Source organism: Bradyrhizobium sp. S3.2.6, assembly GCF_040546885.1.
Taxonomy (GTDB): Bacteria; Pseudomonadota; Alphaproteobacteria; order Rhizobiales; family Xanthobacteraceae; genus Bradyrhizobium; species Bradyrhizobium cytisi.
In genome coordinates this window covers 54,887-168,379 of record NZ_JBEPOS010000017.1, presented here as the reverse complement: position 1 = coordinate 168,379, position 113,493 = coordinate 54,887, and the positions used below count along the sequence as shown (strand labels likewise).

Below are 113,493 nucleotides of genomic sequence, written 5' to 3'. Positions count from 1 at the left end.
GTCGATGCGCGCGGAAAAGGCCGCGCTGGAACAGCAGCTCGCCACCGCACGCGACGAGCGCGCCAAGCTTCAGCGCGACCTCAATGCGATCCAGCAACAGGCGGAGAGCTCCTGGGCGACCGAGCGCATGGAGAATGCTCTGCTGCGCGAGCGCATCAACGACATCGCCGCCGAGGTGGCGAAACTCGCGATGCAGCTCGAGGGCCCGAACTCGCCGATCGAGGCGCTGCTGGCGGCCGAGGCCGGCCAGCCGCCGAAGCAGGCCGCCCGCCCGGCCAACGGCGTCGCGACCAATGGCGCGGCCGCCGCCCTCCCCGAAGGCGGCGGAACGCTCGCCGAGCGCATCCGCGCGCTGCAGGCCCACGCCTCCCGCGCCCGCCAGCAGGGCGCGTAAGCGGCCCGAAATCCGGCCGCGCCGCCCAATTGCGACACGGCGGAAGGTTTTCAGGCCGCAAGCCGCCTGAAAACTTGACACTTCTAGCCCGCACTTCTAAATCGCGGGCTCCGATGCGCCGGCCGGCCGACAAGGTCCGGCCGTCTGCATGATGGTCCCGGGCGCATAGCTCAGCGGGAGAGCGTTCCCTTCACACGGGAGAGGTCCAAGGTTCGATCCCTTGTGCGCCCACCATCCATCATTCTGAACCCTGTTGGTTGCGCACGATCCCCGACGCGGGGCGGCTTTCGTCACCGTCCCGTTGAAATGTCGAAAACAACCCCATGCACAGTAGCCGATGTCAGTCGGATCAGCGGATTACGACTTTTCCGAAACACCACTTGCTCCGTCGGGCAAAACAGGGGCATGATGGCATCATTGGAGACGAAGCCCCGATCAAGTAGCCGAGGCTGTAGAACAATTTCGGCCTCATCGATGAGGCGCCCTTTCCACAAAAAAAGCGCTCACATGAGCTGAGCGACGCAACTGCTTCCGCCAGACAAGAACACGAAGCCGAGCCGCCTCCGCCAAAGATCATTTCGTTTCAGAGCAGCCGATAGCCGTCCCAGCCTTGCTTAAGACTGTCGTCCCTTTGCTGCACGAGCAACCCCAACCAAACCCTAATGGATATTTTCGTCCTCCCGGTTGAGCGACCTGTTTCCTCCGGGTTGTCACGACAAGCAAGGTGACAAGGGTTCATTTTCGCCTTAACGAGTGTTTTTGACGTCTGAATATTCGAAGTTGTAAATCAATTGAGGGGCTGCTTTGTCTACGAAGGATTCTGAACAGCAAATCGCACGGCTAATTGGCGCGTCAGAGTTTGCGGAAAAAAGGATTGCCGAACTGAGCGCCAGAATCGAGGCAGTTGCTCAGGGTGAAACCAAGGCCAATAAATCGATGTTGGCGGTTTTTGCAGGAATGGTCGTGTTTATTGGCACCATCATGACAGTGGGATTCGGACTCGCCGGCCTCATCCAGTACTGGAATAATGGAAAAATAGATGACGCCATCCAGAGCAGCAGGAATCAATCCGAAAGCAGCAAGAAAGATTACGTAGCAGCTACAGACGCGGGGAAAATTCAGTCCGAGGCCCTTAAGACGGAGGTCCTGGACGCCATTAATGCTGGAAAAACCGAGATACACACAGCCACGTCCGAGTATCTGAAAAGCCAGAAGATCAACCTCTTTGCGATAAAAAATGCAACGGGTGACCCCGACATTGCGACGTGAGTTCCAAGCTTTACCAAGTTTCCAAAATCGCCGGATCGCTACAGAGCTATCTATCGCGTGACGTTGACCTCTCACACCGACATCTACTTCACTGGCGAAGGTATTGGTAAGCTCCTAGCAACCCGCAATTATTTTAGCGGCGCCATGCTTGATATTATCGGCAGACATAAAGATTACATCGACAGCGACTTTGTTGGCAGGTTGAAGAGCGGCGTTGTTTTCGAGTTCAACAAGACCGCTACATCAATCGTTCCCGCACAAACGGAAAACACTATTACGATAGACCGATACACCTGTGATGAGCTGATAGAGATCGATAGGACCTTCCGCGAACAGACCAGGCTGGGTGAGATGAAAGTGCAAGTTTCACTGGAAAAAGCAGCAGAGGCACCTGAACGAACGCTCCGAATGGAATACGTGAAGGGTGTTCCTGGGCCTGATTGATCACAGGGGTCTGGCCAATCGCAACACTTCAGGCTCAGCTCCGGTCACCACAGCCTAAAGTGGCTAATCGCGCTACTACCTCCGTCCGGGAGGCGCTGACTCGACCGCTATTGCTGATACCCGGCCTCCGGATAGTGATCCAACGCGCCCATCGTGACCGTCCATCGGGGGTGCGCCCTCGATGCCGAACGTTGTGGCGAGTTCTCTAACGCCAACTGGGGTTACGACGAGCGCTCGGCTGTCCCTGACGTGCTCGACCCAATCGTGCTCCAGAGCGTGATCAAGAATGGCGGCGCCAACTGCCCCGGCCAGATGCGGCCGGCGCTCGCTCCAGTCGAGACAGGGGCGACAGAACACCCGACGCTTGGAGGCGAGGCAAAGATCGACGCCCAACTCATTGAAGAATGACCGGCCGGCGTCGGTGAGTTGCCCGCCATCCTCGTCGAGCAGAATAAACGACTGTTGGACCAGCCGGTCGGCGATTGCGACCGCGATGCGGCCGGCCATGTGGTCATAGCACGTGCGCGCGTGCCGGAGCGTTTCTCCACCGCGCCAGAGATTGCGCTGCCGGGCGGGGCCGTCCTGCGCCACGACCATGAGACCTTCTAGCACGCGCGCGACGTGCGGAGAGGCCAGGCGGAAATATCGCCTTCGGCCCCGCTTTGCGAGCGCGAGCAATCCCGCGTCGCTGAGTTTCGCAAGATGGCCACTGGCTGTCTGCGGCGCCACGCCAGACACATAGGCGAGCTCCGAGGCGGTCAACGTTCGGCCATCCATCAGCGCGCTCAGCATGTTGGCGCGCGCCGGGTCGCCGATGAGCGCTGCGACTTGGGCGATTTTGGGTCCCGTGTCCATGCCCTTCTCGTACGCCGATAAGGACGCAGTGCCAAGCACGAATACTTCGGTCAAGACCGTAGTGTTTCCGCGAGACTGGATCGATCACGAAACATAGGTTGCCTGGACGCCAGTAGGCCCGGCGAAGGAACTGCCGCGACGAGTAGAAAGATCATCCCGCGGCTCCGAATATTCGGTTGGTATCGAATGACCATCGCAATGCGGGCTGATCTGGGCCGTCAAATTCTCACAGGCAACTGAGTGTGATCAAATGCAAACAACTTCGTTCAATACAAGGGAGCCGGAACTAGCCCACTCCGACAACACGTCATCCCGTTCGCCTCTCGCGACGGCGCTGGCACTTGCTGCCACGAGCCTCGGCCTTGGCGTGGTGCAGCTCGATATCACCATCGTCAATACTGCGCTGAGCAGCATCGGCAATTCGCTCGGCGGTAGCGTGGCCGAGCTGCAATGGGTGGTGACCGCCTATACCATCGCATTCGCGGCCTTCATTTTGACCTCCGGCGCGCTCGGTGACCGCGTTGGCGCCAAACGGATATTCATCGCGGGCTTTGCGATCTTCACGTTGGCTTCGCTCGCCTGCGCGCTGGCGCTGTCGGCGATATTCCTGATCGCCGCACGCTCCGTGCAGGGCCTGGCAGCAGCGATCCTGGTGCCGAACTCGCTGACGCTGCTCAATCATGCCTATGCCGATCCGAAGGCGCGCGGCCGCGCGGTCGGCTTCTGGGCCGCAGGTGCGAGCGTCGCACTGACTTCGGGGCCGTTTGTCGGCGGCGCGCTGATCGCGCTGGTCGGCTGGCGCGCGATCTTTCTCGTCAACCTGCCTATTGGCGCCGCCGGCCTCTGGCTTGCCTGGCGTTATGCCGAGGAGACGCCGCGGCTCGCGCAGCGCGAGATCGATCTGCCGGGACAGATCGCGGCGATTGCAACCCTCGGCACGCTCGCCGGCGCCCTGATCGAAGGCGGCGTGCTCGGCTGGAGCCATCCGCTCGTCATCATGGGCTTCGTGGCAGCGGCCGTGATCGGACTCCTGTTCGTATGGCGCGAGGCGCGCGCGCCACAACCGATGCTGCCACTCTCGCTGTTCCGCCACCGCATGTTTGCGCTGGCCGCTCTGGTTGGGCTCCTCTTCAACATCGCCTTCTACGGCCTAATCTTCGTGCTCAGTCTCTACTTCCAGAAAATCAACGGCTGGTCGCCATTCGCAACAGGCCTCGCTTTCGTGCCCATGATGGGCATGGTGCTGCCCGCCAACCTCGTCGCCGCATCGGTCAGCGAGCGCCTCGGCGCGCCGCAAACCATTGCACTGGCTTGTGTGATCACTGCCGCGGGCTGCGTTGCGCTGCTGCCTATGGCCTCAGGCACCAGCTACGGGGCGATCGGCACTCAGCTTATGATCCTCGGCGGCGGGCTCGGCTTGCTCGTGCCGTCCTTGACCTCGACGCTGCTCGGCAGTGTCGAGAAGTCGCGATCCGGCATCGCCGCGGGCGTTTTGAACGCAACGCGGCAGACCGGCAGCGTGCTTGGCGTTGCCCTATTCGGCTCGCTGGTCGGAGGCAACAACGTGTTCATTGCGGGCGCACATGCCTCGCTGCTCAGTTCGGCCGCTGTGTTGCTCGCCGGTGCGGTCGCGATCTGGCTTGGCCGAGCAAAGGACTGACGATGAAAGGGAGGGGCAGATCGACCTCGTATGGTGCCCGGATGTCGAAGACCGTGGGGTCCGACGGTTCGCAGCTTTCTTACACAGTGAAGCGAGCGTTTGTCACACTGCAAATTTGGCGCGAACGGGTTCGGCAGCGCCGCGAATTGGCGTAATGGACTGACCACGACTTGCATGATGTCGGATTGTCCTGGTCTGACATCGCTCTGGAAATCAAAAAGTCCTTCTGGCGGGCTTGAATAGCACTCGAATAGGGCTGCCTCTTGCGCGACGAGGCCGGCCAAAGAAGGCGGACCTTTGTCCAACTAAATTCTTCTGCTTTTGGCCCATCTCGGACCTCCCGACCGGCGCCGGTGATGTCCGCTCCCGGTGCTCGACCGGAACGACACAGCCGCGATGCCGAAAGGGCGCTTTTGACCCACAGGAGAATTCAGCGCCGGTGGTTCGTCGAATGGGCAATGAGCCAAATGCACAGGCGCCTTCAACGTTCGCGTTCCCAAGCGAGAGTGCCGACGACTTTCTTACCCTGATAGATGCCAACGGAGCTGACTTGTTCAGCGGTTCGGATGCTCAGCCGGTCACCGTCCAGCTTGAAAAATCTCACCTGATCCTGCCCGGTGAGGAGCTCGTTGCCCGAAATGTCGACTTTAGTCGTGAACTTGTCTCCGTCGATGGTGAATTTTCCGGTGTAGACATTCAACGACTTGAGGAGCGTCGCCGTCTCGTCGTTGTTTGTTGCAGGCTTGCGATTTGCCCCCACAATGATGAAGGCCGCATATCCGTCCGGCGTGAAAAGTGCTCTACCTTTCGGGTTGGGACCAAATGGTTCGCTGGCGTCGCCGCCGACAATTTGAATGGTCCATGAGGTCAATTTCCAACTCCCGACTAGCTGCTTCGATGCGTCGTCCGCAAACACAGGTCCAGACGGAAAATAGCAATAGAGAGCAACCAATAAGGCAACGAGACGCGCCATGCTGTTCTCCCATGAATGGCAAGTCGGGCTTCGGCAATAATCGGGATAGCTTGAGCGATCAAAACTTACGAGCCTTCGGACGGCAGGCTCCTCGCCAGCCTGTCCGGTGCTGGCCCATCAGCGAAGTGGCAAGCGAGCCTGAGCACGTCCGATCATCGGAGTAGACCGGAAGTGAACGGCGGCGTGTCAGAGCGATGCTTTTGACCCAAGGCGGCGCACTCCGGCGTGATGTCTGCACCTTACGTTATGGAGAGTCGATCTCACGCGGCTTGCAGGATCAACTCGCTCAGGCGGTCCGGTGCATCGAGCATGGCCATGTGCCCAGCGTCCGGCAGTTCGAATGTGGACCAAGACTTGTTGCCTTTGCAGTCCGCAAGAGCCTTATCGAAAACTGGCTGCGGAAATTTCGGAAGGCGGATGTAAGTTTTCTTTGCAACCTTTTCGAGCGCCCCAGAAAGTTTGATCGGCTGGACATACGTGCCGACCGGATGCGCTGTGGCCTTGGACTGTACGAATGGCTGATCACGTTCAGCGACAGCAGTCACCCCAAACTTCGGCGGACCAAAGCCTGCCGTGCCCGTTTCAACAGCAGACTGCACGGCCTTGCGAACAGCCTCGACCGAGAGGTCCGGCACTGTCTGTCCGTCGGTCGGCAGAAAGGCATCAAGCCACACGATTGAGGAGACGCGACCGCCAATGCTTTCGAGTGCGCCTGCGCCTACGAAGCCAGCATAGGACCACGCCACAAGGCAGACGTTCTCGAGACTTTCCCATTGGACCAGATTGACGACGTCGGCAATGTGGGTGTCAAGATTGATGTCCTTGCTCAGCAAGTGCGAGCGTTCTGCTAGACCCGTCAGGGATGGAGCGAATACTTTGTGGCCGCTCTGTTCGAGCCGGTCCGTGACCCGGCGCCAGATCCAGCCGCCACAATAAGTTCCGCTGACCAAGACGAAGGTCTTTCGCGCCGATTGGGCGCGGGCGGCACCAGTCACGCCTGATGCCGCTGTTGCCACGAGACCGCCAGCTGCAACAGTGCGAAGCATGCGGCGGCGAGTAACGTGAATTCTTGTCACGACGCGTATCTCCCTCTGTTTCGTAATCCACAACTATTAGTCGTTGACCATAAAGAGTTGCCACCAAAGTGACAAGGTAAGCAGACATCCCAACTGTCACCCGTTAGGGTGATGCAACTCGATCTCGTCGTTCTAATATTATTCGTTTGGCAGTTTGCCGAAACGAGAGACGAGGAAGTGATCTTTGAGTTTACGGGGATCGGACCAACAGGTATCGACTACCTAACTCCCGAGGATGATCCACGGAGGCAAAAATGATGTTCAGGCTCATTTCCGCTGTTGGCCGATTGTGTTGCAAAAGTCGAAAGTTGCAGAGTTCAGGATTCTTCGCGAAAACACTAAGCAGCGAGCGATCGCTGATTCGTATGACCTCAATCGCGTTACCGAAGTCGCCTGTGAATTTTGCGCGAGGCCGTGAGGTCCCTCGCATCTTGTACGCGAAAGTCGCGCCCACGGCCCGCAGAATTTTGGTCATCGGCGAATATCGATTTTTGCAACAAAATCGGCCCATCTCGGACCTCCCAACCGCCGCCGGTGATGTGCGCTCACAGGGCTTAAGCGGAAGTAAGCAATCGGGATGCCGAAAGACCGGTTGTGACCCAGAAGAGACATGGGCAATTTTGATCCGAAGTGATCGGTGGTCCAACAGCGCACGGCTAGACCGAGGAGAAGACCGGCGCTGTAGCGCGCCACGCGGCGCTCAAATTCACATAGTTGAACTCTTTTGGCTCAACCTGCTCGATGCTTGGTATGACAGCCCAAGGAATTGCGCTCCTCACGAACGTCTGGACGATGGGAACCGCCCAGCTGGCGTCGTCGAGAGTCCCCGCACGTAGAGCCGTAAAGTCCGGCCGCGCTACGTCGTTCGATGTCAAACCCGCGCGGCAATGGGCGCACGCAGCATTGCGAACTTCCCGACCTCGAGCCGTTGTCCGCGTAAATGTTTCCAACGGGCCAGTGAGCGTCAACGCCGCAGCGGGGACCAGCACGGTTAAGCTATAGGCTGAACCTGAGATCGACTGGCAGTCATGGCAGTGGCAGACGTGAACCAGCAAAGGCGCTCCGCTCAAGCTGTAGCGAACTTCGCCGCATAGGCATCCGCCAAACAGCGGAAGCTTGACCTTCGCTTTTTCCATGACCTGCGTCCCCATGAATGAATGCACCGAAGGACTATTACTTTCGCCTTTTCTCCCTCCATGCGCAACCTCCGATTGTTGCCTGTTGGCCCGAACCCGACATTGCATTCCACGCAGAGGCCACACCATAGGCTGAGCTGGATGCAGCGATGGAGGCCGGGGATGAGGTGCCTGCGCATATATGCAACGCCTGACGGGGAGTCCCATTTTGGAGAAGTCGATATCGCGATGACGATGAAGCCGGCGTTTCCCAACGAAGCGCCGTTTGAAATTTCGGCTTGGTTGCGCAAAGGAGGTCGGTATGGGAGCGAAGCGGACTTCGCCGCGGGTTTATGAGTACACGGTCTAATCATCCTGAACGGGTAGGGCGCGGCCCTTTAGCGAAATCAGATTGCCCCATCGGGCGAAACACCGACCGGACGGCCGCACCTGGAAGAGGATTACCCGGCGGTCAGAGCGCGCTCTGAGGTCCACGTCATCGGCTCAAGATCGAACATCGACTCAAGCCTTCCAGGACGAATTGAGGGGAGTGGTGGCTCAGCACAAAGTGTTCGGGACATGCTGAAAGGACATGAGCGAAGCGCTCACCTTGCCGGAGCAGCGTTTTCTATACGTGCAAGAAGACACTGGCGTGCTGTACCTGACGCTTGGAGGCGTCAAGACAGGCCGAGGCATGGGCTAGTTCGATCAAGCAGTTCTTTTTCTGTCCATTTTGCGGGACCCAGCTTCAAACGCGCGACGAGATCAAGCGCGCAACTGCATAGCTGTTCAGGTATTTCCCTGGACCGTGGCAGAGGCTCGCCGATCAGCGACTTCGCGAGCTGAGCGACAAACGAGAGCGGCCCTGTCTTTAGGAGCCGCTTCGTCCTCTTCAATGACAACGCACATCCGCCACGCCGTCCGCGGGGTGCGAACGGCGCCACCACCATCACGCCGCTGGAAACGGATTCGCGGCCTTGGTGTATTTCAGCGCGCCGATGCCGAAGCCTTCCTGGCTGCGGTTTTGAATGAATTCCTTGTGCTCGTAGAACGGCGACAATTCGCGCCATAGCTGCGGGACGCCGCCGGCCCAGGCGCTGGTGTTGCCGCTGGACTCGCAGATGTCGTGGAACAGGATGATGCCGCCTTCGCGAACGAAATGCCGGTAGCAGAGAAAGTCCTGCTTGACGCCTTCGTAGCGGTGATCGCCATCGATGAACAATGTGTCGATCAACCTGCCATTGAGAAACTTCTCGACCCGCTTGACGCTTTCATCCGCGTAGGACGGCATGTCGAAGAAGGTCCATTGCTGCTTCGGCGTCGCGAGCAGCTTCAGCATTTCCTTGTTCTTCACGTGCAGATCGATGCAGATCATCGTCTCCATCGTCGGAAGAAATCGTCCGAACAGGAGCGACGTTCCGCCGTTCAGCGTGCCGATCTCAACCACGAGCTTCGGAGCGGACGCCGCGATGTAGTCGAGGGCCGACGAGATCTCCGTCTCGATCTGGCAGGAGCCGGTGCCCATATGCTGCTTGGTGAAATCGATGACGTCCTGCACGCTCGATCCGCGCTTGTACTCCCCGATGATCTCGTCGCGCTTCTGGGTATTGAACTTGAGGCGCAGTGCCGGTCCGCTATCGGCCAGCCGCTTCTTGATCTGTCTGACCGCGAGAACGGCGGGATGAAATTTCAGTTCCGTTAGACGCTCATTGAAGGCCTTGCTCATCGACATGATCGAACCTCACTTCATGCAGAGTTGCCCGACAGTTCCAAAGCCCAGGATTGCTTCAAATTATGATCGACTTAAGGTTTTTGCTTGACGGCGAGATGAAACGGGGAGCCGGAATCGCTCCGTAATCTCGTTACGCGATCTCGATAAGCTCGATCTCCTGTGTTCCCGAGCCGACGACGTCACCGACGGCCTTCCCCATCAGCGACTTCGCGACCGGCGACACGAACGAGATCGAGCCGGCCTTCGGATCGGCTTCATCTTCCCCGACGATACGGTAGGTCTGCACGCGGCCGTCGGTGCGGCTGAACGTCACTCTGCTGCCAAAGGCGACCGTCTCGTTCGACGCCGGATTGGGAACCAGTTGCGCGGTGCGCAGCCGCTCGGCGAAATAGCGGACATCGCGCAGGGGCGCGGCCGACTGCCGGCGCTTTTCGTTGACATCATCGATGGCTTGCGCGGCTTCATAGGCCTCGCGCGCGTCCTGGAACTGCTTCTGCAGCGCCTGCAAACCTGTCTCGGTCACGAGGTTCGGATGCGGCGAGATCGGGCGATCCGGCAGCAGTGTCTCGGAGGCGGTCTCGGCGCTTTCTTCCTTGGTAAAGGCGACGCTCAATTCGAATATCCTGTCGAACAGTTTCGGGTCACGGCTGTACCAGACCTATATCTCAAGTTCGACGAAACGACGGAGCTTGAACACGAGATCTGGCAATGCCTGACGGAACCGGGTCGCGTTCTGGAACGTGGTGGAGAACGGCGCGAAAGTGATCATCGCGTTCCAGTGCCGATAGCCGTAGACCGTCACCGAGACGCCGGACGCCGGAAAACCCTCGATCTTGCGCAATTCGCCGAGCACGAGACCGGCAATCGCGTCCGCGGGCAGACGCCGCTTGCCGTCCGGTGTCAGGGGTGGACCGGGCGCAACCGGCCTCGGAGCCGCCACCGCTTGATCGGATGCATCCTGGAGCTTCGGAGACTCCGCTTCCGGGATTTGCGCTACCTCCGCTAACGGTGCGGCCGCCGGCGCGACCGGCATGAAGTCAGCAAGCGGCGGCGGGCTGGCGGCCTCTGCGCGTTTGTTGCCTCCCAGGATGCTGCTGATCATGGCAACAAGGCCAGCATCCCTCGCATCGTCACCCATCACGGCTCCCCCCCGGCTTGGCCTACTTTAACACCGGCACCGTAGATCGCCACAGGGGTCGGCTGATCGAGCCGTCGGCTGCTGCTTGGCTGCTACTTGGCTGCTACTTGGCTTCTGCGTGGCTGTTGTCCGGTTCCACGGCGTCGGGGAGCCCCTCGTGCCGCGGTGCGATCGGTCACTGCTTCTCGAACGGAATATATTGCTGGTACTGCTTCGGCACGGAGCTGCGATAGCGCGCCGGAACGGTGCCGCTGTCGACCGAATGGTCGATCTCCTGCTGCCGCGTCATCTTCTTCTTCGCCGGCTTCTTGTCGGCGCTCTTCTTCGGGCCGGCTGGCGCCGTCGAAGTGTCGGTGGTCGCAGCCGGCGTGGTGGTTGCGGCCGGTGCAGTGGTCGCTGCAGGCGCAGTCGTGGTGGCCGGGGCGGCCGGCGGCGTGCCGCCTGCGGCGGGCGCGCTCTGCGCGAGCGCGAGCGGTGTCTGCATGATGAGCGCCAGTGCCGCAGTCGCAGCCAGCAAATATGATTTTTGCATCAGAACCTCCAAAATGCCTGATCACCAATAACGGAAGCGTAGTCCCGCGGGATCGGCGCGTGCAAGCCCGCCGAACATAGGCGGGAGCCGGGCTGCAAACTGTGGCCGAGATCACAGTGTCCACGAGGCGGCGTGCGTGCGCCAATGCAATTTTTACGCGAACACGATGTTCGCGATGACAAAACACCTGCCGATTAGGTCGGTGAAGCTGACATTGCTTCGCGTCGAGATTTTCGATGACGAGAATGTTATTCGGCATTGCTGCGGGAAAAATTTGCAAAGCGCATCCGCGGCTTGACCGCAACGCGCGCTCGTCGAACGCCATCGACGTCGCGCGATGTGTGAAGCAGCGCATTGCGACGCCGAATTCCGCGATCTAGCCTCACATGCATAGTGCACAACGTACAACTTTAACTTTAGTTGCTTGCCGTCGTAACTTTTCATGGAGGTACTTTATGAGCAGTCGTCACGCCATTGCGCCGCGCGGTCTCAACGCCACCCGTTCGCCGCTGTCACAAGGCCGCTTCGGCCGCATGTTCCGCAATCTGACGCCGGCGAAATTCGGCCCGAGCGAGGCCGACAACATCGCAAATCTCGCGGCGCTCGCCGACAACATGGTCGGCGATTTCGACCCTCCCAAAGACGGCCCCGATGCCGAGGAGAGCGGAATTCCCGCGCTCTACACTTATTTCGGCCAGTTCATCGATCACGACATCACCTTCGATCCCGTGAGCTCGCTGACCAAGCAGCAGGATCCGGACGGGCTCGTCGATTTCCGCACGCCGGCGCTCGATCTCGACAATCTCTACGGCCGCGGTCCGAACGACCAGCCCTACATGTACGACAGCAGCGGCAAGTTTCTGCTCGGCGAAACCTTGACCGGCACCGGCGTGTCCAACGCCAGCGACCTGCCGCGGTTCAAGGGCCGCGCATTGATCGGCGATCCCCGCAACGACGAGAACAGCATCGTCTCGCAGTTTCAGGGGCTGATGCTGCGCTTCCACAACCGCATGGTCGACGACAATGAGGGGCTGTCCTTCGAGGCCGTGCAGCAGCGCGTGCGCTTCCATTATCAATACGTCGTGCTGAACGACTTCCTGCCGCGCATCGTCAATGCCGGCGTGCTGAACGATCTCAGGACCGGCGGCCATTACGACCGCAGCAGGCTCGCCTACTATCACTGGAAGAATTTTCCGTTCATGCCGGTCGAGTTTTCGGTCGCGGCCTACCGGCTCGGCCACTCGATGATCCGGCCCGGCTATCGGCTGAACGACGCCGACAACATGCTGCTGCAGATCTTCCCCGATCCCAACAACCCCGACAACAATGCGCTGACCGGCTTCCGCGCCATGGGTCCGGGACGCGCCATCGACTGGGGGCGGTTCATCGACATCGACACGCGAGCCTATGGCGTCGAGGACGACAGCACCAATCCGGACAACAAGCGGCGGCTCCAGCTCGCCTATCGCATCGACACCTCGCTGGTCGATCCGCTGCGCAAGCTGCCGCCGGAGGTCGCCTCCAATCCGTCGTCGCTGGCGCTTCGCAATCTCGAACGCAGCTGGCGGCTCGGGCTGCCTTCGGGCCAGGCGGTGGCCAGGGCGATGCACCTGACGCCGCTGACCGACGAGCAGATCGTCATCGGCCGGGCCGTCGACGATCCCGATCCGACCGGCGATCCGCAGGTCCCGATCTCCTCGATTGCGAACGGCGTGTTCAAGGGCAACTGCCCGCTCTGGGCCTACATCCTCGCGGAAGCACGCCAATTCCAGACCGCCGTCACGATCCCGGCTACCGGCGCGCCGGCGAGCGGCATCAACACGCCGCAGCTCGGCCCGGTCGGCGGCCGCATCGTCGCCGAAGTCTTCCTCGGCATGATGTTCGGCGACGCCTCCTCGATGCTGTCACTCGATCCGAACTGGGCGCCGGTGACCGGCCCCGATTTCCGGCTGAGGGATCTCGTGACCTACGCGCTGGGCCAGGGCGCTGCGCTGCATTGAGCTGGTGACGGTTGACGACGCAAAGGCCGCTCGCATCGCGCGGGCGGCTTTGTGTGGTTCATCGCTCCCCGACGGGGAGAGGTGAATCGAGTCCCGAGCGCGCATCGCTTCAACCAAAACTCATCCGTCTCCAGCGCGTGGACTCACAAGCGCGTCGCGTCCGGTGTGCGCTCAGAGGGCGACATTGAAACCGACATGCCGCCATATCGGCCTTGTCACAACAACGGATTCACGCAGGCGCCCTGCCGGCATCACAGCTCCAAAACACCGCGCCCGACATAAACCTTTGGTTGAACTTTCATCCAGAAAGGAGAAGGGTATCCGGGAGCCGAGAGAACCGGCTCGAAACAAACAAGGGAGCGAAGCAATGCTTGGACACCGAACATTGTTGTGCACCGCTGTCAGCATGATCGTGGCAGTGATGTTTGCAACCGACGCATTCTCGATGGAGGGTCAGGGAAGGGACGGGGCGGTCCGTTTGCTGACGACCGTTCCCATCCCTGGAACGAAGGCGAACATGACCGGCGGCAACATGTACGTGTTCGACATCAGCTTCGTCGATCAGACGACGCAGACGTATTATCTTGCCGATCGCTCCAACGCCGTCGTCGATGTCGTCGATGCAAGAACAAGCGCGCTGATTTCGCAGATAAGTGCCAAGCCGGCGTTCAAGGGCTTTACCGGCGACAACGGCACCTCCGGCCCCAACGGAGTGGTTGCGGCGTTTCCGTGGCTCTTTGTGACGGACGCCAACAGCCGCGTGGTCTCGATCAATCTCAGGACCGGCAATACAGTGGGCGACGTATCTACCGGCGGCGCACCGGGCCTCCGTGCGGACGAACTGGCATATGACGCCAACGACGGACTGCTGCTTGTCATCAACAACGCCGACACGCCACCCTTTGCGACGTTGATCCACGTCAGCAAGACGACCGGTGCCCTCACGGTCGGAAAGCGAATAACGTTTGACACGTCGCATACCGGGGTCGACGCGACCAATGGTGCCGAACAGCCGGTGTGGGAGCCGGTGACGGGCAAGTTCTATCTGTCGATTCCGCAGGTAGGCCCGAATGCCAAGGATGGGGCCGTCATTCGGATATCACCTGCCGGCACCGTGGAAGTGCAATATCCGATCGAGTTCTGCCAACCGGCAGGCCTTACCGTAGGCCCCAACGTCGATCTGCTCGCTGGCTGCAATACGGTTTTTGACACCGCGGGCAATCTCTGGAATTCGACCAAGAACGTGACGGCGGCGCCGATTCAGGTAATTCTCGACGCCAGGACGGGTGCAATTGACAAGATCGTGCCCGGCGTCGGTGTTGGCGACGAGGTATGGTTCAACAAGGGTGACGGAAACTACTACACGGCCTCCTCGACCAGCCCGTTGCGTCCGACCGAGGTCATCGGCGCAACCCCCCTGACCGCTCAGGGAGCTGCGATACTCGGCGTCATCGATGCGCGCGATAAGACCCTGAAGCAGCTGGTGCCTACCTTCAACGTGCCTGCGGTGACCACGGGCCCGCTCGTTCACGCAGCGAGCACCGCCCATTCGGTTGCTGCCAATGCGGAAAACAATCATGTGTTCGTTCCGCTTGGCGCCAATAATGTGTTTCTCAACTGCTTGACCGGATGCATTGCGGTATACGGAACAGGGGCACGCGCGGACGAAAGAGCCGAAAGATAGCCTTAGAAAGCCAACGATGAGGTCGCGGGTTAGCGCGCCCCGCGACCTCTTGCTGGTACGGAATATCTAACGTTTAGGAGTACACGCCCTAATGCGCGCCCGCGAGACCGCTCTCCGCGAGTCGCGTCGCGAACCAGAGCGACAGCGCCTGATCGACGACGCCGCTGACATAAACCTCCGACATCGTCACGTTGTGCCTGTCCAGCACCAGCAACACGCCGATCCAATAGGCAAACCAGACATGCGGGTCGGTCAGCGCTCTCAGCTTGTGCTGATCGTGCTCCAGCGGCGTGTGATTGCTCGCCTTGCGGATCTCGACGGTGAGCAGATTGTTCGGAATCTCGCGCTGGTGCACGACGACGTCGGGGTAGATCGACTTGCCCAGATGATCGTCGGTCGAGATGATCGTGCCGTGCGGCAGATGCAGCGTGCGCTCGCCGAGCCGGTCATAGTTGCAGTCGACCGCCCAGCCGGAAAACTCGCGCTCGAGATAGACGGCGAAGCGGTGCGTGATGGCACGCTCGCCGATGTCCTTCTCGAACAAAAATCCTTCCTGGGCGTAGAAGTCCCGGAGCGCCGCGATCACCTTGTTCAGCTCGGTCTGCATCGTGCCTCCGGGCTCTCGGCGCTCCGTTGTACGTGCGCCTCCCCTACATCTGGACTTCGATCAGCCGCGGCCCCGGCTCGGCGACGGCTTCAGTCAGCGCCTTGTTGAACTCGTCGGCATTGGCGACGGCGCGGCCGGGCACGCCCATGCCCTTGGCCAGCGCGACGAAATCGAGCGTCGGGCGGTCGAGGCGAAGCATGTCGTTGGCGCGCTGGCCGGGTTCGCCGGCTCCGACATTGTCGAACTCGCCGCGCAGGATCTGGTAGATGCGATTGGCGAACACGATGGTGACGATGTTGAGGTTCTCTCTAGCCTGCGTCCACAGCGACTGGATCGTGTACATCGCGCTGCCGTCACCGACCATGGTGATGACCTTGCGGTCCGGACAGGCGATCGCGGCGCCGATCGAGAGCGGCGTGGAGAAGCCGATCGAGCCGCCCATGTTCTGGAGCCAGTCGTGCGGCGCGGCGGCCGCCGTCGGCGGGAAGAAGCCGCGGCCGGTGGTCAGCGACTCGTCGACCATGATCGCGTTCTCGGGGATCGCGCATGCGATCGCCTGCGCGATCGAGGCGAAGGTGAGCGCGCCGGTCGGCTTGATCAGCTCAGCCACGGCCTGCGGCTTGACGTCCTTGGCGCTGGCCTTCACCGCGCCAGCCAGCGCTTCGAGCGCTGCGACCGAATTCTCGCCCCATGAGGTCATGCGATGGACGTCGCAGCCCTCCGGCTTGAGCATGCTCGGCTTGTTCGGATAGGCGAAGAACGCCACGGGATCGTCGGACTCGACCAGCACGATGTGACGGAATTTCGCCAGCATCGGCAGCGCGTTCTCGATCACGTAGTGAATGCGGTCGATCGAGTAGCGGCCGCGGCCACGCGCCATTTTCGGGCGGAAGGTCGGGCCCATCACGGTGCACCCGGTCTTGGCCGCGATCCGCTCGGCCAGCGCCAGGCCCTTTGCGCTCAGCGCGCTGCCGGTCATCAGCAGCAGCGTGCCCTCGCCGTCGCCGTGCAGGATCCTTGCGGCCTGCTCGACCGCCTGCGGCGAATAGCCGGCGCGCTGCTGCTCGGCCGGCACCTCGGCGATGCCGTCGGCCTCGTTCCAGGCGGTGTCGGCGGGCAGGATCAGGGTCGCGATCTGCGGCGGGGCGCTCTTGGCGGCGGCAATCGCCGCGGCACCGTCAGCGGCGACCGATCTGGAGTCAGGCGAGGTGCGGACCCAGGACGACATCGGCCGGGCCAGACCCTCGATGTCGGAGGTCAGCGGCGCGTTGTAGCCGATGTGGTAGACGGCGTGCTGGCCGACGATGTTGACGATGCCGGAATTGGCCTTCTTGGCATTGTGCAGATTGGCAAGGCCGTTGGCGAGGCCGGGGCCGAGATGCAGCAGGGTCGAGGCAGGCGTGCCCTTCATGCGGAAATAGCCGTCGGCCGCGCCCGTCACCACGCCTTCGAACAGGCCGAGCACGCAACGCATGCCCGGCACGCGGTCGAGCGCCGCGACAAAATGCATCTCGGAGGTGCCGGGGTTGGTGAAGCAGACGTCCACCCCGCCCTTGACCATCGTCCGCACCAGGCTTTCCGCACCGTTCATTCTGTCTGCTCCCGCAACCGGCTATTCCAGCGATCCATATCCCAGGGATCCATATCCCAGGGATCCATGGGATCAATCATTGTTCGCGGGCCCCGTCAAAGCAAGAGCCGGCGTTGCGGCCCTGCCCCGCACCGGCAAGTTGGCGTGGTTGCCGATTTGCTAACGCCAATCGCAGCAGACGACGTCCCTCACGGCCCCGTGGCTTGCAGAATGCGCGCGAATATGGCCTCTGGCTTTGGTTGAATCGATTTTTTTCTGGGGGAAACAATGATCCGGTTTTTTGCCGCGCAGATCACCGCAATGGCGCTGTTGCTGGCTGGCGCGGCCGACGCGTCCGCGGCGGGGATGATCGACTTCACAGGCACCAGCTCCACCGGCTTTCTCGGCGGCGGCTCGAGCCCGATCCCCCGCACCACTGTCATGTATAACGGCAATTATGCCCCCGGCACGGTCGTGATAAACACCGCCGAGCGCCGGCTCTATCTGGTGCTCCAGGACGGCCAGGCGCTGCGCTACGGCATCGGCGTCGGCCGCGACGGCTTCCGCTGGGGCGGTGTGCACAGAATCACCGCCAAGAAGGAATGGCCGGATTGGACGCCGCCGTCGCAGATGATCGCCCGCCGGCCCGACCTGCCGCGCCACATGAAGGGCGGCATCGAGAACCCGCTCGGCGCGCGCGCGATGTATCTGGGATCGACGCTCTACCGCATCCACGGCTCCAACGAGCCGGAGACGATCGGCCAGGCGGTGTCCTCCGGTTGCTTCCGCATGACCAATGACGACGTCACCGACCTCTACGGCCGCGTCGGGGTCGGCACCACCGTGGTCGTGATCAACAACTAGGCCGGCAGCGACTGCAGCCGGAACCCGCGGCGCTTGAATATGCGGACTTGTGCGCAGCCACCGAATACGGCAGCGTTGCGCAACGATGAGCGCATTGGTCCTGCCCTCGGCTGCCCTTCGCTTCGCCCTGCTGGCGTTTGCAGCGCTTATCTGTGCGCCTGACACCGCAGCCAAGGCGACCGCCGGCGAGCTGCCCGCGATTGCCGCGCGCCAGCGCGCCGAGAAGAAGAGCTTTACCGACGCCGAGATCGTCGACGGCTTTCTGAAGACCGCCTTCGGCGCCGAATACCACCTCGCCGGCCGTGTCGACCGCATCCGCAAGTTCGACGGGCCGGTGCGCGTGTTCGTCGAGAGCGACCGCGCCGACCGCAAGGTGCAGCTCGCGAAGGTCGTGGCCGACATCGGCACCCGCGTGCAGCATCTCGACATCGCGATGACCGCGACCGCAGAGGCGGCGAATGTACGGGTGAAGCTCGTGCGCGACCGCGACCTCAATCGCACCATCGCGAGCTTCTACGGCGCGGAGAAGGCGCGCGAGATCCGCACCTCGCTCGATCCGCAATGCCTGTCCGGCTTCCGCAAGAACGACAATTTCGAGATCGAGCATTCCGACGTCATCCTTACCGTCGACAATGGCGACTTCACCTTTCTCGATTGCGCCTATGAGGAGCTGCTGCAGTCACTCGGCCCCATCAACGACACCGCCAGCGTGCCGTGGACGATGTTCAACGACAATGTGTCGATGGGCTATTTCGACGTCTACGACCAGTACATCCTCAACCTGCTCTACGATCCCCGCATCAAGCCCGGCATGACCGTGCTGGAGGTGAGGTCGGTGCTACCCGAAGTGCTCGCGGATGTGCGGGCGTGGGTGAAGCGGGTGAATGATTTGAAGGAGTGAGGACGGCGCTTTCGTCATTGCGAGCGCAGCGTCCTACTGCACCAGATCGGCGACCGTGGTGGCGGCCTTCAGGCCGGTGCCGGTGAGGACGGCTACCGTGGTCTCGTTCGCCTTGATGGCGCCGGTGGCGGAGAGTTTCTCCAGCGCGGCGGCCGCGCTGGCGCTGGTGGGTTCGGCGAACAGGCCCTGCCGCGCCAGACGGCGCAGGGCGGCGACGATCTCGTCCTCGGTGAGCGCAACCGTGCCGCCGCCGCTTTCGCGCAAGGCCGCAATGATCTCGCGCAGCCGCAGCGGATGCTTGATCGCTGTGCCTTCGGCGATGGTCTTGTTGACCTCGCGCGCGACAGGAATATCGACGCCGGCCTTGAAGCTGGCATCGATCGGCGAACAATTCAGCGGCTGAGCCGCGAACAGGCGCGGCAGTTTTGCAATCTGCCCCGCCTTCAACAACTCGCGGAAGCCGAAGGCGCAACCGAGCAGGCTGCTGCCGGCACCGACGGGAACGATGACGTTGTCGGGCGCGACAAAACCAAGGTCTTCCCAGATTTCATAGGCGAGCGATTTTGTGCCCTCAAGGAAGAAGGGCTGCCAGTTGTGGCTGGCATAGAAGGTCTGGCCCGACTGCCGGATCGCTTCGGCCTCCGACTCCTCGCGGGGGCCCTCGACGAGCTGCACCTCGGCGCCGTAGGCGCGCACCTGTGCGATCTTGGCCGGCGAGGTCGAGGCCGGCGCCAGGATCTTCACGCGCATGCCGCCGGCCGCACCGAGACCTGCCATCGATGAGCCGCCATTGCCCGAACTATCCTCCAGAATGGCGTCGACTCCGATCTGCCGCAGGAACGACAGCATCACCGCCGAACCCCGGTCCTTGAAGCTGCCGGTCGGATTGAACCATTCGAGTTTGAAGAACGGCCGCAGATCGCCCCAATCCTGCTGCACCAGCGGCGTGCAACCCGTGCCGAGCGAAATCGGATGCTTGATCTCCACCGGCAGCGCCGCGCGGTAGCGCCAGAGCGAACGCGTGCGGCTGTCGATGTCCGCGCGCGAGATGCCCGCCCCCGGCGTCACCAGCAGCGGCGTGCGCTCATCCGAGCACCAGCGCGGCTCGTGAAGCGGATAGCGCTTTCCATTGCGGGGATCGATGTAGCTGGCGGTGGGCATGGCAGTCTCCAGGCGATAGGCGATCTCTACGATTTGTCCGATTATGTGGGTCTGGTCCAGCCCACGGCACTGCGGTGGGGCCGCCCTCTTGAAAACATGAAAAATAAAACTATTTCAAACCCTTAGGCCTATCGTGCAGATCGAACAGGAAGGTTCGGCCCTAGCGAAGGCGCGGCATGCAGGCGAGCCGGCCTGCCCGTCGATGACGGGAATTTGGCGATGATCACCCGCCCGGCGCGGCACGATTAACTTGTCTGTCGCAGCTGGCCGCTACAATATGTTGGATTGCGTCGCCGGGGCTCTGTTCCGGCAACGCCGCAGAGCCAGGCCCGTCCGAGCGGCGGGCCGTTGGCTTTTTGGGAGTTTGGCCATGAGCCGCGCGAACCGTACCGACCACATCCGCCTCACCTCGCACCCGGAGCCGGGCAAAAAGGCCGCCTTCCCGATTCACTGGGGTGCTGCCGATGCGCGCGCCCGCGGGCCGATCATCGGCACGGTGTCGCGCGCCGGGGATCGCAATGTGATCGGCAGCCATGGCGGGTCCTACGCGATGTACCGTGCGCTCGCCGTCTCCGCCGGTGCGCTCGATCCGATCCGGCGCCCAGATCTCACCAACACGTTTCCGGCCGCGACCATCGGACCGTTCGAGCAGTGGCGCGATCCCGCAAAAATCGTCGCGCTCGATCCCTGGGGTCATCTCGTCGCCGAGAATTTCGGCAAGGACATCGCCGAGGGCGTCGACATCCGCCCGAGCATCGCGGTGACGCGGGCGAGGCTCGACCTGCCTGAAATCCGCGAGGCGCTTGCGGCCAAGCGATTGCGCGCCGACGGCGAGGTCGTCCATGCCAATGGCAGCGTCTCGGTGGTGAAGATCGCGATCGATCCGGTCTGGTACCTGCCCGGCCTTGCGGAGCGCTTCGCGACCGGCGAGACCGAGCTGCGCCGCACGCTGTTCGAGCAGACCGCCGGCATGTTCCCCGAGCTCGTGACCCGGCCGGACTTGAAAGTGTTCCTGCCGCCGATCGGCGGCACCACGGTCTACATGTTCGGCGATGTGACAAAACTGCCGGACCACCGCACCAAGATCACCTGCCGCGTGCATGACGAGTGCAACGGCTCCGACGTGTTCGGCTCTGACATCTGCACCTGCCGGCCCTACCTGATCCACGGCATCGAGGAATCCGCACGCGGCGCGCAGGAGGGCGGGCTCGGGCTCGTCGTCTACAACCGCAAGGAAGGCCGCGCGCTCGGCGAGGTCACCAAATTCCTGGTCTACAATGCGCGCAAGCGTCAGGAGGACGGCGACGCCGCCGCCGCCTATTTCGAGCGCACCGAATGCGTCGCCGGCGTCCAGGACGCGCGCTTCCAGCAATTGATGCCGGACACCATTCACTGGCTCGGCCTGAAGCGCATCGACCGCTTCCTGTCGATGAGCGACATGAAATACGACGCGCTGACCTCGCAAGGCATCGACATCGTCGAACGCGTGCCGATTCCGCCGGAGCTGATCCCGGCCGACGCCTATGTCGAGATCGCCGCGAAGAAGGCCGCCGGGTATTACTCCGCCGACGACGTGACTGAAAAGGACGTGAACGACATCGTTGGACGTTCGCTGGAGAAATACTGAACGCCATGGCGGACGCCACAGAACAACAGACCCGCTCGCTGCTCAGCGCAGCGGCGGTCCGCGCGCGCGCCGGGCAAATGCTCGACATCGGCCTGCACGACGGGCTCACGCATTTCACCATTGATCTCGATCGCATGGATGGCGTTGCGGACGCCGTGCTGGCCGTCACGCGAAAAGCCTACCCTACGGCGGAGATTCCCTTCCACGCGCGGTGGCGGCATTTTGTGCTCGGCGGCGTCGACCGCTGGGCGCAGCTGGCGGACGCCGCGTCGTGGCAGAATCGCGCCGCGCGGGCGCGCGCGGAGTTCGACCTCGCCATCGTCAGCGTGCTGCTCGATGCCGGCGCGGGTGCGGCATGGCGCTATCGCGACGCCGTGACGGGGCAAGGCATCGGCCGATCCGAGGGGCTTGCGATTGCCAGCCTCGACATGTTTGCCGGCGGACTCTTCTCAGCCGATACGCGCGCGCCGTTCAGGGTCGATGCGGAGGTGCTCGCAAAGCTGCCGCTCGCCGCGCTCAATTCGGCCTTCCAGGCGAGCGACGCCAATCCGCTGCTCGGCCTCGAGGGACGCACCGATCTGCTGCGGCGCCTCGGCAAGCAGGTTGCGGCGCGCGCCGATGTCTTCGGCATGCACGACACGCCACGACCGGGCGGCCTGTTCGATCATGTCGCCGCGCAGGCAACGAACGGCGCAATCCCCGCGCCCGCGATCCTCTCCGCGGTGCTGAACCAGCTCGGGCCGATCTGGCCATCGAGGCTCGAGCTCGCAGGCGTCCCGCTCGGCGATTGCTGGCGTCATCCGGCGATCAAGGCGGATGATGCGACCGCAGGCCTCGTGCCGCTGCACAAGCTGTCGCAATGGCTGAGCTATTCGCTGATCGAGCCGCTCCAGCGCGCCGGATTTGAGGTCACCGACATCGACGGCCTCACCGGGCTCGCCGAATACCGCAATGGCGGTCTGTTCGTCGATCACGAGGTGCTGCGCCTGCGCGATGCCGAGGATGCCGGTCGTGCGCACGCGGTCGACTCTCTGCTGGTCGTGGAGTGGCGCGCGCTTACGGTCGCACTGCTGGATCGTGTGGCCGAGCTGGTTCGCGCCAAGCTCGGCCGGACGCCGCAGTCGCTGCCGCTCGCCAGTATCCTGGAGGGCGGCACCTGGGCCGCCGGCCGAGCCATTGCCTTTGCGCGCCGTCCCGACGGCTCGCCGCCACTCAAGGTGATCAGCGACGGCACCGTGTTCTAAACCTTCTCCCCTCATCCGGCGCTTCGCGCCACCTTCTCCCACAGGGGGAGAAGGGAAAAGCAAGAGCAACCGATCATGGAAGGCGTCACGATCGTCGATCATCCGCTGGTGCAGCACAAGCTGACGCTGGTGCGGGACAAATCGATCTCGACAAAGTCGTTCCGCGAGCTGATCAAGGAGATCGGCATGCTGCTGTGCTACGAGGTGACGCGCGACCTGCCGCTCGCCGACACCGTGATCGACACACCGCTGGCGACGATGCACTCGGCCAAGATCGCCGGCAAGAAGCTGGTGTTCGTGCCGATGCTGCGCGCCGGCACGACCTTTGTCGACGGCATGATGGATCTGGTGCCGACCGCGCGCGTCGCCCATATCGGCCTCTACCGGGAGCCGCACAGCTTCGCCGCGGTCGAGTACTTCTTCAAATCACCGTCGGATCTCAGCGAGCGCCTGGCGATCGTGGTGACGCCTGTGGTCGCGACCGCCAACACCGCGGTGGCGGCGGTCGACCGGCTCAAGGAGCGCGGCGCCAAGGACATTCGCCTCGCCTGCCTGATTGCGGCGCCGGGAGGATTAGAGCGGCTGCGCGGCTTGCATCCGGACGTGCATATCTGGACTGCCGCGGTGGATGAAGGCCTCGACGAGAACGGCTTTATCGTGCCGGGCCTCGGCGATGCCGGCGACCGCGCTTACGGGACGCGATAAGCGGCAAGCTCAGATCTTCCCGCTGCCGCAAATGCCTTTCAGCGCCTGCCATTCCTTGTCGGTCAGCAGCGGCGGGCCGCTGGCGGGATGGTCTTCCTTTGTCATGCGCGCAAGGCGATCCTCGGTGAGCGGATGGCTCGCCAAAATGGTGAAGCCTGATCCGCCCTCCTTGCCGGTGATGCGGAACATCAACTCGGCCGCGGGCTTCGGCGAGCGGCCGAGCTTGTGCATGATGTCGATCGCGAAGGTGTCGGCATTGGTCTCGGCCTCGCGCGAATAGGAGGCTTCGACCAGGCTGCGCGAGGCGAAGATCACGGCGGACGAGCCGGTGACGTCGCCGAACAACAAGCCGATCAGGAACGAGGTGCCGCCGTTGTAGATCAGGCCGCGCATGTTGTCGTGATGCTTGAGATGGCCGAGCTCGTGGGCGAGGATGCCGGCGATCTCGTCGGGGCTCTCGGCCTTGTCGAGCAGGGCGTTGAGCACGAAGACCTTGCCGCCCGGCAGCGCGAACGCATTCGGCACCGAGCTCGGCAGCACGCCGGCCGTCATGCTGTCGTCGTCAAGGCCTGCGGCGTCGCGCAGGCGATTGACCAGCTTGGAAAACGCCGCCTGCCCGGCCGGATCACTGCAGGACTCGCGACCGAAGATGGTTTTCACCTGGACCTCGGACGCATCGCCGATCCGCCGCTCGATCGGTTTCGGCACCAACGGCGCCAGACGATCCGCGGCGAGCGGCACGCCGAACAGCACGACGCAGACGATGGACACGGCAGCCGCAACCGACCAGCCGACGATTTTTGCAACGCCACGGCGCGTGGTCTGGTGCTCGTCGAGCCGCAAACAGCGCGCGACGATCTCCGCCGCGAGAGCAATGTCGCGGATTTCGAGCCGCGCCAGCGGCGGCGCGGACGTCGAGGTCAGACGCAAGATGGCGGGCGGACTGTCGGCGCGGCGGATGTCGGCGTAGACCCAGCGAACCGGCGTTACGCCGGGTTCGAGGATATCGAGCGCATCACCAAGCGTCAGTGTCACCTGCCGCCTGCGGCTCGATACGCCATCGAAGAAAACCGTCGGGTTTGCCGACTGCGGCGGGGCCTCGGCGGACGCATCACTCACAGCTCAGAATCCCGCGACATCGAGACCATCGGCAAAGCCTTCGCCGAGCGCGCTGGCGAGCTCGCCGCTGGCGCGGACATCCGCCGCGGCTCCGATGTTATGCACCTCGACTGTCTCCAGCACTTTCACCCAGATATCGCGCTGGAGATACATGCGCATGACGACGTTCAAGGCAAGCGCCAGGGCAAAATAGCCGATGACCATCATGGATAGAAGCGGAATGCTCCGCCCGATTGCGTCAGGTCCGGCGATCGACACGCCGGCCGCAGCGACCAGTCCGGCAGCACCGGCAAGGTAAAACCCGAACAGGACGCTCAGCAGCAGCCACCAGCCGATCACCTTCCAGTAAAGGCCGTAGAACGCGTTGTGCGGCAGCGACGAGGACAGGCTGACGCCGCCGATGCGGATGCCGTCGAGCCACCAGCGCCATTCGCGCGCCTTGAACTCGGCATAGAGGAACGGTGCAGCCGGGAAGATGACAATTGCAAGCGGGGTCAAGAGCCACAGCCACCAGCCGCGCTTGAAGAACGCCCAGCCGTCGCCTTCGAAATCGCCTTGCAGATCGCCGAAATGGGTGTGCCGCATCTTGTAGCGCTCGAGCGAGGCCTCGCGCCACGGCAGCGCCAGGCCCAGCGTCAGGAACACCAGCAAGCCCCACAGCATCGCGCGGAACGAATAGGCCCAGCCTGAACCGTCCATCCAGAACCGCACACCGCGCCAGACCGTGCGGGTCAAACGATAACGTCGTGCGCGAAAAATCGCGAACTGGCCGAAGGCATAGAATGAGATGAACAGCGGCGTCGAGGCAAAACCCTGCCAGCGCTCGAACTCGATACCGACGAGGAAATAGGCGAGATAGATCGGCACCAGGATCGCGAGCGCGAACAGGAAGCCGATCAAGAGCTCTTTGCCGCGGCCGGTATATTCGGCGGCGTCGCCGTCGATCGCGGTATTCGACCATAAATGGCGGCGGATGTCGGTGACGAGCCAGAACCGGTAGAAGCCGAAGGTGACGAGCTCCAGCATGGCACCCTTGGTGACCATCTTGCGGAACCCGGTGCGATTGCCGCTGAAGTCGACCCGCGAGGGCGGCAGCGGCGGCGGGACCGGTTCGGAGGGGCCGATGGGCGTCCATTGCATGTCGTTCACGGCAGCAACCTCGGGATGCGGATCTGATCTGCTCAAACTATAGATCGGAGATTGGTCGATCCCCAAGACGAGCGGGTTCGATTTACCTCGGTTTCGAGCGATTTCTCGCACGATTCCGCTGGCTGAGGCGTGCGGGAGGTCACGTTCACACAAGAACGCGACGGCCGCCCGACGCTCTCGCGAAGGTTGGATGTGGCAAAACTCGCCCTTGCTCCGGCGCAGACAACGCGCTGTAATTGCAGCCAAATACCGCAGCGCAGAATTCAAGAAAATCGCGCGGTTCATGTCAGGGAGAGCGGTCATGCACGGGACCATCGAGAGCGCGACAAAACTCGACGCACTGCGCGAGCGCGCGTCGTCACTTCCGCTGGACCAATTCGATCCGGGCGATCCCGAATTGTTCAGGACCGATACGTTCTGGCCCTATTTCGACCGGCTGCGCCGCGAAGATCCGGTGCACTATTGCAAGGACTCGATGTTCGGCCCGTACTGGTCGGTGACGCGCTACAACGACATCATGGAGATCGAGACGAACCATTCGGTGTTCTCCTCGGCCTCCGCACTCGGCGGCATCACCATTCGCGACATCGACCCCGACCTGCGCCGCGAGAGCTTCATCTCGATGGACCCGCCGCGCCATGCAGCGCAGCGCAAGACCGTGGCGCCGATGTTCACGCCGACACATCTGGACAATCTCGCGCTCAACATCCGCAAGCGCTCGGCCGAGTGCCTCGACAATCTGCCGCGCGGTGAGGTGTTCGACTGGGTCGACCAGGTCTCGATCGAGCTCACCACCCAGATGCTCGCGGTGCTGTTCGATTTCCCCTGGGAGGACCGCCGCAAGCTGACGCGCTGGTCGGATATTGCCACCACCATTCCCGGCCCCGACGGCCTGGTCGCGACCGAGGACGAACGTCAGGCTGAGCTCGCGGAATGCGCCGGCTATTTCGCGCGGCTCTGGAAGGAGCGCATCGAGCAGCCGCCGAAGAGCGACCTGCTCTCGATGATGGCGCATGGCGCCGCGACCCGCGACATGGACGCGCGGAACTTCCTCGGCAATCTCATTTTGTTGATCGTCGGCGGCAACGACACCACCCGCAACACCATGTCGGGCTCGCTTCTCGCGCTGAGCCAGCATCCCGAACAATATCGCAAGCTGCGCGAAAAGCCCGCGCTGCTCGACAGCTTCGTGCCCGAGGTGATCCGCTGGCAGACGCCGCTTGCGCATATGCGCCGCACGGCGCTTGCCGATTTCGAGTTCCGCGGCAAGCAGATCAAGAAAGGTGACAAGGTCGTGATGTGGTACGTCTCGGGCAACCGCGACGAGGAGGCGATCGAGAAGCCCTACGAGTTCATCATCGACCGCGCCCGCCCGCGCACGCATCTCTCGTTCGGCTTCGGCATCCACCGCTGCGTCGGATTGCGGCTTGCCGAACTCCAGCTCAAGATTATCTGGGAGGAGATCCTGAAGCGATTCGACCATATCGACGTGGTCGGCGAGCCGAAGCGGGTGTATTCGAGCTTTGTGAAGGGTCTGGAAACATTGCCGGTCAAGATTGCGACGTGACGCGTGAGAAAACTCCCTCTCCCCGTTCTTACGGGGAGAGGGTTGGGGTGAGGGGCTCTATCCGCGAATACGGTGAGAGCCGAATCGCGGACAGTTCCCCTCACCCGGAATTCGAGCTTCGCTCGAATTCCGGCCTCTCCCCGCACGCGGGGAGAGGCAAAGGAAGAGTCAACTGGAGCGACCGCCCATGAACATTCAGGCCCCGGTCAAGGCCGACACGACCGAACGCATGCGGCGCGCGCGCGAGGAAGCCTATACGACGCCGCTGAAGAATTTTCATCCGGGCGCGCCGCGGCTGTTTCAGGACGACACGTTGTGGCCGTGGTTCGAGCGGCTGCGCAAGGAAGAGCCGGTGCATTACTGCACCAACGCGCCGATCGAGCCGTACTGGTCGGTGGTGAAATACAACGACATCATGCATGTCGACACCAATCACGGCCTGTTCTCGTCCGACTCGACGCTCGGCGGCATCGGGATCCGCGACGTGCCGGACGGCTACGACTGGCCGAGCTTCATCGCGATGGACCAGCCCAGGCATTCGTCGCAGCGCAAGACCGTGTCGCCGATGTTCACGCCGACGCATCTGGACGACCTCGCAAAACTGATCCGCCAGCGTTCGCAGACCGTGCTCGACAATCTGCCGCGCAACGAGACCTTCAACTTCGTCGAGCGGGTCTCGATCGAGCTGACGACGCAGATGCTGGCTACCCTGTTCGACTTCCCCTGGGAGGAGCGGCGCAAGCTGACGCGCTGGTCGGATGTCGCGACCGCGCTGCCCAAGAGCGGCATCGTTTCATCCGCCGAAGAGCGCCGCCGCGAGATGGACGAGTGCTACGCCTACATGTCGAAGCTGTGGAACGAGCGCATCAACTCGGCGCCGCGCAACGACTTGCTGTCGCTGATGGCCCACAACGACGCCACGCGCTTCATGGACCCCGACAACCTCATGGGCAACATCATCCTGCTCATCGTCGGCGGCAACGACACCACGCGCAACACCATGACCGGCTCGGTGCTGGCGCTGAACGAGAATCCCGAGCAATACGACAAGCTGCGCGCCGACCCGGCGCTGATCGACACCATGGTGCCCGAGGTGATCCGCTGGCAGACCCCGCTCGCGCATATGCGGCGCACCGCGCTTGCCGACACCGAGATCGGCGGCAAGCACATCAGGAAGGGCGACCGCGTCGTGATGTGGTACGTCTCCGGCAACCGCGACGAAGAGATGATCGAGCAGCCGAACGAGTTCATCATCGACCGCGCCCGGCCGCGCACCCATCTCTCCTTCGGCTTCGGCATCCACCGCTGCGTCGGCATGCGGCTCGCCGAACTGCAGCTGCGGATCGTCTGGGAGGAGATGCTGAAGCGGTTCGACCGTATCGAGGTGGTCGGCGAGCCGAAGCGGATCTATTCGAGCTTCATCAAGGGATATGAGTCGCTGCCGGTGAGGATTCCGGGGTAACGGCTGCATCCTCCGTCATTGCGAGGAGCTCTTGCGACGAAGCAATCCAGACTGCCACCTCGGAGGGATTCCTGGATTGCTTCGCTACGCTCGCAATGACGAGATCTTGAGTACACCTGCGCGTCAAACGCGCAGCGCCCGAGCCCAGCTATAAAATTCCGGCATGACAGGTCGCGCCAGATGCGAAGGCAACACGGCGCCCGACTGGTCTACGACACCAGCGCATCTAACTCAATTTGATGTCCCACACGCCTTCCTTGCGGCACGCGGCGACCTCATCGCGCAGCAGTGCGGTGACGGCCAGCGAGGCCGTGGAGGGCGGGCGGTCGATCGGAGAGGCGAAAATGAGCTCGCGTGACATCGGCTTGGAAACGGCAGCGGTTTCCAGACGTCCGTCCGCGACTTCGGCGTGGACCGACGATGGCGGCAGCAGCGCGAAGCCGAGCCCCTCCTCGACCAGGCTCGTCAGCACGCGGAACGAATCCGCTTCGAGCTGGACGTTGAGCTTGATCTTGCGCTGCGCGGCCGCTTGCTCGATCAGCGCACGGAGGCCGTGCGAATGACTGGGCAGCACCAAGCGCTGCCGCAGCAGCCAGCCGACGTCGACGTTCTTCTTGCGCGCAAGACCGCAGCCGCGCGGACCGACCGCGACGATGTTGTCGCGCCCGAGGCTCTGCACATTGAGATGCAGATCGGCGGAGCGGCCGTAGAGGATGGCAAGGTCCATCTCGCCGCGATGCAGCCATTCGACGATGTGGCCGCTGTAGCTTTCGACGATGCGCAGCGAAATGCCGGGATGTTTTTCGACACAGCGCCGCGCAAACCGCGCCGACAGCACGCAGCTCACGGTCGGAACCAGGCCGAGCACGACCTGGCCCGACGGCGGCCCCTTGGCCGACTGGATGTCGTCGCGAATCTGGTCGATCTGCCGCACGATGCCGGAGGTGCGCGCCAGCAGCAGGCGCCCGGCCTCGGTCAGCACCATGCCGCGGCCGTTGCGAGTGAACAGTTCCGTGCGCAGCTCGTGCTCCAGCAGCTTGATCTGCCGGCTCAGCGCCGGCTGTGCCACGCGCAACGTATCGGACGCTTTGCTCAGGCTGCCGAGCTCCGCCACACAACTGAAGGTCCTGAGCTGCCGGAAATCCATGCTTGCCAATCCTGGAAGGCTACTCCATACGCTATAGCAAATGAGCATAGGGGGATGGCGTTGTTTTCACAACGCCAGAGGATCGGCCGGCGTTATCTTAACTGCCGCACATTCGGGAAACGCCATGAGTGAAGAACACCACAGCGAAGATCACGCCGACATCCGCGAAGCCGTCACAAAGCTCTGCGCACAGTTTCCCGGTGAATACTGGCGCAAGCTCGATCGCGAGATGGCTTACCCCAAGGCATTCGTCGACGCGCTGACGCAGGCCGGTTACCTCTCGGTGCTGATCCCCGAGGAATATGGCGGCGCGGGCCTGAAGCTTTCGGCGGCGGCTGCCATCCTCGAAGAGATTCAGCGCGCGGGCTGCAATGGCGGCGGCTGCCATGCCCAGATGTACACGATGGGCACCGTGCTGCGGCACGGCAACGACGAGCAGAAGGCGAAGTATCTGCCGAAGATCGCGAGCGGCGAATTGCGCCTGCAAGCCTTCGGCGTCACCGAGCCGACCAGCGGCACCGACACCTCCTCGCTCAAGACCTTTGCGCGCAAGGAAGGCAACGACAGCTACATCGTCAACGGCCAGAAGATCTGGACCAGCCGTGCCGAGCATTCCGACCTGATGGTGCTGCTGGCCCGCACCACGCCGAAGGAGCAGGCCAAGAAACGCACCGATGGCCTGTCCGTGTTCATCGTCGACATGCGCGAGGCCAGGAGCAATGGCCTCGAGATCCGCCCGATCCGCACCATGATGAACCACGCCACCACCGAGGTGTTCTTTACCGACATGAAGGTGCCGGCGGAGAATCTGATCGGCGAGGAAGGCAAGGGCTTTCGCTACATCCTCTCCGGCATGAACGCCGAGCGCATTTTGATCGCGGCCGAATGCATCGGCGATGCCAAGTGGTTCATCGCCAAGGCCACCAGCTACGCCAAGGAGCGCGCGGTGTTCGGCCGGCCGATCGGCCAGAACCAGGGCATCCAGTTCCCGATCGCCAAGGCCTATGCCGCGATGCGCGCGGCCGAGCTGATGGTGAAGGAAGCGACACGCAAATACGAAGCCGGGCTCGACTGCGGCGCGGAGGCCAACATGGCCAAGATGCTCGCCGCGGATGCGTCCTGGGAAGCGGCGAATGCCTGCATCCAGACCCATGGCGGCTTCGGCTTCGCCGAGGAATACGACGTCGAGCGCAAGTTCCGCGAAACGCGGCTGTATCAAGTCGCGCCGATCTCGACCAATCTCGTGCTGTCCTTTGTCGCCGAGCACGTGCTCGGCATGCCCCGCTCGTACTGAGGCAGCAATCATGGGAGCATTGGACGGGATTAGGGTGATTGCGGTCGAGCAGGCTGTGGCCGCACCGTTCTGCTCCTCGCGCCTGGCGGATGCCGGCGCCGAGGTTATCAAGATCGAGCGGCCCGAAGGCGATTTCGCCCGCGGCTATGACGCGGCGGCCAAGGGCCAGAGCAGCTATTTCGTCTGGCTCAACCGCGGCAAGCAATCGGCGGTGGTCGACCTCGCCACCACGGAGGGATGCGCCGAGCTGGAAAAGCTGATCGCGAGCGCCGACGTGCTGGTGCAGAACCTCAAGCCGGGCTCGATGGACAAGCTCGGCTTCTCCCGCGAGCGGCTGCTGCAGGACTATCCAAAGCTGATCTCCTGCACCATCACCGGTTACGGCGACGAGGGCCCCTACGCACACCGCAAGGCCTATGATCTCTTGATCCAGGCCGAGAGCGGCCTTGCCTCGATCACCGGCAATCCCGACGGCGCCTCGCGCGTCGGCATGTCGATCGTCGACGTCGCGACCGGCGCCACCGCGCATGCGGCAATTTTGGAGGCGCTGATCGCGCGCGGGCGGACCGGCAAGGGCTGTGACATCCGCATCTCCATGTTCGACGTGATGGCGGACTGGTGCACCGTGCCGCTGCTCAACGCCGAGGCCGGCAATCCGCCCAAGCGCATGGGCCTGCGTCATCCCTCGATCGCGCCCTATGGCGTGTTCACCTCGAAGGACGGCAAGGACATCCTGATCTCGATCCAGAGCGAGCGCGAGTGGAAGACGCTCTGTGCCGAGGTGCTGGACCAGCCCAACCTGCCAAACGATCCGCGCGTCGCCAACATGGTCGAGCGCGTGCGCAACCGCGATTTCACCGACAGGACGGTCGCGGATATCTTCGGCAAGATGACGCGCGACGAGCTGTTGAAGCGGCTGTCGGATGCCGACATCGCGTTTGCCGAGGTCAACACCATGAGCGACCTCACCAACCATCCGCATCTGCGCCGCATCGAGGTGGATACGCCGAACGGCCGCGTCAGCTATCCCGCGCCGGCGCCGATCATCGTCGGCGAGACCCGTGCTTACGGAGCCGTGCCGGCGATCGGCGAAAATCCGCAATCCAGAAAATAACAAGAGCGAGGCACCATGACCGGGAAGCTCGACATAGATCACTTGCGGCAATGGATCGGCCGCAGCGAAGAGGCGACCGACATCGTCACCGCGCAACTCATCAGAGGCCTGCGCGCGACGCTGTTCCAGGAGGTCGGCGAACCCAAAACGGGCGACGCGGCACCCTTCACGGTGCATTGGTGCCTGGCGCAGCCGGTGTTTCCGATGTCGATGTTAGGGCCCGACGGCCACCCGACCCGCGGCGGCTTCCTGCCGCCGGTACCGCTGCCGCGCCGGATGTGGGCCGGCGGCGAGATCGCGTTCTTGCAGCCCTTGCGCGTCGGCGATGAATCGACCCGGACCTCGCGCATTGCCGACGTACAGGTGAAATCGGGCTCGACCGGCACATTGTGCTTCGTCGCGGTGGAGCACAGCATCTCCTCGCCACGTGGCGTTGCCATCCGCGAGCGGCAGGACATCGTCTATCGCGAGATGACGGGCAGCGCGCCCGCGACCGCAAAGGCCCCGCCGCCGAAGGCACAGCACCGCGAGACCCATGTCTCCGATCCCGTGCTGCTGTTTCGCTATTCCGCGCTGACCTTCAACGGCCACCGCATCCATTACGACCGCGATTACGTCACCAGGGTCGAGGGCTATCCGGGCCTGATCTTCCACGGTCCCTTGCAGGCCGCGCTCATCATCGAGATGGCGGCGAAGTTGCGCAGCGGCAAGCCGCCGAAGAAATTCACCTACCGCGGCCTGCAGCCGCTGTTCGAGGGCAGCGAGTTCTCCATCAACGCCAATGAGACCGACGCGGGCATGGAGCTGTGGATAGCGAATGCGGAGGGGCAGCCGACGATGAAGGCGACGGCGGTGTGGTAAACCACCGCTGCTTCCTCGTCATTGCGAGCGCAGCGAAGCAATCCAGAATCTTTCCGCGGAGATAGTCTGGATTGCTTCGTCGCAAGGGCTTCCTCGCAATGACGGGTGGGGCCGGGAGCGTCGATAAACAACAGGGGACGGAAACCATGGCAAAGAACGGCAAGACCGGCAGCAAGTCCGTCACCGTCAAGCAGGCAACGCTCGACCTGCTGCGCTCGTTCGGCATCAGACGCGTCTTCGGCAATCCCGGCTCGACCGAGCTGCCGTTCCTGAGCGACTGGCCCGACGACATCGACTACGTGCTGGCACTGCAGGAGGCCAGCGCCGTCGGCATGGCCGACGGCTATGCGCAGGCGACGCGCAATGCCGGCTTCGTCAATCTGCACTCCGCGGCCGGCGTCGGCAACGCGCTCGGCAATATCTACACCGCGCACCGCAACCAGACGCCGCTCGTGATCACCGCCGGCCAGCAGGCCCGCTCGATCCTGCCGTTGCAGGCGTTTCTTTACGCCGAGCGCGCCTCCGAATTTCCGCGGCCCTATGTGAAGTACAGCGTCGAGCCGGCGCGGCCCGAGGACGTGCCGGCCGCAATCGCGCGGGCCTATTACACGGCGATGCAGCCGCCCTGCGGCCCGACCTTCGTGTCGATCCCGATCGACGATTGGACACACGCGACAGCGCCGATCGAGGCGCGCAAGGTCAGCCGCGAGATCGGGCCCGAGCCTGATGCGATGAAGGCGCTGGTCGCAGCGCTCGGTTCCGCAAGGCACCCTGCCCTCGTCGTCGGCCCCGGTGTCGACCGCGCTGGCGCTGTCGATCTGATGGTGCGCGTCGCCGAGAAGGCGAAGGCTAGCGTCTGGGTCAGCCCGTTCTCGGCGCGCTGCTCGTTCCCCGAGCGGCATGCGCAATTCGCGGGCTTTTTGCATGCCTCGCCGGCGCAACTCTCCGACGCGCTGCGCGAGCACGACGTCGTCGTCGTCATTGGCGCGCCCGTGTTCACGTTCCATGTCGAGGGCCATGCCGCGATCTTTGATGGCGGCGCGACGATCTTTCAGATCACCGATGATCCGGATGCCGCTGCCGTCACACCGGTCGGCACCAGCATCATCGCGACCATGAACCCGGCGCTGAGCGCGCTGCTCGAGCTCTTGCCGGAGAGCAAACGCGCCACGCCAAAGGGCCGCAAATTGGCGCCGGCGCCGCAGGCCGCCGATCCGCTGCCGGTCGATTTTCTGCTGCACTCGCTGTCGCAGGCGATGCCGGATCGCGCGTCACTGGTCGAGGAAGTGCCCTCGCACCGGCCGGCGATGCAGAAATTCCTGCCGATGCGCGGCCAGGACAGTTTTTACACCATGGCAAGCGGCGGCCTCGGCTATTCGCTGCCCGCCGCAGTCGGCATGGCGCTGGGCAAGCCAACCAGCCGCACGGTGTGCCTGATCGGCGACGGCTCGGCGATGTATTCGATCCAGGCGCTGTGGACCGCCGCGCAGCGTAAACTGCCGCTCACCATCGTCGTCATCAACAATTCCGGCTATGGCGCGATGCGATCGTTCAGCCAGGTGATGCAGGTGCGTAACGTGCCGGGCCTGGAGCTGCCGGGAATCGATTTCGTCCGGCTCGCCGAAGGCATGGGGTGCCATGCGGTGCGGGTCAGCAAGGCGGCGGAGCTCGGCGAGGCGCTCAAGCGCGGAATGGCGCACGATGGCACCAGCCTCGTGGAGGTGGTCGTGGATTCGGCGGTGCCGGTACTGTACGGGCAGAAGCATTAGGCGATTATGCTGCCAGAAATCCCCCGTCCGCCGCCAGCACATGGCCAACCACGTAGGACGACGCATCCGACGATAGCCACACCACGGCCTCGGCCACCTCTTCCGGCGTGCCCATGCGCCGCAGCGGCAGGCCGGCGCCCACGGTTGCGACATCGCCGACGCCGGCGCTGAGCATCATGTCGGTGATGACACGTCCGGGCGCGATGGCGTTGATGCGGACGCCGCGCGGGGCATTCTCCATCGCCGCCGAACGCGTCAGCGAGATCGCGGCGGCCTTCGAGGCCGAGTAGAGCGAAAAGCCGGGATTGGGATTGCGCACGCCGCTGACCGAGGCGTTGACCACGATGCTGCCGCCGCCGTTCGCCAGCATCGCTGGCAGCTGGTGGCGCAGGCACAAAAACAGCGCGCGGACATTGGTGTCGAACACGCTGTCGTAGACGTCCATGTCCTGCTGTTCCAGCGGCGCACGGCGCTCCTGGAAGCCGGCATTGTTGAAGGCGACGTCGAGACGGCCGCAGCGTTCAACGGCCGTGCGGACCAGGCGTTCGACCTCGTCGTCTCGCGTGATATCGGTCTGGATCGGGAAGGCCTCCGCACCAAACTCGCGGCAGGCGGCCGCGGCGGCCTCGATCTCGACCCCGCGCCGGCCTGCGACAACAACCGCCTTTGCACCCTCCGCCGCCATCCGCAGTGCGGTGGCGCGACCGATGCCGCTGCCGCCGCCCGTGACGAGGCAGACCTTGCCCCTCATCCGCTCACCGGTTGGCAAAGTTCCGCTCATGGCTCACTCCAAAAACGCTTGCGCGCGCCGTTGCGCGCATATAGTTGTATGATACAACTATATGCCGGGAGTCAAGATGGCTGAACTCGCGCTGATCGACGACATCCGCGCTGCCTCGCGATTGATGGTGCGCGAGCTCGGCTTCATGGATGCGACGGTGGCGGCCTCGGACTATCCGCCGTCGGCGGTGCACACGATTTTGGAGATCGGCATCCGCGGCCCGCTGACCTCAGGCGAGCTCGGCGATTTCCTGCGGCTGGAGAAATCCAGCGTCAGCCGCCTGGTGCGCAAACTGATCGATTGTGGCGAGCTCAGGGAGACGCCGGATGAGCTTGACGCACGCAGCAAGCTGTTGTCGCTGACCGCGAAGGGCCGGCGCACGCTGGAGGCGCTGCATGCATTCGGCCGGCAGCAGGTGCGCGGCGCGCTGGCGGCGTTGACGGCCGCCGAGCAGCGTACGGTGCGCGAGGGGATGATGCTCTATGCGCGGGCGTTGCGGGAGAGTCGGGTAGAGGATGAGGCGCAGTCGGTGGCGTAGCGGCACTCTCGGTGTCATCGCCCAGGCGGGCGATCCAGTACTCCGAGGCGGTCGTGGGTGATGGAGAAGCTGCGGCGTACTGGATTCCCCGCCTGCGCGGGGAATGACAGTGTCGCTGGGGCTGCCGTCTCAATCCACCAGGATCACCCGGATATCGTTCACATTCGTCAATGTCGGGCCGGGCATCAGCAGATCGCCCGTCGCCTCGAAGAACGTCGTCGCGTCGTTGTTGTCGAGATACGCCTGCGGCTGAAGCGCTAGCGCCTTGATCTTCGCGAATGTCGCCGCGTCGATCAGTGCGCCGGCGGGGTCGGTGGGATGGCCGGCGCCGCCATCGGCGCCATCGGTGTCGCCGGCGAGTGCGGAGATGTTGGGCGTGTCCTTGAGCAGCCCAGCGAGCGCCAGCGCATATTCCTGGTTCGGGCCGCCGCGACCATGGCCGCGCACGGTGACCGTGAGCTCGCCGCCGGAGAGGATCGCGACGCGCTTGCCTTGCGCGCGGGCCTGCAGCGCGAGCCTGGCGTGATCGGCGGCGACCTCGCGGGCCTCGCCTTCGAGATCGGCGCCGAGATCGATGGTCTCGTAGCCGGCGTCCTTTGCGAGCTTCACCGCGGCGTCGAGCGACTGCTTCGGGCGCGCGATCAATTCGAAACGCGCGCGCGCAAAGGCGGCATCGCCCGGCTTGGCGCTTTCGTTGGCGGGATCGTCGAGCGCACGGCGCACGGCATCGTCGATGGCGAGCTTGTACTTTGCGACGATCGCGCGCGCATCCGCAAGCGTAGTCGGATCGGGCACGGTCGGGCCCGAGGCGATCGCGGACGGATCGTCATGCGGCACGTCGGAGATCGCGAGCGTCACGATCTCGGCGGCGTTTTGGCCCGCGCGCGCCAGACGCCCGCCCTTGATCCGCGACAAATGCTTGCGCACGGTATTCATCTCGCCGATCGGCGCGCCCGAGCGCAGCAGCGCCTTGTTGACCGCCTGCTTCTGCGCAAAGCTGATGCCGTCGACCGGCGCGATCCAGTTGGCCGAGCCGCCGCCGGTGAGCAGCACCAGCAGCAGATCGTCAGGCCCGGCTTGGCCCGCGAGCGCGAGCGTGTCGGCGGCGCCCTTGAGGCCAGCCTCATCGGGCACGGGATGGCCGGCCTCCACGACGCGGATGCGGCGCGTCGGCACGCCATAGCCATGGCGCGTGGTGGCGATGCCGACGAGCCGCTCCGGCGCGAGCGCGAGCGTGTCGAGATAATGCCGCTCCGCAGCCGCGGCCATCGCGGCCGCGCCCTTGCCGGCGGCAAGGCAGATCACGCGCCCCTTGGGCACGGGACGCAGATGCGGCGCCAGGATCGTGTTGGGATGGGCGGCGGCAACGGCGGCGTCGTAGAGCGCGCGGAGCAGGGGGCGTCGGTCGGTCATGACGATGGCCTTCAGCAAAGCGGACGGAAGTGATGGCGGCGAACGCGCCATTCACCTGCCTACCGCATCAGGCGCCAAAGCGTAAGCCGGCTTTGCCACCATTCGATTGTGCAATCGCGTGATCATAATCGGCGCAGCAAACCCCCCCTGCGATCATCTCGCAGGGGGCTTGTTATCGTCGGACAGGGATATGGGCTAGCCGCCGACGTCGGCGCTGATCACGTCGCCGAACAACTCAAACTTCTCGCCCTTGAACTTCTCAAGCTGAAGCTGGCTGATCGGCGCGAAATCGGTCGGCGAGGTGTTGATCTTCACGCCCGGCAGCAGCGCCTCGGTGCGGAAGTCCTTGAGGTTCGCCGCCTGCTTCATGATGTTCTCGCGCGTGAGATCGTCACCGCACTGCTTCAGCACCTGGACCAGTGTCTGCGCGACGGCATAGCCGACGATGGTGCCCTTATCGAGCTTGTCGCCGTCGGGGAAGTATTTGCCCATGAACGCCAGGAATTCTTTCATGCCGGCATCATTGGCCCATGCGGGATCCGACACGTCCTTCAGATAATCCGCCGAGATGACATCCTGACCGTTCTCGAAGCCGGCCGGCTTCATCACGCTGCCGACGGAGGCCGAGACGTTGTTGAGGAAGTGCAGCGGCTTCCAGCCGATCTCGGCCACCTTCTTGATCGCTTGCGCGGCAAATTTCGGCGTCGTGATATTCATGAAGACATCGGCGCCGGTCGACTTCATCTTGACGATGTGGTTGTCGATGGTCGGCTCGGAGGTCTCATAGCTCTCCTCCATGACGATCATCGAGGCGGCCTTGGCGCCAAGGCCGTCCTTCAGGCCCTTGAGATAATCCTTGCCGTAGTCGTCGTTCTGGTAAAGCACGGCGATCTTGGCGTCCGGCTTGTTCTTCAAAAGCCACTTCGCATAGATCTGTGTCTCGCTCTGGTAGTTGGGCTGCCAGCCCATCGTCCAGGGGAAGTTCTGCGGGTCGTTCCACTTGGTGGCGCCGGTGGCGACGAACAGCTGCGGCACCTTCTTCGAGTTCATGTATTTGTGGATCGCCGAGTTCGGCGGCGTGCCGAGCGAATTGAAGATGAACAGCACCTCGTCGCTCTCGACCAGCTTGCGCGCCTGCTCCACCGTCTTTGGCGGCGAATAGGCGTCGTCATAGCTGATGTAATTGATCTTGCGGCCGTTGATGCCGCCTTCGTCGTTGATCTTCTTGAAATAGGCGGCTTCGGTCCGCCCGATGATGCCGTAGGCGGAGGCCGGTCCGCTGTAGGGCATGATGTTGCCGATCTTGATCTCGGTATCGGTCGCGCCGGTATCGTATTTCTTCTGGGCCGACGCGATGGAGGTCGTGGCCGCAATGAGCGCGAGCGCCAGTGACGCGGCCGCAAGCTTGCCGGTGACAGCGGGCATTCAAATCTCCCTATTTTCTTGGTGTGTGTGCGCTCCTTTTCTTGTCTTGACTGTTTTTGGCGACGCGACCGCAATTCAATACGATTTACCTGATGCCTTCAACAGAAAGCCCCCGCGACAACGTCGCAGGGGCTGCGTCTTTAGTAGTCAGGAAGGACGGCGCCGTCCTGTGCAACTGCGAAAAGGCGAGACCGTCTTGAGTTGCCTAAGTGGAGTCGTGCTATTCTGAGTTGCCATCAGTGACCGGGGTCACTCGAGATGATATCGCCGAACAATTCCCAGGTCTTGCCCTTGAATCGCATCATCTGGAGCTGCTCGATCGGCGCGAAATTGTCGGGCGCGGTGTTGATCTTGATGCCGGGCAGCAGCGTGTCCGGCTCGAAATCCTTCAAGGACGCCGCCTGCTTCATGATGTTGTCGCGGGTGAGATTGTCGCCGCACATCTGCAGCACCTTCACCATGGTCTGGGCGGCGGCATAGCCGAACACAACGCCGGCATCGAGCTTGTTGGCCTTCGGATCAAACTGCGCGAGGAAGTTGTAGAACCTCTTCATGCCGTCATCGGCGTTCCATTGCGGGTCGGAGCCGTCCTTGATGTAGCTCGCCGACAGGATGCCTTGCGAGATCTCGAAGCCCGCCGGCTCGATCACGCCGCCGACGGAGGCCGAGACGTTGGAGATGATGTGCATCGGGTGCCAGTTGATCTCGGCCGCCTTCTTGATCGCTTGCGCCGCGAATTTCGGCGTGGTGATGCTGATGAAGATGTCGGCGCCGGCGGCCTTCAGCTTCACGACGTGCTCGTCGATCGCAGGCTCCGAGGTGTCGTAGGGCTCCTCCATCACGATCATCGAAGCCTTGGCGCCGAGCCCGTCCTTCAGCCCCTTCAGATAATCCTTGCCGAAATCGTCGTTCTGGTAGAGCACGCCGATCTTGCCGTCCGGCTTCTCCTTCAGGATGTACTTGGCGTAGATCTTGGCCTCGCTGGCATAGCTCGGCTGCCAGCCCATGGTCCACGGATAGTGCTCGGGATCGTTCCATTTCGAGGCGCCGCTCGCGACGAACAATTGCGGCACCTTCTTCTCGTTCATGTATTTCCGGATGGCGCCGTTGGTGGAGGTGCCGAGCGAGCCGAAGATCAGCAGCACGTTGTCGCTCTCGACCAGCTTGCGCGCCTGTTCCACCGTCTTCGGCGGCGAATAAGCATCGTCATACGAGATGAACTTGATCATGCGGCCGTTGACGCCGCCCTCGGCATTGACCTTGTTGAAATAGGCTTCCTCGGCCTTGCCGATCACGGCGTAGGCCGAGGCCGGGCCGCTATAGGGCATGATGTTGCCGATCTTGATTTCGGTATCGGAGGCGCCGCTGTCGTAGGACTTCTGTGCCAGCGCGGGATTGCTCATCGCAGTGCACAACGCGAATGCGGCCGAAAGCGCCGCAACCTGAAATCGAACGACAGCCATTGCTCTCCTGCCCCAACTGGATCGGCGTCGCATTGAACAAGATTGATGCACGACGTCAACAAAAAGCCCCCGCGGGAGAGCGCGGGGGCCTTTCAACCTTGGACTACAGCGTCAGCGCGTCACTCCGTGGCGACGTCGCCGCTGATGATCTCGCCGAACAGTTCCCACTTTTCGCCCTTGAAGCGCTGCATCTGCAGCTGCGAAATCGGGGCGAAGTCGGTGGCGCTGGTGTTGATCTTGACGCCGGGCAGCAGGGTGTCCGGTGCAAAATCCTTTAAGGAAGCGGCCTGCTTCATGAGGTTGGCGCGGGTGAGGTCGTCACCGCACATTTCCAGCGCCTTGACGAGGGTCGAGGCTGCGCCATAGCCGTAGACCGTGCCGGTGTCGGTCTTGTCGGCGCCCGGCATGTACTTGTCGATGAACTCGTTCCACTTTTTCATGCCGGGGTCGGTGTTCCACTGCGGGTCCGTCGAGTCCTTGGCATAGGCCGCCGACAGCACGTTCTGCGAGGCTTCGAAGCCGGCCGGCTTCATCACGCTGCCGACGGAGATCGACACGTTGGTGAGGATCTGCAGCGGCTTCCAGTTCAGCTCGGCTGTCTTCTTGATGGTCTGGGCCGCGAACTTCGGCGTCGCATAGATCAGCAGCACGTCGGGATTGGCAGCCTTGATCTTGACGATGTGGCCGTCGATCGACGGCTCGGAGACCTCATAGCTCTCTTCCAGGATAATTGCGGACGAAGCCTTGGCGCCAAAACCGTCCTTGGTGCCCTTGAGGTAGTCTTTGCCGAAATCGTCGTTCTGATAGAGGATCGCGACCTTGGCGTCGGGCTTCTCCTTCATCAGCCATTTCGCATAGATCTGCGCTTCGCTCTGGTAGGACGGCTGCCAGCCGATGGTCCAGGGGAAGCTCTTCGGGTCGTTCCACTTGGTCGCGCCGGTGGCGACGAACAGCTGCGGGATCTTCTTGGCGTTGAGATATTTCTGGATCGCGGAGTTCGAGGGCGTGCCCAGCGGGTTGAACACGGCGAGCACCTCGTCGCTTTCGACCAGCTTGCGGACCTGCTCGACGGCCTTCGGCGGCGAATAGCCGTCGTCATAGGTGACGTAGACGATCTTGCGGCCGTTGATGCCGCCCTTGTCGTTGATCATCTTGAGATAGGCTTCTTCGGTCTTGCCGATGATGCCATAGGCCGAGGCGGGGCCGCTGTACGGCATGATGTTGCCGATCTTGATCTCGGTATCGGACGCGCCGGTGTCGTATTTCTTCTGGGCGAGTGCTGCGCCGGAGGTGAGGGTCGCGACCGCCGTTACGAGCGCGGTGGTCCGCAGTGTTCTTCCGAAAAACAAATCTGGTCTCCTTCCTTAATTGATTGATTTCAGTTCTTTCTGAGCCGTCCGGCGAGTTGCTGGCCCAGGATTGCGACTTGCCTTGCGCCATGCGGCACGAGGTAGATGACGGCGAACAGGAGCACGCCGAACACGGCGCCGGAGAGGCCCTTGGAGATGCCCTCCGCGATGTTCGGCACAAAGATGATGAAGGCCGCGCCGACGATCGAGCCGGGCAGCCAGCCGACGCCGCCGACGACCATGCCGAGGAACAGCTGGATCGCGAGCGTGATGGTGAAGCTGTCGGGCGCGACGAACTGCACCGCGATGGCGCTCAGGCCCCCGGCGACGCCGGTGACGGCCGCGGAGACGCCGAAGGCGAGCGTCTTGTACAGCGCGACGTTGATTCCCATGGCGGACGCTGCGATCTCGTTGTCGCGGATCGCCATGAAGGCGCGGCCCGAGCGGGAGCGCAGCAGGTTGACCGAGAAGATGTAGATCGCGAGCACGACGACGAGCGTGAAATAATACAGCCACATGTCCTGTGACATCGGCAGGCCGAACGGCGCATCGGGCTTGGTGACGACGAGGCCCTGCACGCCGCCGGTCCAGTGCTCGAGGAAGTTCAGCTTGAGCAGCTGTGGCATCGCGGTGGCGAGCGCGAAGGTCGCAAGCGCGAGGTAGACGCCGGAGAGCCGCAGCGCCGGCTGGCCGAACAGGAAGCCCGCGCCGAAGCAGACCACGGCCGCGGCCGGCAGGCAGAGGAAATAGGGGACGTTGAACTGCTCCATCATCACAGCGGTGACGTAGGCACCGATGCCGTAGAACGCGCTCTGGCCGAGCGAGAACTGGCCGGACCCGCCAGTCAGGATGTTCAGCGCCAGCACGGCGAGGCCCAGATACAACAGCTGGGTCAGCTGGAAGATCACGAAGTTCTTCGCAAACAGCGGCACGGCGATGAGAAGCAGCAGCACCAGCAGCGAGGTGCCCGTGCCCAGCGTCATGGCCCGCTTCGGAACCGCTTCGACGGCCGGGGCTTCCGTGACGACGTCTTCTGCAGCGCTCATGATCAAACTCGCTTGACGATGTGCCGGCCGAACAGACCAGCGGGTTTGACGACCAGGACGGAGATGATCAGCGCGAGCGCGATCGGGAGTTTGAGCTCGTTGCCGACGCCGGGGATGTAGGTGCCGGCGAGGTTCTCGAAGATGCCGACGAGGAAGCCGCCGACCACGGCGCCGAATGGACTGGTCAGTCCGCCGAGCACGGCGGCGGCGAAGCCGTAGATCAGCACGCCGCCCATCATGTTGGGCTCGAGGAACACGACCGGCGCGATCAGCATTCCGGCGATGGCGCCGATGGCAGACGCCATGCCCCAGCCGAGCGCGATCATCCAGGAGGTGTTGATGCCGACCAGGCGGGCCGATTCAGGCACCGAGGCGGCCGCCCGCATCGCAAGCCCGATCCGCGTGTACTGGAAGAAGAAATAGAGCGCGATCAGCAGCAGCACGGTGACGCCGATCATGCCGGCCTGGTGGGTCGAGATCAGCTGGCTGCCGAGGAACGGCGAGGAGCCGAACGGGGTCGGATATTGCTTGATGGTGAAGTCCCAGATCAGCCCGGCCGAGGAGTTGATGATCGCATAGAGCGCGATGAACCCGGCGACATTCGTCAGGATCGGCGCCTTGGCCAGCGGCTTGAACAGGATGCGCTCGATGGCGATGCCGCCGACGAAGGAGAGCGCCAGCGCGATGATGAACGCGCCCCAATAGGGCACGCCCCACTGCATCAATTGCCAGGAGATGAAGGTCGAGAACATCGCCATCTCACCTTGCGCGAAATTGAGATGGTCGATCGCCTGGTAGATCATGACCACCGCGAGCGCCATGCAGGCGTAGATGGCGCCCGTGGCAATCCCGGCCAGGACCTGGTTGGTAAACAGTTCCATTGTCCCGGCTCCTCAGTAACCCAGATAGGATTTGCGGATTTCTTCGTTGTTCGCGATGTCCTTGGCGTTGCCGGACATCACGATACGGCCGGTCTCGATCACATAGGCCTGGTCGGCGAGCTCGAGCGCGAGCTGGGCGTTCTGCTCGACCACCAGGATCGACACCTTGTCCTCGCGGTTGATCTTGCCGAGGATGCCGAACAGGTCGCGCACCACCAGCGGCGCAAGGCCAAAGGACGGCTCGTCGAGCAGCATCAGCCGCGGCCGCAGCATCAGCGCGCGGGCGACCGCGAGCATCTGCTGCTCGCCGCCGGAGAGCGTGCCGGCCTGCTGGGTGTGCCGCTGCTTCAGCACCGGGAAATGCGCATACATGCGCTCGATGTCGGAGATGATGCCGGCATTGTCCTTGCGGGTGATGGCACCGAGCTGGAGGTTCTCCTCCACCGTCATGGTGGTGAAGGTGCCGCGGCCCTGCGGCACATGGGCGATGCCGAACCGCACGATGCTCTCGGTGGAGCGGTGGTTCAGCGGCTTGCCGTCGAACTCGATGCCGCCGGTCGAGCGCACCATGTTGCAGATCGCGCGCAAGGTCGTGGTCTTGCCGGCGCCGTTGGCGCCGAGCAGCGTCGTCAGCGAACCTTCGTTGAGCGAGAAGGACAGGCCGTGGAGCGCCTGGACCTGGCCGTAATAGGCGCGCAGGTCCTTGACGTTGAGCAGCGTCGTCATTGGTCCTTGCTCCCGAGATAGGCCGTAATGACGTCGGGGTTCACCTGCACCTGGGCGGGGGTGCCTTCCGCAAGCTTCTTGCCGAAATTCAGCGCGACGACGTGGTCGGCGATCGACATCACGAGACCCATGTGGTGCTCGACCAGCAGCACCGTCATGCCGCGCTCGTCGCGGATGCGGCGGATGAGGTCGCCGAGCACGTGGACCTCCTCGTGGTTGAGGCCGCCGGCGGGCTCGTCGAGCAGCAGGATCTTCGGATCGGCCGCGAGCGCCCGCGCCAGCTCGACGCGCTTCTGCGTGCCGAAGGGCAGGCCGGAGACGGTGGTGTGGGCGACGTCATCGAGGTCGAGATAGGCGAGGATCTCGTGCACCTTCTTGTTGATGCTGCTCTCGCTGCGGCGAATCCAGGCCAGCCGCAGCGAGTCGCTGATGATGTCGGAGGAGGTGCGGGCGTGCGTGCCGACGCGGACGTTGTCCATCACCGAGAGATTGGGAAACAGCGCCACGTTCTGGAAGGTGCGGCCGATGCCGATCTCGGCGATCCGGTGCGGCGGCCGCGTCAAGATGCTCGCGCCGTCCATCAGGATGTCGCCGGACGACGGCTGGTAGAGGCGTGAGAGACAGTTGAAGAGCGTGGTCTTGCCGGCGCCGTTGGGGCCGATCAATCCGAGGATCTGGCCCTTGTGCATGTCGAACGACACGCCGTTGAGCGCGACGATGCCGCCGAACACGACGCTGACGTCGCGAACAGCGAGCAGGGGCGATGTCCCCTGCGCGAGCTGTGCCTGCGTCATGTCGTCTCGCCCACACTATTCCGCGGGCGAAGGGGCGATGCGAACCGCTCCCGATGATGACAAAGGCTATCTGAATCCCTCGGCCACACGCGCAACTTTTCCTCCTGATTTCAGCTTTTTGCTGACTTCTTTTTTGGATTGCGGCATCAGACCCCCAAGTGCCGCTTCGATGTTCCTTACCATCGCCAGCAGTCGCGGTCCAATGTCGTTGATCAAACGCTCTTCCGTGAAGCGGAATGCGGGCGCACCGCAATTGAATGCGTAGGGACCGGTTCCGTCGTTGAGCTTGAGCGCGACACCGGCGGCGCCGATATCGTCGTGCCAGTCGCCGACGGACATCGCGAAGCCGTATTTCGCAACCGTCTCGCCCGAGCGCTCCAGTCCGTCGCGCATCTTGGGCCAGCGGCTGCCGTAATGTTCGCGCAGAATGCGGGAGACTTCAGCGCGGCCCTCTTCGTCGAGTGCCCAGAAGTAGGCGCGGCCCATCGCACTGGTTGCAATCGGCACGCGGGAGCCGACGTCGAGTTGAACGCCGACCGTCTCGCTGCCGCGGCTCTGCCCGAAATAGATCATGCTGTGACGGTCGCGGCCGCCGACGGCGACGGCGCCGCCGGTCGCGCGCATCATTTCTTCGCGAAACGGTTCGGACAAATGCCGAACGCCGAGATTGGCGAGCGCCGCATAACCAAGCGACATCGCCGCCGGTGTGAGCTGGTACTTCTCGAAGCGGGGAACCGGCGCAAGATAACCGAGCTTCGTCAACGTATAGGTCAGGCGTGATACGGTCGGCTTGGGCAGATTGGTCCGCGCCGCGATCTCCTGGTTGCCGAGCAGGCCGTCATTGGGTTGGAATGCGCGCAATACATCCAGTCCGCGGGAAAGCGCGACGACGAAATTCCGATCGGTCGCGGTCTTCTTTGCTGTACGCTTCATCCCGGATCTGCTCTTGCGCGGAGTCGTTGACAAGCCACGTGCTTCAAAATAACCCTGCCGTCAAGATGCGGAATTAAATTCCGCACTGCGAAATCGAATAAAAGTAAATCCCCACCAAGGAGGGAAACCGTGAGCGAAGTGGTCAAGTTAGAGCGTCATGACGAAGTCGGGATCGTCACGGTCAACAGCCCTCCGGTCAATGCGCTGAGTGCCGCAGTCCGCGGTGGTATCCTGGAGTGCATCAAGGCCGCCATCGCCGATCCCGCGATCAAGGGCATCGTGCTGACCTGCGCCGGCCGCACCTTCATTGCCGGCGCCGACATCACCGAATTCGGCAAGCCGCCGAAGCCGCCAGGCCTCAACGAAGTGCTGGCCGAGATGGAGAATTCGCCGAAGCCGATCGTGGCAGCGATCCACGGCACCGCGCTCGGCGGCGGCCTCGAGGTCGCGTTGGCCTGTCATTTCCGCGTGGCCGTCAAAGAGGCTAAGCTCGGCCTGCCCGAGGTGAAGCTCGGCCTGTTGCCGGGCGCTGGCGGCACCCAGCGCCTGCCGCGTGCGGTCGGCCCCGAGCTCGCCGTCAAGATGATCGTCGGTGGCGATCCGATCGGTGCGGCGGAGGCGCTCAAGCACGGCCTGATCGAGGAGATCGTCGAAGGTCCGGCCTCCGGCGGCGAGGCCTTCGTCCGCAAGCTGCTGGCCGAGAAGCGTCCGCTACGCCGCCTGCGCGACGACGATTCCAAGATTGCGGCGGCCAAGGCCGACCGCTCGATCTTCACCAATGCGGTTGCCGCCATGACCAAGAAGTCGCGCGGCCTGGAAGCGCCGTTCGCGGCGGCCGACGCGGTCGGCTACGCCATCGACCTGCCGTTCGACGAAGGTCTCAAGAAGGAGCGCGAGGGCTTCCTCAAGCTCGTCGCCAGCGACCAGTCCAAGGCGCAGCGTTATGCCTTCTTCGCCGAGCGCGAAGCCAGCAAGATCGCGGGCGTCCCTGAAGGCACCAAGTCGCGCCCCGTTAACCGTGTCGCCATTCTCGGTGCCGGCACGATGGGCGGCGGCATCGCGATGTCCTTTGCCAATGCCGGCATCCCCGTCACGCTGATCGAGACCGGCGAGGAGCAGCTCAAGCGCGGCATGGGTATCATGCAGAAGAACTGGGAAGCGACCGCCGCACGCGGCGGCATCCCGGCGGATGCGCCGGCCAAGCGCATGGCGCTGATCAACGGCGTCGTCGGCATCGAGAATGTCGGCGATGCCGACCTCGTCATCGAAGCCGTGTTCGAGACCATGGCAGTGAAGCAGGAAGTGTTCGGCAAGCTCGACCAATACGTCAAGCAAGGCGCCGTGCTTGCCTCCAACACCTCGTACCTGAACATCGACGAGATCGCGAAGGCGACCAAGCGTCCGCAGGACGTGCTCGGCATGCACTTCTTCTCGCCGGCCAACGTCATGAAGCTGTGCGAGATCGTGCGCGCCGACAAGACCGCGCCGGATGCCCTCGTGACTGCAGTCACGATCGCCCGCAAAATTGCAAAAGTGCCGGCCGTGGTCGGCGTCTGCGACGGCTTTGTCGGCAACCGCATGCTGGCCCAGCGCGGCAAGCAGTCCGAGAAGCTGTTGTTCGAAGGCGCGCTGCCGCAGCAAGTGGACGCCGTGGTGACGAAATTCGGCATGCCGATGGGCCCGTTCGCGATGGGCGATCTCGCCGGCCTCGATATCGGCTGGCGTTCGCGCAAGGACCGCGGCATCAAGTCGGAGATCGCGGACGCGCTGTGTGAGGCCGGCCGCTTCGGCCAGAAGACCGGCAAGGGCTATTACAAGTATGAAGCCGGCTCCCGCGCGCCGCTGTCCGATCCGGAGGTCGAGAAGCTGATCGACGAGACTCTGCTGCGTCTCGGCCGCAAGAAGCGCATCGTCAGCGACGACGAGATCCTCGAGCGCATGATGTATCCGATGATCAACGAGGGCGCGAAGATCCTCGAAGAGGGCATTGCGGCGCGTCCCTCCGACATCGACGTGGTCTGGCTCTACGGCTATGGCTGGCCGATCTATCGCGGCGGCCCGATGTTCTGGGCCGACAGCGTCGGCCTCAAGCACATCGCCGACCGTCTCGCCTTCTACGCCAAGGAGACCAACGACCCGAGCCTCGAGCCCGCGCCGCTGCTGAAGAAGCTCGCGGCGGAGGGCAAAACGTTCGCCTCGCTCGCGGCGGCGTCGAAGGCGGCGTGATGGAGGCTACCTCCCCGCTCGTCATTCCGGGATGGCCCAAAGGGCCAGACCCGGAATCCATTTCACCCCTGATTTCGTGGCCTGATGGATTCCGGGCTCGCGACTTTGTCGCGCCCCGGAATGACGACTGATTGTGATGTAGAAAATGGCCCATCCCGGCGAACAGTTTTACCCCGAGGGCGTGCATTGGGACGACTCCATCGTCCAGGGCACGCTGCCTGACCTGCTCTCGACGGCCGCGGCAAGTTACGGCCCTCGCACCGCGCTGGAATTTCGCGATCGTCCGATCACCTATACCGAGCTCGCCGCCATGGCCGAGCGCGCGGCGGCTGCGTTCCTGCGTGCCGGCTGCGGCAAGAGCAGCTCTGTTGCGCTATTCCTCGGCAATACGCCGGATCATCCCGTCAATTTCTTCGGTGCGCTGAAGGCAGGCGCCCGGGTCGCGCATCTGTCGCCGCTCGACGGCGAGATCGCGCTGACGCACAAGGTTTCCGACTCCGGCTCGCGCCTGCTGGTCACGTCGAACCTGCAGGCGTTGTTGCCGACCGCGTTGAAATTTCTCGAGAAGGGGCTGATCGATCGCCTCGTCGTCTGCGAGGACGACAGCTGGGGCAAGGTCGGCACGCCGCAGGCGGCGATCCCAAGTGATTCCCGCATCGTCACCTTCAAGGCCTTCGTCGAAGCCGCGCCGCTGCCGGCGCAATGGCCGACTGTGGCGGTCGATGACGTCGCGCTGCTGCAATATACCGGCGGCACCACCGGCCTGCCGAAGGGCGCCATGCTCACGCACGGCAATCTCTCCTCCGCGGTGTCGATCTACGACGTCTGGGGCAAGCCGGCACGCGCGGCGCGCGGCGACGTCGTCGAGCGCGTGATCTGTGTGCTGCCGCTGTTCCACATCTATGCGCTCACCGTCGTGCTGCTGTCCTCGCTCAGCCGCGGCAATCTGATCTCGCTGCACCAGCGTTTCGATGTCGAAGCCGTGATGCGCGACATCGAGGTCAAGCGCGCGACCTATTTTCCGGGCGTGCCGACGATGTGGATCGCGATCGCGGCACTTCCCGATCTCGACAAGCGTGACTTCTCTTCGCTCGCCGCGATCGGCTCCGGCGGCGCGCCGCTGCCGGTCGAGGTCGCGAGCTTCTTCGAGCGCAAGGTCGGCAAGAAGCTCAAGAGCGGCTGGGGCATGACCGAGACCTGCTCGCCCGGCACCGGCCACCCGCCTGTCGGTCCCGACAAGCCCGGATCGATCGGATTGATGCTGCCCGGCATCGAGCTCGACGTCGTCTCGCTGGAAGAGCCCACGAAAGTGCTGCCACCGGGCGAAGTCGGCGAGATCCGCATCAAGGGCCCGAACGTCACCAAGGGCTATTGGAACAAGCAGCACGACTCCGCGGAGTATTTCTCCGACGGCCGCTTCCTCACCGGCGACATCGGCTATGTCGACACCGACGGCTATTTCTTCCTGGTCGACCGCAAGAAGGACATGATCATCTCTGGCGGCTTCAACGTCTATCCGCAGATGATCGAGCAGGCGATCTACACCGTATCGGGCGTGCACGAGGTGATCGTGCTCGGCATTCCCGATCCGTATCGCGGTGAGGCCGCAAAGGCCTTCATCAAGCTCAAGCCGGACGCAAAACCGTTCTCGCTCGACGAGCTGCGCGCGCAGCTCGCCGGCAAGGTCGGCAAGCACGAATTGCCGGCGGAGGTCGAGTTCGTCGACGATCTGCCGCGCACGCCGGTCGGAAAGCTGTCGCGCCACGAATTGCGCCAGCGGCAGAAATCAAGTCAAAAGCACGATATAAACCAGGAATAACGCTTCACAGGAGGATCCGATGGATCTCGCATTCACGAAGGAAGAGCAGGCGTTTCGCGAGGAAGTGCGGTCATTCTTCCGCGACAACGTGCCGCTGGACACGCGGCGCAAGCTGGTCGAGGGCCGCCACCTCTCGAAGGACGAGATGGTGACGTGGTGGCGCATCCTCAACAAGAAAGGCTGGGGCACCAGCCACTGGCCGACGCAGTATGGCGGCACCGGCTGGACAAGCGTGCAGCACTACATCTTCAACGAGGAGCTGCAGTCCTATCCGGCGCCGCAGCCGCTCGCCTTCGGCGTCAGCATGGTCGGCCCCGTGATCTACACCTTCGGCAACGAAGAGCAGAAGAAGAAGTATTTGCCGCGCATTGCCAATGTCGACGATTGGTGGTGCCAGGGTTTCTCCGAGCCCGGCTCCGGTTCTGATCTTGCCTCGCTGAAGACCAAAGCCGAGCGCAAGGGCGACAAGTGGATCATCAACGGCCAGAAGACCTGGACGACGCTCGCCCAGCACGCCGACATGATCTTCTGCCTCTGCCGCACCGACAACAATGCGAAGAAGCAGATGGGCATCTCCTTTATCGTGTTCCCGATGAAGTCGAAAGGCGTCACCGTGCGCCCGATCCAGACCATCGACGGCGGCGTCGAGGTCAACGAGGTGTTCTTCGATGATGTCGAGGTTCCCTACGAGAACCTGATCGGCGAGGAGAACAAGGGCTGGGATTACGCCAAATTCCTGCTCGGCAATGAACGCACCGGCATTGCGCGGGTCGGCGTCTCCAAGGAGCGGCTGCGCCGCATCCGCGATCTCGCCTCCAAGGTCGAATCCGGCGGCAAGCCGATCATCCAGGACGCCGCGTTCCGCGAGAAGCTGGCGGCCTGCGAGATCGAGCTGAAGGCGCTCGAGCTGACCCAGCTCCGCGTCGTCGCCGACGAGGGCAAGCACGGCAAGGGCAAGCCCAATCCGGCGTCGTCGGTGCTGAAGATCAAGGGCTCCGAGATCCAGCAGACCACGACCGAGCTGCTGATGGAAGTGATCGGCCCGTTCGCCGCGCCCTACGATGTGCACGGCGACGACGGCTCCAACGAAGCCATGGACTGGACCGCCCAGATCGCGCCGAGCTACTTCAACAACCGCAAGGTCTCGATCTACGGCGGCTCCAACGAGATTCAGCGCAACATCATCGCCAAGGCGGTGCTGGGGCTGTGATCGCGCACTATCACCACGCACTCACCGTCATGGCCGGGCTTGACCCGGCCATCCACGCCTAGCGGCACGAAAGAACGTGGATGCCCGGCACAAGGCCGGGCATGACGAAATCGATACCGGGAGAGCAAAGAACATGGATTTTGATTTGACCGAGGAGCAGCGGCTCCTGAAGGACAGCATCGACGGCCTGCTGACCGATTCCTACGATTTCGAGAGCCGCAAGAAGTACATGAAGGAGAAGGGCGGCTGGAGCAAAGCCGTCTGGGGCAAGCTCGCTGAGCAGGGTCTGCTTGGGCTGCCCTTCGCGGAAGCCGATGGCGGGTTCGGCGGCGGTGGCGTCGAGACCATGATCGTGATGGAAGCGCTCGGCAAGGCGCTGGTGCTCGAGCCTTATCTCGCGACCGTCGTGATCGGCGGCGGCTTCCTGCGCCATGCCGGCACCGACGCGCAGAAGGCCGCGCATGTGCCCGGCATCGTCGACGGCAGCAAGACGCTGGCGTTCGCCCAGCTCGAGAAGAACTCGCGTTACGATCTGTTCGACGTCGCTACGACGGCGAAGACGAAGGGCGAAGCTTACGTCATCGACGGCGAAAAGTTCGTCGTGCTCAACGGCGAGAACGCCGACACCCTGATCGTCACCGCGCGCACCAAGGGCAACCGCCGCGATACGACCGGCATCGGCGTGTTCCTGGTGCCGGCGAATGCCAAGGGCGTGACCAAGAAGTCTTACCCCACGCAGGACGGCCTGCACGCCGCCGACATCACCTTCACCGGTGTGGAGGTCGGCGCAGACGCCGTGCTCGGCAACCCCGATGACTCGCTCGCCCTGATCGAGCGCGTGGTGGACGAGGCTCGTGTCGCACTCTGTGCGGAAGCAGTCGGCCTGATGGACGAGTCGCTGAAGACCACCGTCGAGTACATCAAGACGCGAAAACAATTCGGCGTCGCGATCGGCTCGTTCCAGTCGCTGCAGCACCGCGCCTCCGACATGTTCGTCGCGGCCGAGCAGGCCCGTTCGATGTCGATGTTCGCGACCATGGCGGCCGATTTCGGGGACGCCAGGGAGCGCTCCACCGCCATCGCCGCCGCCAAGGTGCAGATCGGCAAGTCGCTCAAATTCGTCGGCCAGCAGTCGATCCAGCTCCACGGTGGCATCGGCATGACCATGGAGGCGAAGATCGGCCACTACTTCAAGCGCCTGACCATGATCGAGAACACTTTTGGCGACACCGACTACCACCAGCGCCGGGTCGCGGATGCGGGCGGGTTGGTCTGAGTGATCTAAACCACACGAAGACTGTCATGCCCCGGCTTGACCGGGGCCCAGTACGCTGCGGCAGCAGTTCGTTCACGCAACATCCGCCGCGGAGTACTGGATGCCCCGCCTTCGCGGGGCATGACAGCGTCAAGCTGTCGCCTACTTCCCGAACTCCTCCCGCATCCTGGCCTGGATCTTGGCCATGCCGCCGATCCAGCGATCGTAATTCTCGGACTTCTTGCGCATATAGCCGAGCACCTGGGGGTGCGGCAGGATCAGGAAGGTTTCCTGCTCGAGGCCGGCCAGCACGTCTTTGGCAACCTGCTCGGGCGTGAGGTCGCCGTCGCCGGATTGCGGGCCCTTCGGGATCGCGCGCAGCATGTTGGTGTCGACGCCCTGCGGACAGAGGATCGAGACCTTGATGTTGTGGGCTTTATGCGAGATCGCGAGATTCTCGGCAAAGCCCACCGCGGCATGCTTGGTGGTGGAATAGGCCGGGCTGCCGACCTGCGACAGCAGGCCCGCAGCCGAGACGGTGTTGAGGAAATAGCCGCCGCCGCGCGTCTTCATGCGGGGGATGAGATGCCGCGCCGCATAGACATGCGCCATCACGTGGATCGCCCAGCTGCGCTGCCACGGCTCGTCGGAGGCGCCGCCGGCATTGACCGACATCGGATCGAAGCCGCCGCCGATGCCGGCATTGGAGCAGAATAATTCGATCGGGCCGAACTGCCGCTCAGTTTCCTCGATGACGTGAGAAATGTCCCTTTCCTGCGCGACGTCGCATCTGAAGGCTGCGCCGTCCACCTTGGCGGCGACGGCGCGCGCGTTCGCAGCATCCATGTCCGCGACCACGACCTTGGCCGCACCCGCCTTGTGAAAGGCCTCGCACAGCGCCTTGCCGATGCCGTTCGCGCCGCCCGTGACGACCACGACCTTGCCGGTCACCTGCATGCGACGTCCCCTCTTTTCTTGATTGGTCTTTATCCCGCTTCGCGGAACTTGCTCAGCTCAACACGAGGTCGAGCACCGCGGTATAATGGCACGCCGCGCCGGCCAAGACAAAGCCGTGCCAGATTGCGTTCTGGAAGCGCAGCCGCCGCCAGGCATGGAAGATCACGCCGAGGCTATAGAGAATGCCGCCCGCCAGCACGAAACCCAGCGCCAGCGCGGGCAGCGCCCGGACCACGGGGCCGTAGAGCATCACGCCGCTCCAGCCCATGGCAAGATAGATGCCGATGGCGGCACGGTCGAACCGGCCGGGATAGCGCAGCTTCAGCACGATGCCGACGATCGCGACACACCAGACGCAGACCAGCAGCGCCAGCGCGAACACGCTGTCCTTCACTTCAAGGATGAACGGCGTGTAGGTCGCGGCGATCAGGAGGTAGATCGCGGAATGGTCAAACCGCCGCAGCAGCCATTTCACCGGCGAGACCGGCCAGAGATTATAGCTCGCCGACAGCACCAGCATCGCGAGCAGGCCGGCGACATAGATCGAGACCCCGACGATGTCGGCCGCATCGGCGTAGACCGCCGCGAGCACGACGAGAACGGTCGCGGCGATAATGCCGGAGAGCACGCCGATGGCATGGATGACACCGTCGGCGATCAGTTCGGCGCGATCGTAGTGCCAGCCGACCGCATCGGCCGCGGCATGGACGGAATGGGAGGCGAGCTGCTTCAGCTGGAAGACGGTCATGGCAATCCGCAAAGGCTTAAGACAATGTCTTCTTCTGTGGGTGTTTCGGGACGTGTTTCGGGATCTGCGCGTCGTTCAATCGGCTGATTTGCCGACAAAGGCGGTGGAAGTATGAAGCTTGATTTTCCTCACGCAATTGCCACTTTGGTGAACGGCTTCACCGTTCCGCCCGCCTGGGATTAATCACGTTCATATGGCATTCAGTTTCCAGGATATGGTCGAAGAGGCGCGCCTGTCGGCGCGGGCGATAATCGACTATGGCGAGCACTTCTTCAACCCGACGGTGCGGCTTGGCGTCACCGGACTGTCGCGGGCCGGTAAGACCGTATTCATCACCGCGCTGATCCACGGGCTGACGCGCGGCGGCCGGCTTCCGGTGTTCGAGGCCTATGCCTCGGGGCGGATCGCGCGAGCGCATCTGGCGCCGCAGCCGGACGACGCCGTGCCGCGTTTTTCCTATGAAAGCCATCTGCGCGCACTGATCGAGGAACGGCGTTGGCCGAGCTCGACCGTCGATATCAGCGAGCTGCGTCTCGTCATCGACTATCAGCGCCCGAACGGCGCCGACCGCACCTTGACGCTCGACATCGTCGATTATCCCGGCGAATGGCTGCTCGACCTACCGCTGCTGCAGAAGAGTTTTGAGCAATGGTCGGCGGAAAGCCTGGCGCTGTCGCGCGAAGCACCGCGCGCGCATCTGGCCGCGGAGTGGCACGCTTATCTCGCAACGCTCAAGCCCGAGGCGCGCGAGGACGAGCAGGCGACGCTCACCGCCGCAAAGCTCTTCACCAACTATCTGCGCGCCTGCCGCGACGAACGGTTTGCGATGAGCCTGTTGCCGCCCGGCCGCTTCCTGATGCCCGGCAGTCTCGCCGACACGCCGGCGCTGACTTTCGCGCCGCTCGAGGTGCCCGTCGGTGGCCAGGCTCCGGATGGATCGCTGTGGGCGATGATGGTGCGCCGCTACGAGGCCTACAAGGACGTCGTGGTGCGGCCGTTCTTCAGGGATCATTTTGCCCGGCTCGATCGCCAGATCGTGCTGGCCGATGCGCTTTCCGCATTCAACTCGGGTCCCGAGGCGCTGCACGATCTCGAAGCCGCGCTCGCCGGCATTCTCGACTGCTTCAACATCGGCCGCAGCACGCTCCTTTCCAGCCTGTTCCGGCCGCGCATCGACCGTATCCTGTTCGCGGCGACGAAAGCTGATCATCTGCATCATTCCAGCCACGACCGGCTCGAGGCCGTGCTGCGCCGCGCAGTGACACCGGCGCTCGCGCGTGCGGAAAATACCGGTGCGCAAATCGATGTGGTGGCGCTCGCCGCCGTCCGCGCCACCCGGGAAGCCCAGGTCACCCGTGGCCGCGACAAATTGCCCTCGATCCTGGGAACGCCGGCCGCAGGCGAAAGCGCCAATGGCGAGTTCTTTGACGGCACCACGGAAGTCGCGACTTTTCCGGGCGATCTGCCGCTCGATCCCGAGCCGCTCTTCAACGGCACCGATGCGTTCCGTGGACTGTCAACGGAAGCCGCCGAGAAAAGCGATTTCCGCTTCCTGCGCTTCCGTCCGCCAAAGCTCGAACGCGAAGGGACGGAAGAGCCCGCACTGCCTCACATCCGTCTCGACCGTGCCTTGCAGTTCCTGATCGGAGACAAGCTCGCATGAACGACCGATCCCAGCCGCGGCGGCCGGCGACGTTCCGGCTCGACGATCCCGGCGTCGTCGTGACCGAAGCCGACGAGACGAGCCGTATCGGTCGCGCCACCATCCAGATCACGCCGGAGCCCGATCCAGCGACATTGCCGGTGCCGATCGAAACGGCGCTTCCGGCGCGACGCGGCTTTCCCTGGGGCGCGCTGTTCTGGTCCGGCGTCGCCGGGTTGACGCTGCTCGGCACCGGGCTCGGCATCGTCCGCCTGATCGAGGATCTGTTTGCGCGCAGCGAGAGCCTCGGCTTCGTTGGCCTGGCGCTCGCCTTCGTCACCACGCTTGCGCTCGCGGTGGTGATCGGGCGCGAGGCGTTTGGCCTCGCACGGCTTGCGACGATCGAAAAGCTGCATCGGCGCGCCGCCGAGGTGCTCGCCAGCGACGATCGCAAGGAGAGCCGCGTTATCGTGCAGGATCTGATCGCGATTGCGCACCAGAACCCGCGCCTTGCCCGCGCCCGTGCCGCACTCGAAAGTCATTCCGGCGAGATCATCGACGGCGCCGACATGATCCGGCTCGCCGAGCGCGAGTTGATGTCGCCGCTGGATGCGGAGGCACGGCGGCTGGTGTCGTCGGCGGCGCAGCGGGTATCGATTGTTACCGCCGTTTCGCCGCGCGCGCTGTTCGACGTGCTCTTCGTGCTCGTGGCCTCGCTGCGCCTGATCCGCCAGCTCGCCCGGCTCTATGGTGGCCGGCCCGGCGCGCTCGGCATGATCCGCCTGCTCCGCCACGTCATCGCCCATCTCGCCATCACCGGCGGCCTCGCCGCGAGCGACAGCCTGGTGCAGCAGATGCTCGGGCACGGGATTGCAGCAAAACTGTCGCAGCGGCTCGGTGAAGGCATGCTCAACGGGCTGCTGACGGCGCGGCTGGGATTGGCTGCTATCGACGTTACAAGACCGCTGCCGTTCGCCGCCCTGCCGCCGCCGAAGCTGTCGGATCTCGCGACGGATCTGCTGCGAAGGAAAGAGGACGAGGCGTAGCTCGAAAGGCCAGCACGCGCCACTGGAACAGCGGCGAGTCCTTTGGCGGAGAGAGCTCCGGCGTCCATCCGGTGAGCTTGTCGATTGTGTAGGTGTCGATCAGGACACCGCGCCAGCGGCGTTCGATCTGCCCCAACGGCTCGCGCCTCGCGGGGATCGATTGCCAGAGAGGCGAATGATCGTCGGGCTGGCGGCCGATATAGATCCCCGTCTGCCCCCGGATCCGGTCCATGCCGGGATCGCGAAAACCCTGAAAGCGGCCGCGCTCGTTGATTTCGACTACGGGGACGCGGCCACGGAACAGCCAGCGCATCATGGCATAGGTGCGGTAATCCGTGGTCGCGATCCAGGTCGCGCCGGTTTCATCCAGTGCGGCCTGTGCGCGCGCGGCGACCTGCTCGTAGCCGGCCTCGGCGCCGATCGGATCCATCTTGCCGATGAAATTCCAGGGCGCTGCGACGTAATAAAGGAACACGATCACGACGAAGGCGATCCCCGACACCAGCGCCGCCTTCGCCCAGAAGATGCTCGACCGGATCATCCACGCCGAACAGCCTTCTCTGGGCATCATCGCAAGATTCACCGCGGCGGCAGCGAAGCCGATCGGCCACATGAACATCGGCCAGGTGTCGCCGACCCTGAGCGTCAGCGACTTGAAGAAGAAATAGCCGAACGGCACCAGCACCGCGGTCGACAGCAGGATCGCAACCGGCTCGCGCCTGCGATAGCCGCGCCAGGCCGTCATCGCGAGGCCCAACAGCACCACGGGCAACAAGACGAAACCAACGAGGCCAAATTGCAGGCCGATATAATCGCCGATGGTGCGCAGCGAGATGCCGTAATTGGCGGTGGCGCGCACGCCCTGGAAACGGAACGAGGCCCAGTCGTGCTGCGCGTTCCAGATCAGCACCGGCGAGAACATTGCGATGGCGATCAGCACCGCGAGCCAGGGATAGGGGCTGCGCAGCCAGCGCCAGCGCCAATCCGGCACCAGCAGAAACGCGGCGACCGCAGGCGCGAACATGATCGCGGTGAATTTCGACAGGAGCGACAGGCCGGCGAACAGGCCGGCGGCGAGCCACCAGCGTCCATCCCCGCTCTGCGCCAGCCGCACCAGCGACCACGTCATCGCCACCGCAAACGGGATCATGACGACGTCGGGGGCGACCTTGGCCATCAGCAGTCCGTAATACAGCGCGGCCTCCGGCATCAGCACCGCAACCACGATCGCGCGCACATCATGGGTGAGGCGGCGCACGATGTCGGCGAGCAGGCACTGCGTCACCAGCATCGCAACGATCCCGCCGAAGCGGACCCCGAGCACGGTGTCGCCGAAGATCGCGGTGCCAAAGCGGATCAGCCAGGCGACGCCGGGCGGATGATCGAGGAAGCTCAGCGCCGCCTCCTTCGACCAGGTCCAGTAATAGGCCTCGTCGGTGCGCAGCTCGATCGCGGAGGCATAGACGATGCGCAGCACCGTCATCGCGGCGATCACCAGCGCGGCCATGACGAGCGGCCGGCGCGACGCGCCGTCGGGCTTCACGGTGATGTCGGGAGCGATCGTCACGGCCGCGCTTTTCCCTGAGTTGGGAGGGGGAGTCAACGTGGGGGTGTTGCCGCCGATGTCCTGGCGAGAATCGTGGGGTGGGCAAAAGGCGCTCTGGCGCCGTGCCCACCATACCACCGTCACTCCCCGATGGTGGGCACGCTACGCTTTGCCCACACTACAATACTTACCGTTACGTAACCTTGCCGCGCATGTGATCGAAGGGGCCGTTCGCCTGCGGAATTTAACTCTCCGCTGGCTGTTCTCCTCAGTGAACTGGTACAACCGAATCATGGCCACGACCGCTCTTTCACGCTTGACCGAACTCGTCCGCTCGACCAGCGCGCGGCAGGTGCGGCTGGTCTGCGGCGTGATCCTGTTCGCTTACGTGGTCAGCCATTTCCTCAACCATGCACTCGGCAACATCTCCGTCGATGCCATGCAGATCGGGGTCTATTACCACACGTCGTTCTGGCAGTTCCTGCCCGTCGCAATCGTGTTCTATGGCGCAGCCCTGACCCATATGGGGCTCGGCGTCTATGCGATGTACCAGCGCCGCCAGTTCCGCTGGCGGACGATCGAGCCGCTGCAGCTCGTGCTGGGGCTGAGCATCCCGGCGCTGGTGATGGCGCATGTGATCGGCGTGCGGCTCGGCCAGACGCTGTACGGGCACGAGAAGCTGTATCCGCAGGAGCTCTATCTGTTCTTCGTCGCGGCGCCCGGCCGGCTCTGGACGATGACGATCCTGCTCATCGTCGCCTGGGTGCACGGCTGCATCGGCATCTATTTCTGGCTCCGGCTCAAGCCGTTCTTCGTCCGCGCCGCACCGTACCTGCTGGCGGCAGCCGTGCTGACCCCGACGCTGGCGCTGCTCGGCATCTACCAGGGTGGCCGCAGCATCGCCGCGGAGAGCGAGGACGGCGAGTGGCGCACGCATAACTTCACTCAGCGCCAGGTCGGAACGGTCGCCGAGGCCGATACGCTCGATCGCATCACCGGCGGACTGACGATGGGCTACATCGGCCTGCTCGGACTGGTGCTGCTCGGGCGCGGTGTGCGCGGCTGGCGTGAGCGGCGCGGCGGCATGATCGCCTTGTCCTACGGCAACGGCAAGACCGTGCGCGTGCCCAAGGGCCTCTCCGTGCTGGAAGCCAGCCTGCGCCACAACGTGCCGCATGCCAGCGTCTGCGGCGGCCGCGCCCGCTGCTCGACCTGCCGCATCCGCATCATCGGTGACCACGGCACCTTGCCCGAGCCGTCGCAGCGCGAGGCCTTCGTGCTGGCCCGCGTCGGCACCGCCGATCCCTCGATCCGGCTTGCCTGCCAGCTGCGACCGAACTCAGACCTCTCCTTCTTCCAGCTGTTCATGCCGCATATGCTGGCGGCCAGCGCGCATGCGTCCTCGCCTTCGAGAATTGGGCAGGAGCGCTATCTCGTCAGCCTGTTCGTGGACATGCGCGGCTCGACGCAGCTCGCCGAGAAGCGGCTGCCGTTCGACACCGTCTTCATCGTCAATCGCTTCCTCGGCGCCGTGTCGCAGGCCGTGATCGAGAATGGCGGCCAGCCCAACCAGTTCGTCGGCGACGGCATGCTGGCGCTGTTCGGCCTCACCAGCGATCCGCAGACCGCCTGCCGGCAAGCGCTGAAGGCGGTGGCCGCCATCGCAACCCATGTCGACGAGCTCAACGAGCTCCTGAGCCACGATCTGCGCCAGCCGATCCGTTTCGGCATCGGCGTCCACGGCGGCGAGGTCATCATCGGCGACATCGGCTACCGCGACCACATCGTCTTCACCGCACTCGGCGACGCCGTGAACGTCGCAGCCCGCCTCCAGGACATGACCAAGACGCTGACCTGTGAGGCGATCGTCTCCGAAGAGGTCCGCCGCACCGCCGGTCTTCACGACGATGCGCTGCCGCAACAGGAGGTCGCGATCCGCGGCCGCGACGAGCCGATGCTGGTGCGCGTCATCACCGACACCAGGACATTGTCCGCCCTGATCGCCGGCGGCGAGCGCGTCGCGGCGTAACACCGGCTTGCTGCAGCGCAACGGCATGGGCTTGCTGCGAAAGCACGAATTGACTTCGCCCGAGTCGTTGCGACAGATGAGTACGGGATCGCGGTGATGACCGCCATCCAACGAAAAGCTCCGGGAGGAGACGACATGTTCGACCGACGCGACCTGCTCAAAGGAGCGGGCCTTGCTGCTATGACGGCCACACTGAATTCCACCAGAGCGCTGGCACTCGACACCGTTACGCTCCCCTTCGCCAATGGCGAACGGCCGCTGGTGAAATATCCGCAGAAGCGGCCGATGATCGGGCTGACCAGCCGGCCACCGCAACTCGAGACGCCGTTCGCGGTCTTCAACGACGGCCCGATCACGCCAAACAACGCGTTCTTCGTGCGCTATCACCTCGCCGACCTCCCCTACAATCTCGATCCCGACACGTTCACGCTCGAGGTCAAGGGCAAGGTGGACAAGCCGCTCAAGCTGTCGCTGAAGGACATCAGGAAGATGAAGGCGACCGAGATCGTCGCCGTCAACCAGTGCTCCGGCAACAGCCGCGGCTTCTTGGAGCCGCGTGTCGCCGGCGGCCAGCTCGCCAATGGCGCGATGGGCAATGCGCGCTGGCGCGGCGTGCCGCTGAAGACGGTGCTGGAGATGGCGGGCGTGCAGGCCGGCGCCAAGCAGGTGGTGTTCGGCGGCATGGATGGCCCGGTGAGCGACAAGACGCCCGACTTCGCCAAGGCGCTCGACCTCGCTCACGCGGCCGACGGCGAGGTGATGCTGGCCTATGGCATGAACGGCGACGATTTGCCGTTCCTCAACGGCTTCCCGCTGCGCCTGGTCGTGCCCGGTTATTACGGCACCTACTGGGTCAAGCACCTCAACGAGATCACCGTCGTCGACACCGTCTATGACGGCTTCTGGATGAAGTCTGCCTATCGTATCCCGGACACGCCGAACAATTCGGTCGAGCCCGGCACAGCGCCAAAGGCGACGATCCCGATCAACCGCTTCACCATCCGCTCGTTCATCACCAACGTGACTGACGGCGCCAAGCTGAAGGCCGGACGCACGATGTTACGCGGCATCGCCTTCGACGGCGGCAAGGGCATCAAGGACGTCTCGGTTTCCACCGATGGCGGCAAGACCTGGACCGCCGCCAAGCTCGGCAAGGATCTCGGCAACTACTCATTCCGCGAATGGAAACTGCCGGTGAAGCTTGCCTCGGGCCAGGTCGAGCTGAGGGTGCGCGCGACCAGCAATTCCGGCGAGACGCAGCCGGACACGCCGCGCTGGAACCCGGCGGGTTATTTGCGCAACGTCGTCGAAACCGTCCGCGTCAGCGTGGCCTGAGGAGAATGATCATGCAACGCACCGTTCTCCTCGCCATCACATTTGCCGTCGCCACTGCTGTGGGTTCGGCCCTCGCAGCGCCGGTCAACTACAAGACGCCGGATGAGGTCGCAGCCTTCAAGCCCGGCCCCAATCTCGAGGTGGTTCAGGACAATTGCGCCGCCTGCCACTCGTCCGACTACATCGCCACGCAGCCGCCGATGAAGGACAAGAAAGGGTTCTGGCAGGCCGAGGTGACCAAGATGATCAAGGTCTATGGCGCGCCGATCGACGACGCCGACGTCGGCAAGATCGTGGACTATCTGGCCGCGACTTATTGACGGAGGTCGGGATGCGCCCGGAGAATTGACCGCGAAACGGGCAAAACCGGCAAAAACGCCGCGAAGTTGAGCGAATTTCCGCGAGATGCAGATGTGGTTTGATCTACCAAGCCCGCCACATTCCGCGTATCCTGTTAGGACCGAACCGGCCGGTTGGCGGGGACTGGCGGTTCGCGATCTCGGAGGAAGACCCGCGGAGAAGACGTGATGGCTAAAGGTACGGTCAAGTGGTTCAATCCGACGAAGGGTTATGGATTTATCCAGCCTGCGTCGGGCGGCAAGGATGTGTTCGTGCATATCTCGGCAGTGCAGAAAGCCGGTCTGTCCTCCCTCAACGAGGGCCAGACGGTTGAGTATGAAGAGATCGCAAACCGGGGCAAGACATCCGCAGAGAACCTCAAAGTATAAGCCCGCCAGCCTTTGCTGCCTTCCGGATCGGTCCGGGAGTCGGGCCAAGAAAATTTTAGAAAACGATCAGTGCATTCGACGACAGGCGTTGCGACTGCGCGTGGAAACTATTTGCCCATAGAGATCGCCAATCAACGCCGCAGCAGTGACAATCGCGACCGCATTTCGTCAGCCAACCGGCAACGGTGCGTCGCGCTTGATCTCCTCCATCACCGCATAGGTGCGCGTCTCGCGCACCCCCGGCATCGACAGCAAGGTCTCGCCGAGGAAGCGCCGATACGCGGTCATGTCGGCCAGCCGCGCCTTCACTAGATAGTCGAAGCCTCCGGCAACCATGTGACACTCCAGCACTTCAGGCGCGAGTTTCACCGCGCGCGCAAAGCGCTCGAAATTGTCTGGCGTGGTCTTGTCGAGCAGCACCTCGACGAACACCAGCAGGCCGAGGCCAAGCCGGTGCGGATTGAGCCGCGCCCCATAGCCCTCGACAAAGCCCTCGCGCTGCAGGCGCTTCAGCCGCTCGCCGATCGAAGTCGGCGACAGCCCGATGCGCTCGGCCAGCTCGACATTGGCGATTCGCCCATCCTCCTGCAGAATGGAGAGAATCTTCCGGTCGATTCGGTCCAGTTCCATATTTTGTACGGCCAATATGCCAGCGACCTTCATTTCCTAAGGCAAAATGGCTATCTTGTCTATCGAACCACGGTCATGCGGGCTTTATCCTGAATTTCAGCCACAGGACACGCCATGCCGAACATCCCGCCTCCTTTCTCCGCCCCCTATGCGCCCGACGACGCCGACATCGCCGCACGGCTCTTTCCATCGGCACATCTGGGCCCACCGCAAGAGGCGCGGATCGACCGCACCGCGACCCGGCTGATCGAGGCGATTCGCAAGCGCGACGACCGGCTCGGCGGGGTCGAGGACATGCTGCGCGAGTTCGCACTCTCGACCAAGGAAGGCCTGGCGCTGATGGTGCTGGCGGAGGCGCTGCTGCGCGTGCCCGACGCACGCACCGCCGACCAGTTCATCGAGGACAAGCTCGGCGAGGGTGATTTCATCCATCACGAGACCAAGTCCACGGCGTTCCTGGTCAACGCCTCCGCCTGGGCGCTCGGCCTCTCCGCGCGTGTGATCCAGCCCGGCGAGACACCGGACGGCACCATCGGCCGTCTCGTGAAGCGGCTGGGCGCGCCGGCCGTGCGCACCGCCACGCGTCAGGCGATGCGGCTGATGGGCAATCATTTCGTGCTAGGGGAGACGATCGAGCAGGCGCTGGAGCGGGGCCGGCCGCGCTCAGGCCAAAAGCCGCGCTACTCCTTCGACATGCTCGGCGAAGGCGCGCGGACGGCTGCCGACGCCAAGCGCTATTTCGACGCCTATGCGAGTGCGATCGAAACCATCGGCAAGGCGGCAGGCGACCATCCCCTGCCCGACCGGCCCGGCATCTCCGTGAAGCTCTCGGCGCTGCATCCGCGCTTCGAGGCGATCAGCCGCGCGCGCGTGATGGCCGAGCTGGTGCCGCAACTGCTGGATCTGGCTCGGCGCGCCAAGGCGCACGATCTCAACTTCACCGTCGATGCCGAGGAAGCGGACCGGCTTGAGCTGTCGCTCGACGTGATCGCGGCAACGCTCGCCGATCCCTCGCTCAAGGGCTGGGACGGGTTCGGGCTTGCGATCCAAGCTTATCAGAAGCGCGCCAGCGCGGTGATCGACTACATCCACGAGCTTGCGCGGGCGCACGACCGCAAGCTGATGGTGCGCCTGGTCAAGGGCGCCTATTGGGACACCGAGATCAAGCGCGCGCAGGAGCGCGGGCTCGACGGCTATCCGGTGTTCACCCGCAAGGCGATGACGGATCTGAATTACGTCGCCTGCGCCTCGAAGCTTCTAAACCTGCGGCCGCGCATCTTCCCGCAATTTGCGACCCACAACGCGCTCAGTGTCGCAACCGTGCTGGAGCTCGCCGGCGACGCTGGCGGCTTCGAATTCCAGCGCCTGCACGGCATGGGCGAAGCGCTCTACGAGCAGCTCGCCAAGGATCACCCCGATATCGCCTACCGCACCTATGCGCCGGTCGGCAGCCATCGCGACCTGCTCGCCTATCTGGTGCGGCGGCTGCTCGAGAACGGCGCCAACTCCTCCTTCGTGGCGCAGGCGGCCGACTACCGCGTCCCCGTCCCGGCGCTGCTGAAGCGTCCGGTCGATCTCATCGTCCGGCCTGATCACGCGCATCATGCCAAAATCCCGCTGCCGGGCGATCTGTTCGCGCCGGAACGGCATAATTCGGGCGGCATCGAATTCGGCGAGCGCGCGGCGCTCGACCGGCTGCTCACCGACGTCAAGGCCGCAACGACCGAGCTCGAGCCGGTCACGGACGCAACACCCGAGCAGGCGGGCGCGGCGGTCGCCGCGGCCCGCGCGGGCTTTGTGGCCTGGAGCCGGACGCCGGCGGCCACGCGCGCCGCGGCGCTGGAGCAGGCCGCGCATCTGCTGGAGAGCCGCAGCGCGCACTTCATCGCGGCTCTTCAACGCGAAGGCGGCAAGACGCTCGACGACGCGCTCTCCGAGCTGCGCGAGGCCGCCGATTTCTGCCGCTACTATGCCGCACAGGGCCGAAAGCTGTTCGGCAGCGAGGTCGCGATGCCGGGCCCGACCGGCGAGAGCAATTCGCTCACCATGCGCGGCCGCGGCGTGTTTGTCGCGATCTCGCCGTGGAATTTTCCGCTGGCGATATTCCTGGGCCAGGTCGCCGCGGCGCTGATGGCCGGCAACAGCGTCGTTGCAAAACCCGCCGAGCAGACGCCGCGCATCGCGGTTGAGGCCGTCGCCCTGCTGCACGAGGCCGGCATCCCGAAAAGCGCGCTGCATCTCGTCACCGGCGACGGCCGCATCGGCGCCGCGCTGACCGCGCATCCTGAGATTGCAGGCGTCGTCTTCACCGGCTCGACCGAGGTCGCGCGTCACATCAACCGGACGCTTGCCGCCAAGGACGGCCCGATCGTGCCGCTCATCGCGGAGACGGGCGGCATCAACGCGATGATCGCGGATGCGACCGCGCTGCCCGAGCAGGTCGCCGACGACGTCGGCACTTCGGCGTTCCGCTCCGCGGGCCAGCGCTGCTCGGCGCTGCGGCTCTTGTTCGTGCAGGAGGACGTCGCCGACCGCATGATCGAGATGATCGCGGGCGCGGCGCGCGAATTGAAGATCGGCGATCCCGCCGACGTCGCTACCCATGTCGGCCCGGTCATCGACGGCGAGGCCAAGCAGCGCCTCGAGGCGCACATCGCGCGGATGAAGACGGAGGCGCGGCTGCACTATGCAGGCGCAGCTCCAGAGGGCTGCTTCGTCGCGCCGCATATCTTCGAGCTCAAGGACGCCAGCCAGCTCACCGAGGAGGTGTTCGGCCCGGTCCTGCATGTCGCGCGCTACCGCGCCGAGACCCTCGAACGTGTGCTGCAAGCGATCGCGCGCACCGGCTATGGCCTGACGCTCGGCGTCCACTCCCGCATCGACGACACGGTCGAGGCCATCATCGACCGTGTCCAGGTCGGCAACATCTACGTCAACCGCAACATGATCGGCGCCGTGGTCGGCGTGCAGCCGTTCGGCGGCAACGGCCTGTCCGGAACCGGCCCCAAGGCCGGCGGCCCGCATTATCTCGCGCGCTTCGCCACCGAGCAGACCGTGACCATCAACACCGCGGCGGCCGGTGGCAATGCCGCGCTGCTTGCGGGCGAGGAGTGAGGCCTTGCGCCCGGCGCCGTTGCATCCCGGCAAAACATCGGTCTAATGGCTCCCATGACGTGCCCGCGCCAATTCCAGCCAGCGGGAAACAACAAGAGCGAGGGAGCAACGCCGCGATGGAGAAAGGCATTTTTGCAGGTCTCAAGGTTCTGGACTGCGCGAGCTTCATCGCAGCGCCCGCGGCTGCGACCGTGCTGTCCGATTTCGGCGCCGACGTCATCAAGATCGAGCCGCCCGGCGCCGGCGACCCCTACCGCAATCTGCCGAACCTGCCCGGCTATCCCACCGGCGAGCACAATTTCGCCTGGCTGCTGGAGGCGCGCAACAAGAAGAGCCTCGCGCTCGACCTCTCCAAGCCCGAAGCCCAGGCCGTGCTCTACAAGCTGGTCGAGGAGGCCGACGTCTTCATCACCAACATGCCGCCACCGGTGCGCGGCAGGCTCGGCATCACCTATGACCACCTCGCCCATCTCAACGACCGGCTGATCTATGCCTCCTTCACCGGCTATGGCGAGAAGGGCGAGGAAGCCAATAAGCCCGGCTTCGACAGCAACGCCTATTGGGCGCGCTCCGGCCTGATGGACCTCGTCCGCGCCGACACCAACACCACGCCGGCCCGCTCGGTCGCCGGCATGGGCGACCATCCCTGCGCCATGGCGTTGTACAGCGCGATCGTCACCGCGCTCTATCAGCGCGAGAAGACCGGCAAGGGCTCGCATGTCGCGTCGAACCTGATGGCGAACGGGGTGTGGGCGGCGGGCGTGCTGGCGCAGGCAAAACTTTGCGGCGCCAAGTTCGGCGAACGGCGGCCGCGTGAACGCGCGCCGAATGCGGTGGGCAACCACTACCAGTGCAAGGACGGCCGCTGGCTGATCCTGTCGCTGCTCAGCGAGGAGAAGCAGTGGCCGACGCTCGCCAAGTGCCTCGGGCGCGAGGACCTGATCGCCGATCCCCGCTTCGCCACCAAGCCCGACCGTCACGCCCGCTCGATCGAGCTGATCAGGATCTTTGACGAGACGTTTGCCACCAGGGACCTCGCCGAATGGCGCAAGATCCTCGACGGCAACGGGCTGGTGTTCGGCATCGTCGGCATTCTGGACGACATCCCGAACGACAAGCAGATGCTCGACAACGAGGTGCTGGTGCCGTTCGAGAACGACACCATGCTCACCATCTCCAGCCCGATCTGGATCGACGGCACCAGGAAGGTGCAGCCGCGCAAGCCGCCCGGCGTCGGCGAGCACAGTGACGAGATTTTGCGTGGCGCGGGATACGACGAGGCCGCGATCAAGCAGCTGCGGGGATCGGGGGCAGTCGGCTAGGGTCGGCACGCCGCCGCAATCCAGAATCTCACCGCGGATGCATTGCTGGATTGCTTCGCTCCGCTCGCAATGACGACGCTGGACCAGCGCGATATAAGGATTGGCAGAACACAATTCTCGCGTGAGGTCACATGCCCCTCTATCGCCTGCACTACTTCCCCGAATCCGGCAACAGCTACAAGCTGGCGCTGATGCTCACGCTTTGCGGCGAGACGTTCGAGCCGATCTGGACCGACTTCGGCGGCGGCGTCACGCGCACGGCGGAGTGGCGCAAGGCCGTCAACGAGATGGGCGAGATTCCCGTGCTCGAGGTCGACGGCGTGAAGATGACGCAGACCGCGCCCCTCCTGCTCAAGCTTGCCGAGCAATATGGCCGTTTCGGCGCCGAGACAGAGGACGAAAAGTTCGAGCTGCTGCGCTGGCTGTTCTGGGACAACCACAAGCTCACCGGCTACATGGCGACCTATCGCTTCATGCGGGCCTTCACCGAGAACAACGATCCGCAGGTGCTGAAGCACTTTCGCCGGCGGTTGGAGGACTTCCTCGGCATTCTCGACGGACATCTCCAGCACAATGCTTTTGCGATCGGCACCAAGCCGACCGTCGCCGATATCTCGATGATGGCCTATCTGCATTATCCGAGCGACGAGCACGGTTTCGATTTCGCGGAAACCCATCCCGCCATCCACGCCTGGCTCGGCCGTATGGCCGCGCTGCCGGGCTGGAAGCCGGCCTATGAGCTGCTGCCCGGCAAGCGGATGACGAACTACGCGAAGTGAGGCGCCGCCTCTTCTCCCTCTCCCCGTTCTTACGGGGAGAGGGTTGGGGTGAGGGGCCTCTCTCCACGAGCGAGATCGCCGTGATACCTGTACCCCCTCACCCGGATCGCAAGCGCGATCCGACCTCTCCCCGCAAGCGGGGCGAGGTAAACCCGCAGCTCACTTCGCGATTCAATCGAAAGAGTTCGCGGCGGCTATCGCAGTGCCAGCCAGCCGAGCGTGAACAGGATGCCGCCGATGATGACGACCACCGCGACCGCCCAGGTGCTGACGCGGATGCTGCCGGTGACCTGTTTGGCTTCCTCATTGCGCGCGATCTCGCGATTGCGCTCCTTGTTGGCTTCGCTCGTGTCCGTCATGGGTCGTCCCGATCGGTTTAGCGCGTCTTGATGAAGCACATGCCAATGCGGCTCGAGGCCGCGGCGGCCTGACAGGTGAGACCTTTAGCACAGGTCCATGACGTAAAACTCTTATCGGGCGTTCCCGATCCCGCGTTTTGTAGAGAACAATGGGCGCCCCAGCCGTCCTGATATTCGGTGCCGGCGAGCTCCCGGCTGCCGCGGGTCTGCGGCCGGCTGGCAAATCCGCGTGAGAAATCAGGGCGTTTGCCCGCTGCAAAAGCGGTCAGGATGTCGCGGCGACGGAGCTGGTCGCCTACGAAATGCGGCGAGGCCGGCACGATGGTGGCATTCGACGGCCTGTCCGCAAGCCAGTCCACGCCCGGGAAATGGAAGCCGCCGATACCGCGGGTCTGGTGGCAGCCCGAGCAGGTGACATCGTTGAGGCGGCGCTGGAAGCCTGCGACCGAGCGGATGTTCTCCATGGCGATGCCGCGTGCCGCGGCCTGCTTCAGCGCGCCGACGACGTCGTTGTCGGTGAAGACGGGATCGCTCTTGCCCTCGCCTTTTTCTTCCCCTTGCATCAAGCCGAACTCCGGCTGCATCGTCGAGGCGTCGAGGCCCGCAGGTGTCGGCGCCACGGCGGCCTTGGCGAGAAATTTCTCCGGGATCAGCACGGTGCCGCGATCGAACTCGCGAAGATTCGCAGGCGCAAGCAGCCAGGCCTTGAAGTCGCGCCGGAGCGCATCATCGGCAAGGATGCGGTCGCGGTCGATCTGGTTCTCCAGCGTCGATTCCTCGAACGTCCTGGTGGCCGCGTCGTATTTGAACACCTTGAGCAGATAGTCGGAGCGGAAATCGTGCAGCGCCGATTTCGGTGCGATCGAGATCTGGATGTTGGTCTCGATACGATCGATCATCGCATCATAGGGAACTGTGCGGCTGCCGAGCAGCCCTTGCCAATCGCCATTGTCCAGCCAGCGCCGCGCGACCTCGGCGCAGGTGACAGGCTTGCCGTCGCCATCGGTCTGGCGTGTGTCGTGCGCCTTCATCACCAGATTGAACGTCATCGGCAGGCGCGTCGCGGTGTTGCTGCCGTCCGGCCTGGTCTCGAACCGGGCCAGCCGATAGATCAGCCGGATCTCGCCGCAGGACTCCTCCGAGACATAGGCGCGGTCCATGCGATTGACGATGCCGGCCAGCACGAAGCGCGTGTCGGGGGATTTCAGCGCGGCGCGATCGAACAGCTGGACGTCGAAACCTTCGCCGACGCCGATGGTCTCGCCTGGCGAGGCCGCCTTGTGCTGCGCGATGTAGCGATCGAACTCCGCATCGATCGCCGGCGGAATTGCGTTCAGCTGCGGCAGCGAGGCGAACAGCCGATCGCTGGTCAGCGGAACATTCGCGTTCCGCTCAGGCTGCAGCAGGCGGGAAATCGACACAGCATCGCTCTGGTCAAGCTTGCGGAGGAGATCGGGATCGGTGATCGCGGTGCCGCGCGCGAGCGGCGCGTTCTCAGCTGCCGAGAGCGACATGACGCCGCCAAACAACAGAATGGCAGCCAGGAGAATTCGCAGCGCGCGGCTCATGCCTCCAGTAACACCGCGCGTGACAGCCTATTCAAGTAAAAAGGCGCTTCACGCGGTGGTGAAGCGCCTCCTCGAAAAGTCGAATATCGAACGCTTAGCGCCCGACGATCAGGCCCTTCGCGGTGACAACCACCCATCGGCCATCCTGGCGGCGGATCGCATCGACGCGGCCGATGCCGGGAATGGGATCGCCGGCATAGACCTCGTACAGGCCACCCCGGCCCTCGATCAGCGCGCCGCCATTGGCGACGTCGCGGAGCCTCCAGCCGTCAATCGTCGGCAGGCGACCGACCTCGGTCTTCGGCGCGGCGGGCGCGGGCGCCGGGGCAGCAGCGGCCGTCGCGACCTGGGTCGGAGCCGGCGCGATCGAGCCGGTGGTCTCCTTCGCCGGCGCCGCGGCTACGGCCTGCGCGGGGGCGGCCGGCGGCGTAGTGCGGAGCTTGTCGACGGTCTCGGACAGCTTTGCGAGCTTGGCCATCGGTTCGGCCTGTGCCTTCTCGAGCTTATCGAGGCGATCGTTGGCCCGATTGAATTGGCTGACGCCGGTCTTCGAATTGTGCTCGACATTGGCCTTCAGCGCGACGATGTCGGCATCGATCCGCGAGACCGACGCATCCAGCGCGCTGGTGTCGGCGACCTGCGCCGGCGCCGGGCTGGCGAAATGCATCATGCCGGCGGTCGCGAGCGCGCCGCTGACGGCGCCGACGCAGGCCGCGATCGCCACCACCGCGGCCATCGCCGACAGGCGGCGCTTGTTGCCGGTGTCCCGCACCTCGTCGGCCTTCACATGCGGGGCAAACTCTTCACGGTCCCAGGACCGTTCCGAGGGCGCCATGACGATCAGCTTGCCGGGTTTAGGTTCAGGCTTGGTTTCAGCCTTAACGTCAGCCTTAACGTCAGCCTTGGTTTCGAATTCCGGGACCTCGATCCTTGAAGCCTCGATCTTTGGCGGCTCGACCTTCGGAGCGTCCGGCTTGGGCGGCGTCTCATGGTCTGGGGCGATCGAGGGGGCCTCGATGCCGGCGGCAGCCTCGACGGCCTGCGGCGCAGCGGCGTCGCCAGTCCGGTCACCCGTCTCTTGGCCGGCCAGTTCGGGCATTGATTCGCTCACGGCTCAAATACTCCAGTCCAGGTTGACTTTTTGGTAACTTTCATTGCTTGCGAATTCCTTACCTCGCGACCCGCTTACCGAAATTTTAGGAACTCGTCGGAGGCCGAATTGGGTCGGGAAAGTGGAACCGGCGTGGCGGCGTACAACAAATTGTCAGCCCATGTTGCCCTGCGGCAGACCCGCGGGGCTTAGCCGAAGGGGTTGTTTGCCCGTCACTGTTCCCCGGCTAACATAGGCCGTCCCGTCAGCCAGAAGGCGTTTGGGGGTGCCATGACGATCGAGAAATGCATCAACGTGTTTGGTGTCGATGACGTCATCTTCGAGGAGGGCTCGACCGGTCGCGAGCTGTTCGTCGTGCTCGACGGCGAGGTCGAGATCGCCAAGGTCGACGGCGCGCGCAAGACCAGCATCATCAAGCTCGGCAAGGGCGAGTTCTTCGGCGAGATGGCCGTGATCGACGGCTCAGCGCGCTCGGCAACCGCGATTGCTTCCGCTCCGAACACGAAGGTGATGCGGATCAACCACGCCCGCTTCGTCTATCTCGTCAGCCAGCAGCCGGCGTTCGCGCTGATGGTGATGGACGCGCTGTCGAAACGACTGCGCGCCTCCAACGCGGTCACCTACCGGGCAGCGCAATCATGAGCGAGCGAAAGCCGACCGCATTCCCGATCCTGATGAAGAACGACATCTGCTCGCTGATCCAGGCGACGGACGACGTCTACCAGATCCGCTTCTCCAACCGCGCCGCCAATGCCTATCTCGTGCGCGGCTCGGCGCGCACCATCCTGATCGATGTCGGGTTGTCCTCGAACTATCCGGCGATGGTCGAGTGCCTGAACTTCGCCGGCTGCCCGCCAGAGAAGATCGACATGGTGGTGCTGAGCCACGAACATCTCGACCATATCGGCGCCGCCTGGCACTTCAACGAGCGCCGCACCTATGTCGCCGCCCATCGGCTTGCCGCCAACAAGATCATGCTGCGCGACGACTTTTCCATGCTGCGCAAGATGTTCAACGAGCCGAACGTCCCAATCAACATCGACATCTGGCTCGAGGAAGGCAATCTGATCGACCTCGGCAATTTCCGCCTCAACGTGATGTACACGCCGGGCCATACCTCGGCCTGCATCACGCTGTTCGACCAGGACAAGGGCTTGCTGTTCGCCGCAGACACCCTGATGCCCGGCGGCGTAATGGGCGGCGTGTTCGGCTCCGGCAGCATCTCCGACTACATCCAGTCGCTGGAGCGCATCAAGGGGCTGAACACGAAGATCCTGCTGTCAGGGCACGGACGGCTGTCGGACACGCCGCAGGACGACGTGCGTATTGCCATTGCGCGCTCGCACGGCCTGCTGGAGGACACAGCGCAATTGTTCGACGCGCTGGATGCGCGCTCGAACTTCGAGCCGATCATGCAGTCGGTGCGGGATTTGAACAAGTTGGATGATTGATTCGTCATTGCGAGCGCAACGAAGCAATCCAGAATCCCGCCGCAGTGACAGTCTGGATTGCTTCGCTGCGCTCGCAATGACGCAGTGTGGGTTATCAGCCCGGCTCACATCACCACCGGCTTGTCCGGCAGCTCGTTCGGATGCGGGCCACCCGGCGGATAGTACTTGGCCAGCTCCTTCGACACCGCAGCAATGCCGTCAATCACGCCGCGCTCGAACTGGCCCGCGCCGAACTCGGCCTCCATCGCGCGGCAGATCGTCTCCCAGCCCTCGCTGCCGACCTTCGCGTCGATGCCGCGATCGGCGATGATCTCGACATCGCGGTCGGCGAGCAGCAGGTAGATCAGCACGCCGTTGTTATGCGCGGTGTCCCAGATCCGCAAATGCGAGAACACGTCGAGCGCGCGCTCGCGGGCATGCTGATTGCGAAACAGCGGACGGCCGTCGAGCGCGCCTTCGACGACGAAGCGGACCTGGCCGGAATGCGTCGCCTCGCTTCGCTTGATGGCCTGCTCGATGCGGTCGAGCACGCCTTGCGGAAACACCTGCCTCGCACGCCAATGATGCTGCACGAGATGCCTGACGATGCGCCCAATGCTCATGGCTACCAGCTCCCCGAGGCGCCGCCGCCACCAAAGCTGCCGCCGCCGCCGCTGAAGCTGCCATTGTCACTGGACGATGACCCGCTGCTCCAGCTGCTTCCCGACGAGGAACCGCTCGACCACGAGCCGCCGCGCGACGACCCCGTCGATGCCGGAAACAGATCGGCGATGAAGGACAGCACGAACCCGATGATCCCGGCGAGCAAGGCTACCCCTGCGGATCCGATGATGAGCAACGCCAGGATGGCGATCACGCTGCCGGTTGCGACCGAACCCAGCAATCGCCCCAGCAGCGCGCGCAGGAAACCGCCGACGACGAGCGAGGCAAACAGGACGACCGGGGCGAGCGGCCCGATCTCGTCCAGATTGGCAAAATTCACGCTGCGTGAGGGAACCGGCAGTGGCTCGCCGTTGACGACGCGCATCATCCGCTCGACGCCGGCCGAGATGCCGCCGGCGAAATCACCGTCCCTGAATTTTGGCGTGATGACCTCGTCAATGATCCGCCGCGACGTCACGTCGGTGAGCGCGCCTTCGAGGCCGTAGCCAACCTCGATGCGCAGATGCCGGTCGTTCTTCGCGACCACGAGGATCGCGCCGTCGTCGACCTTCTTGCGGCCGATCTTCCAGGCCTCCGCAACGCGGATGGAGAATTGCTCGATCGTCTCCGGGTCCGTGGTCGGCACGATCAGCACTGCGAGCTGGCTGCCCTTCCGTGTTTCGAAGTCGCTGAGATTCTGCGACAGAACGGCAATGTCACTGCTCGACAACGTGCCGGTCCGGTCGACCACGCGACCGGTGAGCTGCGGCACGGCGACGTCGGCTGAGGCGGAGAACGCCCAGCCAAGGACGAGCGCGAACACGACCATCGCTCGCCACAACGTAGCTGTCATCGCCCGGCTCGACCGGGCGATCCAGTATTCCAGGGACGCCAGCGGGATACGGAGAGGCCGCGGCGTACTGGATCCCCCGCCTTCGCGGGGAATGACAGTGGTGGGTGGAGCGCGCATCGGGAGCGGACGCGCTTACTTCGACGGCGCGGGCGCCGCATTGAAATCGACTTTCGGCGCGGTCGAGATTTCCTTCTCGTTCTCGACCGAGAAATTCGGCTTCTCCTTGTAGCCGAACATCATCGCGGTGAGGTTGTTCGGGAACGATCGGACGGTGACGTTATACTCCTGCACCGCCTTGATGTAGCGGTTGCGCGCGACCGTGATGCGGTTCTCGGTGCCTTCGAGCTGGGACATCAGGTCCTTGAACAGGGCGTCCGATTTGAGCTGCGGATAATTTTCCGTGACTACAAGAAGCCGCGACAACGCGCTGGAGAGCTCGCCTTGGGCGGCCTGGAACTTCTGGAAAGCGGAGGGATCGTTGAGCACCTCCGGCGTCGCCTGGATGCTGCCGACCTTGGCGCGGGCATTGGTGACCCCGAGCAGCACGTCCTTCTCCTGCTGCGCAAAGCCCTTCACCGAGTTGACGAGATTGGGCACGAGATCGGCGCGGCGCTGATACTGGTTCACCACCTCGGACCAGTTGGCCTTGATCTGCTCGTCCTCGCTCTGGATCGCGTTGTAGCCGCAATTGGTGAGGCTGAGCGAGGCCAGCGCTGCCAGCACGGTCAGGATCTTGCGCATCAAAATTTCTCCCGGTGGAATCGGGTGCAAATTACCAGATTTTGGCGCTACACACTCAACTGTCGTCCCGGACAAGCGCAAGCGCAGATCCGGGACGACGAGGAGAGTTAGCCGCCCACCTTCGCGTCCTTGATCGCCTTCCAGATCTTCTGCGGCGTCAGCGGGGTGTTGAGCTGGGTGATGCCGAACTCGGCCAATGCATCCATCACGCCGTTGGTGACGCAAGGCGGGCCGCCGATGGCGCCGGATTCGCCGCAGCCCTTGGCGCCGAGCGGATTGGTGCGGCAGGGCGCGGAATCGTCGAGCGTCACCACGATCGGCGGGACGTCATCGGCGCGCGGGATGCAATAGTCCTGATAGCTCGCGGTCAGGAGCTGGCCGTCGGCATCATACGACACGCCCTCATACAGCGCCTGGCCGATGCCCTGCGCGACGCCGCCATGGATCTGCCCCGTCACCAGCATCGGGTTCACGGCCACACCGACGTCGTCGACGGTGGTGTAGCGCACGACCTTGGACACGCCGGTGTCCGGATCGATCTCGACCTCACAGATGTGGGTACCGTTGGGCCAGCTGGGACCGTCGACCTCGCCCTCGGAATCGACGCTAAGCTTTGCGCTACTCTCCTTCTCGGCGATGTCAAACAGGCTGATGCGACGGTCTGTGCCGACCACGGTGAGCATGCCGCCCTGGTACTCGATATCCTCGACCGAGGTCTCCAGCATGTTCGCCGCCTTCTCGCGCGCCTTCTGGATCAGATCGTTGGAGGACACCGCCACGGCCGTGCCGCCGACGAACAGCGAGCGCGAGCCGACGCTGCCAAAGCCCATCGCGAGATCCGTGTCTCCCTGGATGACGTCGATCTTGTCCATGGGGATGCCGAGCGTGTCGGAGATCATCTGGGTGTAGGTGGTCTGCAGCCCCTGCCCCATCGCCATGGTGCCGGAATGCAGCACGACCCGGCCTTGCGACGTCGCATGCAGGCTGACCTTCTCGGTATGAGCGCGGCCGCCGGTCCATTCGATGTAGGAGGTGAGACCGCGGCCGTAGAGCAGGCCCTTCTTCTTCGCCGCCTTCTTGCGCGCGGCAAAGCCGTCCCAGTCGGCGAGTTTTACCGCGCGATCGAGCATGTGGGCGAAGGCGCCGGAATCGTACACCTGACCGGCGGCGTTGGTGTAGGGCAGCTGCGCCGGCTTGATGTAGTTCGCTTTGCGGATCGCGCGCGGATCCATGCCGATTTTTCGCGCGGCAGCATCGAACAGGCGCTCGACGATAAAGACGGCTTCCGGACGACCGGCACCACGATAGGCACCGACCGGCGCGGTGTGGGTCATCACCGATTTGACCTCGAAATGCACTAGCGGCAGGTCGTAGACGCCGGTCTGCACGAATGGCCCGAGCACCAGCGGGATGATGTTGGCCGCGCCCGAGGAATACGCGCCGGTGCAGCCGATCGAGGTGACGCGATAGGCCAGCACCTTGCCTTTCTCGTCGAGCGCGAAGGACGCCGTCGAGGTGAGATCGCGGCCGTGGGTGCCGCCGACGAATTCGTCGGTGCGGTCACCGCGCCAGCGGATCTTCCGGTTCAGCTTGGTCGCGACATAGGCGACAATGCCGTCTTCCGGATAGAGGTTGGTCTTCTGGCCAAAGCCGCCGCCGATGTCGCCGACCAGCACGCGCACGCTGTCCTTGGGGCGCTTCAGCACGGCTTCGGCCAGCACATCGCGGGTCGAGGCCGGGGTCTGCGACTGCACGTGCAGGAGGAGGCGGCCGGTCTTCTGGTCGATCTCGGCAATGGTCGAGCGCGGCTCCATCGCCGACGGCACGAGGCGCTGGCTGACGAGATCGACCTCGACTGTGTGCGCGGCCTTGGCGAAGGCCTCATCCACCTTGGCGGCATCGCCATAGCTCATCGCACCGACGATGTTATCAGGGGCGTCCGGCCACACCACGGGCGCGCCGGGTTTCACGGCCGCGACGGGATCGACTACGGCGGGCTGCACGTCGTATTCGATCACGATCGCTTCGGCCCCGCTCTGGGCCTCCGCACGTGACGAAGCCACCACGGCCGCCACCGCCTCGCCGGTGTAACGCACGACCTCATGGGCGAGCAGCCGCCGCGGCGGCACCGTCATCGGCTTGCCGTCGGGGCGCTTGAAGATGCTCAGGGTCGGGATGGTGCCGACATCGTCCTTGATCAGGTCAGTGCCGGTGTAGATCGCGGTGACGCCACGCATCGATGCCGCAGCGCTGGTGTCGATCGAGACGATCTTGGCGTGCGCATGCGGTGAGCGCAGCAGGTGCAACCACAGCGCGCCGTCCTCCGGCTTGTCGTCGATGAATTGCCCCTTCCCGGTGAGCAGCCGCTGATCTTCCAAACGCTTGACGGGCTGGCCCGCTCCGAAACGCAAATTGCCGGGAAGAATGTTCATTCCGCTGGATCCTCGGGGTCTCTTGAAATTCGGGCTGCCTTTTAGCGGAACGAGCCATGCGAGACCAGCCGCGCTTTTGGGCGGCGGGACCATGGATTCGTCATGCCCGGAGGGGCCTACGCCAGCTCTCTGAGAGCCGCTTCCACGACCTTGCGCGCGTCGGCGGTCAGCGGGGCCTGCGGCGGGACCGGATCGCCCACGTCATAGCCCTGGATCGCGAGCCCGGCCTTGATGCAGGCGGCGAGGTTGAAGCGGGCGAAGGCCTCGTTGATGCGCCACAGCCTGCGCTGGAGCGCCATGGCCTCGTCCCAGCGGCCGGCCTGGCAGAGGTCGTAGAGCGCGACGCTGTGGCGCGGGATGATGCAGGCCGGTCCCGCCATCCAGCCGAGGCCGCCGATCAGCATCACCGCAGCCGGGATGTGGGCGGAGGCCGAGAACACGCGCAAGCGATCGCCGCAGCGGTTCATGATCGAGAGCAGCCGCCCGGTGTTGGTCGAAGCATCCTTGATGTAGCCGATGCGCGGATGCTCAGCGAGGCGCGCGATGATGTCGAGGGTCAGGTCCGAGCGCTGGAATTGCGGATTGGTGTAGATGACGACCGGAATATTCACGGCGTCCGCGATGCTGCGGAAATAGGACTCGACCTGGGCATCGGCGAGCGGGAAGTAGGCCTCGAGGATCGCCAGAATGCCGCTGGCACCGAGCCTCTCATAGGCCTGCGCCTGTGCCACCGCATCGGCCGTCGAGGTCGACGCGACGCCAGCAACCACAGGCACGCGACCCTTCGCAGCCTCGATCGTGGTCTGCACCACCGCCATGCGCTGCGCGGCGCTGAGATAGGCGAACTCACCGGTCGAGCCGAGCGGCGTCAGCCCGTGCACGCCGGCGCCGATCAAATCGTCGCAGAGCTTTGCGAGCACGTTGGTGCGCACCTCGCCGTTGGCATCGACGGGCGAGACGAGATAGGGAAAGACGCCGTGAAAGTCGGTCATGTCAGGGTGACCCCCGGAAAGCTGGGTAGCGCCAGACGGGTATTAGCAATGCCCGCGCCGGCGATCAAACCTTGAGCAGCCGCACCCGTGTGCCCCAGGGATCGATCGCCTCCACGCCATCCGCCAGCGCCGTGACCCGCGCGCCAGCCTCGCGCAGGCGCTCTACCTGCGCGGCAAGCAAATCCTGCTTCTCCGTCACCAGCGAGAACCAGACGAGCCCCGTCGTGGCGTCGTCGCGTTGGCCGGCGCCTTGGCTCTGCCAGACATTCATGCCGAGATGATGGTGATAGCGGCCCGATGAGAGGAACGCGGCACCGCCACGGCGGCGGGTCGGATCGAGGCCAATCGTGCCATGATAGAAGCGCTCGGCCTGTGCGAGATCGCCGACGCGCAGATGCATGTGGCCGACGCGGAGGCCGTCGGGCGCCTTGGCATAATCGGCAACGCGTGTATTCGTCAGCGACAGCAGGTCGGGGATGTTGAGCTCGTCGGCCGCCATCTTGACGCTGCCTTCGCTCCACTGCCATTGCGAGGGATCGCGGTCGGCATAGACCTCGATGCCGTTGCCTTCGGGATCGTCGAGATAGACGGACTCGCTGACGAGATGATCGGCAAAGCCCGACAGCTTCACGCGGTGCGAGGCGGCGTGCACCAGCCAGCGCGCCAGGTCCTTGCGCGTCGGCATCAGGAACGCAGTGTGATAGAGGCCGGCGGCGTTGCGCGGCTCGATCGCGGCGTCGGGATGGGCTTCCAGCACCAGCAGCGTGATGCCGGCCGTGCCGAGTGTTGCGACGTTGGCGGAACGCGCCATCACGGTGAGGCCGATGACGTCGCGGTAGTAGTCGGCAACCTTGTCGAGATTCTTCACCCGCAGCGTCACCATGCCGACCCGCATCGGCGTGCGGCTGGCATAGGTCGGCCCGACGCCTTGCGGATTGCCTTCGGCGCGCGCGGCTGCCGCTGCAGCCATCGCGAGCGAGGCTGCTCCGGCGAGTTGAAGCAGGGTGCGGCGGGTGAGGTCGATGGTCATCGGTCAGGGCTCGCTGGAAACGTTTAAGGCCGTACGGCGCAACTCTCTGAGTGCTACACGTTCCCGTGAGCGGCTCCCAATCACATGTTCGTCGGCCGCCGCCTGGGAGGACTGGCCAACCGGCCAGTTTCGCCAGGGGCCGCGACATCCCAGATTGTGGACAGCTTACAGGAGCCTTCCATGACCGACTTCACCCCCCTCACCTCCCTGTCATCCGCGCTCGCGGATGTCGTGGCGCACATCGCGCCGTCCGTCATCTCCGTGCATTCGCATCGCTCCCGCTCAACCGGCTTCGTCTGGAAGCCCGGCCTGATCGTGACCGCCGACGAGGCACTGGCCGATGAGGGCGACGTCCAGATCGTTCTTCCCGATGGCAGCACGACGGCCGCCACGATCGTCGGCCGCGACCACACCACCGATATCGCGCTGCTGCGCGCTGATACCGGCATCGCCCCGGTCAAGCTGGCCACGACGGTCCCCGCCCTCGGCGGGCTGTCGGTCGTGGTCGCCACCAATCGGGATGCGCCGAGCGCAGCGCTCGGAATGGTGTCGGTTTCAGGCAAGAGCTGGCGCTCCTTGCGCGGCGGCGAGATCGATGCGCGGATCGAGCTCGATGCCCGCCTGCGTCCCAGCCAGGAAGGCGGCCTTGCCCTTGACGCATCCGGCGAGGCCTTCGGCATGACTGTGCTCGGACCACGGCGGGTGCTGGTGATCCCGACGGCCACGATCGAGCGCGTCGCGACACAGCTCGAGACACGCGGCCGCATCGCGCGCGGATATCTCGGGCTCGGGCTGCAGCCGCTGCGGCTCGACGACGGCATCGGCGCGATGGTGATGAATGTCGACAAGGCCGGTCCGGCGGCCGCGGCCGGCATCCGCCAGGGCGACGTGATCGTGGCGGTCAACGACCAGAAGCTCTCCGGCGTGCGCGCGCTGTTGCGAACATTGGGACCCGCGAGCGTCGGCCAGGTGGTCGATGTCGCAGTCCGCCGCGGCGGCGAGCCTGTGAGCTTCAAGGTCACGATTGGCGAGAGGCCGGAGGCGTGAGCGAGGACAACGCACCCGAGATCGTGCTGTCCCTCGAGATCGACGATCCTGCGCTGGCCGACCGCCTCGCGACGCTGCTCGGCAGTGTCGCGGGGCTTCGCCTTGCCGCCCCCGGCGAGACCGCCACGGCGAGCGTCGTCGCGCGCGATCCGCGCGTCATGCCGGAAGATATTGCGCTGACGCAGCGCGAGCTCGACGTGCTGGCATTGATGGCGGAAGGTGCCTCCAACAAGATGATCGCGCGGCAGCTCAACATCTCCGTGCATACCGTGAAATTCCACGTCGGCTCGCTGCTCGACAAGCTGGATGCCACCGGCCGCACCGATGCTGTCGCGCATGCGGCGCGCCGCGGCGTGATCGAGCTATAGCGCGATCGGGAAGCTGAGCTGGACGGTCAGGCCCGGCGCGTTGTCATGCAGCGCGATCTCGGCGCCGTGGAGCCGCGACACCGCCGCGACCAGGCTCAGGCCCAGGCCGTTGCCCGGCGTATAGCGGCTCTGCTCGAGCCGGTAGAAGCGCTTGAATACGTGATCGTGCTGGTCGGCGGCAATGCCCGGACCATCATCGGCGATGGCGATCGTCGCACTGTTGCCGGCATTGCGGCAGGTCACCGTGACCTTTCCGCCCGGGCGGCCATGCTTAATCGCGTTGTCGACGAGATTGGCGATGGCATCGAACAACAGGTCGCGATCGCCTGTTACGGCGACCTCGCGGTCACCGCCGAGACTAAGGCGCGTCGCGACCTGCTCGGCGGCGGCGTCGTAGAGCTCGACGACCTCGCCGGCAATCTCGGCGAGGTCGAGCGCGCGAAATGCGCGCCTGCGGGCGCGGGTCTCGATCTCCGAGATCCGCGTGATCGAGGCGAACATGCCGAGCACGGAATCGAGGTCGGCGATGGTGTCGCCGATCAACGACGCATCGGCCTCACTGCTGCGCTCGTGGTGATAGGCCTTTTCCAGCCGGCCCCGCATGCGCGTCAGCGGCGTGCGCAGATCGTGGGCGACGTTGTCGCTGACCTGCTTGACCTCCCCCATCAGCGTCTCGATACGATCGAGCATCTGGTTGAGGTTTTCGGCGACACGGTCCCACTCGTCGTGGCTGCCGCGCAGGGGAATGCGGCGATCGAGGCCGGACAGCATGATGGCGCGGCTGGTGGCATTGATCTCCTCGATCCGCCCGACCGTGCGCCGCGTCACCAGCACGGCGGCGAGGCCTGCCAGCACCACGAGCAGCACGGCGACCGCGATCATCGCGAGCTCGAGCATCGCGATGAAGCCGCTGTCGTCGCCGACATCGCCGACCCGGCTCCGCACATAGGCGAGCGTGCCGAAATAGACATACGCCATGATCGCCGCCACGATCAGGCCGAAGATCGCGATCGCGATCAGCGCGAGGCGGAAGGTCGAGGAACGAAGCGTGTTAGCCAGGAGCACGGAGGCAATATCCGATGCCGCGGATGGTGTGGATCAATGGATAGGCCTGGGCATCGTCGACCTTGCGGCGGACGCGTCCGACATAGACGTCGATGATGTTGGTGGAGGGATCGAAATGCAGGTCCCAGACATGCTGGAGCAGCATCGCGCGGGAGACGACGCGGCCCTCGTTACGAACGAGATATTCGAGCAGCTGGAACTCACGCGGCAGCAGCGGAATCTTGCGGCCGCGGCGGCTGGCGTTGCGCGCGATCAGATCGACCGTGAGATCGCCGACGCGCAAGATGGTTTCCTTGGCGATGGTCTCGCTGCGACGACCAAGCGCCTCGAGCCGCGCGAGCAGCTCGACGAAGGAGAACGGCTTGACGAGATAATCGTCGCCGCCGGCGCGCAGGCCGCGCACGCGGTCGTCGACCTCGCCTAGCGCGGAGATGATCAGGAAGGGCGCGGCAACGCCATCGTCGCGCATTTGCCGCATCACGGTGATGCCATCGATGTCGGGCAACATGCGGTCGATCGTGATCACGGCGTAGTCGCGCGCGACACCGTGGCTGAGCGCTTCACGGCCCGTAGCGGCGAGATCGACATCGTAGCCGGAGGTTGTCAGCTCCTCGACGAGCTGGCCTGCGGTTTCCGGATCGTCCTCGACGACGAGGATGCGGCGGTGGCCTCCGGTCATGACAAACTCCGCGCGACGATCGCCACCAGACTATCCCGTTCCGGGGCAGAGCGGAACCGCCCGGTGGCGATCGCGACAATGGTGCGGTACGGCGATGCTAGTACCAACTATCCCCGCACACATTGACCCATTGCCACCCATACGGCGTCAAGCTCCTGCGCCAGCAGCCATCGTCGTAATAGTTGGCGTAGTAGGGCGCGCCGAAGACGGCGAAACGGCGGAAATGGTGATGGCGGAAGAAGAAGGCGTGACGGCCGATGAAAGGCCGACCATGCAGGCCTGTGCCGGCGAAACGCGGCCCGATCGCCGCATGCGCGAAGCGCGCGCCGCCGAAGGCCGGTCCGCCAAAGCCCGGTCCACCGACATGGGCGAAGTGCGCACCGCCGCCCATGCCGCCGACATGCATGCCGCCGAAGCCGCCTGCGTGCATGCCGCCACCGAAGCCACCGCCGTGCATCCCGCCGCCGAAGCCGCCGCCAGCACGTCCGCCGCCGCCGAAGCCACCACCCCCATGGCCGCCGCCCCCGCCTCCGCCACCGCGAGCGAGAACGGGCGAAGCGACCGCCATCGTCGCAGCCATAGCCGCCGCGACGATGCCAGTGAGAAGCCTGTTGTTCATCTGACTATCCTCCTTGTCGCGGCGACAGTCTCGCCGCTCCAGGGGATCAGATGAGGAAAATGCGCCCTCACCTTCAACTTACAAATGCGCCAGATTCTGACGCGGAAGTTAGGGAAGCGGGATCTCTCACTCCCTCTCCCCGTCCTTACGGGCAGAGGTATCGACTCACGCCCGCTTGCCGCCGTTCTTCTCCGCCGCACGACGCATCGCCTCGGCGAGGGCGCCGCCGCCACCGGAAGAGTCCTGGTTGCGCGGCGCCGACGAGGTCATGCGAGCGCTGTTGCGCGTGTTGTCGCGCTGCATGCCGGGGGCGTCCTTCTTGGCGCCGACCTCGTCGTCGAGGCGCAGGGTCAGCGAAATACGCTTGCGGGCGACCTCGAAGTCCAGCACCTTCACCTTGACGATGTCGCCGGGCTTCACCACCTCGCGCGGATCCTTGATGAAGGTCTTCGACATCGCCGAGATGTGCACGAGACCGTCCTGGTGCACGCCGATATCGACGAAGGCGCCGAAGGCGGCGACGTTGGTCACGGTGCCCTCGAGGATCATGCCCTTCTGGAGATGCTTGATCTCCTCGACGCCCTCCTTGAACACCGCGGCCTTGAACGCCGGACGAGGGTCGCGGCCGGGCTTCTCCAATTCGCGCAGAATATCGGTGACGGTCGGCAGACCAAAGGTCTCATCGACGAAATCCTTCGGCTTGAGCGTACGAACCACCTCGCTGCTGCCGATCAGCGCCTTGATGTCGCTCTTGGCCGCTGCGAGAATCCGGCGCACCACCGGATAGGCTTCCGGATGCACGCCGGAGGCATCGAGCGGATCCTCGCCGCCGAGGATGCGCAGGAAGCCGGCGCACTGCTCGAACGCCTTGGGACCGAGCCGCGGCACTTCCTTCAACGCCTTGCGCGACTTGAACGGGCCGTTGGCGTCACGGTGCGCGACGATGCTCTGCGCCAGGCCGGAGCCCACGCCCGACACGCGGGCGAGCAACGGTGCCGAAGCGGTGTTGACGTCGACGCCGACCGCGTTCACGCAGTCTTCGACCACCGCATCGAGCGATTTTGCAAGCTTGGCCTGGCCGAGATCGTGCTGATACTGGCCGACGCCGATCGCCTTGGGCTCGATCTTGACGAGCTCGGCGAGCGGATCCTGCAGACGGCGCGCGATCGAGACCGCACCGCGCAGGGTGACGTCGAGATCCGGCAACTCTTCCGAAGCGAAAGCCGAGGCCGAATAGACCGACGCGCCGGCTTCCGACACCACGATCTTGGACATCTTCAGCTCGGCGAGTCCCTTGACGAGATCGCCGGCGAGCTTGTCGGTCTCGCGCGAGGCGGTGCCGTTGCCGATCGCGATCAGCTCGACGCGGTGCTTGATCGCAAGCTTGCCGAGGGTCGCGAGCGACTCGTTCCACTGCCGCTGCGGCTCATGCGGATAAATCACGGCGGTATCGACCACCTTGCCGGTCGCATCGGTCACGGCGACCTTGACGCCGGTGCGGTAGCCGGGATCGAGCCCCATGGTGGCGCGGGTGCCGGCGGGCGCGGCGAGCAGAAGGTCGCGCAGGTTCGAGGCGAACACGCGCACGGCTTCGGTCTCGGCCGCATTCCATAACCGCATGCGCAGGTCGATATTGAGATGCACCTGGATCTTGGTGCGCCAGGCCCAGCGCACGGTGTCGATCAGCCAGCGGTCGCCGGTGCGCTTGAGGTCGGCGATGCCGAACCGCTTCATGATCTTCAGTTCATAGGCACCTGGCACGCCGGCTGGCGGTACTTCCGCTTCGGCCTGGATCTGGAGATCGAGGATCTCTTCCTTCTCGCCGCGGAACATCGCGAGGATACGGTGCGAGGGCAGCTTGGTCAGCGGCTCGGAGAAATCAAAATAGTCGGCGAATTTTTCGCCCTCGGTCTTCTTGCCGTCGCGCACCTTGGAGGCCATGCGCGCGTTGGTCCACATCTCCTCACGCAACACGCCGATCAGGTCGGCGTCTTCGTCAAAACGCTCGACCAGGATGGCGCGGGCGCCGTCGAGCGCGGCCACGGCATCCGCGACGCCCTTCTCGGCGTTGATGAAGCCTTCGGCGGCGACCTTGGGATCGTTGCCGGGCTCAGACATCAGCTGGTTGGCAAGCGGCTCGAGGCCGGCCTCCCTGGCGATCTCGGCCTTGGTGCGGCGCTTCGGCTTGAACGGCAGATAGATGTCTTCGAGGCGCGCCTTGCTGTCGGCGGCGAGAATGGAGGCTTCTAGCGCGGCATCGAGCTTGCCCTGCTCGCGGACTGATTCGAGGATCGCCTTGCGGCGGTCTTCGAGCTCGCGCAGGTAGCCCAGGCGCTCCTCCAGGGTGCGCAATTGCGCGTCGTCGAGCGCACCGGTCGCTTCCTTGCGGTAGCGCGCGATGAAGGGAACCGTGGCGCCGCCGTCGAGCAACGCCACCGTCGCCTCGACCTGCTCCGCCCGTACCCCAAGCTCCTGCGCAATTTTCTGGTTGATATTTGCCACGCGAGAATCCCTCTATATCCAAGCACGCGACGCGGGGGCGAACCACCGGCTGCGGGACGCCGCTTATGGACCAACCGAGGCTGATTCATCAAGGTGCGGTGCGCAACCGTCGACAGAGGATTTTTTGTTGAGCCGATGCGATCTCGCCACAATCGTGGGGATGTCGCGGCCTTGGTTACCATTGTTTGTGTCCCGGACGCGCTGCAAGGCTCTTGCGTTGCTGCGCAGAGCCGGGACCCAGAAGGCGGCACGGCATGCGGAGAGATGGGCCCCGGCTCTGCAGCGCACCGCCGAAGAGGCGTTGCGCTGCGTCCGGGGCACGAGAACGGACTATGGCGCACGCTGTCTCCACAATCGTCATTGCGAGCGCAGCCAAGCAATCCAGAATCCCTGCGCGGAAAGACTCTGGATTGCTTCGCTGCGCTCGCAATGACGGAGTATGGAGCAACAGCGTCACTCTTGCAGCTCTCTTTTCATCTGCAGAACACCTTCGCATCCTCCGAATTTCGGTAAAGTGGAATATTTTGGCAAGCGTTGATTGACCCAGCGGTCGTGTCTTGCCTGATGGACGACGCCGGATCTTGTTGCCGCTTGACAGATACCCCACTTCCACGGCTGGTTGCCCCCTGCCGGACCACCGAACTTCCCACGAGGACTATCCATGCGGACAATATCGGTCGGCGTCTTCAAGATCGCCACCAGGGGCCCCGGCGACGTTTCCGGCCTCATGAGCCTGATCGGCTCGGGCGCGATCGATCCGACATCCATCCTGGCGATCCTCGGCAAGACCGAAGGCAATGGCGGCGTCAACGACTTCACCCGCGAATATGCCGTCGCTGCGCTGTGCGCGGCGCTGGCGCCGAAGCTCGGCTTGACGCCGCACGAGGTCGAGCAGCGCATTGCGTTTGTGATGTCCGGTGGCACCGAGGGCGTGCTCAGCCCGCACATCACGGTGTTCACGCGCCAGGAAGTGCCGGCGCGCCCGGCAGGCATCTCCGGCAAGCGCCTGAGCATCGGCATGGCGCAGACGCGCGATTTTCTGCCTGAAGAGCTCGGCCGCTCGGCACAGATCGCCGAGACCGCCACGGCGGTGAAGGCCGCGATGGCGGATGCCGGCATCGCTGACGCCGCCGACGTCCATTTCGTCCAGATCAAGTGCCCGCTGCTCACCAGCGAGCGCGTCGAGGCGGCGGCCGCGCGCGGCAACAAGACGGCGACGATCAGCGCCTACAGCTCGATGGCCTATTCGCGCGGCGCCTCCGCACTCGGGGTTGCGGTTGCGCTCGGCGAGGTCGCATCCGACATCAGCGATGATGTCGTGCTGCGGCGCTATGATCTGTTCTCGAAGGTCGCCTCGACCTCGTCAGGGATCGAGCTGATGCACAATGTCGTCATCGTGCTCGGTAATTCGGCCTCATCAGTAAGCGAGTTCGAGATCGGGCATGCCGTGATGAGCGATGCCATCGATTCCGCGGCGGTGATGTCCGCATTGAAGAGCGTTGGGCTTGACGTCGATCTTGGCACCACGCCGCAACCGGGCCGCGAGCTCGTCAATATCTTCGCCAAGGCCGAGGCCTCGCCGAACGGCAGCGTCCGCGGCTTCCGTCACACCATGCTGGAGGACACCGATATCAGCTCGACACGCCACGCCCGCGCGGCCGTCGGCGGCTTGATTGCGGGCCTTGCCGGCACCAGCGCGGTCTACGTCTCCGGCGGCGCCGAGCACCAGGGACCTGCCGGCGGCGGACCAGTCGCGGTGATTGCGAGGCTTACGGACTGAGGTGGCGACCTCTCCGCCCGGCGCAACCCTGCCCTTCGCGCCGGCTCAGTTGATTCACGCGAGCGCTTGCGAAAAAGGTGGCCCCCGCACCTTGAGGGATTTGATTTCATGACTTTGCCGATGAGCTGGAACGAATGGGCGCAGCAGGATGGCGTGGGCCTGGCGGCGCGCGTCCGCAAGGGCGAGCTGACGGCGAAGGAACTGGCACGTCAGGCCGCAGCGGCCGTTGCCAAGGTCAATCCGACGCTGTCGGGCGTGGTCGAGCTGTTCGATGACGTGATCGCCGATCCCGCCAAGGACGGCGCCAATCTCGCCGGTCCGTTCGCCGGCCTGCCGTTCCTGATGAAGGATTTGGGGCCGACCATGAAGGGCCGTCTGCAGGAGATGGGATCGCTGCTGATGCGCGGCAATCGCGCCGCGGCAGACACGTTCCTGACCGGCAAGTTCCGCCACGCCGGCCTCAACCTGATCGGACGCACGACGACGCCGGAATTCGGCGTGTGCAGCTCGGCCGACAATCCCGCCGTATATGTCACCCGCAATCCCTGGAATACCGACTACACCACCTGCGGCTCGTCCGCGGGCAGCGCCGCGATGGTCGCGGCCGGCGTGGTGCCGATCGCGCATGCGACCGACGGCGGCGGCTCGATCCGCATTCCCGCCGGCGTCAACGGCAATATCGGGCTGAAGGTCTCGCGCGGCGTGTTCTCGCTGGCGCCGCACATGTCGGATCTCACCGGCCTGGTCTCGATCCAGGGCTGCCAGTCTCGCACGGTGCGCGACACCGCCGCTTTCGTCGACAATGCCCGCGGGCCGGCGCCCGGCGAGTTCATGCCGTTCTGGACCACGGCACAGCCCTACAGCGAGATGATCAAGCGCGATCCGTCAAAGCTGCGCATCGCGCTGTCGCACACCTGGGGCGATTACACCGCGACACCCGAAATCGCCGCCGAGCTGGAGAAGACCGGCCGCTTCCTCGAGGGCCTCGGCCATCACGTCGATTACGCGCTGCCCGAGCTCGATTTCCGCGCCGCTTTCGCGGCGCAGACCACCTGCTACATCTCGAATTTCTCCGTGGTGATCTCCAACATGCTCGCCGCGCGTGGGCTGGAGCGGCCGCCGGAGGACCTGATCGAGCCGATGAACATCCGAATCTGGGAAGCCGGACTTCACACCAGCTTTGCCGATCGGGCGAAGATGCAGGCTGTATTCAATACGACCTCGCGCGGCTTCGGCAGCTTCTTCGAGCAGTGGGACGTGATCCTGACGCCGATCACGGCGCTGCCGACGCCGAAGGTCGGCACCAAGGAATATCTCACCCTCTCCGACAATCCCGATGTGCTCGACTGGTTCGGCAATCTCTGGCGCTTCTTCGCCTTCACGCCGCTTGCGAACCTCTGCGGCATGCCGGCGATCTCGATGCCGATGGCCGCGCAAGAGCATGGTCTCCCGCTCGGCATCCAGGCCATCGCGAAGCAGGCCAATGACGGCCTGCTGCTGCAGCTCGCCGCCCAGATCGAGCGCGCGCTCGACGGCAAGTGGAACGGCGGCAACACGGCAAAGGTTCACGTGGCGAAGGGATGAAGTAATATTACGCTGATCCATCGGAGGACACGACGTGGACCCGTTACAGATCCTGGACAGCCTCAACAAGAAAGAGGGTCTTCGGACCGAAGCGATTCAAGCGGCGCGGGCCGATAAAGACTCGGTCATTCCTGTCTTTTTACGTGCCTTCGAAGAAGTCGAATCTCCTGGTCAAACGAATTACAAAGCAGCCTTGTTCTTCGCGTTTCACCTCCTTGGCGAATGGCGCGTGAACCCTGCCTACCCCGTGCTTGCAACATTCTTGCGCAAGCCCCCCGACATCGTCGAGTCGTCTTGGGCGGTGCAATCACCGAGACGACTCACCGCGTGATGGCCTCCGTGTTCGATGGCAACCCGCAGCCATTGTGCGAGATCATCCATGATGAAAATGCTGATGAGCCTCAGTTCTTCACGGTCGGAATCGCTTCGTCGGGCTGCTGCTGTCCGAGCTTGAGCATTGCAAGCGCCTTGTCGAGCGCTTCGCGCAAGGCCAGCGCCGCTGCCGGGCTGCAGCGCAGATGCGCGGTCTGAACCACGTCGACCCTGACGGCGGCGCCGATCGGCATCAGGAGGTTCGCAGCGAGCTCGATCTGGATCGCACCGTTGTGATGGCCGAAGCAGGAGGCGCCGTCGAAATAGATGATCGGCGCGCGCTCGGAGCTCGAGCTGGAAATGGTGACAGGGCCCTGGCTGGTGGCGGGCGTTTCGGGATCGGCCATGGGCACTCCTTAGGGCTAGTCGACGGACGAAGCGCGCCCACCATCGTTGCTTCGGCCGGCTCTGTCGAGGCCAAACCGGCCGCAGGGCCGCCGCGGGGCACATTCAGAGTTTTGCGCCGTTCCCGACACTGGTCTAAAACGTCAGCATGTCCACCACACCGACCACACTTCCCTTCGAGGAACTCGCCGAAGCCATCAAGGGCCGCCGCTCCGATTACGGCCAATTCAGCGGACTCCAGCTCGACCGGTTCGCACCGGGCGAAGCCTGGTCGAGCCTGCCCTATCGCCCCGTCTTCGTCGGCGACACCGAGACCGGCGTGCTGCATGGCGGCGTCGTCACCGCGATGCTGGATGAGAGCTGCGGCATGGCGGTGCAGCTCGCGCTCGACGGCACCAGCGCGATCGCGACGCTCGATTTGCGCATCGACTACCAGAAGCCGGCTACGCCCGGCCTCGACATCAAGGCGCATTCAGTCTGCTACCGCACCACCCGCTCGATCGCCTTCGTGCGCTCCACGGCTTACCAGGACTTCGAGGACGATCCGGTGGCGACCGCCACCGCCTGCTTCATGATCGGCGCCAACCGCACCAACATGCTTGCAGACCGCAGGATGGAGTCGCGCAGCATTCCGACGCTGGAGGCGCCGGAGGATCCGGATGGGCCGTTCGCCAACAGCCCGTTCGCGCGCTGCCTCGGTATTCGCCTGAATGATGACGGCACGTTGACGATGCCGTTCTCGCCAAAAATCATCGGCAACCCGATCCTGCCGGCGATCCATGGCGGCATGACCGGTGCCTTGCTCGAGACCACCGCGATCCTCGGCGTGCGGCGCGAGCTCGGGATCGCGACGCTGCCAAAGCCGATCGGGCTCACTGTCAATTATCTGCGCTCCGGCCGGGTGCTGGACACGATTGCGAATGTCTCGATCGTGAAACAGGGCCGGCGAATCGTCGCCTTCGAGGCGCGAGCCTGGCAGGACGATCCGGACAAGCCGATCGCCTCTGCTTTCGGTCATTTCATGCTGCGCCCCACGCCCGGAAACGGCGAGGAATAGGCGTATTTTACTTGACGGAACGGGCTTGGGACTCAACCATAGCGCATTCCTGCGAGGGGTATTCGGTTGCGGCATCCGATCGACATCATCGCCATGTTCGCCGCCATCTGGCTGTTGGCGTCGATGGTGCTCGACGCGCTGACGCCGAAAGAGCTGACGGCGGTCATGATCGCCATCGCAATCGGGCCGGCCGTGGTCATTACCGCCGTGTTCTACTATCTGCGCTGCCCGCGCACGGATTTCGCGGTGCTGTTCGCAGCGCTCTGGCTGATCTCGGACATCGCCATCGCTCTCATCTCGCCGAAGGAATTGCCGCATTTCCTGATCGTGCTCGGCTTCCTGCCTGCGGCGCTGATCGGCATCGTGCTGCACTGGCAGCGCTTCCAGCGCCGCCATGAGCGGTTGCCTGTGCCGTCGGCGAAGCGCGGCTAGCGCGGCAGCAGATTCGTCTTCGCGAGATCCACGACCTCGTCGCCGCGGCCGTTCATCACCGCACGCAGCACCCACAAGCTAAACCCCTTGACCTGCTCCGCGGTGATGGTCGGCGGCATCGACAGCTCCTGCTTGGCGGTGACGACGTCGAGCAGCGCCGGACCGTTGTGGGCCAGCATCTCCTTCATCGCGCCCGGGAGCTCGCCGGGGTCCTCGACGCGCTTGGCGAAGATACCCATCGCACGTGCCATCGCGGCGAAATCGGGATTCTCCAGATCGACATTGGTGTCGACAAAGCCCGCCGCCTTCATCTCCAGCGCGACGAAGCCGAGCACGCCGTTGTTGAAGACGACAATCTTCACCGGCAGCTTCATCTGCGTCAGCGTGATCAGATCGCCCATGAGCATGGTGAAGCCGCCGTCGCCCGAGAGCGAGATCACCTGACGGGCGGGCTGCGAGGCCTGCACGCCGATCGCCTGCGGCATGGCGTTGGCCATCGAGCCGTGCACGAAGGAGCCGATCAGCCGGCGGCGACCGTTCATATTGAGATAGCGCGCAGCCCACACAGTGGGCGTGCCGACATCGGCGGTGAAGACGGCATCGTCACTCGCGTGGTCGCTGATGACTTTTGCGAGATATTGCGGATGGATCGGTTTGCTGCCCGGCGTGCCCTTGGCAAGCGAGTCGAGGCCCTCACGCGCCTTCTTGTAGTGCGCGACGGCATCGTCGAGATGCTTGCGCTGCGTCCTGGTCTTGAGCAGCGGCAGCAGCGCCTCGATGGTCAGCTTGACGTCGCCGACGAGGCCGAGATCGATCTTGCAGCGCCGTCCCAGATTTTCCGGGCGAATGTCGATCTGCGCGATCTTCGCATCATCAGGGAAGAACTGCCTGTAGGGAAAATCCGTGCCGAGCATCACCAGCGCATCGCAGGCGCGCATGGCGGCGTAGCCCGAGGAGAATCCGATGAAACCGGTCATGCCGACATCGTAGGGATTATCGTATTCGACATGCTCCTTGCCGCCGAGCGCGTGAACGATCGGGCTCTTCAGGGCTTCGGCAAGCTGCATCAGCGGCGCATGCGCGCCGGCACAGCCGCGGCCGCAGAACAGCGTGATGCGCTCGGCGCTGTTGAGGAGATCCGCGAGCGCCTTCAGTTCGTCGGCTTGCGGCACGATCTTTGGCGCGGACAACGCAAGCCCGCGGGTCGTCGACAGCGCGCGCTTCGGCGGCGTGCGGAAGGCGACGTCGCCGGGCATGGCAACGACGGCGACGCCACGCAGGCCCACCGCCGCGCGGATCGCGTTCTCCAGCACGAAAGGTAGCTGGCTCGGATCCGAGATCAGCTCGCAATAATGGCTGCATTCGCGAAACAGGTTTTGCGGATGAGTTTCCTGAAAATAGCCGCCGCCGATCTCGGCCGAGGGGATCTGCGCCGCGATCGCCAGCACCGGAACGCGGCTGCGATGGGCGTCGAACAGGCCGTTGATCAGGTGCAGATTGCCCGGCCCGCAGGAACCCGCGCACACCGCAAGGCTGCCGGTCATCTCGGCTTCGCCGGCGGCCGCGAAGGCCGCGACCTCCTCGTGGCGGACGTGCACCCATTCGATGGTACCGCGGCGGCGCAGCGCCTCGGTAAGACCGTTCAGGCTGTCGCCGACAATGCCATAGATGCGCTTGACGCCGGCCTGTTCGAGCGTTGCCACGAACAGATCGGCTATGTTGTTGATCGCCATGTCGGTCTCCTGATCTCACGGATAGCAGCAAGATAGGACAACGCACGACCGTGACGACATCACGGCTTGTTTATTGCGGTGTCAGTCTTTCACAATCGCCCGATCATAGGCGTCGATTGTCGCTTTCGCGCGCGCCGCGACATCCGTAGCCGTCATGCCGGGCTTGTACAGGCTGGAGCCGAGCCCGAACGCGGTGACGCCGCCCTTGATGTATTCCGCAAAGTTCTGGTCGGAGACGCCGCCGACCGCTGCGATCATCACACCGGCCGGCAACACGGCGCGGATCGCGGCAATGCCGGAAGCGCCGAGCACGCTCGCCGGAAAGAATTTCAGGCCGGACGCGCCGGAACGCGCCGCAAGCAGCGCCTCGGTCGGCGAGAACACGCCCGGCAGCGTGATCATGGCGTACTGATGCGCACGCGCGAGCACCTGTGTATCCATATTCGGCGAGACCATCAGCGTGCCGCCGACGTCGTTGAGACGATCGACATCCGCCGTGGTCAGCACGGTGCCGGCGCCGATCAGCACGCCGGCCGGTGCGAGCTTCACGGCGGTGCCGATCGAGCGGAATGGGTCCGGCGAGTTCAGGGGGATCTCGATCGCGGTCATGCCGGCCTCGATCAGCACGCCGACGATGGCCTCGGTCTCCTCGGGCTTGACGCCGCGCAGGATCGCGACCAGGGGCCGTTTCATCGGCGGAAAGGGAACGCTCATCTCGAAGGTCCTTCTATGTCGTCCAGATTGCCGCAGCGGCCATCGACAGGCCGCGGCGCACCGCGTCATCGGCATCGATCGGGTTCACGTCGACCTTCAGCGCGTCGAAGGCCTGCCGGTACAGAGCCGCCAGCCGCCCGGACGCGATCAGCGTGATGCCGGCTTTCGGCATAGTGCCTGAGAGACCCGCCGCCAGCTCGACGCCGATCAACGTGCCCGACAGCGTTTCGCGCGCCGCGGCCGGCGTGCCGCCGAACAGCAGCTGACGCGACCGCGCACCGAACAGGAGGTTTGCGGCGAAGGCCGGCGCCCCGTAGGCGGCTTTCACCGCCGCATTGAAGCTCGCGACATCCTCGGCCTCATCGGCGCCGGCCACTGCGAGCGACAAGATCGTCTCGCGCGATACGACGCTGAAGAGCTCACCAGTCATGAAGGTCGAAAAATGCGCGACCGTGCCGTCCTTCACCCGCACCCATTTGGAATGCGTGCCGGGCATGCAGACCAGCGCCTCGCCGGCGGGTTCCAGGCCGAGTGCGCCGAGCAATTGCGTCTCTTCGCCCCGCATCACGTCCGGCGCGGCTGTGTCGCGCTGCGCGATGCCCGGCAGGATGCGGATGTCGCGCGCTTCGCCCGGCACACGCGCGGACTGCTTGAGGATCGCCGGCAAGGGCGCTGGCGTGTCGACGTAGCCGGCCTCGACCCAGCCAGTGCGCGCGCCGGCCATGCCGCAGACCAGAACCGGCAGATGATCCGGCGCGGCAACCGCCGCCAGGTGCGATTGCAGCACGCCGGGAAAGCCGGTCCTGGCGGCCGCCATCATGCCCTCGTCGCTGCGGCGCTCGGCCAGCACGTGACCTGCGCGATCGACCAGCCAGAGCCGAAAGCTGCTGGTGCCCCAGTCCACCGCGACAAAAGCGGGTTCGGTCATTTCGAATCGTATCCTTGGTCTTCCCTTGGTCTCACGGCCAAGACGTCGTCTCGCGACAATGAGACGGGCGCTTCGCAAATCTGCCCCGGGATATCGGCAATTGGTGCCCCAAACCAGCCTTTTCTCGCAGGTCTGGGGCACGGCCCACGCTGGCACACCGCTTGCTGAAGCTGTTCTTGTTTACGTCCCGGAACGCGCAGCAAGACGCGTCAACATCAGATGAGGAAACCCATGGAGATCGGCTATTTCACGATGCCTTCGCACCCGCCGGAGTGTGGCCTGAAGGAAGGAAACGACTGGGACCTGCAGACCCTGCGCTGGCTCGACGAGCTCGGCTATCAGGAGGCCTGGGTCGGCGAGCATCACACGGCGCCGTGGGAACCCAATCCCACGCCGGACCTTCTGATCGCGCAGGCGCTGATGCAGACCAAGAATATCCGCATCGGGCCGGGCGGCTTCCTGCTGCCCTATCACCACCCGGCCGAGCTCGCCAACCGCGTCGCCATGCTGGACCATCTCTCCGAGGGCCGGCTCAATTTCGGCGTCGCGGCGAGCGGCTTGCCGAGCGACTGGGCGATGTTCAACGTCGACGGCATGAGCGGGCAGAACCGCGACATGACCCGCGAGGCACTGGAGATCATCCTGAAGCTGTGGTCCGATCCAGCGCCCTTCACCTACAAGGGCAAATTCTGGACGGTGACCAAGCCGGACACGATGTTCGATTTCCTCAAGCCCCACATCAAGCCGTTGCAGGCGCCGCATCCGCCGATCGGCGTTGCCGGGCTGTCGAAGAACTCGGATACGCTCAAGCTCGCGGGCGAGCGCGGCTTCATCCCGATGAGCCTCAACCTCAACCCGGCCTATGTCGGTAGCCATTGGGACTCGGTCGAGATTGGCGCTGCCAAGACCGGACGCAAGCCGAACCGCGCGGACTGGCGTCTGGTGCGTGAGGTGTTCGTCGCCGACACCGACGAGGAGGCCTGGAAGCTCTCGACCGGCGACATGATGGGCCGGATGATGCACGAGTACTTCCTGCCGCTGCTCGGCCATTTCGGCTTCAAGGATTATCTGAAGCACGCGCCCGACGTGCCCGATAGCGATGTCACCGTCGAATATTGCGCCAAGCGGAACTGGGTCGTCGGCTCGCCCGCGACGGTCGCCGAGAAGATCGAGAAGATCTACGACGAGGTCGGCGGCTTCGGCGTGCTGCTGGTGTTTGGCTTCGACTACAAGCACAAGCCGGAAGCCTGGCACCACTCGCTCTCGCTGCTCAAGAACGAGGTGATGCCGCGCCTGAAGCATCTCGGCTCCGCGAAGAAGGCGGCTTGACCGAATGCGGGTGCGGCGCGAACCTGCCGCACCCGTATTCAATTCGGAGATTTTCGCGTGAGCGTCGACGCCAAGGATTTCAAGCAGGCGATGCGCCAATGCGCCGGCGCCGTCGCGCTTGTCACGGTCGGCTCCGAGCACGGCAAGCGCACGGGACTCACGGTGACCTCGGCCTGCTCGCTGTCGGATAGTCCGCCGTCGCTGATCGTCTGCGTCAACCGCAACGCCAGCGCGCATGGGCGCATCCGCGAGGAAGGCGCCTTCGCGATCAATTTCCTGCACGAGGATCACGCGCTGCTGGCGCTGACCTTCAGCGGCCAGAAGGGCGTCAATGGCGACGACCGCTTTGCGTTCGGCCAGTGGACACGCGGAGTAACCGGGGCACCCGTGCTGACGGATGCAGTCGCCGCGTTCGATTGCGTGCTGACGCAGGAATTCGAGACCAGGACGCATTCGATCTTCGTCGGCGAGGTGCGCGGCGCGACGCATTCCGACGGGGCCTCGCCTCTGGTCTATCTGCGCAGCAGTTTCCACACGCCTCACGAAATCCGCGAGATCGTTTCGGTCGGCGATCTCGATTCGCGGCATCTGAGCTGGAGCGATTTTTCGTAAGTTACTGCGCCGTCTCGATCTTCAGCTGCTTGATCTTCCGATACAACGTCGCGCGGCTGAGTCCCAGCACTCGCGCCGCCTCCGTGACCCGGCCGCCGTGCCTGTGCAGCGCTTCGACGATCGTCGCGCGTTCGGCCGCCGCGAGATCTGGCTCTGCTGCGCGTCCGCCAAACGGCGGCAGGTCGAGATCGGCGTCGGTGATGACGCCCTCCTCCGCCGTGCAGCCGGCGAGCCGCAGCACGTGGCGGAGCTGGCGCATGTTGCCGGGGTAGGGATAGGCCGACAGCAGCGACCAGGCTTCCGGCGACAGCCTGCAGTCCGGCGCCTCCTCGCGCGCGATCTGGCGGATGATGTCACCCCGGTCGGCGCGCTCGCGTAGCGCTGGCAGCCGCACCTCCAAGCCGCGCAAGCGGAAATAGAGGTCGGCGCGGAAGGCGCCCTGCTCGGCCATGCGGCCGAGATCGCGATGGGTCGCGCTGATCAATCGGATATCCACCGGCACCGGCTTGAGCGCACCGAGCGGCCAGACCTCGCGATTCTCCAGCACGCGCAAGAGCCGCGTCTGCAGCGCGATCGGCATGTCGCCGATCTCATCCAGGAACAGCGTACCGCCGTCGGCCTGCACGATCAGGCCCTTCGAGCCGTCGCGGCGTGCGCCGGTGAAGGCGCCGGCCTCGTAGCCGAACAGCTCGGCGTCGATCAGGCTCTCCGGCATCGCCGCGCAGTTCAGTGCAACGTAGTTGTTGCGGGCACGGTTGCTCGCGGCATGAATCGCGCGCGCGAACACATCCTTGCCGACGCCGGTCTCGCCATGCAGCAGCACCGGCAGATTGTGATCGCCGATGCTCCTCAGCCGCTTCATGCTTTTGACCAGGCCGGGATCATTGCCTGCTAGCCGATGCAACGCGTCGAACCGATCGACGGACGCATCACGGCGCAGCGTCGAGGATTTTGCACGCAGCGGCGGCGCGACATGGCCCTGGCCCAAAGGGCGGCCATCAGCGCGGCGGAGCTCGACGATCTCGTCCGCATGGCGCGAATGGTCGATCTTGACGTAGCGCGACAGATCGATGCCGGATGCAATCAGGCCATCGGTCAGGCCCAGCAAGGCACGCGCCGATCGGCAGGCGCCGACGATGCGGCGATCGTCATCATAGGCGAGCAGGCCGCTGCCGCCATCGCCCGGCACAGTCGCGATCCACGCATTGCGGAAATGATCGCGGAAGATCGCGCCCTCCATGCGCCGCGTCGCCTCCATCGTCACCGCAAGTGCAAGCTGATGCGCGGCGCGTTCGAGATCCTCGCGGCAGGAGGTGATGTTAACGGCGCCGGCGAGGCGCCCGGCCTGATCGAACAGCGGAGCCACCGCGCAGGAGAACATGTGCCACTGTGCACGAAAATGCTCATCGCGATGCACCAGGATCGGCTTCCGCTCTGCGAGCGCGGTACCGAGCCCGTTGGTGCCCTCAAACGTCTCGGCAAAGTTCGAGCCGGTGTAGATCTTCCAGTCCATGAACATCCGCGCGTCGGCCTCGCCGGGCAGACGGCTGAACAGCATGGTCGCATTCGCGTCAGCGAGATTGACGCAATAGCCGGCATCGCGCAGCACGCGGGCGAGATCGTCGAGCTCGGGCGTCAGCAGCCTGATGGTCTGTTCCAAGGGCTCGGCGACGTGACGGATCTCGGCTTCGGTGAGCGTCTGCGGCGGGCCCTGGCGGGCGGGATCGAGCTTGTGGCTGATTAGGCAGCGCCGCCAGGAGGTCGCGATCCGCGACTCCGCGTCGACGTCAGCCGCATGATTGGCCACGGACAAGACACGGGCGACATGATTCGAGGCCGAAAGGCTGGCCATCGCGGACGTCTCCACCCTGTATTATTGTGCAAAGTCTGGCACCACAGGCGGGGATGTCAATCCGGAACCGGGACGACCCAACGGCGCACATCGCCGTCATGGCCGGGCTTGTCCCGGCCATCCACGCCTCTGCCGCGCATGCGAAAGAACGTGGATGCCCGGGACAAGCCCGGGCATGACGATGTGGAAGCAGATTGTCTCAAGCGACTCTGATTTGCTGCACTGCGCTCACCACGTGTCGATACACGGCCGCTTCTTCTCCGTCCGCACCGGCGGCTTCGGCACCGAACGGAGCCCCGCCATGATCCAGCGCCGCGTCTCGGCGGGGTCGATCACGTTGTCGATCTCGAACACCGAGGCAATCGAGACCGCCTTGCCGTTGGCGTAGAGCTCGGCGACCTTGTTGCGGTAATAGGTCTCGCGCTCCTCGGGATCGGCGATCGCCTCCATCTCCTTGCGGAAGCCGAGGCGAACATAGCCCTCCAGCCCCATGCCGCCGAACTCGCCGGTCGGCCAGGCCGCCGTGAAGAACGAGGCGTGGAAGCCGCCGCCGATCATCGACTGCGCGCCGAGGCCGTAGCCCTTGCGCAGCACGATGCCGAACAGCGGCACGGTGAGGCTCGCACCCGTCACGAACATGCGCGAGACGTGGCGCACGATCGCAGTCTTCTCGGCTTCCGGGCCAACCATGAAGCCGGGCGTGTCGCACAGCGAGACGATCGGCAGATCGAAGGCGTCGCAGAGCTGGAGGAAGCGCGCGGCCTTGTCGCCGGCATCGGCATCGATCGCTCCGCCGAGATGGCGCGGATTGTTGGCGATCAGGCCGAACGGTTTGCCTTCGATGCGAATCAGCGCGGTGATCATGCCGACGCCATAGTCGCGGCGCAGCTCCAGCACGCTGTCCTTGTCGGCGACGAGATCGATCACGCTGCGGATGTCGTAGACACGTAGGCGATTCTCGGGGATCGCGCGGCGGAGCAGGCGCTGGTCGGCCGCCTGCCACTCCGTCACCGCGCCCTGGAAATAGGACAGGTATTTTTGCGCGACGGATGTCGCCTCCTCTTCATCCTCAACCACGATGTCGATGACGCCGTTCGGCGACTGGAACGAGACCGGACCAACCTCGGCCGGGTGATAGACGCCGAGCCCACCACCCTCGATCATCGCAGGGCCACCCATGCCGATCGACGCATTCTTGGTGGCGATGATGACATCGCAACAGCCGAGCATTGCGGTGTTGCCGGCGAAGCAATAGCCGGAGACCACGCCGATGACAGGCACGAGACCGGAGAGCCTTGCGAACTGCACGAAGGATGGACCGTCGAGGCCGGTCATGCCGAGCCGGTCGGTGTCGCCGGGCCGGCCGCCGCCGCCTTCGGCATAAAACACCAGCGGCACGCGCCAGTCTTCCGCCAGCGTAAGCATGCGGTCGATCTTCTTGTGGTTCATGTGACCCTGCGTGCCCGCGAGCACGGTGTAGTCATAGGCCACGACAATGCAGCGCGCGGTATCGCCGCCGAACTTCCCGGCGTTGACGGTGGCAACGCCCATGACGAGGCCGTCGGCCGGGGTGTTCTTGATGAGATCGTCGAGCTTGCGACGACGCCGTTGGGCGGCAATGGCGAGGCTGCCATATTCCATGAACGAGCCGTCGTCGACGAGCTGCGCCACGTTCTCGCGCGCGGTGCGCTGATTGGTGTTACGGCGGCGCTCGACCGAGGCCGGGCGGTTCGCGTCGAGCGTGTTGGCCTGGCGCGCGATCAGCTCGGCGAGATCGGGTCGGGTGTGGTCGAGATCGACATCGGCTTCGACCGCCGACGCATCCGCGGCGACGTCGAGCGGCTCGAGATAGAGGATCGGCTCGCCATGCATCAGCGTGTCGCCGTCGCCGGCCGCGAGCTTCATGACGCGGCCGCCCTGTTCGGCCATCACCAGATGCTCCATCTTCATGGACTCGATCACGGCGAGCTGCTGCCCCGGGCGCACGATCTCGCCTTCCTTCACCTGGATGGTGACGATGGTGCCTTGCAAGGGCGCGGCGACCATCACCGTACCCTCTGGCACGATCTGCGCGACGTGGGTCTCGGCGGCGTGAGCGCCGCCTCGCTCGGCCGCAGCAAAATAGAGCGGCTTGGCCACGCCATCGGCCGCCTCGACCAGCTTTGCGACATTGCGATCGATGAAGTCGGTCGCAATGTGATTGGTCTGGAAATCCGGGTGCGCCAGCACTGCCTGGAGGAAGGCGATGTTGGTGACGACGCCGTCGATCCGGAACTCCCGTAGGGCACGCGACGCCTTAGCGACGACATCGTGCCAAGCTTCACCCGGCGTATGCACGATGACCTTGGCCAGCAGGGAGTCGAACGCCGCGCTGGTCTTGTAGCCGGCATAGCCAAAACTATCGACGCGGACGCCCGGCCCTGACGGCGGCTCGAACACGGCGAGCACGCCGCCGGTCGGATGCGTCGCGCCGGTCTCGTCCAGCGTCTCCATGTTGACGCGGAGCTGCATGGCATAGCCGCGGGGCTTCGGAATTGAGCCCTGCGCCAGACCGAGCGAGGCCAATGTGCTGCCTGCAGCAATCGCAAGCTGGGCGCGGACGAGATCGAGGCCGAGCACCTCTTCCGTCACGGTGTGCTCGACCTGGAGCCGCGGATTGGCCTCGATGAAGGCAAAGCTGTCCTCGGCCGTGCCGTCGACCAGGAATTCGAAAGTGCCGAGACTGTCATAAGCCGCCGCCGTCGCGAGCTGCTTGGCCGCCTCGATGATCCGACCGCGCAAGGTCTCGCTGAGCGACGGGCTCGGCGCAACTTCGATCAACTTCTGATGCCGGCGCTGAATGGTGCATTCGCGCTCCCAAAGATGAGAGATCGCGCCGTGGCGGTCGCCGATGATCTGTACCTCGATATGGCGCGCCTGCCGGATCAGCCGCTCGGCATAGACGCCGTCATGGCCGAACGCCGCCCTGGCCTCGGACTGGCAGCGTGCATAGGCTTCCGCGAGATCGGCTGCGTTCTCGACAACACGCATGCCGCGGCCGCCGCCGCCGGCCATCGCCTTGATCACGATCGCTGCGTTGCTGCCGAGCGAGGTGAAGAACGCCGTGATCTCGTCGAGCGACGACGGACCGCTGGTGCCCGCAATGATCGGCACGCCGCAGCGTTTTGCCAGTTGCCGTGCCGCGACCTTGTCGCCGAACAGTTCGAGCGCTGCCGGCTTGGGCCCGACAAAGACGATGCCCGCGTCCGCGCAGGCCTTGGCGAACGCGGCATTCTCGCTCAGAAAACCATAGCCGGGATGCACGGCATCGCAGGAGGCAGCCTTCGCCGCCTTCACCACCGCTTCGATGTCGAGATAGGCCCGCGCACCGCGGCCGGAAATTTCCACCGCCTGGTCGGCCACGCGCACATGCAGCGACAGCGCATCGTCGGCCGGGTGGATCGCGACCGTGGCTATGCCTGCATCGGCCGCTGCGCGCGCGATACGGATGGCAATCTCGCCGCGATTGGCGATCAGGAGTTTTTTGAACGACATGCAGCGGTCTCCATGGCCCCGCAGCCAGACGCCGGGCGGCAGGTTCGATGATCCTGCTTCTTCACTTTAGCCGCAGTCGTCAAGGGAGAGGAAGCGGTCGCTGTAACAACTCCCGCGGGCCGGAATATCAGTTGGCCGGTCGCGCTTCGATGAGGCGAATAATCCGCATCACAGCAGACCGGATCGGCGCGATGACCGGCACGGTGAACATCAGCCGCAGGTCGCGCGCGGCCTCACCGAGTGGCCCGCCGCCGATGATGACCGCCTCGGCACCATCCTGCGCGATGCAGGCTTCGACCGCGCCGGCGAGCGCTACGCGCAGCCGCGCCGGATCGCGCATCAACTCTTGCGGATCGCCCTCGGCGAAGCGGGTACCGGTGTAGTGGGATCGCAATCCCAACGCGACCGGTAGCGCGTCGATCTTCGCCTTCAGCAACGGCGTCGTGGTCGCCACGCCGAAGCGGCGGCCGTTCTCTGCGGCTTCCAGCATCGAGGACTCGCCGATGCCGACCGCAGGCAGATTCGTCGCCGACTTGATCCTCGCAAGGCCAGGATCGCCGAACGCCGAGACGATAATGCCGTCGCAGGAGCTCTGATGTGCGAGTGCGATCTCTTCGACCTCGGGCGCGGCAGTGTCGAGCGCGTCGGGTGTCACGATCATCGCGGGCGCACGCGTCGCCGTGACGCCGACGATGTCGAAGCCATCGCTGGCGACAGACGCCGCAATCGCGACCATCATTGCGGTGGTCGCCTCAAGACTGTTCGGATTGATCAGCAGGATACGCGCGCGGAGATCGGAGTTTTGACCCATCCCCCTGCTATACTAGGCCGCCCGCACGCCGGCAACGAAAGTGCTGACCTCGTCCTCCAGCGATTGCAGCTTCTCGGTCAGGCGTCCGCTCGACTGCAGCACGAGGCCAGCGGCCTGGCCGGTCTCCGCCGTCGCATCGGTGACGCCGGAGATGTTTTGCGAGACCTGGTCGGTGCCGGAGGCCGCTTCCTGCACGCTGTGCGCAATGGCCTGCGTCGCGGCGCCCTGCTCCTCGACTGCGGCTGCGATCGACGAGGAGATCTCGTTGACCTCCATGATGGTCTTGCGAATGTTGTCGATGTTGCCGACGACGTGGTTGGTCTCGGCCTGGATCGCACTGATCTGCGCGCCGATCTCGTCGGTCGCCTTCGCGGTCTGGCTCGCCAGCGACTTCACTTCGCTCGCGACCACGGCAAATCCCTTGCCGGCCTCACCCGCGCGGGCAGCTTCGATCGTGGCATTGAGCGCAAGCAGATTGGTCTGCGAAGCGATCTGGTTGATGAGGTCGATGACCTCGCCGATCTTGTGGGCGGCCGCGGCCAGCCCCTGCACGGTGTCGTTGGTGCGCTGACCGTCGGCGGCCGCCTTGTCGGCCACGGACGCCGCCTGCGCGACGCGCTGGCTGATCTCGGTGATCGAGGACGACAGCTGGCCGGCGGCCGAGGCCACCGTCTGCACGTTGCTCGAAGCCTGCTGGCAGGCGGTGGCGACGAAGCTCGCACGATCGGTCGCCTTGTTCGCGGTCTCCGACATGCCTTGCGCAGCCTGCTGCATCGTCCGCGCCTCGTTGAAGACGTCGCGGACGACGGCCTGGACGCTCGCCTCGAACCTGCCGGCGAGATCGGTCATCGTCTTGCGCTTCTCGTCGTCGGCCCGCTGCTTGGTCTCCTGCTGCTCGGCATGCATCCGGCCTACCGCCGACGCATTGTCCTTGAACACGGCGAGCGCCCTGGCGAGCCCGCCGACCTCGTTGCTGAGGTTGGTGTAGGGCACCTCGAAGGCGCCGTCGCCAGCGGCGAGGCGCTCGGTCAAGTCGGTGATTTTCGCCAGCGGCCGGGTCACGCTGCGGCCGATCACGAAGGAGGCGCCGAGCACGAGCACAAACACCGCAAGGCACACCAGACCGAACGTCATCGCATCCTGGCGGAAGACGGCGTCGACGTCGTCGAGATAGATACCTGTGCCGACGATCCAACCCCAGGGCGCAAAGCCCTTCACATAGGAAATCTTGGCAACGGGCTGCTCGAAGCCGGGCTTCGGCCAGAGGTAGCTGTAGAAGCCCGCACCCTGTTTCTTGACAACATCAACGAACCCCATGAACAGCGCGTTGCCGGAGGGGTCCTTCATCCCGGAGAGATCCTTGCCGTCAAGCTCGGGCTTGATCGGGTGCATGACCATCTTGGGGGCCATGTCGTTGATCCAGAAATACTCGACCTTGTCGTAGCGCAGGCTCTTGATTTCGGCCATCGCGGCGGCCTGCGCCTGCTCGCGCGTGAGCTTTCCGTCGCTCTCGAGCTTCTGGTAATGCGCCAGGATGCCGTAGCCGACATCGACCATGTGCTGCGTCTTGGCCTGGCGGTCCGCGACCATCTGGCTACGCAGGGTCGACAGCGCGATCGGCACCAGCGCGATCATGCCGAGGAGGCTGATGCCGACAATGAGGACCAGCTTGGAACTGATGCGGGAGAAAATCATCGGTGCTCACAAAATTGGCGGGGCTGATATGCCATTTTATCCTGATCGTCTTAGCAAAGCCTTAAGCATTCAGGTTCCCGAACTCCCGCAAAAGGTGCCCGGAAGCCGCCAGGGCTGGTCCGTCTGACGCGCACTTTGGAATTCGTCGACATTTTGCAATCGCATTGGAATGGCTCCAAAGACCGAGCGTCCAATGCTTGCGCGTTTCTAGAAGACCTCGATATCGGTCTTGCCAGCGTTGACTTGCGCGTTCCCCTGGCAGAACGATCGACGCAAGGCGTAGCCATTTGCCAGAGGCTCCATGCATCAATCGACAGACACGAGGACGCTTGACCTTCCAGCGTTGTGCGCAGCCGAGCGGCTCTTCATCTGGGGATTCCGCGCGAAGGCGCGAAGCGGGACCGCCGTTCCGACGGCGGCCGACATCCAGCAGGTCTACGACCATTTTCGCGTCGGCGACGCCGTGCCCTCGCTGGAAGCGATCATCGAGATCTTTGCGTGCACGGCACATACGGCCATTGAGGTTCATTGCCCCACTTGCCCGAAGATGTCGGAGAGCGAGCACGGAATTTTGCACGCGATCGCCGCGACGCAAGAGGAGCGCATCGATGTCGCGCGCGAGCAGTTCGAAAGCTGGCTGCCTCCAGTTTGCGCGGATTGGGCGCTCGCCCCTGTCAGAGGACTTGCGACGATCTTCCGCATGGCCGGTCTCATCTTGCCGGATCGACACGTCCGGACTCCCGGCGTAATGCAGACGATGGCGATGAAGAGCTGGTTCGTCGGAGGCCCCACATTGCACTGACGAGATCGTTCATGATGCAGGACAATCCGCGAGGCATGGAAGGCTGCGATGATTTCTGCCGCACTGCGCTCTCGCTGTTCCGGTTCATCGGCGCGGCCTATGCGACCGGCGCGTCCGATTGCTGGGAGGCGGCCTATCGCTTCGCGGACGAGGCGCCCGGCATTTCCGACAGCCCGCTGCTGGTCGCACGCGTTGCCGCGCTGGTCCGAATCCTGCGCTGCGGACGTGCCTGCGATCTGTGCTTCATGCCGCCGTCGTGCCGGCGGCTGTCAAAGGACGAGGCGGAATTGATGCGACTCCTGGCTGTTGCGCGTCGCAGGGACCCAGGTGAACTCAAGACCGCCGTCGGCCAGCTCGTCGGGATCGAGCAGGAGAGCGCGGCCACGCAGGCCGTCAACGCGCTTGCATTCTGCTGAGGCCTAGCGGGCACCCCTGCCGAGCACGAGGTCGACGGTGTGGGCAGCAATCTTGCGCAGCTGGGGCTCGTCACCGAAGGCGCGTTCGAGCACCGCGAGACCGCGCGTGACCGTGATGATGTGCAGCGCTGCGGCCGCCGGGTTGCCGCTGAATTCGCCGCGCTTGGCGCCCGCCGACAATGTGTCCTCAACCAGCGCGGTGATGCGCGACACCAGGTTCGCAAAAGCTCTCCGCGCGTCTTCGTCGAGCCCCTCGCCTTCAGCGGCGCCGAGCTCCATCAGCCCCCGCGTCGTCGGACATCCGCGCGGCGGCGAGCCGGATCGGAAATTGGTGATGGTCAGGTCGAAAAATGCGATGAGGCGCTTACGCAACGAGCCCGCGCCGAGCGCCTTCTGCAAGGCGACGAGATAGTCGCCGGCGTAGCGCTCATAGGCCTGGAGGAACAAGGCCTCCTTGCTGCCGAACGCATTGTAGAGGCTGCCGCGCTGAACGCCGGCATCGCGCGCGATGTCGGACAGCGAGGTGCCGCGCACGCCCTTGCGCCAGAACTGGTCGAACGCGATGCGCAGGACGTCGTCGTGATCGAACTCGCGCGGCCTCACATCATGCTCCCTATCGACGGCATATTTGACACGATGTCAAAAACGTGCTTTCTGGACATCGTGTCAAAAATAAATTGGGATTGATAGCCCGTCTCGTCAATGGGCCGAACGGCCGGCGCTTGCATGCGCCCGGTCGATTGGGCTCGCATGCAAAGGGACCAGCTGATGCCTCTGCTTCACATCTCCATGCGCGCTGGTAAGCCCGAAGCCTACCGGCAGGCAATCCTGGACGGCCTCTATTGCGCGATGCGCGAGGCGCTGAACGTGCCTGAAGGTGACGAGTTCATGACCATCAGCGAGCTGTCGCCTGCAAACTTCCGTTGCGGCAACGCCTATGGCGTCAAGCGCAGCGACGACGCCGTGCTGATCCAGATCACCGTGTTCGCTTCGCGTACCCCTGAGCAGAAGAAGGCGCTGTACCGCCGGATCGCGGAACTGCTCGGCGACAACCCGGGCATCCGCCCCGAGGACATATTCGTCAACGTGCTCGATGCCCCCGCGGAGAACTGGTCTGTTGGGAACGGCGTCGCGCAATTCGCGTGAGGCCGCCGCGGCCTGTGACGCCCCCGAGCTCCGGGGCACATGTCCCCAAATCCCTGTCTTTGCGTGAAGTCGACGTAGTCGCAGCTTACTTTTCTCCGTGATCAGACGGATCAGAGGCTCTTGTGCGTGGAAGACGCTCCGTGGCCGCGGTGATATCCACTTGGCGACGGCCAGCTCCAGGCCTTCAGTGTCGCTCGGTCCGGCTCAAAGATCTCGATCTTGAGCGGATGGCATGCCGCAGCGTCGCTGGAATGGGTTGCGCTACAGTCTCCACCGGGACAGGCCGACAACGCGCCGAGCAGATCGATCTCCGCGAAGAACTCGATGAAGTCGCCGGGACGGACGGGGCTTGCCTTCATGAAATATTGGTGCGTGTCCCTGGTGAAGCCGGTGCACATGAAGACGTTGAGCACGTCGTGGACGTGATGCTCGACCGCGTGTGGCTCCATCGTCAGCTCGGCGGCAAGCGCGCGGCACAGGTTGGAATGGCAGCAGAAATCATAGCTGCCGCCGTTGAGCAACAGATTGGTGTAGCGATCGCAGCGCGTGCCGATGACATCGTGAATGCCGGCGCCGTCCTCGTCGAAACCATACCAGCCGAGCGTGTCGTGACTGATGGTCGCCATCGGCCGAAGATAGGGCATGTTACTCCAGAGCCGGTCGCCGGCGCCGACATGCGTGCCATAAAGCGCCCGCGTCTTGCCACTGAAGAAACGCTCGGAGAGATCGTCCGCGTTCCAGAGATTGAGGTCGCCGACCTGAGGGCCTTCGATGCTGACGATGCGGAAGAACTGGCCGCGCGCCACGCGAAATGTCCTGGCGTCGCGAGGCGGCACGGTGAGCTCGCGCGTCTTGACCATCGTGCTGCGCGCTTGCTCGAGCGCCGCCATGTCGGGCCCGCGCATTGTGCCCGCCGGATAGACGATCGTCGGTTTGGCGGCGCGGCGCGAAGCGGCGTCTGCGGGTGCGATTTTGGGCGACATGCAAGGCTCATCCCTGTGACTGCAATCCATCCTATCGCCTCACCTCAGCCGCTCGCAACGCACCCCTCCATGATTCCGTCGAGCTCGGCTTTCGATAGCACCCCGAGCTCGGCGATGAAGACGATCCGTGCGCGCGGCACGCCTGGCGTCGGCGCATCGCCCGGCGCCAGCGTCGCCCGGCCGCCGGCGAAGTGAAATACCATCAGACGTCCGGGCTGCTCGATCGTCTCGAACAGGCCTTTCGCGCGCGCAAGCTTCGGTGCCAGCTTGCCGATCGCCTGCTGCAGGCGCGGCAGCGAGAGCGGCCGGTCGGAGGTCCAGCTCAGCGTCTCGAAGCGTTCTTCTGCCGGCCGTTTCGGCCCCGGCTCGCGCCGTGCCGGCGTGCGCTCGGTGCTCGCGGGAAACAACAATGCTGCGGGAATTTCACCATGCCGCGCGTCGACCACCACGGCAGGTGAGCGTAGCGCGCGGATAGCATTGCGTATCCGCTCCCCCGCCTCCTCGTCCGCCAGATCGAGCTTGCTCAACGCCACGATATCAGCGACGCGCAACTGCGATCGCATCAGCGCGTCGTCCAGGGCGGCCGGCGGCGTCGCCGCGTCCATCACGCAGAGCACGGTTTCCAGCGGCGCCTCGCGCAGGATCACGGGGTCCAGCAGATTGCGCACGATGTCGGCGGGATCGGCGACGCCGCTGGTTTCGATCACGATGTACTCCGGCTTCGGATCACGCCGCAGCAGCGTCGAGAGCGTGCGCAACAAATCGCCTTCGAGCGAACAGCAGATGCAGCCATTGGCAAGGCTGACCACGCCGTCGCTCGCGCCCGCGATCAGCTCCGCATCGATGTTGATCGCGCCGAAATCATTGACGATTGCGGCGATGCGCCGTCCGTCCGCGTTTGCCAGCAGATGGTTGACGACCGTCGTCTTGCCTGCCCCCAGAAAGCCCGTGACCAGGAGAATGGGGACCGGCATGGCTCAGCTCTCGACGACGGGCCGGCGGACGGGCTTACCGGGCCGCGCGGTCACATCCAGAATGCCGTCGCTGATCAGCGGCTGGCCGCTGACGACGAGATGGCGGACGCCTTCGGACGGACGGTTCATCGCCGTGAAGGTCGCGCGGTCCGAGAGCTTCTCATAGTCGAACACGACGATATCGGCATCGGCATCCTTCGTGAGCCTGCCCTTGGCCCGCATCGCCGGTGTGCTCGTCGACAGGATCTCTGCGGGGATCAGCGCGCATTTGCGCACGCCTTCGAGCAGCGACACGGCCTTGCGCTCGCGCACCCATTCGCGGATGAATTTTGTGAAGCAGCCGGCCGAGCGCGGATGCGAGGTGGCGTCATCGGGCAGCGGCCAGGCATCGCCCTTGTAGGTGGTGCCGTCCGGCAGCGTCCACGGCATCGCATCGGATGCGATCGCGCCGCCGGGATAGAGCACCGACATGTCGAGAAGGTCGCGATGATGCGCATTGTTCTCGGTGTCGAGGATGTGCCAGAGCACCAGCGAGGACGGCTCCTCGGCTTGCGCCTTGAGCAGCTCCTCGCGGTCGTGGAAGCGATAGCCGTCGGTCACGCGCTGCACGGAGTCGTAGCCGGTGCCGTTGCGCTCGACGAACTCGGGATCGCTGAAGAAGGCGGCCGCCAGCACGGTCGAGCCGGTGCCGTAGGGGTAAGCCTCGACCGTGATCGGCAGGCCCTGGGCCTGCGCCTTCTCGATCAGCACGCGGCAGCGTTCGATGTCGGTCTTGCTGGACGAGTTGAAATGGCAGATGTGCATGTGCGCGCCGGTGGCACCGGCATAGCCGATCAGGCGGATATAGGCCTCCGCCGCGCTTTCAGGGTCGATGCGCGACATGTAGGCCACATGGGTGAAGGTCGGCACGTTCTGCTTCGCGGCGAGCTGGCACACCGCGGTCAGCTCCTGCACGCCGGCGCCCGGCGCATAGGCGTTCAGGATGCCAATGCCGATACCGCCCTCGTTCAGTCCGCGCGCGAGGCGTTCGAGGATGCCGGCGACCTCCGCATCGGTTGCGACGTTGTCCATCCAGCGGCGATCGCGCATGGCGTTGCCGAACGCTTCGAGCGAGCTCTCCGCGTTGGAGCCCGTCATCGCGCCGATGCGCGCAAACGCCCAGTTGGTGGCGGCGCCATAGTTCAGCACCCGGCCCTTCCGGGCCTGGCGCTCATACCAGGAGGCGACCGGCAGCACGCCGGCCTCGAGATCGAGCGTCGTCGTGACGCCGTCGAAGGCCTGCATGCGGTCGGCCGGGATCGACTGGCCATGGGCGTGCAAATCGATGAAGCCGGGCGCAACCACGAGCCCGGTCGCATCGATCACCCGCTCGGCGCCGCCGAGCGAGGAGCCGACGGCGGCGATCCTGCCGTCCACCACCGCCACGTCGCCGATGGCGTCCATTCCGCTCGCCGGATCCACCACCCGGCCGCCAGAGATCACCAAACCGCTCATATCGTCACTCCCGAAAGCAGAATGCCAGAACCTCCGAAGGCCCGGCAGCAGCTTCGGAGGCAGGTTCGGTCACATAGAGGCAGATTCTGGCAACAACGACCACCTCCGAGGATGCCGATGCATCATGCTTGCATGGGAGGTCCGGACGCGCGTTCTCGTCCTCGCGGCATGTTTTGCCCGAGCTATGCGCTCCTCTTCACACCCTCGTCCTGACGGAAAAGGGCGCAGGGAAGACCGGGCGCCGGCTGGCACCCATAAAACCCCCATGCGAAAATGATGCACACGCAATGCACAGGGGAGACACAGGGCAACCGAAACTCGGCCTTCCCTGCGCGATGGTCTGACGGCTTATGCGCGCTCTCCCCGGAGACGAATTCCTTTTGCCTCCGTCGCGATCGCGAAATTCACGACCATCGCGCCGGTTGACGCGATGACGCCTTCGCAAACGCTTGACCGTAGCGACGACGGCCAGGACCACACGGTTTCGCCGTACGCAGGCATCCTGCTTCGCCAGGAGGCTTCGCAGGATACGGTCCTGCTCTGCCAACAACTCCGCAAGTATGGGCCCGTTCGTCGACGCGGTTCGCGCCATGCTCACGAGGTTCATCTCGCCCTGCACGCTCGATTCCGCCTTGACGCCGCCCGCGTCCACCGCAACCCAGCCCGCGTTTCGTGACGACGTACGACCGCCCCTTTTGTGGGCTGGGATGGCCGACACATACGACATTTCCGAATTTCGGTAAAGTGGAATATTTTCGACGAGGCAGCTTGACAGCGGGTTTACTGTTTCGTCCGACTGCACGCTGGTGCGGCCGAACCGGATCAAGCTGCAGGCCTTTCGGGAGCCTCCCCGCTGAGTTCCCCGCTTTTGCGCCACTGAGCCGGCGTGATGCCCATGTGGCTCTTGAAGGCGCGCTGGAACGCCGCTTCGGATTGATACCCGACAGCTTCCGCCACGGCGCCCGTCGAAAGCGAAGATTTCTTCAGTTCGTTCGCGGCGAGCGCCATCCGGATATCGGTCAGGAGATCAGCGGCTGAGCGCCCGAGCTTCTCCTGGAATTGCCGCGCGAGCGTCGCTCGCGACATGCCGCACAGACGCGCCAGCTCGGGCAGCGACCATGCGCGCGCCGGCTCCTTGAACAGGGCGGCTACCGCCGGCGCGAGACGCGGATGACCGGCCAATGCAAGCAGACCGCGTGGCGCGTCGTCCGTCAGGCTGGCGAGCCGCAGCACCAGCGCGAACATCGCGCTCGACAGCGCGTTCAACATCGCACGTCCACCGAGGCGATCGCCTGCGGACTCGCTGCGCATCAAGGCGACGAGACCGGCGAGTTGCCCCGCCGTGTCTCTGTCGCCAGCGTCAGAGCCGGCATGCACGACGAGGCGCGGTGGCAGATAGCTACGAAGCAGGCGGTCATGCGGCGGCGCGATGGCAAAGTGTCCGCACAACAGATCGAGCCGTTCCTCCGAGCCGGGATTTTCGCTGATCGTGAAATTGAGAGATGCGCGATTGCGCGCCGGCAGCGGCACGGCCCCGCTGCCATCGTGCATGACGTGTCGGGGATTGCCCGGAAGCAGCAGGATGTCGCCGGGCTTAAGCTTGAGCGGCCGGCCCCCCGCCGGATCGTCCAGCATCGCCGAGCCGGCAAGCACGGCGTGATACGGAATTTCGTTCGGCTCGCCCGGCCCCTGGTCGATGCGCCACGGCGCGCCGTAGGCGCAGCGCAGGTCGAGCCGTCCGCGCACGGGCATCATCTCGAACAGCCGGCTCAGCCAATCCATGCGGTCTCCTAAGACCATCTCATCTCGAGACGTTTGAGCATATAATCGAGATTTATTGACATTCAAAGTATCAGTTCGCGACCCTATTGTCACTCCGCAATCGTTCACCAACCCGAACCAAGGAGTGGCACCATGTCCCGTCTTTCCGTTCCCCGTATCGACTCCGCAACCGGCGCGACCGCTGAAATCTATGCTCAGATCAAGAAGGCGATCGGTAGCGTGCCCAACACCTTTGCCGCGATCGGCGCCCATGGGCCGGACGCGCTCAAGGCCATCCTGCTTGCCGACAGCGTGCTCGCGTCGGGCACGCTCGCGAAGCGCGACCAGGAAACCATCAAGCTTGCCATCTCCGAGGTCGCCGGCTGCGACTACTGCGTCGCCGCGCACAGCCTGCTTGGAAAACTCGCGGGCCTGAAGCCCGACGAGTTGAAGAAGATCCGCGAGCGCCGGGCGACCGGCGATGACAAGCGCGATGCGCTGATCCGCTTCGTCCGCAAGCTCGCGCAATCCAGTGGCACTGTCAGCGACGCGGATTTCGCCGCGATCAAGGCTGCCGGCTACACCGACGCGCAACTCGTCGAGATCAGCCTTGCCTTCGCGACCACCGTCTTCACCAACGTGTTCAACCGCATCAACGACACCGAGATCGACTTTCCCGCGCTCGCCTGAAGCGACTGCGCCAGTCAGATCTTGAATGAAAGGATCACGACAATGACCGCGATAACCAGCAACATGCAAAATCCGTTTGTCCGCGCACTGCAAAAGTCCGGCCTGCTTGCGAAGGATCTCGACTACCACGTCGTTCGAGCGTCGATGGTGATCATGTTTCTCTTCTTCGGTTACCAGAAGTGGTTCCCGTATGAATTCGAGCGACTGGTCCCGTTCATCAGC

At 64.3% G+C, this 113,493-nt stretch carries 101 protein-coding genes, 1 tRNA gene and 1 pseudogene (2 of these 103 only partly in view); 49 read left to right on the top strand and 54 right to left on the bottom strand.

Annotation, left to right across the window (positions count from 1 at the left end):
* The 4 genes from ABID58_RS26425 to ABID58_RS26410 form a co-directional block, all read left to right on the top strand.
* A protein-coding gene (locus ABID58_RS26425; RefSeq protein WP_148755203.1) for a coiled-coil domain-containing protein crosses the window boundary here: on the top strand, positions 1 to 394 show its end. 902 nt of this gene lie to the left of the window's left edge; only the last 394 of its 1,296 coding nucleotides appear in the window; the start codon falls outside the window, past its left edge; the stop codon is at positions 392 to 394.
* Positions 395 to 553: 159 nt separating this feature from the next.
* A tRNA-Val gene (locus ABID58_RS26420) sits at positions 554 to 628 on the top strand.
* A 570-nt stretch (positions 629 to 1,198) separates the two neighbouring features.
* A complete protein-coding gene (locus ABID58_RS26415; RefSeq protein WP_354035682.1) occupies positions 1,199 to 1,663 on the top strand; it encodes a hypothetical protein in 465 nt (154 codons plus the stop codon).
* Positions 1,664 to 1,720: 57 nt separating this feature from the next.
* A complete protein-coding gene (locus ABID58_RS26410; protein WP_354035681.1) occupies positions 1,721 to 2,107 on the top strand; it encodes a hypothetical protein in 387 nt (128 codons plus the stop codon).
* 75 nt (positions 2,108 to 2,182) lie between these two features.
* Here the strand turns inward: ABID58_RS26410 and ABID58_RS26405 are convergent, their stop codons facing one another.
* Complete coding sequence (locus ABID58_RS26405) at positions 2,183 to 2,962, bottom strand: ArsR/SmtB family transcription factor (protein ID WP_502916433.1); 780 nt, start codon at positions 2,960 to 2,962, stop codon at positions 2,183 to 2,185.
* A 250-nt stretch (positions 2,963 to 3,212) separates the two neighbouring features.
* Between ABID58_RS26405 and ABID58_RS26400 the strand changes: the two genes are divergently transcribed.
* Positions 3,213 to 4,622, top strand: a complete 1,410-nt coding sequence (locus ABID58_RS26400; RefSeq protein ID WP_354035678.1) for an MFS transporter — start codon at positions 3,213 to 3,215, stop codon at positions 4,620 to 4,622.
* 155 nt (positions 4,623 to 4,777) lie between these two features.
* Positions 4,778 to 4,861, top strand: a pseudogene (locus ABID58_RS37410) (YjiS-like domain-containing protein); the annotation flags it as partial.
* A 242-nt stretch (positions 4,862 to 5,103) separates the two neighbouring features.
* On the opposite strand, the gene ABID58_RS26390 reads toward ABID58_RS37410, so the two are convergent.
* From ABID58_RS26390 to ABID58_RS26360, 7 genes are all read right to left on the bottom strand, one after another.
* Positions 5,104 to 5,595 carry a lipocalin-like domain-containing protein gene (locus tag ABID58_RS26390; protein WP_354035677.1) on the bottom strand — a complete coding sequence of 164 codons (492 nt, stop codon included), beginning with the start codon at positions 5,593 to 5,595 and terminating at the stop codon, positions 5,104 to 5,106.
* A 260-nt stretch (positions 5,596 to 5,855) separates the two neighbouring features.
* Positions 5,856 to 6,671 carry an alpha/beta fold hydrolase gene (locus ABID58_RS26385; protein ID WP_354035675.1) on the bottom strand — a complete coding sequence of 272 codons (816 nt, stop codon included), beginning with the start codon at positions 6,669 to 6,671 and terminating at the stop codon, positions 5,856 to 5,858.
* Between the two features lie 656 nt (positions 6,672 to 7,327).
* Positions 7,328 to 7,807, bottom strand: a complete 480-nt coding sequence (locus tag ABID58_RS26380) for a GFA family protein (RefSeq protein ID WP_354035674.1) — start codon at positions 7,805 to 7,807, stop codon at positions 7,328 to 7,330.
* A gap of 928 nt (positions 7,808 to 8,735) precedes the next feature.
* Positions 8,736 to 9,518 (bottom strand): class I SAM-dependent methyltransferase, encoded by a 783-nt coding sequence (locus ABID58_RS26375; protein WP_354035673.1) that lies wholly within the window; start codon positions 9,516 to 9,518, stop codon positions 8,736 to 8,738.
* A 130-nt stretch (positions 9,519 to 9,648) separates the two neighbouring features.
* Positions 9,649 to 10,131 carry a transcription elongation factor GreA gene (greA, locus tag ABID58_RS26370; RefSeq protein WP_148755702.1) on the bottom strand — a complete coding sequence of 161 codons (483 nt, stop codon included), beginning with the start codon at positions 10,129 to 10,131 and terminating at the stop codon, positions 9,649 to 9,651.
* Positions 10,132 to 10,176: 45 nt separating this feature from the next.
* Entirely contained in the window at positions 10,177 to 10,656 is a 480-nt protein-coding gene (locus ABID58_RS26365; protein WP_354035671.1) for a hypothetical protein, read from the bottom strand.
* 175 nt (positions 10,657 to 10,831) lie between these two features.
* Complete coding sequence (locus ABID58_RS26360; protein WP_354035670.1) at positions 10,832 to 11,188, bottom strand: hypothetical protein; 357 nt, start codon at positions 11,186 to 11,188, stop codon at positions 10,832 to 10,834.
* Positions 11,189 to 11,643: 455 nt separating this feature from the next.
* Here ABID58_RS26360 and ABID58_RS26355 point away from each other — a divergent pair, with 455 nt between their 5' ends.
* Both ABID58_RS26355 and ABID58_RS26350 read left to right on the top strand, forming a co-directional pair.
* Positions 11,644 to 13,188 carry a peroxidase family protein gene (locus tag ABID58_RS26355; RefSeq protein WP_354035668.1) on the top strand — a complete coding sequence of 515 codons (1,545 nt, stop codon included), beginning with the start codon at positions 11,644 to 11,646 and terminating at the stop codon, positions 13,186 to 13,188.
* Positions 13,189 to 13,555: 367 nt separating this feature from the next.
* Positions 13,556 to 14,872, top strand: coding sequence for a hypothetical protein (locus ABID58_RS26350; protein WP_354035667.1), 1,317 nt, complete (start codon positions 13,556 to 13,558; stop codon positions 14,870 to 14,872).
* Between the two features lie 88 nt (positions 14,873 to 14,960).
* On the opposite strand, the gene ABID58_RS26345 is transcribed toward ABID58_RS26350, so the two are convergent.
* Both ABID58_RS26345 and ABID58_RS26340 read right to left on the bottom strand, forming a co-directional pair.
* A complete protein-coding gene (locus ABID58_RS26345; RefSeq protein WP_354035665.1) occupies positions 14,961 to 15,479 on the bottom strand; it encodes a hypothetical protein in 519 nt (172 codons plus the stop codon).
* Positions 15,480 to 15,522: 43 nt separating this feature from the next.
* Entirely contained in the window at positions 15,523 to 17,070 is a 1,548-nt protein-coding gene (locus tag ABID58_RS26340) for an acetolactate synthase large subunit (RefSeq protein WP_354035664.1), read from the bottom strand.
* 267 nt (positions 17,071 to 17,337) lie between these two features.
* On the opposite strand from ABID58_RS26340, the gene ABID58_RS26335 reads away from it, so the two are divergent.
* The gene (locus ABID58_RS26335; protein ID WP_148755709.1) at positions 17,338 to 17,913 is read left to right on the top strand and encodes a L,D-transpeptidase; all 576 of its coding nucleotides are present in this window, start codon (positions 17,338 to 17,340) and stop codon (positions 17,911 to 17,913) included.
* An 85-nt stretch (positions 17,914 to 17,998) separates the two neighbouring features.
* Positions 17,999 to 18,814 (top strand): DUF2927 domain-containing protein, encoded by an 816-nt coding sequence (locus ABID58_RS26330; RefSeq protein ID WP_354035662.1) that lies wholly within the window; start codon positions 17,999 to 18,001, stop codon positions 18,812 to 18,814.
* 33 nt (positions 18,815 to 18,847) lie between these two features.
* Here the strand turns inward: ABID58_RS26330 and ABID58_RS26325 are convergent, their stop codons facing one another.
* Positions 18,848 to 19,975, bottom strand: coding sequence for a threonine synthase (locus ABID58_RS26325; RefSeq protein WP_354035661.1), 1,128 nt, complete (start codon positions 19,973 to 19,975; stop codon positions 18,848 to 18,850).
* 370 nt (positions 19,976 to 20,345) lie between these two features.
* Here ABID58_RS26325 and ABID58_RS26320 point away from each other — a divergent pair, with 370 nt between their 5' ends.
* The 3 genes from ABID58_RS26320 to upp all read left to right on the top strand — a co-directional run bounded on the left by ABID58_RS26320 (position 20,346) and on the right by upp (position 23,551).
* A complete protein-coding gene (locus tag ABID58_RS26320) occupies positions 20,346 to 21,602 on the top strand; it encodes a GTP cyclohydrolase II (RefSeq protein ID WP_148755712.1) in 1,257 nt (418 codons plus the stop codon).
* 5 nt (positions 21,603 to 21,607) lie between these two features.
* Positions 21,608 to 22,846, top strand: a complete 1,239-nt coding sequence (locus ABID58_RS26315) for a URC4/urg3 family protein (RefSeq protein WP_354035659.1) — start codon at positions 21,608 to 21,610, stop codon at positions 22,844 to 22,846.
* Positions 22,847 to 22,921: 75 nt separating this feature from the next.
* Entirely contained in the window at positions 22,922 to 23,551 is a 630-nt protein-coding gene (gene upp, locus ABID58_RS26310; protein ID WP_354035658.1) for a uracil phosphoribosyltransferase, read from the top strand.
* Positions 23,552 to 23,560: 9 nt separating this feature from the next.
* Here upp and ABID58_RS26305 read toward each other — a convergent pair whose 3' ends face one another.
* Together ABID58_RS26305 and ABID58_RS26300 are read right to left on the bottom strand one after the other, a co-directional pair.
* A complete protein-coding gene (locus ABID58_RS26305) occupies positions 23,561 to 24,670 on the bottom strand; it encodes a M48 family metallopeptidase (protein ID WP_354035656.1) in 1,110 nt (369 codons plus the stop codon).
* 3 nt (positions 24,671 to 24,673) lie between these two features.
* Positions 24,674 to 25,810 (bottom strand): YjgN family protein, encoded by a 1,137-nt coding sequence (locus tag ABID58_RS26300; RefSeq protein WP_354035697.1) that lies wholly within the window; start codon positions 25,808 to 25,810, stop codon positions 24,674 to 24,676.
* Positions 25,811 to 26,120: 310 nt separating this feature from the next.
* Between ABID58_RS26300 and ABID58_RS26295 the strand changes: the two genes are divergently transcribed.
* Positions 26,121 to 27,386 (top strand): cytochrome P450, encoded by a 1,266-nt coding sequence (locus ABID58_RS26295; RefSeq protein ID WP_354035654.1) that lies wholly within the window; start codon positions 26,121 to 26,123, stop codon positions 27,384 to 27,386.
* Between the two features lie 187 nt (positions 27,387 to 27,573).
* Complete coding sequence (locus ABID58_RS26290) at positions 27,574 to 28,848, top strand: cytochrome P450 (RefSeq protein WP_354035652.1); 1,275 nt, start codon at positions 27,574 to 27,576, stop codon at positions 28,846 to 28,848.
* Positions 28,849 to 29,074: 226 nt separating this feature from the next.
* Here the strand turns inward: ABID58_RS26290 and ABID58_RS26285 are convergent, their stop codons facing one another.
* Complete coding sequence (locus ABID58_RS26285; RefSeq protein ID WP_354035650.1) at positions 29,075 to 29,995, bottom strand: LysR substrate-binding domain-containing protein; 921 nt, start codon at positions 29,993 to 29,995, stop codon at positions 29,075 to 29,077.
* 124 nt (positions 29,996 to 30,119) lie between these two features.
* Between ABID58_RS26285 and ABID58_RS26280 the strand changes: the two genes are divergently transcribed.
* From ABID58_RS26280 to mdlC, 4 genes are all read left to right on the top strand, one after another.
* Positions 30,120 to 31,289 (top strand): acyl-CoA dehydrogenase family protein, encoded by a 1,170-nt coding sequence (locus ABID58_RS26280; protein ID WP_354035649.1) that lies wholly within the window; start codon positions 30,120 to 30,122, stop codon positions 31,287 to 31,289.
* A gap of 10 nt (positions 31,290 to 31,299) precedes the next feature.
* Positions 31,300 to 32,403: a CaiB/BaiF CoA transferase family protein gene (locus tag ABID58_RS26275; RefSeq protein ID WP_354035648.1), complete on the top strand. Its 1,104-nt coding sequence runs from the start codon at positions 31,300 to 31,302 to the stop codon at positions 32,401 to 32,403.
* Positions 32,404 to 32,418: 15 nt separating this feature from the next.
* Positions 32,419 to 33,264, top strand: a complete 846-nt coding sequence (locus tag ABID58_RS26270; protein WP_354035647.1) for an HTD2 family dehydratase — start codon at positions 32,419 to 32,421, stop codon at positions 33,262 to 33,264.
* A gap of 146 nt (positions 33,265 to 33,410) precedes the next feature.
* Entirely contained in the window at positions 33,411 to 35,033 is a 1,623-nt protein-coding gene (mdlC, locus tag ABID58_RS26265) for a benzoylformate decarboxylase (protein ID WP_354035646.1), read from the top strand.
* Positions 35,034 to 35,037: 4 nt separating this feature from the next.
* Here mdlC and ABID58_RS26260 read toward each other — a convergent pair whose 3' ends face one another.
* Complete coding sequence (locus ABID58_RS26260) at positions 35,038 to 35,814, bottom strand: SDR family NAD(P)-dependent oxidoreductase (RefSeq protein ID WP_354035645.1); 777 nt, start codon at positions 35,812 to 35,814, stop codon at positions 35,038 to 35,040.
* 76 nt (positions 35,815 to 35,890) lie between these two features.
* Between ABID58_RS26260 and ABID58_RS26255 the strand changes: the two genes are divergently transcribed.
* Complete coding sequence (locus ABID58_RS26255; RefSeq protein WP_354035643.1) at positions 35,891 to 36,352, top strand: MarR family winged helix-turn-helix transcriptional regulator; 462 nt, start codon at positions 35,891 to 35,893, stop codon at positions 36,350 to 36,352.
* 129 nt (positions 36,353 to 36,481) lie between these two features.
* Here the strand turns inward: ABID58_RS26255 and ABID58_RS26250 are convergent, their stop codons facing one another.
* From ABID58_RS26250 to ABID58_RS26210, 9 genes are all read right to left on the bottom strand, one after another.
* Entirely contained in the window at positions 36,482 to 37,765 is a 1,284-nt protein-coding gene (locus tag ABID58_RS26250; protein ID WP_354035641.1) for a glycerate kinase type-2 family protein, read from the bottom strand.
* A 195-nt stretch (positions 37,766 to 37,960) separates the two neighbouring features.
* Positions 37,961 to 39,190, bottom strand: coding sequence for an ABC transporter substrate-binding protein (locus ABID58_RS26245; RefSeq protein WP_354035640.1), 1,230 nt, complete (start codon positions 39,188 to 39,190; stop codon positions 37,961 to 37,963).
* 236 nt (positions 39,191 to 39,426) lie between these two features.
* Positions 39,427 to 40,653: an ABC transporter substrate-binding protein gene (locus ABID58_RS26240; RefSeq protein ID WP_354035639.1), complete on the bottom strand. Its 1,227-nt coding sequence runs from the start codon at positions 40,651 to 40,653 to the stop codon at positions 39,427 to 39,429.
* Between the two features lie 119 nt (positions 40,654 to 40,772).
* A complete protein-coding gene (locus ABID58_RS26235) occupies positions 40,773 to 42,002 on the bottom strand; it encodes an ABC transporter substrate-binding protein (RefSeq protein ID WP_354035637.1) in 1,230 nt (409 codons plus the stop codon).
* 29 nt (positions 42,003 to 42,031) lie between these two features.
* A complete protein-coding gene (locus ABID58_RS26230; protein ID WP_148755730.1) occupies positions 42,032 to 43,048 on the bottom strand; it encodes a branched-chain amino acid ABC transporter permease in 1,017 nt (338 codons plus the stop codon).
* 2 nt (positions 43,049 to 43,050) lie between these two features.
* A complete protein-coding gene (locus ABID58_RS26225; protein WP_354035635.1) occupies positions 43,051 to 43,929 on the bottom strand; it encodes a branched-chain amino acid ABC transporter permease in 879 nt (292 codons plus the stop codon).
* A gap of 12 nt (positions 43,930 to 43,941) precedes the next feature.
* On the bottom strand, positions 43,942 to 44,655 hold the full coding sequence (locus ABID58_RS26220) for an ABC transporter ATP-binding protein (protein WP_354035633.1): 714 nt from the start codon (positions 44,653 to 44,655) through the stop codon (positions 43,942 to 43,944).
* A complete protein-coding gene (locus ABID58_RS26215) occupies positions 44,652 to 45,449 on the bottom strand; it encodes an ABC transporter ATP-binding protein (RefSeq protein ID WP_354035632.1) in 798 nt (265 codons plus the stop codon). Before ABID58_RS26215 ends, ABID58_RS26220 begins: the two co-directional genes overlap by 4 nt.
* 66 nt (positions 45,450 to 45,515) lie before the next feature.
* Positions 45,516 to 46,382 (bottom strand): IclR family transcriptional regulator, encoded by an 867-nt coding sequence (locus tag ABID58_RS26210; protein WP_148755734.1) that lies wholly within the window; start codon positions 46,380 to 46,382, stop codon positions 45,516 to 45,518.
* Positions 46,383 to 46,511: 129 nt separating this feature from the next.
* Between ABID58_RS26210 and ABID58_RS26205 the strand changes: the two genes are divergently transcribed.
* From ABID58_RS26205 to pimD, 4 genes are all read left to right on the top strand, one after another.
* The gene (locus ABID58_RS26205) at positions 46,512 to 48,608 is read left to right on the top strand and encodes a 3-hydroxyacyl-CoA dehydrogenase NAD-binding domain-containing protein (RefSeq protein WP_354035630.1); all 2,097 of its coding nucleotides are present in this window, start codon (positions 46,512 to 46,514) and stop codon (positions 48,606 to 48,608) included.
* 145 nt (positions 48,609 to 48,753) lie between these two features.
* On the top strand, positions 48,754 to 50,427 hold the full coding sequence (gene pimA / locus ABID58_RS26200; RefSeq protein ID WP_354035628.1) for a dicarboxylate--CoA ligase PimA: 1,674 nt from the start codon (positions 48,754 to 48,756) through the stop codon (positions 50,425 to 50,427).
* A gap of 19 nt (positions 50,428 to 50,446) precedes the next feature.
* Complete coding sequence (gene pimC / locus ABID58_RS26195; RefSeq protein WP_354035626.1) at positions 50,447 to 51,637, top strand: pimeloyl-CoA dehydrogenase large subunit; 1,191 nt, start codon at positions 50,447 to 50,449, stop codon at positions 51,635 to 51,637.
* A 133-nt stretch (positions 51,638 to 51,770) separates the two neighbouring features.
* On the top strand, positions 51,771 to 52,913 hold the full coding sequence (pimD, locus tag ABID58_RS26190) for a pimeloyl-CoA dehydrogenase small subunit (RefSeq protein ID WP_354035625.1): 1,143 nt from the start codon (positions 51,771 to 51,773) through the stop codon (positions 52,911 to 52,913).
* Between the two features lie 141 nt (positions 52,914 to 53,054).
* Here the strand turns inward: pimD and ABID58_RS26185 are convergent, their stop codons facing one another.
* Positions 53,055 to 53,849, bottom strand: a complete 795-nt coding sequence (locus ABID58_RS26185) for an SDR family oxidoreductase (protein ID WP_354035624.1) — start codon at positions 53,847 to 53,849, stop codon at positions 53,055 to 53,057.
* Between the two features lie 52 nt (positions 53,850 to 53,901).
* Positions 53,902 to 54,597, bottom strand: a complete 696-nt coding sequence (gene trhA, locus ABID58_RS26180; protein ID WP_148755740.1) for a PAQR family membrane homeostasis protein TrhA — start codon at positions 54,595 to 54,597, stop codon at positions 53,902 to 53,904.
* Positions 54,598 to 54,790: 193 nt separating this feature from the next.
* Here trhA and ABID58_RS26175 point away from each other — a divergent pair, with 193 nt between their 5' ends.
* The gene (locus tag ABID58_RS26175; RefSeq protein ID WP_354035622.1) at positions 54,791 to 56,260 is read left to right on the top strand and encodes a YcjX family GTP-binding protein; all 1,470 of its coding nucleotides are present in this window, start codon (positions 54,791 to 54,793) and stop codon (positions 56,258 to 56,260) included.
* On the top strand, positions 56,257 to 57,285 hold the full coding sequence (locus tag ABID58_RS26170; protein WP_354035621.1) for a YcjF family protein: 1,029 nt from the start codon (positions 56,257 to 56,259) through the stop codon (positions 57,283 to 57,285). Before ABID58_RS26175 ends, ABID58_RS26170 begins: the two co-directional genes overlap by 4 nt.
* Here the strand turns inward: ABID58_RS26170 and ABID58_RS26165 are convergent.
* The gene (locus ABID58_RS26165) at positions 57,194 to 58,792 is read right to left on the bottom strand and encodes a glycosyltransferase family 39 protein (protein WP_354035695.1); all 1,599 of its coding nucleotides are present in this window, start codon (positions 58,790 to 58,792) and stop codon (positions 57,194 to 57,196) included. The two genes, ABID58_RS26170 and ABID58_RS26165, sit on opposite strands and share 92 nt — an antisense overlap.
* A gap of 331 nt (positions 58,793 to 59,123) precedes the next feature.
* Between ABID58_RS26165 and ABID58_RS26160 the strand changes: the two genes are divergently transcribed.
* The 4 genes from ABID58_RS26160 (at position 59,124) to ABID58_RS26145 (ending at position 62,923) form a co-directional block, all read left to right on the top strand.
* Complete coding sequence (locus ABID58_RS26160; RefSeq protein ID WP_354035620.1) at positions 59,124 to 60,860, top strand: adenylate/guanylate cyclase domain-containing protein; 1,737 nt, start codon at positions 59,124 to 59,126, stop codon at positions 60,858 to 60,860.
* 135 nt (positions 60,861 to 60,995) lie between these two features.
* A complete protein-coding gene (sorA, locus tag ABID58_RS26155) occupies positions 60,996 to 62,195 on the top strand; it encodes a SorA family sulfite dehydrogenase catalytic subunit (protein WP_354035619.1) in 1,200 nt (399 codons plus the stop codon).
* Between the two features lie 11 nt (positions 62,196 to 62,206).
* Positions 62,207 to 62,515, top strand: a complete 309-nt coding sequence (sorB, locus tag ABID58_RS26150; protein ID WP_354035618.1) for a SorB family sulfite dehydrogenase c-type cytochrome subunit — start codon at positions 62,207 to 62,209, stop codon at positions 62,513 to 62,515.
* Positions 62,516 to 62,722: 207 nt separating this feature from the next.
* Positions 62,723 to 62,923, top strand: a complete 201-nt coding sequence (locus ABID58_RS26145; protein WP_008134691.1) for a cold-shock protein — start codon at positions 62,723 to 62,725, stop codon at positions 62,921 to 62,923.
* 168 nt (positions 62,924 to 63,091) lie between these two features.
* Here ABID58_RS26145 and ABID58_RS26140 read toward each other — a convergent pair whose 3' ends face one another.
* Positions 63,092 to 63,553 carry an Lrp/AsnC ligand binding domain-containing protein gene (locus ABID58_RS26140; protein WP_018643717.1) on the bottom strand — a complete coding sequence of 154 codons (462 nt, stop codon included), beginning with the start codon at positions 63,551 to 63,553 and terminating at the stop codon, positions 63,092 to 63,094.
* 114 nt (positions 63,554 to 63,667) lie between these two features.
* On the opposite strand from ABID58_RS26140, the gene putA reads away from it, so the two are divergent.
* From putA to ABID58_RS26125, 3 genes are all read left to right on the top strand, one after another.
* Positions 63,668 to 66,667: a bifunctional proline dehydrogenase/L-glutamate gamma-semialdehyde dehydrogenase PutA gene (gene putA / locus ABID58_RS26135; RefSeq protein WP_354035617.1), complete on the top strand. Its 3,000-nt coding sequence runs from the start codon at positions 63,668 to 63,670 to the stop codon at positions 66,665 to 66,667.
* Between the two features lie 116 nt (positions 66,668 to 66,783).
* Positions 66,784 to 67,989, top strand: a complete 1,206-nt coding sequence (locus ABID58_RS26130; RefSeq protein WP_187435390.1) for a CaiB/BaiF CoA transferase family protein — start codon at positions 66,784 to 66,786, stop codon at positions 67,987 to 67,989.
* Between the two features lie 131 nt (positions 67,990 to 68,120).
* Positions 68,121 to 68,768 (top strand): glutathione S-transferase family protein, encoded by a 648-nt coding sequence (locus ABID58_RS26125; RefSeq protein ID WP_354035615.1) that lies wholly within the window; start codon positions 68,121 to 68,123, stop codon positions 68,766 to 68,768.
* A gap of 194 nt (positions 68,769 to 68,962) precedes the next feature.
* Here the strand turns inward: ABID58_RS26125 and ABID58_RS26120 are convergent, their stop codons facing one another.
* The 3 genes from ABID58_RS26120 to ABID58_RS26110 form a co-directional block, all read right to left on the bottom strand.
* Entirely contained in the window at positions 68,963 to 69,127 is a 165-nt protein-coding gene (locus ABID58_RS26120) for a hypothetical protein (protein WP_187435391.1), read from the bottom strand.
* Positions 69,128 to 69,144: 17 nt separating this feature from the next.
* Positions 69,145 to 70,695 carry a hypothetical protein gene (locus ABID58_RS26115; RefSeq protein ID WP_354035613.1) on the bottom strand — a complete coding sequence of 517 codons (1,551 nt, stop codon included), beginning with the start codon at positions 70,693 to 70,695 and terminating at the stop codon, positions 69,145 to 69,147.
* A 94-nt stretch (positions 70,696 to 70,789) separates the two neighbouring features.
* A complete protein-coding gene (locus ABID58_RS26110; RefSeq protein WP_354035693.1) occupies positions 70,790 to 71,794 on the bottom strand; it encodes a hypothetical protein in 1,005 nt (334 codons plus the stop codon).
* Positions 71,795 to 72,076: 282 nt separating this feature from the next.
* On the opposite strand from ABID58_RS26110, the gene ABID58_RS26105 reads away from it, so the two are divergent.
* Both ABID58_RS26105 and ABID58_RS26100 read left to right on the top strand, forming a co-directional pair.
* Positions 72,077 to 72,448 (top strand): Crp/Fnr family transcriptional regulator, encoded by a 372-nt coding sequence (locus ABID58_RS26105; RefSeq protein WP_354035611.1) that lies wholly within the window; start codon positions 72,077 to 72,079, stop codon positions 72,446 to 72,448.
* Positions 72,445 to 73,257 carry an MBL fold metallo-hydrolase gene (locus ABID58_RS26100; RefSeq protein ID WP_148755753.1) on the top strand — a complete coding sequence of 271 codons (813 nt, stop codon included), beginning with the start codon at positions 72,445 to 72,447 and terminating at the stop codon, positions 73,255 to 73,257. The genes ABID58_RS26105 and ABID58_RS26100 overlap by 4 nt, the downstream gene beginning before the upstream one ends.
* A gap of 104 nt (positions 73,258 to 73,361) precedes the next feature.
* Here ABID58_RS26100 and ABID58_RS26095 read toward each other — a convergent pair whose 3' ends face one another.
* From ABID58_RS26095 to ABID58_RS26070, 6 genes are all read right to left on the bottom strand, one after another.
* Positions 73,362 to 73,859, bottom strand: a complete 498-nt coding sequence (locus tag ABID58_RS26095) for a TPM domain-containing protein (RefSeq protein ID WP_354035610.1) — start codon at positions 73,857 to 73,859, stop codon at positions 73,362 to 73,364.
* 2 nt (positions 73,860 to 73,861) lie between these two features.
* On the bottom strand, positions 73,862 to 74,752 hold the full coding sequence (locus ABID58_RS26090; protein ID WP_354035608.1) for a TPM domain-containing protein: 891 nt from the start codon (positions 74,750 to 74,752) through the stop codon (positions 73,862 to 73,864).
* A gap of 132 nt (positions 74,753 to 74,884) precedes the next feature.
* Positions 74,885 to 75,493, bottom strand: coding sequence for a LemA family protein (locus ABID58_RS26085; RefSeq protein WP_354035607.1), 609 nt, complete (start codon positions 75,491 to 75,493; stop codon positions 74,885 to 74,887).
* A gap of 107 nt (positions 75,494 to 75,600) precedes the next feature.
* The gene (locus tag ABID58_RS26080) at positions 75,601 to 77,925 is read right to left on the bottom strand and encodes a xanthine dehydrogenase family protein molybdopterin-binding subunit (RefSeq protein ID WP_354035605.1); all 2,325 of its coding nucleotides are present in this window, start codon (positions 77,923 to 77,925) and stop codon (positions 75,601 to 75,603) included.
* A 116-nt stretch (positions 77,926 to 78,041) separates the two neighbouring features.
* Positions 78,042 to 78,917, bottom strand: coding sequence for a dihydrodipicolinate synthase family protein (locus ABID58_RS26075; protein ID WP_354035603.1), 876 nt, complete (start codon positions 78,915 to 78,917; stop codon positions 78,042 to 78,044).
* A 64-nt stretch (positions 78,918 to 78,981) separates the two neighbouring features.
* Complete coding sequence (locus ABID58_RS26070) at positions 78,982 to 79,947, bottom strand: VOC family protein (RefSeq protein WP_354035601.1); 966 nt, start codon at positions 79,945 to 79,947, stop codon at positions 78,982 to 78,984.
* 180 nt (positions 79,948 to 80,127) lie between these two features.
* On the opposite strand from ABID58_RS26070, the gene ABID58_RS26065 reads away from it, so the two are divergent.
* A complete protein-coding gene (locus tag ABID58_RS26065) occupies positions 80,128 to 80,994 on the top strand; it encodes a S1C family serine protease (protein WP_354035600.1) in 867 nt (288 codons plus the stop codon).
* Positions 80,991 to 81,362 carry a response regulator transcription factor gene (locus ABID58_RS26060; RefSeq protein ID WP_148755761.1) on the top strand — a complete coding sequence of 124 codons (372 nt, stop codon included), beginning with the start codon at positions 80,991 to 80,993 and terminating at the stop codon, positions 81,360 to 81,362. Before ABID58_RS26065 ends, ABID58_RS26060 begins: the two co-directional genes overlap by 4 nt.
* Here the strand turns inward: ABID58_RS26060 and ABID58_RS26055 are convergent.
* The 4 genes from ABID58_RS26055 to ABID58_RS26040 form a co-directional block, all read right to left on the bottom strand.
* On the bottom strand, positions 81,357 to 82,427 hold the full coding sequence (locus ABID58_RS26055) for a sensor histidine kinase (protein WP_354035598.1): 1,071 nt from the start codon (positions 82,425 to 82,427) through the stop codon (positions 81,357 to 81,359). The two genes, ABID58_RS26060 and ABID58_RS26055, sit on opposite strands and share 6 nt — an antisense overlap.
* Positions 82,414 to 83,106: a response regulator transcription factor gene (locus tag ABID58_RS26050; RefSeq protein ID WP_354035597.1), complete on the bottom strand. Its 693-nt coding sequence runs from the start codon at positions 83,104 to 83,106 to the stop codon at positions 82,414 to 82,416. Before ABID58_RS26050 ends, ABID58_RS26055 begins: the two co-directional genes overlap by 14 nt.
* Positions 83,107 to 83,203: 97 nt before the next feature.
* Positions 83,204 to 83,725 carry a hypothetical protein gene (locus ABID58_RS26045; protein ID WP_354035595.1) on the bottom strand — a complete coding sequence of 174 codons (522 nt, stop codon included), beginning with the start codon at positions 83,723 to 83,725 and terminating at the stop codon, positions 83,204 to 83,206.
* Between the two features lie 165 nt (positions 83,726 to 83,890).
* Positions 83,891 to 86,227: a Tex family protein gene (locus ABID58_RS26040; RefSeq protein ID WP_354035593.1), complete on the bottom strand. Its 2,337-nt coding sequence runs from the start codon at positions 86,225 to 86,227 to the stop codon at positions 83,891 to 83,893.
* 661 nt (positions 86,228 to 86,888) lie between these two features.
* On the opposite strand from ABID58_RS26040, the gene atzD reads away from it, so the two are divergent.
* The 3 genes from atzD (at position 86,889) to ABID58_RS26025 (ending at position 89,922) form a co-directional block, all read left to right on the top strand.
* Positions 86,889 to 88,007 carry a cyanuric acid amidohydrolase gene (atzD, locus tag ABID58_RS26035; RefSeq protein WP_354035592.1) on the top strand — a complete coding sequence of 373 codons (1,119 nt, stop codon included), beginning with the start codon at positions 86,889 to 86,891 and terminating at the stop codon, positions 88,005 to 88,007.
* Positions 88,008 to 88,115: 108 nt separating this feature from the next.
* Positions 88,116 to 89,591 carry an amidase gene (locus ABID58_RS26030; protein WP_354035591.1) on the top strand — a complete coding sequence of 492 codons (1,476 nt, stop codon included), beginning with the start codon at positions 88,116 to 88,118 and terminating at the stop codon, positions 89,589 to 89,591.
* Positions 89,592 to 89,625: 34 nt separating this feature from the next.
* Positions 89,626 to 89,922 carry a hypothetical protein gene (locus ABID58_RS26025; protein ID WP_354035590.1) on the top strand — a complete coding sequence of 99 codons (297 nt, stop codon included), beginning with the start codon at positions 89,626 to 89,628 and terminating at the stop codon, positions 89,920 to 89,922.
* 70 nt (positions 89,923 to 89,992) lie between these two features.
* Here ABID58_RS26025 and ABID58_RS26020 read toward each other — a convergent pair whose 3' ends face one another.
* Entirely contained in the window at positions 89,993 to 90,310 is a 318-nt protein-coding gene (locus ABID58_RS26020; protein WP_148755783.1) for a hypothetical protein, read from the bottom strand.
* A gap of 146 nt (positions 90,311 to 90,456) precedes the next feature.
* Here ABID58_RS26020 and ABID58_RS26015 point away from each other — a divergent pair, with 146 nt between their 5' ends.
* On the top strand, positions 90,457 to 91,365 hold the full coding sequence (locus tag ABID58_RS26015; RefSeq protein ID WP_354035589.1) for a PaaI family thioesterase: 909 nt from the start codon (positions 90,457 to 90,459) through the stop codon (positions 91,363 to 91,365).
* Between the two features lie 66 nt (positions 91,366 to 91,431).
* Positions 91,432 to 91,797 (top strand): hypothetical protein, encoded by a 366-nt coding sequence (locus ABID58_RS26010; protein WP_354035588.1) that lies wholly within the window; start codon positions 91,432 to 91,434, stop codon positions 91,795 to 91,797.
* Here the strand turns inward: ABID58_RS26010 and poxB are convergent.
* The 3 genes from poxB to ABID58_RS25995 form a co-directional block, all read right to left on the bottom strand.
* Positions 91,794 to 93,530 (bottom strand): ubiquinone-dependent pyruvate dehydrogenase, encoded by a 1,737-nt coding sequence (poxB, locus tag ABID58_RS26005; protein ID WP_354035586.1) that lies wholly within the window; start codon positions 93,528 to 93,530, stop codon positions 91,794 to 91,796. The two genes, ABID58_RS26010 and poxB, sit on opposite strands and share 4 nt — an antisense overlap.
* An 81-nt stretch (positions 93,531 to 93,611) precedes the next feature.
* Complete coding sequence (locus tag ABID58_RS26000; protein ID WP_354035585.1) at positions 93,612 to 94,244, bottom strand: 2-dehydro-3-deoxy-6-phosphogalactonate aldolase; 633 nt, start codon at positions 94,242 to 94,244, stop codon at positions 93,612 to 93,614.
* A 13-nt stretch (positions 94,245 to 94,257) separates the two neighbouring features.
* Positions 94,258 to 95,172, bottom strand: coding sequence for a 2-dehydro-3-deoxygalactonokinase (locus ABID58_RS25995; RefSeq protein ID WP_354035584.1), 915 nt, complete (start codon positions 95,170 to 95,172; stop codon positions 94,258 to 94,260).
* A gap of 231 nt (positions 95,173 to 95,403) precedes the next feature.
* Here ABID58_RS25995 and ABID58_RS25990 point away from each other — a divergent pair, with 231 nt between their 5' ends.
* Both ABID58_RS25990 and ABID58_RS25985 read left to right on the top strand, forming a co-directional pair.
* Complete coding sequence (locus tag ABID58_RS25990) at positions 95,404 to 96,501, top strand: LLM class flavin-dependent oxidoreductase (RefSeq protein ID WP_148755789.1); 1,098 nt, start codon at positions 95,404 to 95,406, stop codon at positions 96,499 to 96,501.
* Positions 96,502 to 96,558: 57 nt separating this feature from the next.
* Positions 96,559 to 97,113 carry a flavin reductase family protein gene (locus ABID58_RS25985; RefSeq protein WP_354035583.1) on the top strand — a complete coding sequence of 185 codons (555 nt, stop codon included), beginning with the start codon at positions 96,559 to 96,561 and terminating at the stop codon, positions 97,111 to 97,113.
* A 1-nt stretch (position 97,114) separates the two neighbouring features.
* Here the strand turns inward: ABID58_RS25985 and ABID58_RS25980 are convergent, their stop codons facing one another.
* From ABID58_RS25980 to ABID58_RS25965, 4 genes are all read right to left on the bottom strand, one after another.
* Positions 97,115 to 98,965: a sigma-54-dependent Fis family transcriptional regulator gene (locus tag ABID58_RS25980; protein WP_354035581.1), complete on the bottom strand. Its 1,851-nt coding sequence runs from the start codon at positions 98,963 to 98,965 to the stop codon at positions 97,115 to 97,117.
* A 228-nt stretch (positions 98,966 to 99,193) separates the two neighbouring features.
* A complete protein-coding gene (locus ABID58_RS25975; protein WP_354035579.1) occupies positions 99,194 to 102,499 on the bottom strand; it encodes an acetyl-CoA carboxylase family protein in 3,306 nt (1,101 codons plus the stop codon).
* A gap of 127 nt (positions 102,500 to 102,626) precedes the next feature.
* Positions 102,627 to 103,310 (bottom strand): aspartate/glutamate racemase family protein, encoded by a 684-nt coding sequence (locus ABID58_RS25970; RefSeq protein ID WP_354035578.1) that lies wholly within the window; start codon positions 103,308 to 103,310, stop codon positions 102,627 to 102,629.
* A 12-nt stretch (positions 103,311 to 103,322) separates the two neighbouring features.
* Positions 103,323 to 105,005 carry a methyl-accepting chemotaxis protein gene (locus tag ABID58_RS25965; protein WP_354035576.1) on the bottom strand — a complete coding sequence of 561 codons (1,683 nt, stop codon included), beginning with the start codon at positions 105,003 to 105,005 and terminating at the stop codon, positions 103,323 to 103,325.
* 301 nt (positions 105,006 to 105,306) lie between these two features.
* Here ABID58_RS25965 and ABID58_RS25960 point away from each other — a divergent pair, with 301 nt between their 5' ends.
* Both ABID58_RS25960 and ABID58_RS25955 read left to right on the top strand, forming a co-directional pair.
* Complete coding sequence (locus ABID58_RS25960) at positions 105,307 to 105,807, top strand: hypothetical protein (RefSeq protein ID WP_354035574.1); 501 nt, start codon at positions 105,307 to 105,309, stop codon at positions 105,805 to 105,807.
* A gap of 11 nt (positions 105,808 to 105,818) precedes the next feature.
* The gene (locus ABID58_RS25955; RefSeq protein WP_246230412.1) at positions 105,819 to 106,223 is read left to right on the top strand and encodes a hypothetical protein; all 405 of its coding nucleotides are present in this window, start codon (positions 105,819 to 105,821) and stop codon (positions 106,221 to 106,223) included.
* Positions 106,224 to 106,226: 3 nt separating this feature from the next.
* Here ABID58_RS25955 and ABID58_RS25950 read toward each other — a convergent pair whose 3' ends face one another.
* Positions 106,227 to 106,826 carry a TetR/AcrR family transcriptional regulator gene (locus tag ABID58_RS25950; RefSeq protein ID WP_354035572.1) on the bottom strand — a complete coding sequence of 200 codons (600 nt, stop codon included), beginning with the start codon at positions 106,824 to 106,826 and terminating at the stop codon, positions 106,227 to 106,229.
* Positions 106,827 to 106,991: 165 nt separating this feature from the next.
* Between ABID58_RS25950 and ABID58_RS25945 the strand changes: the two genes are divergently transcribed.
* The gene (locus ABID58_RS25945) at positions 106,992 to 107,369 is read left to right on the top strand and encodes a tautomerase family protein (RefSeq protein ID WP_148755796.1); all 378 of its coding nucleotides are present in this window, start codon (positions 106,992 to 106,994) and stop codon (positions 107,367 to 107,369) included.
* Positions 107,370 to 107,479: 110 nt separating this feature from the next.
* Here the strand turns inward: ABID58_RS25945 and ABID58_RS25940 are convergent, their stop codons facing one another.
* The 4 genes from ABID58_RS25940 to ABID58_RS25925 form a co-directional block, all read right to left on the bottom strand.
* The gene (locus ABID58_RS25940; protein WP_354035570.1) at positions 107,480 to 108,352 is read right to left on the bottom strand and encodes an urea carboxylase-associated family protein; all 873 of its coding nucleotides are present in this window, start codon (positions 108,350 to 108,352) and stop codon (positions 107,480 to 107,482) included.
* A gap of 44 nt (positions 108,353 to 108,396) precedes the next feature.
* Complete coding sequence (locus ABID58_RS25935) at positions 108,397 to 109,326, bottom strand: CobW family GTP-binding protein (protein WP_354035568.1); 930 nt, start codon at positions 109,324 to 109,326, stop codon at positions 108,397 to 108,399.
* 3 nt (positions 109,327 to 109,329) lie between these two features.
* Positions 109,330 to 110,820 carry an amidohydrolase family protein gene (locus ABID58_RS25930; protein WP_354035566.1) on the bottom strand — a complete coding sequence of 497 codons (1,491 nt, stop codon included), beginning with the start codon at positions 110,818 to 110,820 and terminating at the stop codon, positions 109,330 to 109,332.
* 822 nt (positions 110,821 to 111,642) lie between these two features.
* Positions 111,643 to 112,602, bottom strand: a complete 960-nt coding sequence (locus tag ABID58_RS25925) for a cupin domain-containing protein (RefSeq protein WP_354035564.1) — start codon at positions 112,600 to 112,602, stop codon at positions 111,643 to 111,645.
* A 132-nt stretch (positions 112,603 to 112,734) separates the two neighbouring features.
* Between ABID58_RS25925 and ABID58_RS25920 the strand changes: the two genes are divergently transcribed.
* Both ABID58_RS25920 and ABID58_RS25915 read left to right on the top strand, forming a co-directional pair.
* Positions 112,735 to 113,271, top strand: coding sequence for a carboxymuconolactone decarboxylase family protein (locus ABID58_RS25920; protein ID WP_148755801.1), 537 nt, complete (start codon positions 112,735 to 112,737; stop codon positions 113,269 to 113,271).
* A gap of 42 nt (positions 113,272 to 113,313) precedes the next feature.
* On the top strand, positions 113,314 to 113,493 hold the start of the coding sequence (locus tag ABID58_RS25915) for a YkgB family protein (RefSeq protein WP_354035562.1). It continues 327 nt past the right edge of the window; only the first 180 of its 507 coding nucleotides appear in the window; the start codon lies at positions 113,314 to 113,316; the stop codon falls past the right edge of the window.

What these genes read in the sequence shown, in the direction of transcription:
- ABID58_RS26240 (WP_354035639.1), bottom strand. Translation starts at nt 40,653, where the DNA reads ATGGCTGTCGTTCGATTTCAGGTTGCGGCGCTTTCGGCCGCATTCGCG.
- ABID58_RS26170 (WP_354035621.1), top strand. Translation starts at nt 56,257, where the DNA reads ATGAACGACCGATCCCAGCCGCGGCGGCCGGCGACGTTCCGGCTCGAC.
- ABID58_RS26130 (WP_187435390.1), top strand. Translation starts at nt 66,784, where the DNA reads ATGGAGAAAGGCATTTTTGCAGGTCTCAAGGTTCTGGACTGCGCGAGC.
- ABID58_RS26320 (WP_148755712.1), top strand. Translation starts at nt 20,346, where the DNA reads ATGAGCCGCGCGAACCGTACCGACCACATCCGCCTCACCTCGCACCCG.
- ABID58_RS26355 (WP_354035668.1), top strand. Translation starts at nt 11,644, where the DNA reads ATGAGCAGTCGTCACGCCATTGCGCCGCGCGGTCTCAACGCCACCCGT.
- ABID58_RS26400 (WP_354035678.1), top strand. Translation starts at nt 3,213, where the DNA reads ATGCAAACAACTTCGTTCAATACAAGGGAGCCGGAACTAGCCCACTCC.
- ABID58_RS26000 (WP_354035585.1), bottom strand. Translation starts at nt 94,244, where the DNA reads ATGAGCGTTCCCTTTCCGCCGATGAAACGGCCCCTGGTCGCGATCCTG.
- ABID58_RS26220 (WP_354035633.1), bottom strand. Translation starts at nt 44,655, where the DNA reads ATGACGACGCTGCTCAACGTCAAGGACCTGCGCGCCTATTACGGCCAG.
- ABID58_RS26335 (WP_148755709.1), top strand. Translation starts at nt 17,338, where the DNA reads ATGATCCGGTTTTTTGCCGCGCAGATCACCGCAATGGCGCTGTTGCTG.
- ABID58_RS26125 (WP_354035615.1), top strand. Translation starts at nt 68,121, where the DNA reads ATGCCCCTCTATCGCCTGCACTACTTCCCCGAATCCGGCAACAGCTAC.
- ABID58_RS26300 (WP_354035697.1), bottom strand. Translation starts at nt 25,810, where the DNA reads ATGCAATGGACGCCCATCGGCCCCTCCGAACCGGTCCCGCCGCCGCTG.
- ABID58_RS26095 (WP_354035610.1), bottom strand. Translation starts at nt 73,859, where the DNA reads ATGAGCATTGGGCGCATCGTCAGGCATCTCGTGCAGCATCATTGGCGT.
- ABID58_RS25990 (WP_148755789.1), top strand. Translation starts at nt 95,404, where the DNA reads ATGGAGATCGGCTATTTCACGATGCCTTCGCACCCGCCGGAGTGTGGC.
- ABID58_RS26340 (WP_354035664.1), bottom strand. Translation starts at nt 17,070, where the DNA reads ATGAACGGTGCGGAAAGCCTGGTGCGGACGATGGTCAAGGGCGGGGTG.
- ABID58_RS26100 (WP_148755753.1), top strand. Translation starts at nt 72,445, where the DNA reads ATGAGCGAGCGAAAGCCGACCGCATTCCCGATCCTGATGAAGAACGAC.
- ABID58_RS26405 (WP_502916433.1), bottom strand. Translation starts at nt 2,962, where the DNA reads ATGGACACGGGACCCAAAATCGCCCAAGTCGCAGCGCTCATCGGCGAC.
- sorA (WP_354035619.1), top strand. Translation starts at nt 60,996, where the DNA reads ATGTTCGACCGACGCGACCTGCTCAAAGGAGCGGGCCTTGCTGCTATG.
- ABID58_RS26070 (WP_354035601.1), bottom strand. Translation starts at nt 79,947, where the DNA reads ATGACCATCGACCTCACCCGCCGCACCCTGCTTCAACTCGCCGGAGCA.
- ABID58_RS26185 (WP_354035624.1), bottom strand. Translation starts at nt 53,849, where the DNA reads ATGCAGGTGACCGGCAAGGTCGTGGTCGTCACGGGCGGCGCGAACGGC.
- ABID58_RS26110 (WP_354035693.1), bottom strand. Translation starts at nt 71,794, where the DNA reads ATGCCCGAACTGGCCGGCCAAGAGACGGGTGACCGGACTGGCGACGCC.
- ABID58_RS26360 (WP_354035670.1), bottom strand. Translation starts at nt 11,188, where the DNA reads ATGCAAAAATCATATTTGCTGGCTGCGACTGCGGCACTGGCGCTCATC.
- ABID58_RS26250 (WP_354035641.1), bottom strand. Translation starts at nt 37,765, where the DNA reads ATGACCGACCGACGCCCCCTGCTCCGCGCGCTCTACGACGCCGCCGTT.
- ABID58_RS26330 (WP_354035662.1), top strand. Translation starts at nt 17,999, where the DNA reads ATGAGCGCATTGGTCCTGCCCTCGGCTGCCCTTCGCTTCGCCCTGCTG.
- upp (WP_354035658.1), top strand. Translation starts at nt 22,922, where the DNA reads ATGGAAGGCGTCACGATCGTCGATCATCCGCTGGTGCAGCACAAGCTG.
- ABID58_RS26295 (WP_354035654.1), top strand. Translation starts at nt 26,121, where the DNA reads ATGCACGGGACCATCGAGAGCGCGACAAAACTCGACGCACTGCGCGAG.
- ABID58_RS26290 (WP_354035652.1), top strand. Translation starts at nt 27,574, where the DNA reads ATGAACATTCAGGCCCCGGTCAAGGCCGACACGACCGAACGCATGCGG.
- pimD (WP_354035625.1), top strand. Translation starts at nt 51,771, where the DNA reads ATGGATTTTGATTTGACCGAGGAGCAGCGGCTCCTGAAGGACAGCATC.
- ABID58_RS25960 (WP_354035574.1), top strand. Translation starts at nt 105,307, where the DNA reads ATGCATCAATCGACAGACACGAGGACGCTTGACCTTCCAGCGTTGTGC.
- ABID58_RS26350 (WP_354035667.1), top strand. Translation starts at nt 13,556, where the DNA reads ATGCTTGGACACCGAACATTGTTGTGCACCGCTGTCAGCATGATCGTG.
- ABID58_RS26090 (WP_354035608.1), bottom strand. Translation starts at nt 74,752, where the DNA reads ATGACAGCTACGTTGTGGCGAGCGATGGTCGTGTTCGCGCTCGTCCTT.
- ABID58_RS26175 (WP_354035622.1), top strand. Translation starts at nt 54,791, where the DNA reads ATGGCATTCAGTTTCCAGGATATGGTCGAAGAGGCGCGCCTGTCGGCG.
- ABID58_RS25920 (WP_148755801.1), top strand. Translation starts at nt 112,735, where the DNA reads ATGTCCCGTCTTTCCGTTCCCCGTATCGACTCCGCAACCGGCGCGACC.
- mdlC (WP_354035646.1), top strand. Translation starts at nt 33,411, where the DNA reads ATGGCAAAGAACGGCAAGACCGGCAGCAAGTCCGTCACCGTCAAGCAG.
- ABID58_RS26245 (WP_354035640.1), bottom strand. Translation starts at nt 39,190, where the DNA reads ATGCCCGCTGTCACCGGCAAGCTTGCGGCCGCGTCACTGGCGCTCGCG.
- ABID58_RS26315 (WP_354035659.1), top strand. Translation starts at nt 21,608, where the DNA reads ATGGCGGACGCCACAGAACAACAGACCCGCTCGCTGCTCAGCGCAGCG.
- ABID58_RS26145 (WP_008134691.1), top strand. Translation starts at nt 62,723, where the DNA reads ATGGCTAAAGGTACGGTCAAGTGGTTCAATCCGACGAAGGGTTATGGA.
- ABID58_RS26345 (WP_354035665.1), bottom strand. Translation starts at nt 15,479, where the DNA reads ATGCAGACCGAGCTGAACAAGGTGATCGCGGCGCTCCGGGACTTCTAC.
- ABID58_RS26280 (WP_354035649.1), top strand. Translation starts at nt 30,120, where the DNA reads ATGAGTGAAGAACACCACAGCGAAGATCACGCCGACATCCGCGAAGCC.
- ABID58_RS26255 (WP_354035643.1), top strand. Translation starts at nt 35,891, where the DNA reads ATGGCTGAACTCGCGCTGATCGACGACATCCGCGCTGCCTCGCGATTG.
- ABID58_RS25995 (WP_354035584.1), bottom strand. Translation starts at nt 95,172, where the DNA reads ATGACCGAACCCGCTTTTGTCGCGGTGGACTGGGGCACCAGCAGCTTT.
- ABID58_RS26210 (WP_148755734.1), bottom strand. Translation starts at nt 46,382, where the DNA reads ATGAAGCGTACAGCAAAGAAGACCGCGACCGATCGGAATTTCGTCGTC.
- ABID58_RS26275 (WP_354035648.1), top strand. Translation starts at nt 31,300, where the DNA reads ATGGGAGCATTGGACGGGATTAGGGTGATTGCGGTCGAGCAGGCTGTG.
- ABID58_RS25940 (WP_354035570.1), bottom strand. Translation starts at nt 108,352, where the DNA reads ATGTCGCCCAAAATCGCACCCGCAGACGCCGCTTCGCGCCGCGCCGCC.
- ABID58_RS26140 (WP_018643717.1), bottom strand. Translation starts at nt 63,553, where the DNA reads ATGGAACTGGACCGAATCGACCGGAAGATTCTCTCCATTCTGCAGGAG.
- ABID58_RS26230 (WP_148755730.1), bottom strand. Translation starts at nt 43,048, where the DNA reads ATGAGCGCTGCAGAAGACGTCGTCACGGAAGCCCCGGCCGTCGAAGCG.
- ABID58_RS26390 (WP_354035677.1), bottom strand. Translation starts at nt 5,595, where the DNA reads ATGGCGCGTCTCGTTGCCTTATTGGTTGCTCTCTATTGCTATTTTCCG.
- ABID58_RS25930 (WP_354035566.1), bottom strand. Translation starts at nt 110,820, where the DNA reads ATGAGCGGTTTGGTGATCTCTGGCGGCCGGGTGGTGGATCCGGCGAGC.
- ABID58_RS26260 (WP_354035645.1), bottom strand. Translation starts at nt 35,814, where the DNA reads ATGAGCGGAACTTTGCCAACCGGTGAGCGGATGAGGGGCAAGGTCTGC.
- ABID58_RS25925 (WP_354035564.1), bottom strand. Translation starts at nt 112,602, where the DNA reads ATGGATTGGCTGAGCCGGCTGTTCGAGATGATGCCCGTGCGCGGACGG.
- ABID58_RS26065 (WP_354035600.1), top strand. Translation starts at nt 80,128, where the DNA reads ATGACCGACTTCACCCCCCTCACCTCCCTGTCATCCGCGCTCGCGGAT.
- ABID58_RS26165 (WP_354035695.1), bottom strand. Translation starts at nt 58,792, where the DNA reads ATGGCCGCGCTGGTGATCGCCGCGATGACGGTGCTGCGCATCGTCTAT.
- ABID58_RS26365 (WP_354035671.1), bottom strand. Translation starts at nt 10,656, where the DNA reads ATGGGTGACGATGCGAGGGATGCTGGCCTTGTTGCCATGATCAGCAGC.
- ABID58_RS25945 (WP_148755796.1), top strand. Translation starts at nt 106,992, where the DNA reads ATGCCTCTGCTTCACATCTCCATGCGCGCTGGTAAGCCCGAAGCCTAC.
- ABID58_RS26015 (WP_354035589.1), top strand. Translation starts at nt 90,457, where the DNA reads ATGTCCACCACACCGACCACACTTCCCTTCGAGGAACTCGCCGAAGCC.
- ABID58_RS26285 (WP_354035650.1), bottom strand. Translation starts at nt 29,995, where the DNA reads ATGGATTTCCGGCAGCTCAGGACCTTCAGTTGTGTGGCGGAGCTCGGC.
- ABID58_RS26160 (WP_354035620.1), top strand. Translation starts at nt 59,124, where the DNA reads ATGGCCACGACCGCTCTTTCACGCTTGACCGAACTCGTCCGCTCGACC.
- sorB (WP_354035618.1), top strand. Translation starts at nt 62,207, where the DNA reads ATGCAACGCACCGTTCTCCTCGCCATCACATTTGCCGTCGCCACTGCT.
- ABID58_RS25975 (WP_354035579.1), bottom strand. Translation starts at nt 102,499, where the DNA reads ATGTCGTTCAAAAAACTCCTGATCGCCAATCGCGGCGAGATTGCCATC.
- ABID58_RS26225 (WP_354035635.1), bottom strand. Translation starts at nt 43,929, where the DNA reads ATGGAACTGTTTACCAACCAGGTCCTGGCCGGGATTGCCACGGGCGCC.
- ABID58_RS26030 (WP_354035591.1), top strand. Translation starts at nt 88,116, where the DNA reads ATGACTTTGCCGATGAGCTGGAACGAATGGGCGCAGCAGGATGGCGTG.
- ABID58_RS26270 (WP_354035647.1), top strand. Translation starts at nt 32,419, where the DNA reads ATGACCGGGAAGCTCGACATAGATCACTTGCGGCAATGGATCGGCCGC.
- ABID58_RS26080 (WP_354035605.1), bottom strand. Translation starts at nt 77,925, where the DNA reads ATGAACATTCTTCCCGGCAATTTGCGTTTCGGAGCGGGCCAGCCCGTC.
- ABID58_RS26085 (WP_354035607.1), bottom strand. Translation starts at nt 75,493, where the DNA reads ATGCGCAAGATCCTGACCGTGCTGGCAGCGCTGGCCTCGCTCAGCCTC.
- ABID58_RS26050 (WP_354035597.1), bottom strand. Translation starts at nt 83,106, where the DNA reads ATGACCGGAGGCCACCGCCGCATCCTCGTCGTCGAGGACGATCCGGAA.
- ABID58_RS26325 (WP_354035661.1), bottom strand. Translation starts at nt 19,975, where the DNA reads ATGCCCACCGCCAGCTACATCGATCCCCGCAATGGAAAGCGCTATCCG.
- ABID58_RS25935 (WP_354035568.1), bottom strand. Translation starts at nt 109,326, where the DNA reads ATGCCGGTCCCCATTCTCCTGGTCACGGGCTTTCTGGGGGCAGGCAAG.
- ABID58_RS26215 (WP_354035632.1), bottom strand. Translation starts at nt 45,449, where the DNA reads ATGACGCAGGCACAGCTCGCGCAGGGGACATCGCCCCTGCTCGCTGTT.
- pimA (WP_354035628.1), top strand. Translation starts at nt 48,754, where the DNA reads ATGGCCCATCCCGGCGAACAGTTTTACCCCGAGGGCGTGCATTGGGAC.
- ABID58_RS26045 (WP_354035595.1), bottom strand. Translation starts at nt 83,725, where the DNA reads ATGAACAACAGGCTTCTCACTGGCATCGTCGCGGCGGCTATGGCTGCG.
- poxB (WP_354035586.1), bottom strand. Translation starts at nt 93,530, where the DNA reads ATGGCGATCAACAACATAGCCGATCTGTTCGTGGCAACGCTCGAACAG.
- ABID58_RS26105 (WP_354035611.1), top strand. Translation starts at nt 72,077, where the DNA reads ATGACGATCGAGAAATGCATCAACGTGTTTGGTGTCGATGACGTCATC.
- ABID58_RS26115 (WP_354035613.1), bottom strand. Translation starts at nt 70,695, where the DNA reads ATGAGCCGCGCGCTGCGAATTCTCCTGGCTGCCATTCTGTTGTTTGGC.
- ABID58_RS25965 (WP_354035576.1), bottom strand. Translation starts at nt 105,005, where the DNA reads ATGATTTTCTCCCGCATCAGTTCCAAGCTGGTCCTCATTGTCGGCATC.
- ABID58_RS25980 (WP_354035581.1), bottom strand. Translation starts at nt 98,965, where the DNA reads ATGGCCAGCCTTTCGGCCTCGAATCATGTCGCCCGTGTCTTGTCCGTG.
- trhA (WP_148755740.1), bottom strand. Translation starts at nt 54,597, where the DNA reads ATGACCGTCTTCCAGCTGAAGCAGCTCGCCTCCCATTCCGTCCATGCC.
- ABID58_RS26380 (WP_354035674.1), bottom strand. Translation starts at nt 7,807, where the DNA reads ATGGAAAAAGCGAAGGTCAAGCTTCCGCTGTTTGGCGGATGCCTATGC.
- pimC (WP_354035626.1), top strand. Translation starts at nt 50,447, where the DNA reads ATGGATCTCGCATTCACGAAGGAAGAGCAGGCGTTTCGCGAGGAAGTG.
- putA (WP_354035617.1), top strand. Translation starts at nt 63,668, where the DNA reads ATGCCGAACATCCCGCCTCCTTTCTCCGCCCCCTATGCGCCCGACGAC.
- ABID58_RS26375 (WP_354035673.1), bottom strand. Translation starts at nt 9,518, where the DNA reads ATGTCGATGAGCAAGGCCTTCAATGAGCGTCTAACGGAACTGAAATTT.
- ABID58_RS26120 (WP_187435391.1), bottom strand. Translation starts at nt 69,127, where the DNA reads ATGACGGACACGAGCGAAGCCAACAAGGAGCGCAATCGCGAGATCGCG.
- ABID58_RS26020 (WP_148755783.1), bottom strand. Translation starts at nt 90,310, where the DNA reads ATGGCCGATCCCGAAACGCCCGCCACCAGCCAGGGCCCTGTCACCATT.
- atzD (WP_354035592.1), top strand. Translation starts at nt 86,889, where the DNA reads ATGCGGACAATATCGGTCGGCGTCTTCAAGATCGCCACCAGGGGCCCC.
- ABID58_RS26075 (WP_354035603.1), bottom strand. Translation starts at nt 78,917, where the DNA reads ATGACCGACTTTCACGGCGTCTTTCCCTATCTCGTCTCGCCCGTCGAT.
- ABID58_RS25955 (WP_246230412.1), top strand. Translation starts at nt 105,819, where the DNA reads ATGATGCAGGACAATCCGCGAGGCATGGAAGGCTGCGATGATTTCTGC.
- ABID58_RS25970 (WP_354035578.1), bottom strand. Translation starts at nt 103,310, where the DNA reads ATGGGTCAAAACTCCGATCTCCGCGCGCGTATCCTGCTGATCAATCCG.